Origin of the sequence: Oceanobacillus picturae, from assembly GCF_000612865.1 — a bacterium.
GTDB lineage: Bacteria > Bacillota > Bacilli > Bacillales > Amphibacillaceae > Oceanobacillus_B > Oceanobacillus_B jordanicus.
On sequence record NZ_CCAX010000002.1, the window covers coordinates 403,122 to 518,464 of the forward strand.

Here is a 115,343-nt window from a genome sequence, read left to right on the forward strand (position 1 = left end):
CCATGATTCCGTACTCTATTTTCTTCCTCGTGGGGTGGACAATCATGCTTATCATTTGGATGTTGTTTGGTATCCCATTAGGACCAGGTGGACCACTTGAATATCCTAACTAATTAAATAGAATGACTGAAAAAAGCCGAGCGCTTATGGAGAAATTCACCATATTGTGCTCGGCTTTTTCTATGTGTTGGGCCCGGAGGATCCGGGTCATTTCGACGTTGACCCATGACGGGTTGTTGTTTAGTCGGCGTTCCATATGCTGGCGCTCCGCTTTTCTATTTCTAGCTACGAGCGCCAGAAACTAGGTGACTTCGCTAATCGCCTTGCGATAAGGCATCATCGGCTCGCAAACTCACCGTGATTTCTTTATCTCAGTTGATTCACTCCAGCCACTACGTTTCTAAGCAGGCGCTCTTCGCTTTTCTATTTTGTTTGATTTATTCCATACGAGGATAAATGGAAAGGAGAAAAGGAAAGGAGGAACTTGCGTGACGGCAGAGGTAGCAATTATGAATAAGTTAGGGATGTCTCTAGCGGCTGACAGTGCAATTACGAGTGGGAGAGATGGTGTGCAAAAGGTTTATAATTCGGCTAATAAGCTGTTCTCTATTTCAAGCGATCATTCTGTTGGATTCATGGTATATGGGGCCGCATCTTTTATGGAGGTACCATGGGATGTCATTATCAAATCATACCGTGATTATGTTGGAGATGAAAAACTTCGTTATTTATCTTCCTACATGGAAGACTTTATCGCATTCATTAAGCAAGATGAAAGGTTTAATGTAAAAGAAATGGAAGAAGTCATCATATATCGTACGTATTCTGATACGCTTAAGCGGTTAATAAAAAAAGTAGAAGAAGAGCTGGAAGAAGAAAGGCAGCAGGACAAAAAGGTTACGGACAAAGATGCCACAAGGTTATTGAACAATCAAATTGATAAAGTACGCAAAGAATTTGAAGAAAAAGAAGAAGTCTTTATAGAAATGGAACCTGCTACATTTAAGCAAGAATTTCATGAGGTGATTCAAGAGATTAACGATGAATTCATCTCATACACCATCCCAGAGAACATCAAAGAGAAACTCTCTATGTTAGCTTTTGACGTCGTACGAAAAGATTATTTTAGTTTAGGAAGTACTGGACTTGTGATCGCAGGATTTGGAGAAGAAGAAATTTTCCCGCAGTTATTAAATTATCGATTAGAAGGCTTCGTTTTTGGTCAATTAAAGTATAAGAAAATACTGGAGAAAAAAATTAGCTACTCAAATAGTAAGGATAGTGGGACTGCTGCAATTACCCCATTTGCACAAAGAGAAATGGTTGATTCCTTTATGGGTGGAATCGAACCAAACATGGAGGATGCCATATTAGGTATAGTGCATAAAGTTATCTCAACCTATCACCAACAACTAGAAGACCATTTGCAACTCTCGCTAACAAAAGAACAAGTTAGTAAAATGGAAAAAATGGGTAATGACGTATATGACTCCATAGAAGACGCTGTGGATGAATACAGACAATCCAACTATATTACCCCTTTATTAGGGATTGTTCGTTCCCTTCCTAAGGAGGAACTAGCTGACATGGCAGAGGCGTTGGTTAACTTAACTTCATTTAAACGGCGAGTTTCCAGAGCAACTGAGTCAGTAGGCCCCCCGGTGGATGTGGCAGTCATTACAAAGGGAGACGGTTTTGTCTGGGTTAAACGGAAGAATTATATCGATCCTGTCTTAAATAATTAGCGCAATGTGCAGTTAAAATCTTAGGAAGGAGTTGTAGAGGCCATGTTCCTACGCAGTAAATCGGATAACGAAGGATATTTTAACATCCCACAGAGTGATCGACAGGATTTCCGACTGGAAGATAGAGAGAAGGAAGAGAAGAACAATGCAGCAGAAAAAGCTATAGAAAATATTAAGAAAAAAATTGAGAAACCCTAATATGGCAGGGTTAAAATTATACAATAGAAAAAAATATATTAAAGATGTTTAATTAACATCATACGTGGAATTACAACAACTGTAGGCGAAGACAAAAGCCAAAAATACTTGAGAGGAGATGTTAAGCATGGCTAAGAACAATAACGGAAAAATGTCTCGCGAACAAGCAGGACAAAAAGGTGGAAATAAAACAGCAAGAAATCACGATCAAGAATTTTACGAAGAGATCGGACAAAAAGGCGGAGAGACTACGGCCAAGAACCATGATCAAGAATTTTATGAAGACATTGGTCAAAAAGGTGGAAAAGCAACATCTCGTAACCATGATCAAGAATTCTACGAAGAAATTGGTTCAAAGGGCGGAAAAGAAAGAGCTCGCCAAAACGACAACAATAACAATAGCTAAAAGTTGGACAAGTCTTTAGAAAGCACATGGTTAAAAAAGCTAGATTGACTACACTTTTTATCTGAAATTGAGAGGAGATGTTCATAATGGCTAAGAACAACAATGAAAAAATGTCTCTAGAACAAGCAGGACAAAAAGGTGGAAACAAAACAGCAAGAAATCATGACAAAGAATTCTATCAAGATATCGGAGAAAAAGGCGGAGAAACAACCTCCAAAAATCATGATAAAGAATTCTACCAAGATATTGGACAAAAAGGCGGAGAGACAACCTCTAAAAATCATGACCAAGAATTCTATGAAGAGATTGGTCAAAAAGGTGGAAACTCTCGCGCCAACAACAATAATCAACAACGCAACAATAACAACAACAATTCTTAATGTCAATAGATAAGTAAAAGAGAGAGAGGAGCATCGTGCTTCTCTCTCTTTTACTTTTTATACATATGTTTAAGGAGAAAAGGAAAACGATCGTAGTCGGTATGACACACCTACAGAAAACTCCCATTCCTGTGTATGTGAATCTATGAAAGTGTATATAATAGGGAGGTAATGTCATGTAAGATATCTTTTCTTCATAGGTCTTTTTTAGTATAGTTATAGTATATATCGTATTGATTATTACGTTATGTATATTATCATATTACGGATGAGTCAGAGAGGGGTTCATAATTGATGCAGGAAACGTATGTTTATAACCAACGAATAGGAGATGTACTCGATAATATAAGAAAGGTTATGATAGGGAAAGAGGAAGCTGCAACGTTAAGTCTAGTAGCCTTACTAGCACAAGGCCATGTTCTACTAGAGGATGTTCCGGGCGTAGGCAAAACGATGTTGGTGCGTACCTTGGCAAAATCCCTGGATTGTGATTTTCGTAGAATCCAGTTTACTCCAGACCTACTACCCTCAGATGTAACAGGCATCTCTATTTATAACCCAAAAGAACTTGAATTTGAGTTTCGTGGTGGACCAATACTTGGCAACATTATTTTAGCAGATGAAATAAACCGTACCTCTCCAAAGACACAGTCATCACTCCTTGAAGCAATGGAAGAAAAAAACGTTACCGTTGATGGGAATACCATTGCTCTACAACAGCCTTTCTTTGTTATGGCAACACAGAACCCTATTGAATATGAAGGAACCTATCCTTTACCTGAAGCCCAGTTGGACCGCTTTATTTTAAAGCTTAAAATGGGTTACCCGACCTTCGCAGAAGAACTAGAAATGCTGGAACGAACTGCCGGAGACCATCCTATTGACTCTATAGGCGCGGTTATGTCTCGTGAAGAGTTAGTTCATATTCAGGAAGAGGTTAAACAAGTTTATATAGATAAAAACGTACAGCACTATATTCTTAACCTTGTTTCAAGTACAAGGGCAAATGCAGCAATATACCTAGGCGTAAGCCCACGTGGCTCGATTGCATTGATGCGTGCTTCTAAGGCGTATGCCTATATCCACGGAAGAAGTTACGTTATTCCCGATGATGTGAAATATCTTGCACCGTACGTACTTGCCCATCGCGTTATTTTAACTTCAGAAGCAAAATACGATGGCACCACAAGTGAGCAAATATTGGAATCTATCGTGCAAAACGTGCATATCCCGATTCGGAAGGAATTTACTTAATGAAGGAAAACCTTAAGTTCATCGGAAATTTTGCGTTTATACTTTTTCTAGTGGTTTCGCTTTTTGCATATGCAATGTTTCAGGGTGGGTTTGTGAGCTGGTTTTTGTTTTATGCTTTTTTGCCATTTGGCATTTACCATATCGGCCTGCTCCTTTACCCGATGCGAAACTGGAAGGTGTCGAGGAGCTTATCCCGTCACGTCATACAAGCAGGGGATGGGGTAGACGTCACCATCCATGTGAAACGTCCCTTTCCTTTTCCGCTATATTATTGCATTTGCGAGGAAGTTTTTCCGACCTCGCTTCATCGGATCGATAGCCGCAAAGAAAAGTTCCATTTCATGAAGAACCCTGAGAAGCTATTAAGTAAACGAGAGATTAAGAGGATTGTGTTTCCATATTTTAAAAGAGAATTTACATTAACCTATTCTATGAAACAAATCCCACGCGGGGAACATCCGCTTCGCGATATCCGAATACGAACAGGTGATGTGTTTGGAATGGTGAAAAAAGAAGTCGTCTTTTCGGTTGAAGAACAGTTAATAGCTTACCCGAACGCAAGACCAGTGAAGATGGAAAAACAAATTAGTAGTTATGGTCAAGGGTCTGTCTCTTCCCAATCCTTACATTTGAAAAATACAAATGTGGCAACAGGGGTTAGAGAATACATGCCTGGTGATAAATTTTCCTGGATTGACTGGAAACAGACTGCTAAGAAAAATACGATGATTACCAAGGAATTTGAACAGGAAAAAAGTACGGAGATTTTACTCGTACTAGATAGCTGTTTTTACGATGACGAAAACCATATCAGCTATGAAGCTCTGTTGGAATTGGCGGTTTCACTTATGGATGAATTGTATAAACAAGGGACAGAAGTAGGCTTACTTACTATTGGGGAAGAAACTGTACACGTTCCTGTGCACAATGAACCAACAAAAAAAGAGTTAGTGCGTCAACACTTGACCAGACTCCAACCAGAGGGAAGCAAGCCTTTTCCTCTAAAATTAAAGGAAGAGCTAATTAAGCTGGACAGCGGAAGTATTGTTATATTGCTTACAAGTCATATTGATGAGGCTTTTGGTGATACGGTCAAAAAAATGAAGCAACGAATGAAGCGCGTCGTTGTTTTATATGTACCAACCACTGGAAATATTTCAGAAACAGAGCGGCATGCAATAGAAAAGTATCGTTTTGAAGGGATCTCTTTCTGTGTGTTATCTGCGTCTGCACTAGCAACGAATCCTCTAGAGGTGAGCCATATATGAGAAAAACTACAGAGCAAAAATCATTTTTCTACATGTTTCTTCTGTACCTTTGTGGTTTCTTTCTATTTTTAGAATGGCTCTATCCACTTGGGGATATTACAGATACAACTGGGCTAAGCATATTTGTTTTTTATGCTGTATTTTGCTTTTTGATCTCAATATTCCAGATTAGATGGTGGGTTTCCTTTCTATTAAAAGGACTTGGCATGCTAGTTGCGTTAAATTTGTTGTTTGCAGGTCCAGGCTTCCTGTCACCAGAGTGGTTTTCCCTCGTATTACAGGATGTCGCACATAACCTAACAGCACTTTTCGGGCGTGAGTGGTATGCACTTACCCCCTTATTTCGTAGCGGACTTTTCCTCCTGTTAATTTGGCTGATGAGCTACTTGTTGCATTATTGGTTTGTTGTAATGAAGCGCGTCCTTTTATTTGTGCTATTAACCTTTGTATATTTAACCGTACTCGATACGTTTACCATTTATGATGGTGGTATGGCTATTGTTCGCATATTTTTCCTATCGTTTATCGCATTAGGGATGGCGAATCTCATGAAAGAACTAAACAGCGAGTCGCTACGGCTTCAAAAGATGAGGAAAAATCCTATTTGGATACTTCCTTTGATTTCCATGGTCCTTTTTTCCACATTAGTTGGATTTGCTGCACCAAAGTTTTCCCCGCAATGGCCAGATCCGGTGCCTTTTATTAAAAGTACAGCAGAAAATGCTGGAAATTTTGAAGGCGGGGTCCAAAAGGTTGGATACGGAGAAGATGACTCACAACTAGGTGGATCCTTTGTGCAGGATTATACACCAGTTTTCGAAGCGGTTGCCGAGGATGACCATTATTGGCATATTGAGAGCAAGGATGTATATACTGGGAAAGGTTGGGAGACCTCTGCACCTCCCGATTATAATCAGCTCGATGATTTCAATTGGGAGCTAACACGTACCTTCCTGCCAAGTGTAGAAACTGAAGCACGGGAGGCCCATGTGGAGTTCATGGGCGAGTCCTCCATTAATAAATTAGTTCATCCATATGGAATTTACAGCGCAAGCACACTCTCAGAAGCTGATTTCTTTTATGATGTGGTGAGTAATTCCATTCAAACAAGAATTAATAATGAGGTAGTTAGCCTTGACAACTATACGATTACTTATGAGCAGCCAACATTTTCGTTAACGGATTTAAGGGAAGCTGGAAATAATGATCCTTTCCTTGATGATAAATATACGCGACTCCCCGACATTCCTGACAGGGTAGGGGAGTTAGCAGAAGAAATCACTGATGCTTTTGATACAAGGTATGAGAAAGTAAAAGCGGTTGAACAGTATTTCGGTACAAATGGTTATGCCTATCAAACAACGGACGTTCCTATTCCTGAGGAAGACGAGGATTATGTAGATCAATTTCTATTTGAATCAAAGGTCGGGTACTGTGATAATTACTCGACTTCTATGGTCGTTTTATTGCGTTCACTGGATATACCTGCAAGATGGGCAAAAGGATTTACTAGTGGTGAAGTGAAGAATTTCAACATTGGTCGAAACGGTGACCAAGACCTATACGAAGTAACAAATGCAAATGCCCACTCTTGGGTAGAGGTTTACTTCCCTGAAATCGGATGGGTTCCTTTTGAACCAACACAAGGTTTTTCCAATCCTACTGACTTTCAGACAGAAATGAATAACAATGACGAGCTTGATCAAGAGACTGCACCTGAAACTCCTGAACAACAAGAAGAACAAGAACAGCCAGAACAGGATGTAGAAGAAGAGGACGAAACAGCAGCAAGTGCGTCGAATGACAACGATAATTCTTTCTTCCAATTCAATTGGATATTCTTCACTGTAGTAGCCGTTGTACTTGGTATACTGTTAATCCTTGGCTATCGAAAGAGATTTCGTTGGCAAGCAAAGCTAGTTGCAACAAAATTAGATAGAACAGATGGGCCACAAGGATTCCAGGATGCTTATCATTTTCTAATTAAACTATTAAACCATCACGGCGTACAAAAACAACCAGATCAGACGTTAAGAGAGTATGCACAACAGGTAGATAATGCCTATCATACAGACGACATGAAAAAGTTAACCTCCCGTTATGAGCAAATGCTGTACCAAAAAGAGTACAGTCATGTTCAAGGACGTGATTTGACGCAATTATGGAAAGATTTAATAAAACGAATATTAGGTTGACCTGTCTGTTGAAGGTTAGTAGAATAAGGGAGTATTAAACGAATTTGAATAAATATATGCCTTTCGTATATCCTCGATAATATGGATCGAAAGTTTCTACCGGAGTACCGTAAATGCTCTGACTATGAAGGCAGAATTTCTATAGGTACGTGTACAAAAAGCCTGGGATTTCTGCCTTTTTGCAGCTTTTTTTAGCTGTGGGAAGCTGGAGGTCTGGGCTTTTTCTATTAATGAATGCCTCTATTACCGAGTTCTAAAATATTGCTAAAGATAGGAGACAGCAAATGGAAAACAATGAAATGATTCTAGTTCTTGATTTTGGGAGCCAGTACAACCAACTAATTACGAGAAGAATTCGGGAGATTGGCGTTTATAGTGAACTGCATTCTCATAAGCTGACAGCAGAAGAGATTAAACGCATGAACCCGAAAGGAATTATTCTATCCGGTGGACCACACAGTGTCTATGATGAAAATAGCTTCCGCTGTGATCAAGGGATTTTTGATCTCGATATTCCAATCCTCGGTATTTGTTATGGAATGCAATTAATGGCATTGCATTACGGAGGAAAAGTCGAGAAGGCTAAAAATAGGGAATACGGAAAAGCGCTTATAGATATAAAAGATCAGCCAGTTCTTTTTCAAGATACACCAGAGAAGCAAACAGTTTGGATGAGTCATGGTGATAAAGTAATCGAAGTACCAGAAACCTTCCAGACGGATGCAACGAGCCCGTCAACTCCTATTGCTGCGATGAGCCAACCATCTAAGAAACGCTATGGTGTACAATACCATCCAGAAGTGCGTAACTCAGAGTATGGTAATCATTTATTAAAACAGTTCGTCTATGAAGTATGTAAGAGTGAGGGAGACTGGTCGATAGAAAACTTCATTGAAATGGAGATAGAGAAAATCCAGGAGAAAGTTGGAGACAGTAATGTTTTATGTGCATTGAGCGGCGGAGTGGATTCTTCCGTTGTGGCAGCATTAATTCATAAAGCAATTGGTGATCAGCTTACTTGTATTTTCGTTGACCATGGTCTACTTCGTAAAAATGAAGCGGATGATGTGATGAAAGTATTCGCGGATGATTTCAATATGAATATTATCAAAGTAGATGCGAAAGATAGATTCCTATCTAAGCTAAAAGGTGTAGATGATCCAGAGAAAAAACGGAAAATCATCGGCAACGAATTCATCTATGTATTTGATGATGAAGCAGCGAAATTAGAAAATATGGATTTCCTAGCACAGGGAACCCTTTATACAGATATTATTGAAAGTGGTACAGAGACTGCTCAAACCATTAAGTCCCATCACAATGTTGGCGGATTGCCTGAAAATATGCAATTTGAATTAATTGAGCCGTTGAATACACTATTTAAGGATGAAGTACGCGAGTTAGGTTCCCAGTTAGGGATTCCTGATCGTATTGTTTGGCGTCAGCCATTCCCAGGACCGGGACTTGCTATTCGAGTTTTAGGCGAAGTAACAGAGGATAAACTGAAAATTGTCCGTGAATCTGACGCAATCCTTCGTGAGGAAATTGCTGCTGCAGGCCTTGACCGTGATATTTGGCAATACTTTACCGTGCTTCCTAACATTATGAGTGTTGGCGTAATGGGTGATGCCCGGACTTATGATCACACGATAGGTATTCGTGCCGTGACTTCAATCGATGGCATGACTTCCGATTGGGCAAGAATTCCGTGGGATGTACTAGAGAGAGTCTCAACACGCCTGGTCAATGATGTTGAGCACATCAACAGAGTAGTGTATGACGTAACGAGCAAGCCACCTGCTACAATTGAGTGGGAGTAGTAAAATGAAAAAAGCCTTAGAACCCTTCTTTTTTGAGGTCTCTAAGGCTTATCTTTAATGATATCAATTTGAAACTAGTAATAATAATTTTTTATCAAACATAACGCTGAAAACATGAGTGACAATAGCCTAAATCAAGAACTAAGACGTTGTTACTTCAGCGTTTCTAGGCCCTTAGTTTGCGTTCGGTACTCTATTTGATACCGAACGACTAAATTAAACTAGTTATTTCATCTAATACTTCAATCAATTTTTCCATATCATTTTCTATAATACTGAATATATCATTAAAATTTTGCTGAGTTTGAAATTCTACCATACTAATAAAAAAATCATTTGTCATCTCCATCTGAGCATTATCTTCGGAAAACCTATAGTGATATATATTACTTCTTAAATTATTATCCAGAAAAATACGGTGGGAATCCATAAGCATATTATCTATGATTTCTTTAGTTATATTATTAAACGGAAACTTATTTTTTTTGATAAGAAATTCTATTGTTTTTACAGATTGATAATATACTATCATTTCTATTCTAAACCTTAAAGAGTGATCCCTTTCTATAATTCGAGGTATTATTTTTAACGAAAAAGATAGTTGGCACTTCAAATTAAAAAGATATAATGTAGAATTCTTATCGTCAGAATTCATAAAAATATTTCTTTTTGCTTCATTTAAAAAAATAAAATCTTTTTCTGAAAAATTACTATCAATAATATTCACCTTACATTTTTCAGAATCAATTTTTGGCAATAAATTTCCCTCTATTTGTGAAGTAAAGGTCTTAATGTAAGAAGATTGAATCTCACTAAAATCTCTAATAATTGGACCTAATCTATTATCAGTAATATCATCATTAGTTATCTTTCTAAACATGTCTTGATAAATTGATAATTGACTTGTATTTGCAAAAGCCACTCCCTTATAATAATAAACACCCAAATCTGGTTGACCGAATATTGAGACATATCCTTTTTGTAATATATTATAATCTTTCGTTAGTGCATTATTAAAACTTAAGAGTTGTTTATCAATTATCTTAATAGCATTTGAAATTTTTTTATCTGTTAATAGTTTAATGCTTGCTCTATTCTGAGACATCAATTTAGTAAAACTTACTTCATCAATTAACCCTAAGCTTTCCGAAAGCTTGGAATTCTCTTCACTAAACAAATTATCAATCCCATCACACAATAGCGATAGAAAAGGCGAGATAGACATTGCAATTAAACTTTGAGATTTTACTGGTAAATTGAGTATTCTATATATCATTTTCTTAGATTCATATAATTCATATAAAAGTTGTCTTCTAGAAATATCTAACAGGTTCATTATAGTAGCCCCCATTCTTTAATACATTGTATCATTATATATTATGTCTTTCGTTTTATATGTTGATATCCATTCCATCTAGCTGCATTTTCATCAGAAATTTTTATGTTAATCCTTCCTCTTAAACCATCTTCAACTGATGCTGCGATAATCTGTTCGCATTTTAGACAACTTGATTTGTCTCCAAATATAAAAAACTGACATCTTTGTCAGGCATTAGCTTGTTTATCTATAAAACTTCTGTAATACCAGCCATAATATATTCAGCACACGGTAGGGCAATAGCACTTCCAATTGCTTTGTATCTAGCATAATCACTTTATCGCTTCGTCTTTGTAGCCAAGGGCTGTCCATCTCTCTGGTAAATACATTAAACGTTCACATTTTAATGGAGTAAGTTGTCGGATATAGCCTTCTTTTTCTTCATCTTCATTCCAGAAAGAAAAGTTATTGACTGATTCCGCTATCAAAATGGAGAAAGAATCGTTGGTTTTTCCAAAGCTTCCTAGGAACCCTTTTTCAATTTTTTCTTTATCCGTACTTCGCATTCTTCTTTCTTGAAAGGGTCGGACGATGGGTATTTTCCCCCTTGCTTTTTGAGTAGATATTCTACTGGTAATAGGGGGAGAGCCTCCTCTTTCCTTAAGACGTAAAAAACGATTGCAGACTTTTAAATAGTATTTCTGTGGCACGTGTTCCTCCAAGATCTGCCACGAGAAAGATACGTCTTATTCTTTGAGGAAGTGTGGGCTTTCCCCAATATCGGGCATCCAGCACGCGCCAGCACATATAAACATCATTCCCTCGGACCATTCCTGCTTTTGCCCAGACTCCAGAAGTAGGCATTGGTATTTCGGTTTTTGTGAACGACTCCAGCACGGCTTTAAAATCCAACCTGTATTTGATGAAAAAGCTCCCACGACGTTTTCCCAAACAGCGATAACTGGATATGTTCCATTCGTTGCACACCTCATTTCGTCAATAATTCGAATTGCATGGTAAAATAAACTGGATTGACTTCCCGTAAGACCTTCTCGTTTCCCTATATTTAATAAATCTTGGCAAGGTGAACCAAAAGTAATGATGTGAACAGGCGGTATTTTTCCGCCGTCTATTTTTGTGATATCTCCGAGATGTAGCATATTAGGGAAATGGTGTTTTGCAGTTAAATTTTTCCATGAAAAAACACTTCAAGTGAAGTGTCTTAATACAGTGATGTCACATTATTAAACTCATTTTTACTTTTTATATTTATAAAACTATTGAAATTAGTCACTAATGACTATGAATCTAAAACTTATTTAACTAATAGTTCTATATCTCAATAGATAATGTTGTATATTTCTTTGGTAAATTATGCTCTGCAGCATTTATAAGGTCCAATAATCGTTGGAGTTCAGAAATTAAGTCTACTCGATCCGAATGATCAATAACTAAGTGAAGTATTTCTTTAAAACCATTTACATTGTCAAATGAGCGATTACCTTTGTAGTTTACTCTAGTCAAACGTTTTTCCGAAAAGTAAATACGGTTAGTTTCAACAACTTTTTCTAAATCTACTTCGTCTGATAGTTCCTTAATAAATTGGGGATAAACTTCTGCAATTGCAGTAAAGAAAACCCCCGCAGATTCCCAATTAATTGGTTCAATTAGTAAGAAAATATCAGCAATTCTTTCTTTATTATGGTCTAATATTGTGCATACTAACTCTTTATTTTTTTCTCCATAATAAGTGATTGCTTCAGCACCAAACAAAATATCACTAGAATTTTCACTAAATAAGCGTACTTCTTTTCCTGATGTAATGAATTCAATAACCGATCTTTCACTAACTGTCACATAAGGAGCATTTAGACGGTTAAATTCAGCTCTATGATTGAATAGTAAATCATCAATTTCTTTTGGTCTGTAATATGATAAGAATTTGAGCAGTAAGAGATCTTCTCGCTGTGTTCCCCATAGCCCTTTAAGCTGTGTTTCTATATGTTCTAAATTTATTTCATTTATGGTAGTTTCAACATTATCAGCATCAACTTTCTCAAGATCTTCCAAAAGTTCCATTAAACTTCTCCATTCTTTAGGTTTACTCTGATTAAATGCTCTTACGATATCATCATAGTTAATTTTACTTGCAAACTGTTGTAACCACTGCTGTTCTATCTCGTTCAGATCTCTTCTTTCAAAAAGAGTTCTGCCAAAGAAAACATAGAAGAAATTGTTATCAATTTGTTCTAAAGTTTTTGACACTGAAACGTGAAAAGCATTTGTTATTTTGTCAAAAATTAGTGGAAGAAACTCTTCTACTAAATTTATATTCCCTACACAAATAGTGGTACAAAGATCAGAAGTAGCCCATATTTCTTCATTATTAGATGATTTAACCATTCTCTTTAAATAAACTATAGGAAGCTTAGAAATAAAATCAATTCGCCACTCTTCATCCATATTTAGAAGAAGTCTATCTATGAAATGGCTCAATGGGAAACAATCGTTAATTGTTAAAGTAGGTACTAGTTCAAAAAAATGGCTTAAATTTAATTCTGAAATGAACTTTTTTTGTGCTAACTTATCGTGATTATACATGTTGTTGAACATACGTCCACTTGCGTATAGAGTAGTAAGATTAACATTTTCAACCATACTAATGAGTTTCTGTCTTTCTTCATTTAATAGATACTTATAACCAAATTCTTTATTATATCTATCAATTTTATCTAATAATAGTAAGGCATCTCTTTTGCCTTCTGGAGTTATTTCATTAAGACAACAGGTAACTAATTTTTTACTGAATTCATTAGAATATAATGGAAAATTTATATCATAATGACTTGGAGAAGTTAAGTCTGAAAACCATAAAATTCCCTGTGGATTAGGTAATGAATTTAGGGAGTCATCTTGAATAAACTTAACTATATACTCTCGTTCTTCTCGATTTCCACTCGTATAGTATAAGCGAACTATTTCACTAGCTAATTGTAGATGGATAGTTCTTACATCTTCCCCATCCCGTATAATACAGTCTTCGGTTTCTAAAAAATGCAATTCACTATCTAAATCAAAGTCAGAATCTATAAAAGAAGTTATAGATCGATATAGCCAGTTATAATCAACAGCTTTATCTAACTGAAGAATTTGTTTAATTGCTATTAATGCCAATATATGATCACTTCTGTTATGTTCCTTAATAATTGAGAACTTTTCTTTTAACCTTTTCCATCCCCCGGAAAGGTTATAATTAAAAAGCCAAGGAGTATCTTCTTTTGCTGCGTTCTCAACTAATCTATCAAATGAAATATCGAAATAATAATTACCAATGGTAATATTGTCATGATATTTATTAAGAATTGGAGTCAATATTTCAGAATGTCTTAAATAATGTTCCTTGATTGCTAAGACTGAGTCAGTTTTTGATATTGTTACACTTTCTCTTGCAAATTTATCTTCTATTCTTGTTCTATTAATAATTATCTTTCGTTTTTCACTAGAAGATGTTATTAACCGTTCAATAAAAGACATTGAAAATTGCTGGGCATCGTCGATAATATAGATTGTTTGATAATTAGTCGGTGGAAAAAGTTTAGATATGTTTTTTTCATCAATAGGATGGATAAGTTGAAATACTTCCCAATTTTTTTTCTGAAAATCATAACCAATTTGATATGCAGTAATTGATTTCCCACAACCTGGTTCGGCTTGAACTAAAGTATAGTTTGTCTGTTCAAGTCTTTTAAGAGCTATATTAATTTGAGGGAGTCTAGCACTAGATTCCACATCAGAAGCCAGTAGTCTGTATCCAAGTAGTGCTCGTTCCATTCCGTTTTGACTTGTGTAATCTACTCTTTTCCAAATATTACTTTTCTCCGTAATTAAATTGTCTACAAGATTTTGAGTTGCCTCACTGGCTTCTAAATCAATCTGATTACCTGGAGAAATTCTGAAAAATAAATGCTGGTTCTCTTGAGGATTAATCAACTCATCAACGATTGTCTGGTCACTTTCAGAATATCCTAAGATTAAATAATTATAAATTTCATCTCCCAATACATCATTAATTTGTTGGTGATTCTTTTGACTTACATGACCTGTTTGATGTGGTAAAATCCACTCTGTAGACAAATCTTTGACGTCTCCATGAGGTTTTATTAAATGTGTAAATTCACCATTTATTTCTGTCCCATATAGTTTAGTCCATGATAATTCGAGTAAGTCATCCCAGTTTAAAGAAATCACTAACTTAATGTAGCCTGAATGAATTAACCTACATATATTTTCATGAACTTCTGAAACTCGTTCATGGTGTTTAGATGTAAGTTGTTTGAATTGCTCTTTAAAGCTTTTAATTGCGGCAGGATATTTAGATATATATTTAAATGTTTCCATAAGCATATCAGTATCATTTCCGATAATATCTCTCGCCCTAAGATCTGTATGTGCACCAAAATCCTCTTTTATTTCAGGATGGTTGTCGACTATCCTCCACATTAGCATTGGGAATTGTGCATATAATGGCATTCCAGCTTTTAACGAGGCACCTGCGCCCATTATTAGAACACCATTATAAACTTTTAATGATGCAATTAAGTCACTCATTTCATTTTTCATTAAGTTTCTCTCCTAATAGCCTGAGCTTAGTATTATTTAAATTATATCAACGGCCTTATTTACAAACAAGAAGAGTAATATTATATTTTGTATGTTAAAAACCATATAAAACAAAGAACACCCCAAGATGAAGTGTCCTTTGTAAGAGATATCAATTTTAGAGATAACTTAGAAAAATGATTGCATATATTGCATCAAAATTTCATTTTTTATTTGACTTTGCTAAATGATAATGTTTTATATTCCTTAAAAAGCCTTTAAAATCAACGATATTGTTCCATACTCCGAACCCTTAAAGTTGAGTGGGAGTAGACTCTTAAAATAGAACGATTAGACTTTTCAACAACAAGACCCCCTTTCTTCACATTAATTGTGAAAAAAGGAGGCCTTTTAAAATAAAAAATCCCTCCTTCATGCGAAGAGACAGTAAACTTACTGCCAAAATTCGACAATTTTCTTCACTTTTCTTTGTCAAAAACCGATATTATATAAGATAAATCATGTAAAAGTAAAAAAGGAGTTTAACTATGAACAGCAGTTTACAGGCAGTCGTTAACATTGCCCCTATTATTAAAGATACCCTCGGCCCAACCGCCGCAATGGGGATCATAGATACTGAAAAATTTGTGTACTTCGAACCATCAACCATGATTAAACTTGATGTAGCAGTGGGAACGCCCGCAATTCCTGATATTGAGCAATATGCTCGTGCTATAAAAGGAGAAAAAATTAGTGATGCCACAATGGATCCGGCGATTTTTGGTGTTCCTGTTGTGACAGATATTCTTCCAATCAAAGAGGATGATGGAGAGATCGTTGGGCTATTATCCATAAGCCGAACTCTAGAGCATCAAGTCCGTCTAGATAAAGAAATAGAAAGCATTAGCCAGGTAATTGACAGTCTTCAAGGAAAAGTCCAAAACGTTGCAGCACAAGCCGAAGAATTATCGGCAACAAGTAATGATATTAATGAACAGGCAACCAAAGCAAATGATAATTCAAAACACATAGGGGAAGTAGTTCAGTTGATTGAACAAATTTCCAATCAGACAAACCTGCTTGGTTTAAATGCCGCAATTGAAGCGGCACGTTCAGGAGAAGCGGGAAAAGGCTTCGGGGTGGTTGCCGATGAAATTCGTAAGCTATCTGACAACACAAAAGGAGCTGTCAAAACGATCGGCAAATCTTTAAGTGAGATCCGCACTAGCATTGAAAATCTTACATTAAGTATTAATGAGGTATCTTCATCTTCAGAAGAGCAGTCTAAAATTATGGTGGAGTTCATGGACGATATTCAAAACCTGGATAATAAAAGCAAAAAAATCGTGAGCTCTATGAAAAAGATTACAAATCAAAATTAAGGAGAATGAAACACATGCATCCAACACTTAAAGCGATGGTAACTACTGCTCCTTTATTAAAGGAAATACTCGGTGAAAATACGATTATTGCAGTAACAGATAAAGAAAATTACATATACTTTTCTCCTTCTAAAAGCTATGACATAGGAGTTAAAGTTGGGGATTTTGCCATGAAAGAAGAAAATCAGGCGCTTATAAAGGCGATAGCTGGAGAAAAAACAAATGAGTATATTCCAAAAGAATATGTTGGTGTTGCTATACAAAGCTCGTCCTCTCCACTAACAGATGAACACGGTGAAATTATCGGAGCATTAATGATTAGCACGACGCTTCAAGAAGAGGAAGAAGTAGGAGATGAATTACTGGAGCTTCGCGGGATCATTAACAGTCTGCAAGGAAAAGTAGAGCATGTAGCTACACAAGCTGACAAGTTGTCCGCAACAAGCGCAGATATTAACAATCAAGCCACTATTGCTACAGCAAATTCAGAAGAAATTAGTAAAGTTGTCCAATTGATTGAAAATATTTCCGCAGAAACAAATCTGTTAGGTTTGAATGCATCTATTGAAGCTGCTCGATCGGGGGAAGCAGGCCTTGGCTTCGGTGTTGTAGCAGATGAGATACGTAAACTTTCAGATGGTACGAAAGAAGCCGTCGGTACAATAGGGAAATCTTTATCCGAAATACAGGACAGCATCAGTAACCTTAAACATAGCATCGAAGAGATTTCAATTTCTACGGATGAGCAGTCCACTGTGATGACCGAATTCACCGAGGATATTAGCAAACTTGATAAACAAAGTGAAGAAATTACGCAGTATGTGAAAGAAATTATGCAATAGTGGTGTTTCTAGGTTAACTGAAGCAAATGACTCAAGTGCTGAAAAACTATTGTTAAAGAAAAAAGAGATTCCAGTTATCAATTAAGAATGATAACTGGAATCTTTTTTAGGTTTTCATGCCGTTTACACAGTTGGCTGTTCCCTGAAATTTTAAAACTGCGTGACTAATATGGAGGTTTAGTTGTTGTTTGAATAGGCACATTATAAAATTCTGATTTTAATAAAATTTAACCCGTTAAGTTCTTGACAGAGTAGTTAAGATAGTGATACTATTCAAAACGTAATCATTACGATTTGAATAAGAGAATGGGAGAGGGAAAATGAAAAGATTACTTACTAGTTTATCAATCTTATTGTTTATTAGTATCTACTTAACAGCATGTCAAGGTACGGAAGATGCGGAAGTTAATGCAACAGAGGAAGAAGAACAAGAAGTACATACAGAGGAGAAACATGACCATGAGCAAGATGAAGAAGAAAATTTGGAAGCGCCAGTAGGTGTTGAAATCGAAGGTGTTGCTGATCATTACCATACAGGAGATACAATTGAGCTAACTGCAGTATTGGAAGAAGCTTCGGACTTGAATCACTGGCACTGGTTCAGTAGAGAAAGCGAAGGTGAATGGGAAGTTATTTCAGGGCAAGAATCGGAGGCTTTCACGGGTGAAGCAACAGTAAATGGTTTAGAAATTAAAGCTGTTCTATACAATGATGACCACGAACCTAGTGTTCAATCCGAACCAGTTGAAGTCGTTATTGATGATCATCATGGACATGATGAAGAAAGTCAACAAATATATAAAGGTTATTTTGAGGATAGTCAAGTAGAAGATCGTGAATTATCTGATTGGGAAGGAGACTGGCAATCGGTTTACCCATATCTTCTGTCTGGAGATTTAGATGAAGTGTTTGAACATAAAGCAGAGGATGGAGATATGACAGAGGAAGAATACAAGGAATACTACACCATTGGATATGAAACCGATACGGAGCGAATCATTATTGAGGATGGCAACGTTACATTTTTCGAAAATGGGGATGAATATTCAGGCGAATACAAGTCAGATGGGTACGAAATTCTTACCTATGAAGCAGGTAATAGAGGTGTTCGATTTATATTTGAATTAGTTGATGGGACAGATGAAATGCCGCAGTACATTCAATTTAGTGACCATGATATATTCCCAGTAGATTCACATCATTTTCATTTATATTGGGGAGATGATCGTGAAGCACTTCTAGAGGAAGTTACGAATTGGCCGACGTATTATCCTTCTGAATTAGACAAGGATGGGATTGTTCGGGAAATGCTAGCACATTAATTATTTAATTGGTGTGATATACCTCAGTAAACCTCTAATGGAAGGTTAGATAACAGCTGAATTTAAAGAAGACAATATTTTTTTAGCTTATAAATCGTAATGATTACGCATAAAGCAATATTAGGAGAATGAGTAATGAAGAGAAATTGGCTAGTTATCATTTTATTTAGTTTAATCTTGAGTGTCACTCTTTTGGGATGTAATCAAAATGAGAATGCAAGTACTACGAATGGCGAGTTATCTGTTGTAACATCATTTTATCCAATGTATGAATTTACGCAACAAGTAGCAGGGGATCGAGCAGATGTATCACTAATGGTTTCTGCGGGAGAAGATGCCCATCATTATGAACCAAGTGCACAAGACGTAGCAGGTGTTAGTAAAGCAGATGTCTTTGTATATAGCAGCGAAGAAATGGAACATTGGGTGGAGAGTTTATTAAACACAGTAGAAAATGATAACCTTGTGATCGCTCGTACAGCTGATGGTGTGGATTTAGTTGATACGGAAAGTTCAGATCATGCTCATGCGGGAGAACAAAATCAAGAATCTAATGGAAATATGACCATTCAAGGTGTTGCAGACCATTATCATACTGGTGACATGATCGAATTAACAGCTGAACTTGATGAGGACGTAGAATATGATCACTGGCACTGGTATAAAAAGGAACATGCAGATGCGGAATGGGAAGCTGTTCCAAACCAGGGAGGATCTGAATTCGAATATGAGGCTTCAGGAGAAAGTTTTAAGCTCCGAGCAGTTCTTTTCGATGATTCCCATAATGAATATGCAGCATCAGAATCAATAGAAATTGTGATAGATGATCATAATGGACATCATCACGAAAATGACGAAGAAGACACACATGATCACGATCAAGCTGATAGTGAAGAATCTAGTCAAGGTAATGAACATGAAAGTGTTCAATCGGTTGAAATTGTTGGATTGGCGGATCACTATCATACAGGAGATGTTGTGACGCTTGAAGCAGAGCTTTCAGAAGATGTGAACTATGATCATTGGCATTGGTATATACGTGAAAATGAAGCTGAGGAATGGGAAGCATTATCTGATCAAGGAACGAGTCACTTTGAGTACAAAACAACAGGAGAAAGTTTTGAAGTAAGAGCAGTACTTTTTGATGACGATCATAATACGTATGCGGAATCGGAGCCATTGTCCATTGTTATTGATGATCATGAGTCTCATGACCCACATATTTGGTTAGACCCAGTATTGGCACAAGAGCAAGTTAATATCATTCGTGATGCATTAATTGAAGCAGACCCAGATGGAAAAGATATTTATGAAAAAAATGCAGAAGCTTTTAATGAAGAGCTGCAAACATTAGATCAAGAATATCAGGATGTGCTTAAGGATGTTGAAAATCGTGCCTTTGTAGTGCAACACCAAGCGTTTGGATACCTTGCACAGCGGTATAATTTAGAGCAAATCGCGATTGGTGGATTATCCACAGAAGTAGAGCCAAGCCCATCGCGAATTAGTGAAATCGCAGACCTAGTGGAGGAACATAATGTTCCAGTAATTTATTATCAACAGGGAGCTAATTCAGCAATTGCCGAAACTGTCGCTACTGAAACAGGGACAGAGACTGCAGCATTATCTGATTTAGAAGTATTGTCGCAAGAATTACAAGATGAGGATTTAGGATACGTGGAGGCCATGCGTCAGAACTTAAAATCTTTACAGTTAAGTATTAAATAACGGAAAAACTAAGATCTTATTGGGGATAAAGTGAAACTTCAGTCAGTGGGGTTCTTCTTCATACTGAAAGGTAAGATTTTTCACTTCAACATAATGCACCATTAAGCGACCTTTCTTTACATATTTTTTATTTATCCCGGAGCAACCGTCCGTAAAACTTATTAGAGAATATTTCATTTGAAGTGGATGCGTCAGATTTTGTGATGTTAACGGGGGAAAATGGCGCAGCAAAAACGACACTACTGCGCAATACTCTAGGTTTACTTAAACCATCAAAAGGAAGTGTCCAGATTTCACCTAAAAACCGTTTTGGGGAAAAACTCGTTATCGGATATGTTTCCCAGCAAGTTGCATCCTTCAATGCTGGATTTCCGAGTACAGTACTGGAACTCGTCCAATCTGGCCGTTATCAAAGAGGTAAATGGTTTAAAAAGCTAGATAAAGATGACAGGGAGCATGTTCGACGCTCCCTTAATTCAGTTGGAATGTGGGAGATGCGTCACAAAAAAATAGGGGAGTTATCTGGTGGCCAAAAGCAAAGGATTTCTCTTGCTCGTGTGTTTGCAACAGACCCTGATTTATTTGTATTGGATGAACCTACCACAGGAATGGATACGAATTCTCGAGAAGAATTTTATAAATTACTTAAGCACAATAGTAGTGAACATGGGAAGGGAATTTTAATGGTTACCCACGACCATCAAGAGATTAGACATTACGCTGACAAGCATATTGAGCTAGTGAGGAAGGAGGACTCACCTTGGAGATGTTTTTCCATGGATTCATGCAAAGAGCTTTCCAAGCCTCATTCTTAATATCATTCATTGCACCTATATTAGGGTTGTTTTTAATTTTACGTAGACAGTCTTTGATGGCAGATACCTTATCACATGTATCCTTAGCAGGTGTGGCACTAGGCTTGTTGATTGGTGTCAACCCGACGTTTACCAATATTTTAGTGGTGTCCGTGATTGCCATAGTGTTAGAATATTTGCGTGTAGTTTATCGCACGTATTCGGAAATCTCTATCGCAATTTTAATGTCGGGCGGGATGGCATTAGCATTAGTACTGATGGGATTAAATGACGGCGGGGCGACGTTAAGTATGAACCAATTTTTATTTGGCTCCATTGTTACCATTAGTGAACAGCAAGTATGGATGTTATTTGTCCTTACGATTATGATTGGGCTCTTATATTTAACTTTTCGCAAACCATTGTATATCTTAACATTTGATGAAGAAACAGCCTTCACAGCCGGTTTACCGATTAAAACGATGTCTGTGTTGTTTAATATCTTAACAGGGATCACGATTGCGGTGACGATGCCTATCGTTGGAGCCTTACTGGTTTCAGCAATTATTGTGCTACCTGCAGCTATCTCGATGCGCTTAAGTAATCGTTTTAATGGGGTAATTTTAATTGGAATAGTACTTGCTTTAATAGGGATGTTTAGTGGTCTAGTCGTTTCTTACAAAGTAGGTACACCGCCAGGAGCTTCTATTACATTAATCCTACTTATCGTTTTTGTTGTAACTACACTTGTGGAAAAAATTTCACTCTACATAAAAATAGAGAGGCTATTTAAAAGAAACGATATTTTATAAGCATTAACTAGTTAGCGTTCTAAAAAATCATGTTTTTTGCCAAATGAGTGGAAGATCTTATAAAAGAGACCATCACACTAGTTGAGCGTAAACTGCAAATATAGATATGTATAGGGCTTGCGAAAGCGAACAATAGACTTTTAATCAAAGTTATTGTTCGCTTTTGGTTGACTTAGAGCAAATGACCTAGTATGATAAGAATGAATTTAATAGAGATGCGTATAATTTCGGGAATAGGGCCCAAAGTTTCTACCGGATCACCGTAAATGATCTGACTACGCAGAAAAGCAATCGTTTGTGGACGGCGGGATAAAACTCGCTTTTCTATACGTTCGTCTTTTCTGCTAGAGGAAACGCGCCTGGTCATGGATCATGCGCGTTTTTCTATTCCTAAATATGATTGATGTAAAGAGGAGGAAGAGGCGTGAAAAAGTATTTTCGCTTTGAAGAATTAGGAACAAATTATAGAACAGAGTTTATGGCTGGATTAACCACTTTCCTAGCTATGGCTTATATCTTATTTGTAAATCCATCGACTTTATCATTAGAAGGAGTCGATCAGTTACCGGATGGGGTAACAAGAATGGATCAAGGTGCTATTTTTGCGGCAACAGCAATTGCGGCTGCCGTTGGTACATTGTTTATGGGGATCATAGCAAGATATCCTATCGCTTTAGCACCAGGAATGGGTTTAAATGCATTCTTCGCGTACACGGTTGTTTTAGGATATGGAATCCCTTGGGAAACAGCTCTTGCAGGGGTTTTAGCTTCAGGACTTATCTTTATTGTATTAACGTTGACAGGAATAAGAGAGAAAATCATTAATGCCATCCCAGCGAACTTAAAAATGGCTGTGGGAGCGGGGATTGGATTATTTATCGCGTTTGTTGGTTTCCAAAATGCCAACATTATTGTCGGCGATGATGCGACCCTGTTAGCGCTTGGAGATCTGACTTCTCCAACCGTGATGCTTGCTGTGTTCGGTGTTATTATTTCCGTGATTTTATTAACTTTAGGATTTAAAGGCGGTATTTTTTATGGAATGGTGATTACTGCCATTGTCGGTATGATCTTTGGATTAATTTCTCCACCACAAGGGCTAGGAGGAGTTGTTGGCGAAGTACCGAGTCTTGCGCCGACTTTTGGACAAGCCTTTTCGCATTTTGGAGAGATTTTTACGATTGAAATGCTTGTAGTTATTCTAACTTTTCTATTCGTTGATTTCTTTGATACGGCGGGTACCCTTGTTGCAGTGGCTACCCAGGCCGGATTGATGAAGGATAATAAGCTACCTCGTGCTGGTAAAGCGTTGTTTGCTGATTCAGCTGCAACAGTTGTCGGTGCTTCACTTGGTACATCAACGACTACATCTTATGTAGAATCTACTGCTGGTGTAGGTGCTGGTGGGCGTTCTGGATTTACTGCTGTAGTAGCGGCTGGATTTTTCCTTTTGGCATTATTCTTTTCACCACTATTAAGTATTGTAACGTCGGAAGTAACCGCACCTGCTTTAATCATTGTTGGTGTATTAATGGCATCTTCCTTAAAGAGTATTGAATGGGATCAGTTTGAAATTGCTGTACCTGCCTTTTTAACTGTCGTCACAATGCCACTGACATACAGCATTGCGACAGGGATTGCGATTGGATTTATCTTCTATCCGATAACCATGCTATTAAAAGGACGTGCTAAAGAGATACACCCTATTATGTATTTACTGTTCGTCATTTTCATCCTGTACTTTATTTTCTTGAATTAGTTACGAAATGGCTGCAAAAGAAAAAATCACATTCGCTATACACGAGCGAATGTGATTTTTTTACGTCTACTTATTGATCACGTTGATGCACATATGCTTCTTTACCGAAAGGAAGTAGGTGATAGAGTGTAATGAGTATGGTTCCCGTGGTAGCAAGGAGACCCATTCCATAGTATAAGGTTTCACCGCCAAGGGAATCGATAATAGATCCCCCCACCAGTGAACCGATAATCCCTGATACCCCAAAGAAAGTGGCAAAAAACACAAGGTGTCCGGTTGATTGTAGTAGTTTTGGAATCAATCTGGAAACATAATTGAATGCTGCTAAATAGAATACCCCAAAGGTTAAACCATGCATGAATTGTAGCCCAATAATATGGATCGGGTTATCAACGGAAGCGTAAATAAACCACCTTACACTGTAAATGGCACCCGCAATAATGATAAACACTAGCGGATGGTATTTACGGAACCAAATGCCCGCTGTTGCAAAGACCAGAGCCTCTGTAAGAACTCCAGTAAACCAGGCAAACCCAACGAGTCCTTCACTTCCGCCAAGCTGCGAAATATAAAGGCCGATATAACTATCATTCGCCCGGTGTGTAATCGTTAGAAACATAATAAGTAACAAGAAAATAACAAAGGACTTGTTTTTAATAATGGCACTAACGTCTCTTAACTGAACCGGTTCGGAATCAACTTTTACATCGGTCAACCCAAAGGACACGACTAAAGCAAGCACTCCGAAGCATAGGAATGGGATGATCATATATTCTATTCCCACTCTTGTAAGTACTTCGCCAATAATCAGAGAAGAAGTAGCAAAACCAACTGAACCCCACCAGCGAATAGCACCGAAAGAAACGCCAAAATGCTCTGCACGACGTTGAGCTAGGCTGTCTCCTAAAGCTCCAATCGGGGTAACAAAGAAATAGAAAATGGCCCCCATAAGAATAATGGCGAGTAAGGTGTTCATCTGGAAAAAGATAACGCTAGTTACAAGCAGCCCCATGATACAAATCTGAATAATCCGTTTGACTGTTTTGTATTTATCACTCATATATCCCCAAAATGGCTGCGCGAAGATAGATGCAAGTGGCCCCACTGCAAGCACCCAACCAATTTCAGTACCGTTTAGCCCTTTATATTTTAAATATAAAGGCAAGTAACTCAGAATAATCGTGTTTGTAGCATGAAAACTAAACAAAAGCATTTTTAAAGGTGTTAAAGAATCGCGACTGAACAAGAAATCCGCTCCTAATCTATAAATATATAAAGTAAAACTTTAATCAGTGGGCGTTTTTGTTCTTCCCCCACTAATTGTTAGTTGCACCGAGATAAAGGCTATTATACTATTCTCACGTGAAGCGCGATAGAGTATTTAGGGAATAAGCTTGTTCTATCTTCGGAATTTGCAAACACCTCTCGATTAATCCCAAGTCTTTTCAATGAATTCATCTCTCCCGGATTTTGCGCGATCTTCCTTATATTCTTGCTCATTCTTTTTATAAAAGTCTTGGTGATATTCCTCTGCAGGGTAGAATGTTGCGGCAGGAAGTATCTCGGTTACGATCGGTTTTTTAAAGCGACCGCTCTGTGCAAGTTCTTCTTTGGATAGTGCTGCTTCTTTTTGCTGCTCTTCATCACTGTAAAAGATGGCAGCACGATAGGAATCTCCACGATCCTGGAACTGTCCACCATCATCGGTGGGATCAATCTGGCGCCAATATAACTCTAGTATTTCGCTATAGGAAATCACTTCAGGATTGTAAGAGATTTCAACTGCTTCATAGTGACCAGTGTCGCCCGCTTTAACTTGTTCATAAGTCGGATTCTCGACATGCCCACCCGTATAACCCGAGATGACTTGCTGCACACCATCCCACTGGTCAAAAGGTTTCACCATACACCAGAAACATCCACCTGCAAAAATAGCTTTCTTGTATTGAGACATTTTACATTCCTCCAGTTCGTCTATGTTATACTCTATTGAATGACCCCCACTTAACGAACGTTTGAAGTGGGGGATTCCTAAGAACACCTTCGTAACCGAAAGTTATGTTATTAGGCTATCCCTGCGTCCCCGCAGTTAGAAGTCGTAACGCTTCGTTTTTAAGATTCAAGCTTGCGTTCTTATCTCGGTCATGATGTGCGCCGCAATAGGGACAAACCCATTGACGCAACCCGAGATTTTTAACGGCTTTATTTTGATAGCCACAATTCGGTGTGGAGCATAGCTGACTGGACGGAAAATTTCTGGCAACGGTTATCACGTGCTTTCCATACCAAGTCGCTTTGTATTCTAGCATCTGTCGAAACTGTGACCAGCTCACTTCGCTAATGGCTTTTGCCAATTTATGATTTTTCAGCATGTTGGACACCTGCAAGTCTTCGATCCCGATAATGTCGTGGTTTTTGACAATAGCAGTAGAAATTTTATGCAGGTAGTCCTTCCGTGCATTGCTGATACGCTCATGGAGACGCGCCACTTTCCGTTTTTGTCTTTGATAGTTCTTGGCGTCTTGTAAGGCTCGTTTTTGCTTTACCGCCAGCTCTTTACGTCGTGATAGAATACGCTGTTCTTTTGCCAATCGGGACGCTAATGTACGAAAATGTTTCAGATTCTTATATACTGTTCCATCCGAAAGAACGGCAAAATCTTTGAGACCAACGTCGATTCCAACAGTAGAACCTGTTTTGGTTAACGGTTGTACCTCCGTTTCAGCTAAAACCGAAACAAAATATTTTCCACTCGGATTGCGCCTTATCGTAGCACTCAAGATACGTCCGTCAATTTCCCGGCTCTTGGCGAATCTGACAAGACCTAATTTGGGCAATTTGAGTTTGTTTCCCACTACTGCTATATTATGATTGGTACACTTTGTTGTATAAAACTGAACAGGATTTTTCTTGGACTTAAAGCGCGGAGCTTTATTTTGTTTTTTAAAAAAGCGCTTATACGAATCAGCCAAGTGTTTAAGCGCTGACTGCACGGCTATGCTATCCACTTCTTGGAGCCACCCCAATTGTTTTTTGAGTTGTGTAAGCTGGGCGGAACAAGCCTTGTATGTCAAGCCATTTCCCGTCTTCGTGTAAGCTTCATTCCATTGATGCAGAAAATGATTGAACACAAAACGGGAGCAACCAATCGTCTTCGTAATGAAGACTTCTTGAAATGCATTTGGATAGATTCGGAACTTATAGGCTTTGTGAATGTACATATTTTTCACAACTTTCTTACAGAAATGTTATACCTATTATATCAGAAAATAACCGTGCGCACATCCGTTCGCATTATAATTAATACAGGAAAACCAGACAATTCATCTCCACCCTAGCTAGGCTTGAGGATGGAGTCTTCTTGTCCAAAACCAATAAATTATTATTTCCTCGTAGAATAAAGATACTATACCATAGATAAAGCGGGTGACATAATGGAGGAACCTTATGTACATAAAATATTTATTAGGGATAAGCACAGGTTTGCGCCACATCCTGAGATAAAGACCTTTGTTGGGAAAACAGGGTTGGACGGAAATAAAGTAACAGATAATCCAGACAAAGCTATTTTTTGCTACCCAATCCAGCATTACACCTATTGGAATGACATATTAGATCCGCCATTCTCCGACTTTGGAGAACTGGGAGAAGATATGGCTGTATTAGAAATGGGAGAGCAATCTGTTTGCATTGGCGATAGCTATGCCGTTGGAGATACGGTGCTTCAAGTATCACAACCTAAGTCGGACACGCGCTTCCTGGATAAAGAAATGGCTATGAAAATGCTGAAAACCGGAAAAACAGGATGGTATTTCCGAGTTTTAAAAGAAGGATATATGCAAGCTGGCTCTGATTTAACATTGTTGGCACGTCCTTATCCGAATTGGACAATTGCTGCTTGTAATGAAGTAATGCATTTATACAAAGATGACCTGCGCTTAACAAATGACCTGGCACATTGTGAATTACTAGCAGATAGCTGGAGAAAGATCCTGTTAAAACGTTTGGGTGGAAGGGCAATTTTATAGTATAAGAAAAACGTTAAAAGACGAGCGAATGCGAGTTTTTCTAATAAGGGGGATGTGTTCATGCTACCTTTTAAGGAAGAATATAAAGATGAGATTTTTGAAACCGTTTTCGAAAATGCGTATCATTGTCTAGTTGTTGTAAATAGTGAGGGGCTGATTACTTATTTAAACAACAGCTACTGTCATTTTCTTGACGTAACGAAGGAAGAAGCTATTGGTGCACATGTTACAGAGATCATCGAAAATACAAGAATGCACATTGTTGCGAGGAGTGGTGAGGAAGAAATAGCTGACCTGCAATATATTCGGGGAAACCATATGATAGCGAATAGAATTCCAGTACGCTCGGAAGGAAAAGTGGTCGGGGCAGTTGGTACCGTGCTTTACCGTGATACAGAAGAATGGCTAAACATGAATAGTCATATAAAGGATCTTTTACTGGAACTAGAACATTATCGCAAACAAGTACGGGATCAATATGGTAATACATACTCCCTTCATGACATAGTCGGGAGCTCTCCAAAGCTGAATGCAATTAAGACTAAAATAAAAAAAGTAGCGCCAGGCGATGTTTCTATCCTGCTTACAGGAGAGAGCGGCACAGGGAAGGAACTGTTTGCGCATAGTATTCATCATTTAAGCGAACGCAATAAGAAAGCCTTAATTAAGGTGAACTGTGCGGCAATTCCTGAGAATTTATTGGAGTCGGAGCTTTTTGGTTATGAGGAAGGGGCATTTACGGATGCGAGAAAGGGAGGCAAATTAGGAAAATTCCAATTGGCAGATGGAGGTACATTATTTTTGGATGAGATTGGGGATATGCCTTTAGGAGCACAGGTGAAAATTCTCCGTGCCCTACAAGAAGGAGAGGTAGAAGCAATTGGAGCAACGAAACCGAAAAAGGTTGATGTACGAATTATCGCTGCTACAAACCAATCTTTGGAAAAAATGATAGAAGAGAATCGATTTCGCGAAGATTTATTCTATCGTTTAAATGTCATCCAACTACAAATCCCCTCGCTCAGGGAAAGAAAAGAAGATATAAGAATTTTATCTAAGTTTATTTTAGATAAAGTGACTAAACGTTCGGGTAAGCGGGTGATGGATTTTTCCTTTGAAGTTTGGGAGTGTTTTATGCACTATCAGTGGCCAGGAAATATAAGGGAACTTGAGAATGTGATTGAATCAGCTGTTCATTTAACGAGCAAGGAAACGATTGGAACGGATGATTTACCTGCTCATTTGCTGAGTGAAGCTCCACATAACCATCCAACCGATGATTTGAAGGTAATTCTTGAAAAAACAGAAAAACAAGCAATCCAAAATGCTTTAAAGAAATGTAATGGAGATAAGATACAAGCAGCAAAGATGCTTAACGTAGGAAAGTCTAGCTTTTACGAAAAGATAAAAAAATATGGGCTTAATTAAATTCCATAATATCGGAATCCTTTCCGGTAACGTGGAATTTTTATTTTTGTTTATTTATGTAAAGAATTTCATAATGTGAGCAATAACTTTTTTCCATGAATCTGGAACAGTGCTTTAAGTTGAAAAGGAAAAAGACCATAACGGCGGGCTTTTTATCGTTAATAAAAGTTGGCACGCTTTTTGCTTATATAGGATGAAGGGAGTGTCATGACATGAAAAAGGTGTATAAATCTTTTCGAGAGGCAGTAACGGAGATTAAAGATGGCTCCACGATAATGGTTGGCGGATTTGGACTTGTTGGAATCCCAGAAAACCTGATACTAGCATTAGTAGAATCCAAAGTAAAGCACCTGACTATTATCTCAAATAATTGTGGTGTGGACGATTGGGGGCTTGGTTTATTACTTAAAAATAACCAGATTAACAAAATGATCGGTTCCTATGTTGGGGAAAACAAAGAATTCGAGCGACAGGTTTTATCAGGGGAACTAGAAGTCGAACTCATTCCTCAGGGAACATTAGCGGAGAGGATTCGTGCAGTTGGTGCAGGGATACCAGCGTTCTACACCCCTGCTGGCGTTGGCACACCAATTGCTGAAGGCCAAGAAGTTCGCAGCTTTGAGGGACGTGATTACATGCTTCAAACAGCACTGAAAGCAGACTTCAGTCTTGTCCGAGCAGCATTTGGAGATAGAAGTGGAAACCTAATCTATAACAAAACCGCACGTAATTTTAATCCTATGATGGCTGCGGCAGGAAAAAGGACGACCGCAGAGGTGGAACAATTCGTTGAGGCGGAATTCCTCGATCCGGAGCAAGTGCATACTCCTGGAATTTATGTTGACGGATTAATTGAAGGAAAGCAGGAAAAGAGAATAGAACGCTTAACCGTTAAACAAGAAGCATAATGACTTATATCTGGGAGGTAGTAAAGGATGTTAAAACAAATCGATAAGGGTTTGGTTAGAGAGACAATTGCGAAAAGAGCTGAACAAGAAATTGTAAGCGGTTACTACGTAAACCTTGGAATTGGGATGCCTACTATAGTTGCTAATTTCATTCAACAGGATAAGGAGGTAGTTCTTCAATCAGAAAATGGGTTATTGGGAATAGGGGTGTCTCCTTTGAAGGAAGAGGTTGATCCCGAGTTAATTAACGCTGGGAAGGAAACAGTAACTGCTTCTTCGGGTGCTTCCTTTTTTAATAGTGCCGAATCATTCGCCATGATTCGTGGAGGGCATTTGGACCTTGCAATTCTTGGCGGGATGGAAGTATCCGAAAATGGAGATCTAGCCAATTGGATGATCCCTGGCAAGATGATCAAGGGGATGGGTGGCGCGATGGATATCGTGCATGGTGCAAGAAAAATCGTGGTTGTGATGGAGCATGTGAACAGAGAAGGCGCATCCAAAATAGTAAAACAATGTCAACTACCATTGACAGGGAAAAGGGTGGTAAGCCGCATTATAACAGAGCGTGCCGTCATTGATGTGGAAAAGGATGGCCTTGTGTTGATGGAGGTTGCGAAAGGGTGGACTGTAGAAGAAGTTATTGAATCAACGAATGTAACCTTACGTATTTCAGATGAACTGAAAGTGGCCACATATTAAACAGTAGGGAGGAATTAAAAAATGGTAGAAAACAAAGTGGTGTATATAACCGGGGCAGCAAGTGGAATTGGGTATGAGATTGGCGTGGAGTTCGCAAAGCATGGAGCAAAAGTAGCCTTCACAGATGTGAATGAAGAAAAGATAAACGAGGTTACCGATGAATTAAAAAGTCAGGGATATGATTGCATTGGGCTGAAATGTGATGTAACAAAAGAAGAGGAATTGCAAAGCACCATCGACAAAACTGTGGAGCAATATGGCAGATTGGATATTCTCATTAACAATGCGGGGTTACAGCATGTTGCGGCATTGGAGGAATTTTCAACAGAGAAGTTTGAGTTTATTACCAAAGTGATGCTTGTTGGACCTTTTATGGCAACAAAGCACGTATTTCCTATCATGAAAAAGCAAAAGTCAGGGCGAATTATAAATATGGCTTCCATTAATGGCCTTATTGGCTTCTCAGGTAAAGCTGCATACAACAGTGCAAAACATGGTGTTATTGGGCTAACCAAAGTAGCCGCTTTAGAAGGTGCAGCAGATGGAATAACAGTAAATGCCATGTGTCCGGGATATGTAGACACACCACTTGTCCGTGGGCAATTTAAAGATTTAGCGAAGAACCGGAATGTACCATTAGAAAAAGTCCTGGAAGAAGTTTTATATCCATTGGTTCCTCAAAAACGGTTGTTGGAAGTTAAGGAAATCTCCGACTATGCTATGTTTTTGGCAAGTGATAAGGCAAAAGGAATAACAGGGCAAGCGGTCGTCCTCGACGGTGGCTACACAGCTCAATAATGATAGGTGGATAGAGGCTTTGGGGTAGCCTTTTTATGTAATGATTAAGGGCAGTCTATTTGTAATTTTAAGTCTTAAAAATTAGAAACGGGTGGAGGAGAAGTTTTATGTTAGGAATTATACTGGGACTTATTGTTTTAATGGCTTTAGCATATCTTGGCTGGTCTATTATTTGGGTAGCGCCAATTGCAGCAGGGGTAGTAGCGTTAACTGGTGGTCTCGATCTATTAGACGCATATAAGGATACGTATATGGGAGGTTTTGTTGACTTTGCGAAGGCTTGGTTTCCGGTTTTCATGTTAGGTGCAATATTTGGTAAGCTTATGGAAAACACAGGTATGGCAAAGTCAGTGGCAGTAGCGTTGACAAAAATTATCGGAACCAAGCGGGCAATCCTCGGAGTATTGGTATCTGCTGCAGTTTTAACATATGGTGGCGTTAGTTTATTTGTTGTAGTATTTGCGGTTTTTCCACTTGCTTTAACGTTATTTCGGGAGGCTAACATTAGTAGGAGGCTAATCCCGGCTACCGTAGCGCTTGGTGCCTTCACATTCACCATGACAGCCGTCCCTGGAACTCCGCAAATTCAAAATTTGATCCCAATGGATTATTTTAAGACCGATCCAATGGCTGCACCAATAATGGGGATTATTGGCACAATTGTGATGGCTGGAGGCGGGTACTTTTATCTAAGTTGGAGAGAAAAGAAACTAACCAATAACGGGGAGATCTTTACGGAACCTAAAGATAAAAACATGACAGATGAAGAAGGGAACACACCAAACTTTTTCCTTTCTCTACTACCACTTATATCCGTGCTCGTCACCTTAAATGTATTTAAATGGGACATTGTATTAGCTCTTCTGACAGGTATTGTACTAATTATGCTGCTTAATCTCCACAAATTTAAAAGTTTTGTTAAAGCAATTAATGGTGGAGCGGTGGGCTCTGTTACTGCGATTATAAACACAAGCGCGGCTGTCGGCTTTGGAACTGTGGTAAAGGTTGTCCCAGGGTTTGATAAGCTCACGGAAATGCTGATGGGAATAAAGGGGAATCCATTAATTTCTGAGGCGGTAGCAGTTAATATCCTCGCAGGTGCTACTGGTTCAGCATCTGGAGGAATGGGAATAGCACTCGAGGCATTGGGTTCAAAATACTATGATATTGCCATGAATAGCGCCATCTCACCCGAGGCATTCCACAGAATTGCATCCCTGTCCTCAGGTGGTTTAGATGCACTACCTCATAACGGTGCCGTCTTAACGCTTTTAACGATAACAGGTTTATCACATAAAGATAGCTATAAAGATATCTTTGTTGTCGCTGTATTGATACCAGTAATCTCTGTTGCAGTTGCTATTGTATTTGCTTCAATAGGAATTTTTTAGAAAAAAGGGAAGTGTACATTTTTGTACATTTCCCTTTTTACATTATTAATAGGAAGTATATTTCAGTTCTTAAAAAAAGATTGGCTTTAACAAATTTCTAAGTATTGCCTTGATGTCTTATGAATAACACCACTACTCTTTATTCATCCTCCAATAACCTAACATTTACTCTTCGTTTATTGCTTGTTTCAGAAATGAGTCGGTGTAAACGAATATAGACGAGCCCATTGCGATAGGTTGCGGTTATTTTATCGGAACGTACTGGAAAAGGGAGTGAAATTTGCCGTTCAAAGGCGCCCTGCAGAATTTCTTCCTTTATAACTTGCCCGCCACCAAATTCAAGATCAATGACTCCTCTTAGTTCTAGCGTAGCCATGTCAGCATATATATCAATCTTCTCCAAATCATGTAACCCAGGAATATTTAAAACACAGAAAAGCTCATGTTCTGTTTGGTAAAGGTTAATTTGTGGAATGTTAGGTTTAATGATACCTTCAAATTCATCCCAAAAATTATCACCAAAAAATTGATCCATGTTTTTTTTCCAATCACCCATCTGTTTAAAAGGGTCCATTATTTCACCTCGCCATACACTTTTTCTGTATCATATGCCCAGAATAAAATGGGGTGCAGATAAAGTGAAACTTCAACTAGTGGGGTGCCCCACTGATTGTTAGTTGAACAAATCGGTAAAAAATGGTACTGAACTAACCTGATCATTTCATATCATCTAGAAATCATGTATTCTAGATGATATGAAATAGATATATTTTTGTTGTACATTAGGAAGTTTAAAATTTCAGCAAGGAAGCAAAGTCGACGCAGTTGAAATTTTAAGGTGCCAAGTATAAGAAAAACGTACACATTCTCTAAAGGGACAGCGAATGCGAGTTTTTCTAATAGGAACTTAGATTTAGGAGGTTTTTATATTGTCAAATAGTGCACTTATGATGGTCGCTATTATTTTAGTGATCAATATTGTGTATGTCTCGTTATCTACGGTCAGGATGATACTTACGCTTAAGGGAAGAAGATATATTGCTGCTTTTGTAAGCATGTTTGAAATTGTTATATATGTACTCGGTCTAGGGCTAGTACTTGATAACTTAGATGCAATCCAGAATTTAATTGCCTATGCAATTGGTTTTGGGATCGGGGTAGTGGTCGGATCGAAAATTGAAGAAAAACTGGCCCTTGGTTACATTACAGTCAACGTAATTTCCTCGAACCCAGATATTGAATTTACTAGGAAGCTAAGAGACAAAGGCTACGGTGTTACGAGCTGGTTTGCCTATGGGATGGATGGCGACCGTCTATCCATGCAAATCCTAACACCAAGAAAATACGAATTACGTTTGTATGAGACCATTAAAGAAATTGATCCAAAAGCATTTATTATTGCTTATGAACCAAAGCAAATTCATGGTGGTTTCTGGGTGAAGCAAGTACGTAAAAGTCGGCTGGCCAACCCTAAAAAAGCTGCCGAAGCAGCAAGAACTGGCGGGCCGATTGTACCACCAGTACAGGCCAAACCAACTCCACCTAAAAATACACCAAACAACAACGAGTGAGCCTAATACTGGCTCACTTTTTTATGATCCAGTGTAGTGAGATCCCTAAACTGATTGATAGAGGAGCGGAAGTGATTGATAGGAAAGGAGAAGAGGTTGATAGGAGGGCCGAAGTGATTGATAGGAGGGCCGAAGTGATTGATAGGAGGGCCGAAGTGATTGATAGGACAGCCAAACTGGTCGATAGGGGCTCCGAACTGATTGATAAAATCGCCAAACTAGTCGATAGAAACTCCCCCTCTCCTGATACAAAGACCTTGCCCCCCCATACTCGAATTCAATCATCATGATGAACAAAAGCCCAGCTCGCGGAATAGGCTGATTGCATGCATGGAAAAGTTGAAGGAGGATGAACATGACTTATTACCCGAACCAAGGCATCGATCCAGAGGAGCTGCCGACACAATTTCCACCACAGCATCAACCACAACAGCCTGGGATTGAATCGTTAATGACGCCAAGACCAATTATTGAAAATCCAGGTTACAGAGGGTCTGGAAAATTAGAGAATAAGGTAGCAATTATTACAGGTGGGGACAGTGGAATTGGCGCAGCAACTGCTATCGCTTTTGCTAAAGAAGGGGCAGATATTGTTATTGCCTATTATTATGCTTATGAAGATGGGGATGCCTATCGTACGAAACAGCGAATCGAAGAGTTGGGCAGGACCTGCATACCTATCGTTGGGGATTTGCGAGAAGAGGATCACTGCAGGCATGTGGTGGAAGAGACAATGCGTTACTTTGGCAAGATTAACGTCCTTGTGAACAACCATGGAGTCCAATTTCCTCAACCAGGATTGGAAGATATAACACAGGAACAGATGAAAGCAACTTTTGAAACGAACATTTATGCCTTCTTTTATTTAACAAAAGCAGCTCTTCCTTTTCTTGAAAGTGGCAGCGCAATAGTTAATACCTCCTCTATTACCTCATATGAGGGGCAAGAGCAACTGATTGATTACTCTGCGACGAAAGGGGCAATTGTAGCCTTTACCCGTTCGCTTTCCCAAAATATTGTAGGAAAAGGAATCCGTGTAAATGCCGTCGCACCAGGGCCGATTTGGACGCCGCTCATTCCAGCGAGCTTCTCTGCTGAGTATATCGCAACTAAATTTGGCAAGGATGTTCCAATGAAACGTGCCGGTCAGCCATTCGAGCTTGCTCCTGCGTATGTCTACTTAGCCTCTGATGATTCTTCCTATGTAACTGGCCAGGTGATCCACGTAAATGGCGGCGCGCCAGTAAGTTCCTAGAAATTGTGGCGATATAAATCATATTAAAATAATAATTTCCGTAACAACAATTACGCTTAGTTGCTTCTATGCATTATTCTATGAATACCAATCTACTTGATAGCTTCAACCTTAATCAAAAACCGAACATTAACTAAAATTAACAAACCAACGTTCGAAAACTATATTGACACACCACGTAGGATTTTGTTATGCTAAATGCAACAATTAAATACGGAACCTCATATATTTCTGAAGATATGGTTTGGAAGTCTCTACCCGGCGCCGTAAATGCTGGACTATGAGGGGAGATGAATCGTTACAAGCGTAATGATCTGTTTTCATGTATCAAAGGGGTAAGTCTATTCATCTTCTCTCAAATCGAGGGATAAGAATGGACTTTTTTTATTTCACGTTAGGAAAGTATAAAATTTCAGCTAGGAAGCAATGTCGACGTAGTTAAAATTTTGAAGTCCCAAGTATAAGAAAAACTTATACATTCTCTAGAAGACGAGCGAATGCGAGTTTTTCTAACATATAAGTCAGAGAAAGAGGGTTTTTATATGGCAATGGTTGGTGTAATCATGGGAAGTATCTCAGACTGGGAAACATTAAAGCATACATGTGACGTGTTGGAGGAGTTACAAATTCCTTACGAAAAGGACGTCATATCTGCACATCGTTCGCCTGATGAAATGTTTCGTTATGCAAAAGAGGCACGGAATAAAGGGTTAAAGGTTATTATTGCAGGAGCTGGTGGTGCTGCTCATCTTCCGGGGATGGTTGCATCGCAAACGACTCTTCCAGTAATCGGAATCCCTGTTGAATCGAAGGCTTTGAATGGATTGGATTCCTTACTTTCTATTGTCCAAATGCCCGGTGGTGTCCCAACCGCAACAGTAGCGATTGGGAAAGCAGGTGCGACGAATGCAGGTATTTTGGCAGCACAAATAATTGGAACTGTTGATGACTATGTGGCTGCAAAGCTTGATACCTACCGAGAAAAAATGCATGATAAAGTATTGGAAATGAGGGATGAACTTGCAAAATATTAAACAGATCCTTCCTCCCCAAACCATTGGAATAATCGGCGGCGGACAGCTGGGCAGAATGATGGCCATTGCGGCACGCTATATGGGATACCAAATTATCGTCCTTGACCCTAAACCAAACTGCCCAACTGCACAGGTGGCAGATGAACAGATTACAGCGGCTTATGATGATATGGACGCAGTAAAGCTGCTTGCAGAAAAAACAGATGTGATTACATATGAATTTGAAAATGTAGATTTAGAAGCGGCAGTTTATTTGCAAGAGCATGGGAAGCTTCCACAGGGTTCCTTGGCACTGGAAATTACTCAAAACCGCGAAAAAGAAAAACAAATGATGAGAGCAGCAGACTTGAATGTACCAGCATTTGCCATCGTAACGGACGGTGCCACTTGTAAAGCTGCTTTGGAGAATATTTCCTTACCAGCCGTGATAAAAACATGCAGTGGTGGCTATGATGGAAAAGGACAGTTAAAAATTAACACAACAGAGGACATCGACCAAGTGGCTGACTTTGCTACAAAACATGGGCACTGTATTATCGAACAATGGATAACATTTGATAAGGAAATTTCTGTGGTATTTACTAGATCACAGTCTGGAGAAATGACGACATTTCCAATTGCCGAGAACGAACATCGCGACCATATTTTATATAAAACAACTGTTCCAGCAAGGGTTAATGAGACAGTTGAAAAAAAGGCGTATGAGGCAGTAATCGCATTGGCAGAAAAAATGGAGATTGTCGGTACCTTTGCAGTCGAAATGTTTGTTAAGGAAAATGCCATTTATTTAAATGAGATGGCGCCACGACCGCATAACTCAGGACATTATACCATTGAAGCATGCACGATTTCCCAGTTTGGCCAACATATTCGAGCAATTTGTGGATTGCCACTTACACCAGTTAGCTTGCACCAGCCGGCAGTGATGGTTAATATTCTTGGTGAGGAACTGGATCAGATCCAGCAGGCGATGACCCGGAGTGGGGCTGGATTTGTTCATTTATATGGAAAAGACGAAGCCAAAACGAAGCGAAAAATGGGGCATGTCACCTTCATTGCAGAAACAATCGCAGAAATAGAAGAAACCTTACAACAATTTGAGGAGGCAAAACGATGATTGAACGTTACACCAGAGAAGAAATGGGTTCCATTTGGACAGAGGAAAATAAATTTAAGGCATGGCTTGAAGTAGAGATCCTTGCGTGTGAAGCATGGAGTGAACTAGGTGTTATTCCAGCTGAGGATGTGAAGAAGCTCCGCGAAAATGCCTCTTTCGACATGGAGCGTATTTACGAAATTGAACAGGAGACAAGGCATGATGTGGTTGCCTTTACAAGAGCTGTATCGGAAACACTTGGCGAGGAACGGAAATGGGTCCATTATGGCCTAACCTCTACAGATGTGGTAGATACGGCACTTTCCTATTTAATTAAACAAGCGAATGAAATTCTACGCAAAGATTTAACAGCGTTTGTGGAGATTTTGAAAAACAAAGCATTAGAGCACAAGCATACCGTTATGATGGGGCGCACACATGGTGTACATGCTGAACCTACGACATTCGGATTGAAGTTAGCCCTATGGTATGAGGAGATGAAACGTAACCTAGAACGTTTTGAAGCAGCTGCTAAAGGAGTCGAGTTTGGAAAGCTTTCTGGAGCAGTTGGAACATACGCCAACATTGATCCTTTTGTGGAAACATATGTATGCGAAAAGCTGGGCCTCTCTCCAGCACCTGTTTCAACCCAAACATTGCAAAGGGACCGACATGCAGCATACGTATCGGCACTGGCACTCGTGGCGACGTCTATTGAAAAATTCGCTACTGAAATCCGCGGCTTACAAAAAACGGAGACCCGTGAAGTGGAGGAGTTCTTTGCCAAGGGACAAAAAGGTTCATCTGCTATGCCTCATAAACGAAACCCAATTGGATCAGAGAATATGACAGGGATGGCACGCGTTATTCGTGGCTATATGATGACAGCCTATGAAAATGTATCGCTATGGCATGAACGTGATATCTCGCACTCCTCTGCAGAGCGTGTCATTTTACCAGATGCCACGATTGCACTTAATTACATGCTGAATCGTTTTTCCAGGATTGTAAAGAACTTAACAGTATTTCCAGAGAACATGAAGCGGAATATAGATCGTACGTATGGCGTTATTTTCTCGCAGCGTGTGTTATTAACCCTGATCGATAAAGGCATGGCCAGAGAGGCTGCCTATGATATTGTGCAACCAAAGGCAATGCAAGCATGGGAGACTGCGACACCTTTCAGACAGCTAATTGAGCAAGATGAGCAGATTACAAGCAAATTAAGCAATGAAGAAATCGATGAATGCTTCGACTACACGTATCACTTGAAAAATGTAGATCACATCTTTACCAAAATTGGCTTAACAAGAGGTGAATAAATTGAAAAGCTCCTTGCTGTATGAAGGAAAGGCAAAAAAGATTTATCAAGCCGAAGGAAGGAATGGGCAGCTCGTGCTGTCCTACAAAAATGACGCCACTGCATTTAATGGAGAAAAGAAAGCTACTTTTACTGGGAAGGGCAGATTAAACAATGAAATTTCTGCCCGGATCTTTCCTTTTCTACATGATCAGGGAATTGAAACACATTTTATTGAACGCCTAAATGAGACGGAACAACTTGTGCAGCAAACAGAAATCATTCCACTAGAGGTAGTGGTGCGAAATCTAGCAACAGGAAGTATTACCAAAAGACTTGGTATTAAGGAAAAAACTATTTTTGATCCACCGATCTTGGAACTGTTCTATAAAGACGATGACCTTGGTGACCCACTTATTAATGAAGAACATGCCCTGTTTCTAAGTGACGTCACCCCATCTGAATTACAAGAAATTAAACGCAAAGCGTTGGAGATTAACAAGCAGCTAACAAAGCTATTCGCAGCAATCGATATTACATTGGTAGATTTCAAGTTAGAGTTTGGTAGATTAGCAAGCGGATGTATCATCCTTGCTGACGAGATTTCTCCAGACACGTGCAGGCTGTGGGATATCACAACAGAGGAAAAACTAGATAAGGATGTTTTTCGTCAAGGTACAGGAGATTTACTGGAAGTCTATGAAGAGATCTTAAAACGACTGGAGGCAAATCAATGAAAAACGTTATCGTGAATGTAACCTTGAAATCAGGTGTGTTAGATCCGCAAGGGAAAGCAATTCAAGAATCACTAAATTCGCTTGGCTACAAGGAAGTTCAGCAGGCGAGGGTAGGTAAATCAATTGAACTGCAGGTTGAGGAAGGCCCTGATTTAGAAGAGCGTGTCAAAGAGATGTGTGATAAGTTATTGGCAAACCCGGTAATCGAAGAATACAGCTTTGTGGTGGAGGAGGCCGTTCGCTCGTGAAATTCGCGGTAATTGTTTTTCCTGGTTCCAACTGTGATCGTGATATGTACCATGCTGTAAAGGAAGTACTTAAAGAGGAGGCAGATTTGGTCTGGTATCAATCTGCTAATCTCGAAGACTATGAGGCTATTCTTTTGCCTGGTGGGTTCTCATACGGAGACTACCTTCGTTCAGGTGCCGTTGCTGCAACCTCTGAGATTATGCAACAAATTAAAGCACATGCCTCAAAAGGAAAGCCTGTACTTGGGGTATGCAATGGATTTCAAATCCTATTGGAGGCAGGCCTTTTACCAGGCGCTATGCAGCGTAATAAAAATCTTGCCTTCATGTGTCATCAGGAGCCGTTAGTAGTCGAAAACAACGAGACACTATTTACGTCCCTTTATGAGCAAGGTGAGGTTGTGCAATTCCCAATTGCCCATGGGGAAGGGAATTATTTCTGCGATGAAGAGACATTAGAAAAATTAAAGGCAAATAAGCAAATCGTTTTTACATATCGAAACAATCCGAACGGCTCTGTAGCAGATATCGCTGGGATTAGGAATGAGGAAGGCAATGTCCTTGGCATGATGCCACATCCTGAGCGTGCTGTTGAAGCATTATTAGGCAGTGCCGATGGCGTGAAGTTATTTCAATCCGTAGTAAAAAATTGGAGGGAATCCTATGTTGCAAACACATGATATACATCCAGAGCAGATCGAACGCGACAAGCTGTATCAAGAAATGGGTTTAAGTGACAAGGAATACGACCTCGTGAAAGATATCTTAAAGCGTCGCCCTAATTTTACCGAAACAGGGATATTCTCTGTAATGTGGTCTGAGCATTGTAGCTATAAAACCTCCAAGCCATTGTTAAAGAAGTTTCCTGTTAAAGGGCCACATGTAATTCAAGGACCTGGAGAAGGTGCTGGAATTATTGATATTGGGGACAATCAAGCTGTTGTATTTAAAATCGAAAGCCATAATCATCCGTCAGCAGTAGAGCCATATCAAGGAGCTGCTACAGGTGTCGGGGGGATTATTCGTGATGTGTTTTCCATGGGCGCACGTCCTATTGCGCTAATGAACTCTCTTAGATTTGGAAACTTAACAACAGATCGTGTGAAGTACCTATTTACAGAGGTAGTGAATGGAATTGCCGGTTACGGAAACTGTGTAGGGGTTCCGACAGTAGGCGGAGAAGTTCAATTTGATGAAAGTTATGAAGGCAATCCATTAGTAAATGCCATGTGTGTAGGATTAATCAATCATGATGAGATCCAAAAAGGGATTGCAGCTGGAATTGGCAATACAGTACTCTATGCTGGCGCACCTACAGGTCGTGATGGAATTCACGGGGCAACATTTGCTTCTGACGATCTTGGTGAAGATGCTGCCAAGGATCGACCAGCAGTACAGGTTGGCGATCCATTTATGGAAAAATTATTAATTGAGGCATGTCTCGAAGTTATTCATTCTGATGCGCTTGTTGGCATGCAGGATATGGGGGCTGCTGGACTTACTTCATCTGCTAGTGAAATGGCGAGTAAAGCAGGAACGGGAATGGAAATGAATTTAGACAATGTACCACAGCGTGAGCAGAACATGAATGCTTATGAAATGATGCTTTCTGAATCACAGGAAAGAATGCTCATGGTTGTTAAAAAAGGCCGAGAGCAGGAAATTATCGATGTGTTTGAAAAGTACGGTCTCCAAGCTGTCGCAGTAGGCCAAGTAATTGAAGAAAAAGTTTTCCGTATTAAACAGCACGGAGAAGTAATGGCAGACATACCAGTGGATGCTTTAGCTGATGAAGCACCTGTCTACCATATGCCATCAGAGGAAGCGGATTATTACAAGGATTTTCAGAATAGTGGCACACCTGAGGTAGTTGTAGAAGACCATGCCGGCATGCTGAAACAGCTGTTGCAGCAGCCTACGCTAGCTAGCAAGGAATGGGTCTATGACCAATATGATTCCATGGTCCAGACGAATACAGTGGTCACACCTGGGTCTGACTCAGCAGTTGTTCGGATTAAAGGAACAAACAAGGCACTGGCAATCACAACCGACTGTAATTCACGCTACATTTATTTGGATCCTGAGGTCGGCGGAAAAATTGCCGTAGCAGAAGCGGCACGTAATATTGTTTGCTCTGGAGCAAGGCCACTCGGCTTAACCGATGGATTGAACTTTGGTAACCCAACGAATCCGCAAACCTTCTGGCAAATGGAAAAAAGTGTCGATGGCATGAGCGAAGCATGTACCGCCCTTCGTACACCTGTCATAAGTGGCAATGTCTCCTTATACAATCAATCACAAGGAAAGTCGATTTTCCCAACGCCTATCGTTGGTATGGTTGGATTGCATGAGTCGTTAGAACATATTACACCAAGCCACTTTCAAGCAGCTGGCGATGTCATTTATGTTATTGGCGAAACGGCTCCGGAATTTGGCGGCAGTGAGTTGCAAAATGTCGTGCACGGTAAATACGAAGGAATAGCACCAGAAATTGACCTAGAGGTAGAAGCCAAAAGGCAGCAACAAATTCTTCAAGCAATACAAGCTGGCTTAGTAGAATCCGCACATGACGTTTCTGAAGGCGGTCTATCAGTAGGATTGGCTGAGAGTGTATTTAATGGAGCGGGACTGGGAGTGGACGCAACATTTTCTGGCGATGCAACGGCAATCCTTTTCAGTGAAACTCAATCACGTTTTATTATTTCAGTAAAAGAAGAGAAGAAAGCACAATTCGAAAAAACAGTCGAAGATGCAACACAGGTTGGAATCGTAACAGAGGATGCAACTTTCCGAATTCAGATTAATGGTGCGCAAGTCATTGAGGAAAAAACAGAAGAGCTACACCAACTTTGGAAGGGAGCTATTCCATGCTTGCTGAAATCAAAGGCATAAACGAGGAATGTGGCGTATTTGGAATTTGGGGTCATGAAAAGGCAGCTGAGCTTACTTATTATGGATTGCACTCCATGCAGCATCGTGGCCAGGAAGGCGCAGGAATTGTATCCAGCGATGGTGTCGAACTAAAGCCATACAAAGGACTTGGATTAGTTAATGATGTATTTAAGCACGCAGATTTCGATGAGCTATCCGGAAAAGTAGCAGTGGGTCATGTACGTTATTCTACCCAAGGTGGAAAAGTAATTGAGAACGTCCAACCATTACTGTTTCGCGCTCAAGCGGGCAGCATGGCGCTTGCACATAACGGAAACATTATGAACGCTCATAAATTGCGGGGTGAGCTAGAGGAAGAAGGCAGCATTTTTCAAACGTCTTCTGATACAGAAGTACTTGCACATTTAATTAAACGCAGTGGCAACGAAATTTCCGAAAAAACGATCGCAAATGCCCTTAATAAGGTCGTCGGTGCTTATGCCTACATTATTTTGAAGGAAGATAAAATGTTTGTAGCACTTGATCCGAGCGGGATTCGTCCATTGTCCATTGGGAAATTAGGGGAGGCCTATGTAGTTGCTTCAGAAACCTGTGCGTTTGACCAAATAGGGGCAACCTTTGAACGGGAAGTGTTACCAGGTGAGCTTATTACCATTAGTGATGAAGGATTAAGCTCCACCCGATTTGCCATGCGCGAGCAACGCAAGATGTGTGCAATGGAGTATGTCTATCTCTCCAGACCTGATAGTGATGTGAATTTAGTTAATATCCATGCCTCTCGGAAAAGGATGGGTATTGAACTTGCTAAAGAAGCACCTACAGAAGCAGACATGGTAATTGGGGTACCTGACTCCAGCATATCAGCAGCAATTGGTTATGCAGAACAAAGTGGCTTACCTTACGAAATGGGAATTATTAAAAATCGCTATGTTGGCCGTACCTTTATTCAGCCCTCCCAAGAGTTACGTGAACTTGGGGTGAAGATGAAGCTTTCTCCTGTCCGTGGAATTGTGGAAGGAAAGCGGATTGTCATGATTGATGATTCGATTGTGAGAGGCACGACAAGCCGAAGAATTGTGCAAATGCTCAAGAAAGCTGGAGCAAAAGAGGTTCATGTGCGCATTGCTTCCCCATCGATTCAGCATCCATGCTATTACGGGATTGATATGTCGACACGGAAAGAATTGATCGCTGCTAATTATACGCTTGAGGGAATTTGTGAACAGATCGGTGCTGACAGTATAGCTTATTTGTCTGAAGCAGGTCTTGAAAAGGCAATCGTGAAAGACAAAACATTAAACCAAGGCATTTGTACTGCCTGCATGACCGGTAAATACCCAGTGAAAGAAGATGGACAAAAAGAGGTTGTGTTTACAAGCTGTTAAGGAAGACAAAAAAGGAGTGGCCAAACCATGTCAGAAGTATACAAAAATGCCGGAGTAGATGTGGAAAAGGGATATGAGGCAGTAGAAAGAATGCAAAAGCATATAGCAAAAACGACTCGTCCAGAAGTACTTGGGGGAATTGGTTCATTCGCTGGTTTGTTTGAACTGACATCTTTTCAATTTAAAGAACCAGTTATGGTTTCCGGTACAGATGGTGTTGGCACGAAACTTAAGCTTGCCTTTGACCTAAACAGACATGATTCTGTTGGAATAGACCTTGTTGCGATGTGTGTGAATGATATTGTTGCTCAAGGTGCTCAGCCGCTTTTCTTTTTAGATTACATTGCATGTGGCAAAAACGACCCCGAAATGATTGAGCAAATCGTCGCAGGGATCTCCCAAGGTTGTGTGGATTCAGGTGCAGCACTAATTGGTGGTGAAACAGCGGAGATGCCTGGCATGTATGATCCATCGGAATACGATCTTGCAGGATTTGTGGTAGGGATTGCGGAAAAAGATAAACTGGTTACAGGTGAAGCGATTGCGGAAGGGGATTTCGTTATCGGGCTCCCATCAAGCGGCATTCACTCAAATGGGTATTCGCTCGTTCGCCAAATCGTAGCTGATCTGGATTTGGAGGAAAGCTACGATTTGCAGAAACCACTTGGTGAGGTGCTGTTAACACCGACAAAAATTTACGCCAAAACTGTTACAAAGGTAGTTGAAAAGTATACGGTCAAAGGAATATCCCATATAACGGGTGGTGGTTTTTATGAAAATCTTCCACGCATGTTGCCAAACGGACTCGGCGTCCAGATTGACTCCAATAGCTGGGATGTACCTGAAATTTTCTCCTTTTTGCAAAAACAGGGGAATATTGCAAAAGAGGAAATGTACGGTGTCTTTAATATGGGAATAGGTATGGCGCTTGTTGTAAATCGTGAAGATGCGGAGCGGGTTATAGCAGAACTTCTCCAAAATGGCGAAGAAGCTTCGATAATCGGAACCGTTGTGCCAAATGAAGGAGTGCACTTTAGCTCATGAAGAAAACCAAAGCCGCTGTGTTCGCATCAGGAACAGGGAGCAACTTTCAGGCGATAATGGAAGCCGATGATCTGCCAATTGAAGTTGCCTTGCTCGTTTGTGATAAGCCTGGTGCCACAGTAATAAAAAAGGGAGAGCAATTTGATGTACCGGTCCTTAATTTTGAACCTAAAGCATATGCGTCGAAAGCTATCTATGAGCAAAAGCTAATTGAGGAGTTAGATAAGGCTGGTGTCGAGTGGATTTTCCTTGCAGGCTATATGCGCATTGTGGGAACAGATCTTCTTGGAGCTTTTGAAGGAAGAATAGTCAACATCCATCCGTCATTACTCCCGGCATTTCCGGGCAAGAATGCGATTGGACAAGCGCATCAGGCAGGAGTCGATACGACAGGGGTAACAGTCCATTTTATCGATGAAGGCATTGACACGGGGCCAATTATTGCCCAGGAATCCGTTGAACTTTTCCCGGAGGATACGGAAGAGATGCTCAAGAAACGTATCCAACAAGTAGAACACAATCTTTACCCTGCCGTCATCCGCCAGCTGTTAGACCAAAATACATAAAGTAAAACTTCAATCAGTGGGAGTTTTCGTTCTTCCCTCACTGATTGTTAGTTGAACGAATCGGGGTGTTAGCGTCCGTTTACTCCCACTTAAAACTTCACGGTTTCACTTCATGTTTGAAGTGGGAGTTTTACGGACGGTTGCACCGGGATAATATAACCAAAATGAAATGAGGGGAAAAAATGAAGAAACAAGCTTTAATCAGTGTTTCCGATAAAACAAACATCACCACATTTGCTCAAGGGCTCGTTGACCTTGATTACGACATCCTATCAACTGGAGGAACGTTAAAGGCATTAAAAGAAGCAGACATTCCTGCGAAAGCAGTGGATGAAGTAACTGGATTTCCAGAAATTTTGGGTGGGCGTGTGAAAACATTACATCCCTTTATTCATGGTGGACTACTGGCAAAACGCTCTAATGCAGATCATATGAATCAGTTAGAAGAAAACAACATTGCGCCAATTGATATGGTTGTTGTAAACCTATATCCTTTCAAACAAACGTTACAAAAAGAAGGCGTATCAGGTGACGAAATTATTGAGAACATTGATATTGGTGGTCCAACAATGCTTCGGGCAGCGGCTAAGAATTTTGCAGACGTTGCAGTGGTTGTAAATCCTTCTGACTATGAAACAGTAATTGAAGGGCTACGTGCAGATTCTTTTGGGAAAGCAGAGCGTAAAAAACTAGCAGCTAAAGTTTTCCAGCACACAGCAAATTATGATGCGATGATTGCGCGTTATTTTTCTGAAGAAACGGAAGAAGCTTTTCCTGAAACATATACTGTTACATATGAGAAGGTACAATCCCTTCGTTATGGAGAAAACCCGCACCAGCAGGCGGCATTTTACCAAAACCCGCTTCACAAAGGGTGGAGCCTTGCTGCTGCAACACAATTACACGGCAAGGAACTTTCCTTTAACAATATTCAGGATGCCAATGCAGCACTTGAAATCCTGTCTGAATACAAAGAGCCTACTGCTGTTGCAGTAAAACATATGAACCCATGTGGAATTGGCGTTTCAGATAACCTGTCGTCTGCATTTGCAAAAGCATATGAAGCAGATCCTATTTCCATTTTTGGTGGCATTGTCGCAGTAAATAGCGAAGTAGACGCGGAGACCGCTAAACAGCTGAGCGAAATCTTCCTTGAGATTGTAATTGCACCAGGCTTTACGGACGAAGCAATGGAAATATTGACACAGAAGAAAAACATCCGCCTACTTGATCTTCCGATGCAAGATGGGGATAGCGGCTACCACAAGCTGACAACAGTAAAAGGTGGAATGCTTGTACAAGACAATGATGCTGGGGAAGTGGCAAAAGACGCATTAACATTCCCTACAAAACGTCAGCCGAGCGACAAAGAACTTACAAATTTAATGTTTGCATGGAAAGCTGTTAAGCATGTGAAATCAAACGCGATCGTTTTAGCAAAAGACAACCAGACAGTTGGGGTTGGTGCTGGTCAGATGAATCGGATCGGTTCCGCTCAAATTGCAATCACACAAGCTGGTGACAAGGCTAACGGAGCAGTACTCGCATCGGATGCATTTTTCCCAATGCGAGATACGGTGGAAGCAGCCGTAGCAGCAGGCGTAACAGCAATTATTCAACCAGGTGGCTCAAAGCGTGACCAGGACTCCATCGATGTATGTGATGAGCATGGCATTGCCATGGTTTATACAGGAATGCGCCATTTCAAACATTAAGGAAGGGATGCGAAGGGATGAATATTCTCGTAATCGGCCGCGGTGGACGCGAGCACAGCATTGTGATGAAGCTTGCGGAAAGTGAGCGTATTTCTACAATTTATGCTGCTCCCGGCAATGCTGGAATGCAGCAGGCAGAGTGTGTCGGAATTGACGAAATGGACATCGAGGCACTTGTTGCGTTTGCTAAAGAAGAGCAGATTGATCTAACGATAGTTGGACCGGAAAACCCACTGAATGAAGAGATTGCTAACCGTTTTATCGAAGCTGGCCTGCAGGTGTTTGCACCACAAAAAGCTGCAGCATTGCTTGAGGGTAGTAAAAGCTTTGCCAAAGAATTTATGAACAAATATGCTGTGCCAACAGCGGCTTATGCTACATTCACCTCAGCCGACAAGGCAAAAGAGTATATTGAAAAACAAGGCGCCCCCATTGTGGTCAAAGCGGACGGATTGGCAGCTGGTAAAGGGGTTATCGTAGCTGAAACGAAAGAGCAAGCATTGGCTGCGGTGGACGAAATCCTAGTAGAGAAAGCTTTCTCGGATGCCGGGGCAAAAATTGTGGTGGAAGAGTTTTTATCCGGAAAAGAATTTTCTTTAATGGCATTTGTTCATGAACATAATGTTTATCCAATGGTACCGGCTCGTGACCATAAGCGCGCATTTGATAATGACGAAGGACCAAACACAGGCGGGATGGGTGCTTTTTCACCAGTTCCTGATGTTACCGAAGATCATCTTGATTTTGCAATGAAAGAAATCCTGCAAAAAACGGCTGATGGCATGATGGAAGAAGACCGACCTTTTACAGGCATTCTTTACGCTGGGCTGATGATGACAGAAGACGGCCCAAAGGTCATTGAATTTAATACCCGATTCGGTGACCCGGAAACGCAGGTCGTTTTACCACTGCTGAAAAATGATTTAGACCAAGTGATCCTTGATGTAATGGATGGCAAAGATCCTGAACTGGAGTGGGATGACAGTGCATGTGTTGGGGTAGTTCTGGCCTCTCAAGGATATCCAGGCTCCTATGCCAAGGGAGTAGAGACTCCGGAATTGAATGAAGCGGATACGTATATCGTACACGCAGGTACTAAACTGGTGGATGGCAACCTTGTATCTGACGGCGGTCGAGTGCTGCTTGTCGGGGCTAAAGAAAATAGTTTTGAATTGGCTCGTGAGAAGGTGTATGAAGCCCTCAACCAAGTCGAGAATGGTAAGGAATATTTTTATAGAACGGATATAGGGAAATAGGGAAAAGCTTGAGGGCATCTAGGTGTCCTCGAAGCTTTTTTGGTAATTTTAACATTTGCATGGTTAATCTGTAGAAAATATTACGTCACCTAAATGTTTAGGTTCCTTATTTGTAACTCTCATTTCAACTGCTGGAACTGCCTCAATAGAAAGAAATGAATCCTCAAGTTCTAATACAACAGCAGATAGAATTACCCTATTACTATAAATAGATCCGTATCCAATTACTTCTTTTATTAGATTATGCTCAATGGAAAAACTCGAACTACTTATAATATGTTTTTGATATGTATGTCGTTGATGTGGATCTTCTAGTTCATATTCAAGTGGTTCTGGTGTTTCTTGTTCCTCAGATAGCAAATAATCGTCCCCTGCGTCGTCCTCAGTCCAGCCTATTTTCCAGTATTTTTTGTCGGTGTTTTTCCGAATGTATAATATTGGTTCAGTTACGTGAAGGATAATTTCTTTATTATAAAGGGTTGTATGAAACAAGTTTGCAAAAATTCCTTCTAGTAAGTAACCTTTGGCGTTCATCAGTCTCTCCCATACTTGTTCCAACCAGACTACCCCTTTCTTAGCCTCCGTTAAATCTATAAGGATGTATTAATAAAGCGTTCCATCAGCTCTGTTTCTTCTTTTAATAATCGTGAAAGAAATAATAGTTGAGGGAACGGTTGTAATATTAATTTTGTATCTATCTCTGGAGTTAAAATAGATATTCCATGTAGCTTTTGATACCTATGTAAAGACAGTCTTTTTTGGCAGAGAAGTTGTACGTTCTCTGGGGAGAGTAATAATAACCCTTTTGATTCAGAAGATGGTGTTGGCCTAGTTGAAGTAGTAGAAAGGTACATTACTGTGTAAGCCGATTTTTCATTGCCTTTAATAAGGATTGGGGCAATTGGTTCGTTTACTGTAACTTTATTTGGTACTCCATTCCACTTGCTAAGGTAAAATGTTGTATCTGAATGAAAGGGAGTAATATTGATCTGCGATTCTTCGTAAACCTCACGTTTTGCTGTATCCAACGCTGTTTCATTATCTTCTCTATGTCCTCCCAATCTGACTATCCCAAGTTTGTAACCATCTTTGGTTGGTCCGACTTGAAATACAAATAAACCTTTATATAAAACATAAGCTCCAGATGTTCGTATATCATTAGGAATAAGGATAATACTCCCTCCTTTTTGCTTAACTCTCTACCCATTATTTTAATAACTGCTTAACTTTATTTTCGTCTTCCGAAAATTCTAGTACAATTTCTCTTAGTTCATCTTCGTTTTGAACATTACTAAATTCTTTGCCATACCACTCTTGTAGATTATCTTTCGTGATAGTATATTCACTTATATCTGAATTAAAGGTTATCCACTCAACGTTTTGTACTAATGTAAATAAAAATGTAGCATTGTATATTACTGTTTCTCTGTATTCTTCTGGAGAGTCTGTCCAATCGTAGTTTAGGATAATGCCATATGGTTCTTCATTTGTTTTAAGTTCAAAACCGTTTAAATGCTTAGAACCTGGTAATTGATTGGCAATGTTTCCTACTGCGCTATTATCACCAACAAATGAATCCTTAAATTTAAAAATATTTTCATTTGCATCTGCATCATTTGAATTACACCCACTCAATAAAAACAATACTGATAGAGATATGTACAAAAACGCAATTACTTTTCTCATTTATTTTCCTCCTTTCTTTTACTACACGAATGATACATTCTAAAAGAGTTTCGTTATCTTCTATCTTGTCACCAACACCATCCATGTTTCCTTGTGTTTCTTTTATCATAAACAGACTTGCTATTTCTTTTAATCTCAAATTAGGACACCTCTCTAGGAATTATATTGCGATACAATGATCTTTTAATTTGGACTCACCTTAAGTTCAACAACTGGTGTCTTCGTGCTTAAATCGTCCCATCACAATAGTATTATAGTAATTACCATCAGACAGAAATTTGTCCTTTTTTAAAAAACCTTCCACTTCAAAACCATATTTTTTATACAGAGTTATGGCTTTATCATTTGTTTCAAGCACATGTAAAGTCATCTTTTTAATATCATTCGAGTCAGCCCAACGAACTGACTCTCCTAAGAGATTTTTTCCTATACCGTAACCCCAGTAGTCTCTTAATACACAGACTCCGAATTCTACCTTATGAGAAGTTCTTTTTAATTTGATTCCTTCACACCTGGAAAATCCTACAATCTTCTCATTAACTTCTACAACTAAAAATAGGTTACTGGCACTCCTTGTATCCTCTGAAATAATTTGTTTAAAGCCTATTGCATCTATGTAAGCTTCGCCTGTTTCTCTATCCAAATTCTCTGTTTCCCCATCAATCTGGAGTCGCAGTTCAGACAAGCTTTTAGCATCCTTTTCTTGAGCAGACCTTACAGTGTAACGTAAATTTTTAACATGAAACTTTTTTGGTTCTTGCGTCATCTGGACTCCTTCTTAGAATTATTTGTTTAAAAATCTGGTCTTTCTTTCTTCCATAGAGCTTCTAAGTTCAGTTATCTTCTCCCAAATTACAATCAACTGAATCAATAAGATAGGAGCAACATAAGGTTTACAATTCATTAATAAAACTAACCGAAATATTGGAGGATTAACTGATAAATTGCTATGCAAAACCCTAAAATACTTGCTTTCAATTTTGCAGGGTGGCTTCTTTTGTTAAGAAACAAGTATAGGATAACGGCTATAAAGCCTAAGGGGGTCCATAGTTCAAATATACCCTCTTCAGTAACTTGAGAATAAATTGGAGTAATGTAAGTGCTAATTAGAAAGTAAAAAAACACTCTAGAACGTTTGGATTCTAATTGTTTACTCCACCTTACTAATAAGAAAATGACGATGATAGCAATAACCGTAATGTGGAGAGGGGGTAAAACAATAGCAGAATTTCCAAAATCAAATACCATTTTGATTAGCCACCTTAAGTTTCTAAGCACATACCCATTAATCAAATTACTAAGTTGTTAGATGAAGAGCATATTATTAGATGTTTTTAACTATATTTTACCATATTGTATTACCACTTTTAGATTTTTCTCAATATAATTATAAGATTACGACGATGTCATGGATCCATTTAAATAGTGCTAGTGATACCACAGCACCCAAAAGTGAAACCACAGCACCGCAAAGTGAAACCACAACACCCAAAAGTGAAACCACAGCACCCAAAAGTGAAACCATAGTACCACAAAGTGAAACCACAACACCCAAAAGTGAAACCACAGCACCCGAAAGTGAAACCACAACACCACAAAGTGAAACCATAGCCCCACCCGACGCACCACACCAAATCAATTCACAAAATGGACATACCAATTTAACGGTAACTTTACAGTGTTAAAGTGTTATGTATGGTAAAATAAAGAAAAAGAAGTATTGGAGCGTTGTCTATGTTAGAGAATGGTTATTACTGGAGAAACCGTGAACTGAGAAAGCATGTCAGCGTGATTGATGGATTGGATAAGCCTGACCTGCTTTTAACGAATGCTGTTTATTTAAATGCGTATACGAAAGAGTGGATCTCAGCAAACATTTGGATTGTTGATGATCGCATTGTCTATGTAGGGGAAAAGCTTCCTGCTAATACGGAGGATATAGAAACAATGGATTGTGCAGGGAAGTATCTTGTTCCAGGATATATCGAGCCACATGCCCACCCGTTCCAATTATATAACCCTGAACAGCTCGCGAATCATGTAGCAAAAACAGGAACTACAACACTAGTAAATGATAACATTTTATGGTTATTGTTATTGAAGAAAAAGAAAGCGTTTTCTTTATTAAATGAACTACAAAAGCATCCTGTCTCCATGTATTGGTGGGCACGCTTTGATGCGCAAACCGAATTGAAAGATGATACACAACTTTTTAATACACAGGAGATCCTTTCATGGATAAAGCACCCAGCTGTTGTTCAGGGGGGAGAGCTGACCTCATGGCCTGATTTACTAGCAGGGGACGATCGGCTTCTGCATTGGATACAGGAAACAAAACGACAAGGCAAGCCAGTAGAAGGGCATTTGCCTGGAGCGTCTGAAAAAACATTAACAAAGATGAAGCTATTGGGTGTAAATGCAGATCATGAATCCATGACAGGTGAGGACGTTATTAGTAGGTTGCGCCTTGGTTATCAGGTAGGACTACGCTATTCATCTATTCGACCAGATTTGCCGAAGTTGCTTGAGGAACTGCTGGCTATGAATCTAAAAAGCTATGACAATCTTACAATGACCACGGATGGAGCTACGCCAGGATTCTATGAAGACGGCATGATGAACGTATGTATTGAGATTGCGATAGAAAAAGGCGTTCCAATTGAGGAAGCTTATATGATGGCAAGCTATAATGCAGCAAAACATCTTAGCTTAGAGGAACAACTTGGAAGCATTGCACCAGGTCGAATTGCCAATATCAATATTCTTTCAGATAAGGATAATCCGCACCCTGAAAGTGTTTTGGCTAAAGGACAGTGGATTGTAAAAGATCATAGCCCAAAAGAGATTTCCAATGTAGTGAATTGGGAAGAATATGGGATAGGGAAACTAACCTATGATTGGGAGCTTACAGAAAATGAATTGCAGTTTTCTGTGCCTATCGGACTTGATATGGTGAATGATGTCATTATAAAACCGTATGCGATTGATACAGACATTGCAACAGAACAGTTACCAGAAACGAAGAAGGATGCTTTCCTACTCCTACTAGATCGTAAAGGGAAATGGCGCGTCAATACGACCATACGTGGTTTCACAGATCGTCTTGGCGGTATGGCAAGCTCTTATTCTACGACAGGTGACTTCATCTTTATTGGAAAAAGTAAAGCCGATATTATCTTAGCAGGCAATCGATTAAAGGAATTAGGTGGAGGAATTGTCATCGTCCATGATGGGGAAATTTTACTGGAAATCCCACTCACACTATCGGGCACTATGTATGATGGAAATATGCGGGACTTAATAGAGAAGGAAAAGCAGCTTAAAACGATATTAGTAGAATATGGTTATCCTTTTTCAGACCCGGTTTACTCGATATTTTTCTTATCTTCAACACACCTTCCTCACATTCGGATAACACAACAGGGGATTGTGGACGTGAAGAAAAAAGCAGTGCTATTCCCAGCGACCATGTGTTAGCGTATAATGGAGTAAAATCTATGTTAACAAGGGTGTTGTGAGAAAATGAAGAAAATCGTATGGATGCTGCTCTTCGCATTCATCTTGTTGGTTGGTTGCTCCGAGAAACAAGAAGCGGAGAACAATGAAACGAAGGATATAGATATGCAGGAGAAGACAGACCAACCGGATGTGTCGGAGTCGGAAGAAATCGTAGCTCCTTTGACAGGAGTGGCAATAGACGAACCTACTAATAATCGCATTGTCGGTGTGATGGTGAATAATCATTCCAAAGCAAGGCCGCAAACCGGATTGTCTAAAGCAGATCTTGTGTTTGAAATATTAGCTGAGGGACAGATAACACGTTTTCTTGCTATGTTTCAAAGTGAAATGCCGGATGTTGTTGGCCCTGTAAGAAGTGCACGGGAATATTATTTTAATTTGGCCAATGACTATAACGCGCTTTATGTTTATCACGGGGCAGCAAATTTTGTTAATGATATGATTATGAACAGAGGAATTGAACATTTAAATGGATCCCTATATGATAATGATGGAAACTTGTTCAAGCGAGAATCATTCCGTAATGCGCCACACAATTCCTATTTACAGCTTGGGGCTGTATATGACGTGGCCAAAAGTAAAGGCTATGAGACCACTGCTGATATTGAGCCGCTTACTTTTGTGAAAAGCGATAAAGAGATTGCTGGTGACCCAGCCCAGCATGTAGAAATTGTTTATTCCGATCAACCAATGGAAATTGTCGAATATGACTATAGTGCAAGCGATGAAGTGTACACACGCTATAATGACCGTGAACAAACAGTAGAACTGAACACAGAAGAGCCTATACAGGCAGCAAATGTATTTATAGTGGAAACCCCACATGAAGTGATTGATGATGCTGGACGGAGGGCCGTCGACATGGAATCGGGCGGAAATGCATACCTTTTGCAAAAAGGAAAAGTACAACAATTGCAATGGGAGAATAGAGAAGGAAGAATTGTTCCTGTAAAGGATGGAGATATAGTGGGCTTTGTCCCAGGGAAAACTTGGATCAATGTTATTCCTACCAATCCTGGATTAACCGAGTCCGTCAACATAACTAATTAGAAGCAGGAGGGCTTGTTTGTGCAAATAGATAAACTACGAGGAGAACAGCTCGATCAATTGTTCGATGCAATTCTTACACTAAAGGACCGGGAAGAGTGCTACCGCTTTTTTGATGATATTGCGACTATGTCGGAGATCCATGCCATCTCCCAACGGCTACAAGTGGCAAAAATGCTAACGGAAGGCCGTACCTACACGGTAATTGAACAGGAAACCAATGCTTCGACTGCAACCATATCGCGTGTGCGTAGATGTATTAATTATGGTAGCGAAGGATATAAGATGGTTTTAGACCGACTTACCGATGAAGAGAAGTAACAAACAAAGAGATGCTGGGTCATAGCCCAACATCTCTTTGTTTATACTAAAGAATATAAAAACACAGAAGGTTACATCGCTATACATGGGAGGACATCATGGAAATAAAAAATAATAAATGGAAAGCGATAGGATTTTGTTTAGCTCTGATTTTCTTCATCTCGTTGGTGGGGTGTTCCCAGAATACAGACAACAGCGTGGAACACGAAAAACCAACAGAGCAAGGCAATAAGGGTGATGGTAAGGAAGACGAAGGCAAAAGCAGTGCCCAAGATAATGCTACAGAAGAAGACGAAATGGACTCCGAAGAATCCTCTGTAGATGCTTTAAAAGAAGCAGTTCAAGATAAGATTTCTTCTATGACAATGGAAGAAAAAGTTGGCCAGATGCTTATGATTGGGTTTGAAGGTACCCAAGTGAATGATCAAACGAGGAATTTCATGCAAGAAAATCATATCGGCGGAGTCATTTTGTTTGAAAGGAACATTACCGACTCAAAACAATTATTAAATTTGAACAGGGAACTAAAGGAATTGAACGCAGATTCTCAGGATATCCCTCTTTTTATTTCCGTAGACGAAGAAGGTGGGGTTGTATCAAGAATGCCCCCCAAAATAGTAAATTTACCAGACAGTAAAGAGATTGGTGATCTTAATAATACAGAGCTTGCATACCAAGTTGGGGAAGCGATTGGAGAAAGGGTAAACGCATTCGGGTTTAATGTAACTATGGCCCCTGTTATGGATGTTAATAGTAACCCAGATAACCCTATTATCGGAAAGAGATCTTTTGGTGATAACAAGGAGATTGTTTCGGATATGGGCGTTGAAGAGATGAAGGGTATCCAATCAAAAGGCATCATTCCCGTCATCAAACATTTTCCGGGCCACGGAGATACAGATATGGATTCCCACTTGGACTTACCTGTAGTGCATAATAGTTTGGAAAGCATCCGAGAAATGGAATTAGTGCCATTCCAAAAAGCTATTGATCACCAAGCTGATATGACGATGGTTGCACATATACTGTTACCCGAGATAGATAATGAATATCCCTCTTCCTTATCTAAGAATGTGGTCACCACTATGTTAAGAGAAGAATTGCGCTTTAACGGAGTAGCTATAACCGACGATATGACAATGGGAGCCATTTTAGAAAACTATGATATAGGGGATGCTACCGTAAAAGCGGTTCAAGCGGGAAATGATATTGTTTTAGTATGCCATGGTGATGAAAATAAATTGAAAGCTGTTCATAGTTTAACCAAGGCTGTGGAAAGTGGAACTATTAAGGAAGAAAGAATCAATGAGAGTGTGGAGAGAATTTTACTCCTAAAAGAAAAATACAACCTTTCCAGTACTTCTCCAAGCAATATAGAGCTGGATAAAATCAATCAGTCATCTGAAGAAATAATTCGTAAGCTTGAAGAAAATGAATAGTATTTTAAGGGTAATCCATCTAGACCTAACTTGTATTTTGTGACAATCTATGGCAGAGTAAGAATGTAATGTTGTTAATTGAATAGTACGTTTCGATGTAGGGGGACCAGTGTTGCTGGTTGAGATCATATCCGTAAGATATAGACCCTTGGAACCTGATCTGGCTTAAACCAGCGTAGGGAACATATAGAAGTGAATGTGACGATATATGCGCCTGGGTGAGCCCTGAGCGCATTTTTTTGTGCATGAAAACAATATGTTCCTCCAAACAACAGCATTATGTGTCATAACAAAAAAAGGAGGAAGGAAGAATGAAAAAGCTTTTACTTAGTATGGTTGTCTTGTTCACCTTGATCATTGCAGGCTGTAATCAAGAGGCAACAGGAAATGAGCAAGAGGACAGCAGTTTAAAGAAAGTGACAATGGTGCTCGACTGGACACCGAATACGAACCACACAGGATTATATGTTGCCCAAGCAGAAGGGTATTTTGAAGAACAAGGTTTGGATGTAGAGATCACCTTGCCAGGTGAATCAGGGGCAGACCAGGTGGTGGCATCCGGAAAGGCAGAATTTGGGATAGGGGCACAAGAAGCTGTGACCGAAGCACGTATTCAGGACATCCCAATTGTTTCACTTGCTGCAATTATTCAGCATAATACATCTGGTTTTGCTTCCCCTGCGGATAAAGAAATTACGTCGCCTGCTGATTACGCCGGAAAAACATATGGTGGCTGGGGTGCACCTGTAGAGAAGGCAGTAATTGCTTCATTGATGAAACAGGAAGATGCCAGCGCAGAGGATGTCACTATTATAAACATGGGAAATACTGACTTTTTCACGGCTGTCGAAAGAGATGTTGATTTTGCCTGGATCTATTATGGATGGACTGGAGTGGAAGCAGAGCTCCGCGATGTTGAATTGAATATGCAATATTTAACCGATTATAGTGACAAGCTAGATTACTATACGCCGGTTATCACCACGAATGAAAGGCTGATAGAATCCGATCCAGAAACGATCCAATCATTTATGAAGGCAGTGACGAAGGGGTACGAGTATGCAATCGAGAAACCTGATAAAGCAGCTGATATCTTAATAGAGGCAGTGCCTGACTTAGACCCAGAATTAGTGAAAGCAAGTCAGGAATGGATTTCCCCGAAATATCAAGATGATGCTACTCAGTGGGGAGTACAAGACGAGAAGGTTTGGCAGAATTACGGAGATTGGATGTATGAGAATGGACTATTGGAAAAAGAACTAGATGCCAACAGTGCCTATACAAATGAATTTTTACCAGAAAAATAGAATTGGAGTGTGAGGAATAAATGGCAAATGCGTTAGTAAGTATACAAATTATCCCGAAAACTAAAAACGGCGAAGATAGTATTCCATATGTTGATGCGGCTATTGATGTAATTGAACAGTCAGGTGTTAAGTATCAGGTGAATCCGCTTGAGACCACAATGGAAGGGGAACTAACAGCATTATTTTCCATCATCGGAAAAATGAATGAAAAAATGGCCAGCCTTGGATGTCCGAGCATAATTTCTCAAGTGAAGGTTTTTTACAAACCAGATGGAACATCGATGGACGTGTTAACGGAAAAATACCGCTAAGAATGGAGGTGGAGTGGTTGGGACAATAGTACTTACGTAAAAGATAAATCCGAAAGAATGACCTTTGAAGAACCGCTTCAGAAATATACTCCGCTTTCCATGGGCGGCTGGTGAGCCTCCGGATGCTACGCATTCCGGGGTCTCACCTAGGCCTTCCTCCCATAGGACAAGGAAGACTTCGACAGCATTGCATCGCACGCAGAAAATCGTTTTTTGATTTTCAAGGAGTCTTCGTATATTTCTTACGCTTATTCTAGCTATCATCCGTCATTTGATTAAAACTTTTTGTTCTGTCCCGACCTCTTACAAAAATGAAGAAAATAGTAGCACAAGGATGGCGTCCTGTGTTGGTCGTTATCCTTTTACTTGTTTTGTGGGAAGCTAGCAGCCGTTTGTTTGTTATTCCAGCCTGGTTACTGCCATCCCCATTCACCATAATGGAAGAAGGGTTAAGCAGCTGGTCTAATTATGCACATCATCTTGTCTCAACCACAAAGCTATCAATAGTAGGATTTGTAATTGGTACAAGTATAGGATTGCTTATTGCTGTCTTATTACATTTGATGCCCCGTGTACGTCAGGCGTTTTATCCATTGCTTATCCTATCCCAGAATATCCCGATTATTGTGCTGGCGCCATTGTTAATTATATGGTTTGGATTTGGCGTCTTACCGAAATTATTTATCATTACCCTTGTTTGTTTCTTCCCGGTTGCGGTAGCGGCCTTGGATGGATTCCGCCAAACAAATGCCGAAATGAAGCATTATATGTACATGGCAGGCGCATCAAAACGGCAGGTTTTTTCGAAGCTTGAATTGCCACATGCGTTGCCAGCTGTGTTTTCTGGATTAAAAATATCTGCTACTTACAGTGTAATGGGAGCAGTTATTTCCGAATGGTTAGGTGCCAACAAGGGCATCGGAGTATATATGACATTGGCACAGTCCTCTTTTAGAACAGACCGGGTATTTGTAGCGATATTTTTCATCATGTTATTATGTTTGCTATTTTTTAGTTTCATTATTGCATTGGAAAAGTTTTTCATTAAAGGACGAGCCGGTCAGGAGGCGAAATCATGAGTGAACTTAAAGTAAGCAAAGTATCCAAGTCATTCGGGGAGAAAAAAGTGCTTCAGTCTGTTTCCTTTTCAGTAAGAGAAGGTGAATTTGTATCCTTGCTCGGGCCTTCTGGAAGTGGGAAGAGTACACTGTTTCATTTAATTGGAGGCTTGTATACACCGGATGAGGGCGAATTATATTTAGGTGGAGAAAACATTAACGGAAAACGTGGGAAAATCAGCTATACACCACAAAGCCCTTCTTTGTTTCCATGGCGTACAGTGCTCGATAATGTCGTTCTCGGTGAAGAGTTACATGCAAAGCCTAATAAAGAAAGGGCAAGCGCCATGCTGGAGAGGGCAGGTCTTGCAGATTATGTGAATGCCTACCCCCATCAATTGTCAGGTGGGATGCGACAGCGTGCTGCTTATGTAAGATCCTTGCTCAGCCCACAGCCTTTCATTTGTCTGGACGAACCATTCTCTGCCCTAGATGAATTTACAAGACTCGACATGCAAAAATGGCTGCTGTCCATTTGGGAAGAAAACCGTAAATCCGTTTTATTTGTAACCCACAATATAGAGGAAGCCATTTTCTTATCTGATCGAGTATTAGTGCTATCCAGCAACCCCGCTACAGTAAAGCGGGAGTTTACAATTCCTTTCGAGCGCCCCCGTCGAGAAGAGCTCGTTCTGACGGAAGAATTTTTGGATTGGAAAAAACAAATTTACCATGAGTTGCGGAGTGAAGCATAATGCGAGCTGTTATCGATGCCCATATTCATTTGGATATGTATACCAAACAAGAGCAGCAAAGGATATTGCAAGATTTAGATGATGCGAATGTGGAGGCGCTGATTTGTGTGTCGAACCACTTGCAGTCTGCTCAAAGGCTGTTAGAGTTAGGGAAAGAGGACAGGCGGGTAAAGCCGGCCATAGGTTACCATCCCGAGCAAGAACTGCCAACAGAGGAAGAACAGGCCGCTCTATGGGAATTAATCGATCAAGCACAACATAGATTCGTGGCAATCGGCGAGGTTGGCTTACCGTATTATATGCGAAAGGAAAATCCTGCATTTGACCTGAGCGCCTACATTAATCTTTTGGAGCGGTTTATCAGAAAAGCCGCCCAACTTAATAAGCCTATTGTGCTGCATGCTGTGTATGAGGATGCACCTGTTGTTTGTGATCTACTGGAAAAATATCAGGTGAAAAAGGCGCACTTTCACTGGTTTAAGGGAGATAAGCAAACAGTGAAGCGAATGATTAAAAATGGCTATTATATTTCCATAACACCTGATTGCATGTATGAAGCGGAAATTCAGCAATTGATTTCTGCTTATCCATTAGAGCAAATAATGGTGGAGACGGACGGGCCATGGCCGTTTGAAGGAGAATTTCAAGGCAGTCTGACTCATCCTTACATGCTCCATCGCATCGTGGAAAAAATAGCCTATTTAAAAAAGATCAATGAAGGGCAAGTTTATCGTCAGTTATATAGGAATACAAAGGAATTTTATAACCTCACAGATTAGTGTGAAGCGTGAGGCTCTCGCGTGGCGTTTTCATAAAGTCGCGTGGGCTGTCACGAAAGTTGCGTGCGGCCCTCGCAAAGTCGCGTGAGGCTGTCACGAATTCACGTGTCACTCTCACGAAGTCGCGTGCCGCTCTCGCGAAGTCGCGTGTTGCCCTCACAAAGTCGCGTGTCGCCTTCGTAAAGAGACGCAACTCCCACCAAAACAGACGCACCAATCCAGTAAAGAGACGCAACTCTCCCCCCAAAAGAGACGCACCAATCCAGCAAAAAGACGCAGCTCCCATCAAAACAGACGCACCGCTCCAACAAAGAGACGCACCGCTCCAACAAAGAGACGCAGCCCCCATCAAAAGAGACGCAGCCCCCACCAAAACAGACGCACCGATCCAGCAAAGAGGCGCAGCCCCCATCAAAAGAGACGCACCGATCCAGCAAAGAGACGCAGCTCCCATCAAAATAGACGCACCGCTCCAACAAAGAGACGCACCAATCCAGCAAAAAGACGCAGCCCCCACCAAAACAGACGCACCGCTCCAGCAAAGAGACGCCAACACCCATCCAAAACCCAGCCTCATCACACCACCACGACACCTTCTAAAAAATTTCACCCTTATCCCTAAATTCCGCTAGGTTTTTTTGGTATAATAAAGTAATGGATTAAGTTAATGGAGGATTAACAATTTGTATACTACAATGAACGAATGGAAGCATATATTTAAACTCGACCCTGCCAAGGAAATCTCGGATGAACATTTAGAAATGATTTGTGAATCAGGAACGGACGCTGTGATTGTTGGTGGAACAGATGACATCACATTGGACGGGGTACTTGATTTGCTTGCCCGTGTCCGCAGATATACGGTCCCATGTATTTTAGAAATTTCCTCAATGGACGCGATCACCCCAGGATTTGATTATTACTATATCCCTATGGTTCTGAATTCAAAAGAGAAGAAATGGATGATGGATATCCAGCATCAAGCGATTAAAGAGTTTGTCGACATGATGGAATATAGTGAGATTTTGTTTGAAGGATATTGCATTTTGAATGAGGAAGCCAAGGCTTTTACCCATACAAACAGTTACTTGCCGGATGAAGAAGATGTCATTGCATATGCATATATGGCGGAAAAAGTCTTCCACTTACCGGTTTTTTATATGGAGTACAGCGGCAAATATGGCGATCCCGAGCTTGTGAAAAAAGTGAAGCAACAGCTTGATGAAACGAAGCTTTTTTACGGTGGAGGAATTGAGACGGTGCAACAGGCACGAGACATGAAAGAGAATGCTGATGTGATTATTGTCGGCAATATTATATATACAGACATCAAAAAAGCAATAAAAACAGTAAAAGCAATAAAAGATAATTGAGTTAGGCGGTGGAAGTATGAGTCAGACGATGGATGACTTATTAAAAGGATTAAATAAAGAACAGCAAGAGGCAGTGAAACATACAGAAGGTCCCTTGCTAATCATGGCAGGTGCGGGGAGTGGTAAAACCCGCGTGCTTACACATCGAATTGCTTACCTACTTGGTGAGAAAGAAGTAGCAGCTCGCAATGTGCTTGCGATTACCTTTACCAACAAAGCTGCAAGAGAGATGAAGGATCGTGTCCGCAAACTAGTTGGCCCGGAAAGTGAGTATATGTGGGTATCCACATTCCACTCTATGTGTGTACGTATTCTCCGCAGAGACATCGATCGGATCGGCTATAACCGTAATTTTAGTATTTTGGACAGTGGGGACCAGCTATCTGTAATCAAACAGATTCTAAAAAACCTGAACATTGATCCAAAGAAATTTGATCCCCGCGCGATGCTGGGACAAATTAGTGCAGCTAAGAACGAACTAATAACTGCAGCTGAATACAATAAGAATGTTGGTAATTTCTTTGATCGACAAGTCGGACAAATTTATGAATCATATGAAAAGATACTGAAAAAGAATCAATCTCTAGATTTTGATGACTTGATCATGCAGACGATTCATTTATTCAAACGTGTTCCTGAAGTCTTGGAATATTATCAACGCAGATTTCAATACATTCATGTCGATGAGTACCAAGATACAAACCATGCGCAATATTTCCTCGTTAAGCAACTTGCGAGTCGGTTCCAAAACCTTTGTGTAGTGGGGGATTCCGATCAGTCGATTTATCGCTGGCGTGGCGCAGATATTTCAAACATCTTATCCTTTGAAAAGGACTATCCAACATCACGGACCGTTTTCTTAGAGCAAAATTACCGTTCGACTAAATCAATTTTATCTGCTGCTAATAAAGTGATTGAAAACAACTCTGGCCGAAAGCCAAAGAATCTTTGGACGGAAAATCCAGACGGGAAAAACATACACTACTTCCAAGGTGCAACAGAGCAGGAAGAAGCCCTATTTATTACAGATAAAATTCAAGAGCTGACCCGTCGCGAAGGTTTCTCGCCGGGGGATGTGGCAATTTTATATCGTACCAATGCACAGTCTCGTGCGGTCGAGGATACGTTAATGAAATCCAATATTTCCTATCAAATGGTTGGAGGCACAAAGTTCTACGAGCGAAAAGAAATTAAAGATATGGTCGCCTATTTGCGCCTTATTACAAATCCTGATGATGATTTGAGCTTTGAGCGGGTAGTAAATGTACCGAAGCGGGGCATTGGAAAAACATCTATCGACCGTTTGCGTGAGCACGCTGCTACGCATGATATCTCCTTTAACGAAGCGGTAAAAGAGGTAGATTTCACCGGGGTTTCCAAGAAGGCAGCCAATGCTTTAGCGCAGTTTGGCCAGCTCATCCAATCGCTTTCCCAGCAACAGGAATTTCTAACGGCTACAGATATGGTTGAAGCAGTCCTCGAACGGACAGGCTATGAAGAAATGCTGAAAAACGAGCGTACCATTGAGTCACAAAGCCGCCTGGAAAACTTAGAAGAATTTATGACAGTAACAAAAGACTTTGAAGCAACTGCAGAAGATAAAACATTGGTCGCGTTTCTTACAGATCTTGCTCTAATTGCAGATATTGATCGTGTTGATGAGGAAGATCCGGATAATGAGGAAAAGATAACCTTAATGACCTTGCATGCGGCCAAAGGATTAGAATTCCCTGTCGTCTTCTTGATAGGGATGGAGGAAAATGTCTTCCCACATAGTCGTTCCATGTTTGATAACGATGAGATGGAAGAAGAGCGCAGACTCGCCTATGTAGGGATTACGAGAGCTGAACAGCAGCTTTATCTGACACATGCAAAAATGCGTACCTTATATGGTCGTACGAACATGAACCCAATTAGCCGTTTCATCGGTGAAATACCGGAAGAATTAATTGAAGGCATTGAGCAAGCGAAGTCGTCTATGTTTGGTAGCCCTCTCGGCCAACCAAAAGATAAGCCTGCACCATTAAAACGGAAAGCGGAGCGCATGCAGAAAACAACGGGTGCCGAAAGCGAAACATGGGGACCAGGAGACAAAGCAAATCACAAAAAATGGGGGACTGGGACTGTCGTTAAAGTTCAAGGTGAAGGCGAAGCAATGGAACTGGATATTGCTTTTCCTGCACCAACTGGAATTAAGCGAGTCCTAGCTAAATTTGCCCCAATTACGAAACAATAGGAGGTGCTTGGATGGATCAACAGCAAGCACAGAAAGAAATTGAAGCATTACGAGAAGTATTAAATCAATATGGTTATGAGTATTATGTGTTGGATAAACCGAGTGTTCCAGATGTGGAGTATGATCAAAAACTCCAGGAATTACGCAAACTAGAAGAAGAATTTCCTGAACTTGTTACCAAGGATTCGCCTACTCAAAGGGTAGGCGGAGAACCACTGGAAGCTTTTCAAAAGGTAGAACATAAAGTGCCGATGCTCAGCCTCGGAAATGCATTTAATGAACAAGATTTGCGCGACTTTGCTAAGAGAGCAGCGCAGGGAACAGATGAGCCTGTCAGCTTTGTCTGTGAACTGAAAATTGATGGACTCGCCATTTCCCTTACTTATGAGAATGGAAAGTTCATCCTTGGCGCTACGCGTGGAGATGGGTCAATAGGTGAAAATATCACAAGCAATTTAAGAACGATCCGGAGCATTCCTTTAACGATAAAGGAAAAAGAAAATCTGGAAGTACGTGGAGAAGCCTATATGCCCCATAAATCATTCCTAGCTTTGAATGAAGCAAGGGAAGAGAAAGAGGAAGAGCCATTCGCCAACCCACGCAATGCGGCAGCAGGATCACTAAGACAATTAGATCCAAAAATTGCTGCTAAGCGTAACCTTGATATCTTTTTGTATGGTGTTGGGGAGTGGAATAACAGTAACCTGACAAGTCATAGTGATAGACTCGAAGCGCTAAGCAAACTTGGATTTAAAACAAATCCTGAATGGAGAAAATGCGAAACCATTGAGGAAGTGCTCGAGTATGTTGAATACTGGACAAACGAGCGTCCCAATTTGAATTATGAAATAGACGGGATTGTCGTGAAGGTTGATAATCTTGATCAGCAAGAAGAGCTTGGTTATACAGCAAAAAGCCCTCGATGGGCCATTGCGTATAAATTCCCGGCAGAAGAAGCTGTAACGAGGTTAACAGACATAGAATTGAGTGTAGGACGAACAGGTGTAGTAACACCTACCGCCATCCTGGAGGCTGTTAAAGTAGCTGGTACTACTGTGAAAAGAGCTTCCTTGCATAACGAAGACCTGATCCGTGAACAGGATATTCGTATAGGAGATACGGTGGTAATCAAAAAAGCTGGCGATATTATTCCCAAAGTAGTGCGTGTACTTACTGAAAAGCGTACAGGTGAGGAAGAAGAATTTCACATGCCAACAGAATGTCCAGCATGCGGAAGTGAGTTAGTGCGACTGGAAGAGGAAGTGGCCTTGCGCTGCATTAACCCCAATTGCCCTGCTCAACTGAAGGAAGGGCTCATTCATTTTGTCTCCCGCAATGCGATGAACATTGATGGACTTGGAGAAAAGGTAATCATCCAGCTTTTCCAAGAAAACTTAGTAAAAACCATCGCGGATATCTACCGCTTAAAACGTGAAGAATTACTTGAACTCGAACGAATGGGCGAGAAGTCTGTTGACAATTTGCTTCAGGCAATTGAGGTATCAAAGGATAATTCACTTGAAAAGCTATTATTCGGTCTTGGGATACGATTTGTTGGTTCTAAAGCAGCCAAAACGCTTGCTACAGAATTTGAAACAATGAAGAATATTCAACAAGCAAGCTATGAAGATTTGATCGCTGTAGACGAAATTGGCGATAAAATGGCTGATTCGATCGTTCAATATTTCCAAGAGGAAAAGGTAATTACTCTACTCGACGAGCTTCGAGAGCTTGGTATTAATATGGAGTATAACGGGCCGAAACGTCCAGAGGCAGATGAAGATTCGATATTTGCAGGAAAAACGGTAGTTCTTACTGGGAAAATGGAAAAATTCACTCGGACGGAAGCAAAAGAACAAATTGAGGCAAAAGGCGGATCGGTAACAGGAAGTGTTAGTAAAAAAACGGATATTCTAATCGCCGGTGAAGATGCTGGGTCGAAGTATGACAAAGCACAGAAGCTTGGCATCACAATATGGGATGAGCAGGAATTAGAGACTGCTCTTGAGAAATAGGGGAGTGTAAGGAAATGAAAAAATGGACCATATGTCTGCTGGGCGCACTTCTACTTATTACGGCATGTTCACCGGATACCAATGAAGAAGTCGTGCAAGAAGAGGATACGCAACAAGAAACATCGATTGTACCGAGCTACCAGCTTTCAGATGAAAACTATAAAATGATACTTCCATACGAGCCTAGCAAGGCAAGGGGCGTTATTGTAAACCAGGTAGCAAACCGTATGGATATTGATGAAATGGAAGAAGGATTGCGGAGGCACTCCAAAGAAGTGTATGATCCGAGCAAGTACTTCTTTCAAGAAGGACAGTATTTAGATGAAGATACAGTTTATGATTGGTTAGGCAGGGAATTGACCGAAAGTCAATTAGAAGAAGCTGTAGCAGATAGAATAGACTATTTAGAGGAAAATAAAATGACGGTAAATGAGGAGAATATCCGCCGTGATTTCCAATTAGGTTTAAACCCACCAATTGAAAATGAAAATAGTAAAGAGGATCAGGAAGCCAATCCTAGATATCTTTCCCATATTCTAGAACAAAACTTTTTGACAAAGAATGAAGATAATACCGTTAATTTAAAGGGGATTTCTATCGGACTTGCAATGAAATCGGTCTATCGTTATCAAACGGAAACAGGTGGTCCATATTACTATAAAGATATTTCCAATAGTGAGATGATGAAGCAGGCCACAGCCATTGCAGAGAAAGTAGTCAATCGTATCCGTAATATGGAAGGGCTTGAAAATGTTCCGATCATGCTAGCAGTATACAGCGAGCAGGAACATAGCTCCCCAATTCCAGGGAATTATGTCGCAAAAATGAATGTAGCCGGTGGAGAAACATCGTTGAGCGATTGGGATAACATAGATGAGCAACATATTTTATTCCCATCAGATGAAGGTAAGAAAGAATACTTTGATGATCATGAATTAGTAACCAGCTTTGGTAATGAGATTGCTAATTACTTTCCTAACTATGTAGGTATTATAGGAGAAGGCTTCTATATAAATGATGAATTAAAGAAGCTGACAATTGAGATTCCTATTGAGTTTTACGGAAAAGCCGAGGTAATAGGGTTTAGTCAATATGCGTATGGGCTTGTGCAGGATATGTTTGAGGATTATTATGATCTCGAGTTGATGATCACCTCAAGCGATAAAGTAGAAAGTACCATCTATCGTGAGGCTGGATCCGATACACCAACCGTTCGTATTTTCCATTAAGAAAAAAGATTCGTTGAAGTCTGACAATAAATGGGGTAAAATAAGGGGTGGACATGCGCCACTCCTTATTTTTTGTGTTTTTTTAATAGATTTTTTGTGAAAACGCAATCAATAGGTAGAATAGGATAATTTTTAGGAGGTTTTAATATGGTAGTACCTTACAAACATGAACCTTTTACAGATTTCACCGTAGAAGAAAACAGACAGCAGATGCTTGAGGCTTTAAAAAAGGTGGAAGCCGATCTAGGTAAAGAATATCCACTAGTAATTGGCGGAGAGCGTATTACAACAGATGACAAGATTGTATCTGTTAATCCAGCCAACAGAGAAGAAGTAATTGGATATGTGTCCAAAGCAAATAAAGAGCTTGCTGAGAAAGCAATGCAAACTGCTGATAAAACATTTGAAACATGGAGAAAATCTGATCCTAAACTCCGTGCAGATATTCTTTTCCGTGCAGCGGCTATAGTTCGTCGCCGTAAGCATGAATTTACTGCACATCTAGTAAAAGAAGGCGGAAAGCCATGGAAAGAAGCTGACGCTGATACTGCAGAAGCTATTGACTTCATGGAATATTATGGCCGTCAAATGCTAGAATTAAAAGATGGCGTGAAAATTAATAGCCGTCCTATAGAATTTAACCAATATAATTATATTCCACTTGGTGTGGGTGTCGTAATTTCCCCGTGGAACTTCCTATTCGCTATCATGGCAGGAACAACTGTTGCTGCGATGGTAACTGGAAACACGGTATTATTAAAACCGGCAAGTGCTACACCAGTAATCGCTTATAAATTAATGGAAGTATTAGAAGAGGCTGGCTTGCCAGCTGGTGTGATTAACTTTATTCCTGGTCCAGGAAGTGAAGTCGGTGACTATCTTGTTGATCACCCACGTACACGTTTTGTCAGCTTCACGGGCTCCCGAGATGTTGGTACACGTATTTTTGAACGTGCTGCCAAAGTGCAAGATGGCCAAAAATGGCTAAAACGTACCATTATTGAAATGGGTGGAAAAGATACGATTGTAGTAGATAAAGAGGCAGACCTTGAGCTTGCCGCACAATCTATCGTGCAATCAGCATTTGGCTTCTCTGGCCAAAAATGTTCTGCATGTTCTCGCGCCGTTATTCATCAGGATGTCTACGATGAGGTAAAAGATCGTGTCGCTTCTCTAACTAAAGAACTTTCTGCTGGAGATCCATATGATAACTCACACTTTATGGGACCTGTTATCGATCAGGGAGCATATGATAAAATTCTAGATTACATTGAAATTGGTAAAAAAGAAGGCGAGCTACTTGTCGGGGGAACTGGCGATGATAGCAAGGGATGGTTCGTTAATCCTACTGTATTCGCAGATCTTAAACCAAATGCACGCATCATGCAGGAAGAAATCTTTGGACCTGTAGTTGGTTTAACAAAGGCAAAGGATTTTGATGAAGCAATCGAAATTGCTAACAATACAGATTATGGCTTAACAGGTGCTGTTATCACAAATAACCGTGAGCATCAAGAACAAGCCCGTCAGGATTTCCATGTGGGAAACCTTTACTTTAACCGTGGATGTACAGCAGCAATTGTTGGTTATCAGCCATTTGGTGGATTTAACATGTCCGGTACAGACTCCAAAGCAGGTGGGCCTGATTACCTAATTCACCACATGCAAGGAAAAACCACATCCGAAATGTTTTAATTATAAGAAAATAGTCACATGAACTCGATTAACCCCCTTTCTAGCAAAAAAATGCTCAGAAAGGGGGTTAATTTTCCTCTCTCAGGAAAATAGGAAAGTTTTAAGGTCGATAATCGCTATAAACACCTATATATTTTCCCAATATGAATTATCTGAAATTATGTTATAATTAGACTACAGAAGACATTAAATATTAGTAGAGGATAGGGTGGGGTGAATTGATAGAAATAGGATCCTTTATCAAGCTGCAACGAACTAAACAAGAGATGACACAGGGAGATTTGGCTAAAGGTATCGTATCATTATCCTATTTATCAAAAATTGAAAACTTGAAAACAGAGGCAAGTCCTGAAATCATTCAAATGCTCTGTACACGCCTGGGGATTCAAATTGATAACTCACTCGATGCCACGATCCAGGAAAAATGCAAGAAATGGTACAGCATGCTTTTTGAAGTGAATGATAAGAAGGATATCATCGCTACATACAACGAGATACAGAATTTAATGGATACCAACCTTACCGAAAGCCTACTTCTATTCGAGATCCACAAGATTAGATACTATCTGATTCTAGGAGATTTCGACGAAGCATTAATAAAGATTAACGAACTAAATGAAATCTCAGGGACATTTGATAACTTGCATTTGTTTTATTGGTATAAGTTTAGAGGAAACTATTGTTCCATATTGACTGACTTTAGTACAGCAATTTATTTCTACAAGCTAGCAGAAGAGAAATTAAACAAAATAGAAATGGAAGAACATGAGATAGCAGATCTTCAATATACTATTGGTGTAACACATAGTAAGTTAAGAAATACATTAGAAGCTATTGATTATTCTAACCTGGCTTTGGAAGTATTTATGAAGCAATATAATTTTATCCGCTGTGCTCAATGTCACATCATTTTAGGAATCTCCTATAGGAGAATTCGAATGTATGATAAAGCGATAAAGAATTTAAACTTAGCGCTTCATTTAGGCCAACTTAGTAACAATAACCAAATCATATTACTAACACATCAAAACTTAGGTCATCTTTACTCAACAAGAGGTGATTCTAACGAGTCTATTAAACATTTTCAAGAGGTAATTCAGGACGATACAGCCCAAACGATTGATAATTTAAACTCTGTAGCTTCTTTAGTGAGAGAGTATTATAATGTTCAAGATTATGAAAATGCTAAAAAATTTGTTGAGCAAGGGCGAGAGTTAATTAGACAAGATAGTGATAGAGAGCCTTATAGCAAGCATTATTATTATGTGATTAACACATACAACTATTTGCTAAACGATGAATTTGAAAAATTTGAGAAGTTTGTAATTCAGGATTTCATCCCGTATTTAAATAAGCAAAAGGATTTTGCTACGCTGAGTATATATTCCGAATTACTTGCTAATCATTATGAGAAGTTTGGTAAGTATAAAAAAGCTTCAAAATATTATCAAGTGGCTAATTTTGCCTACAAGCAAATTACTAATATATAAAGACATGAAAGGAGGATATAATTATGAAGAAATTAATTTCTGGAATTTTAATTGGTGCCGTCCTTTTCTCCGGTTTTATGTTCACACAGCAAGAAGACACTGCAGTTGGCGAAAGAGAGCCAAGCGTACTTTCAATTCAACAATCAAACTTATTTTAAGCTAATGTGATAATTAGTCAGTAATTTATACCCTATTATAAATATGATGATTTGCCCGGGATAGTGTGGAAACTATGCTGGGTTTTTTTTGTTCATTTACTCCAAGCGCCAACAGTCAAATCTATAAAAATAGCGAAATTTACCTGTTGAATTCCTGTTTATAACAAAAAAACTAAAAAAAATTTGGTTACAATAAATAGCGCGCATACTAAAGAATACTGTCGGTATAGCCTAAATAACTAACTAAACCTTTATTAATTCGTTCAAACCATAGTAAATAAAGATTAAAACGATTATATGAATGTATACGATGTTTGGTTCTTAATGAAAGTGTATGGATAAGTTGAAACGAGGTACTGGTCCGCTTGAAATGAGCAAAAATATATGAAACCATAGTCTTTGTGTTTTGTTTCGTCGAAAGACAAATGAATGAAGTACGGAAACGAAAGGGGAGCAATACATGGAATACGCAATAACTGGGGCAACATGGTTTTGGTTGTTTGTGCCAATGCCAGTTGTACTTTTAGCATCCGTTATTACAATGTTTACAGAGAGGGGAAAGTAAAACGTGGGTCTAACAACACTAATAACATTTATCGTATATCTACTAGGAATGCTTGTAATTGGACTAATCATGTACCGCATGACAAATAATCTATCGGATTATGTATTAGGCGGTCGTAATCTTGGACCTGGGGTTGCTGCCTTAAGTGCAGGTGCTTCAGATATGAGTGGTTGGTTGTTACTAGGTTTACCAGGAGCAATTTATGCATCTGGAATGTCAGAGGCTTGGATGGCAATCGGGCTTGCTGTCGGAGCGTATTTAAACTGGCAATTTGTCGCTAAACGTTTACGCATTTATACAGAGGTAGCAAATAACTCTATTACAATACCGGACTTTTTAGAAAATCGTTTTAAAGATAAGTCACATATTCTTCGTGTTATCTCCGCATTGGTAATACTACTATTTTTCACATTCTATACATCTTCAGGTATGGTGGCAGGTGCGAAGCTATTTGAGGCCTCCTTTGGTCTTAGCTATGATTCTGCACTTTGGATAGGAACAATTGTGGTAGTTTCCTATACATTGCTTGGAGGGTTTCTAGCAGTAGCATGGACGGATTTCTTCCAAGGGATTCTCATGTTCCTAGCACTTATCGTAGTGCCGATTGTAGCACTGAATCAAATGGGTGGTTGGTCAGATGCAGTTCAAGCTGTGGGCGAAATTGATCCAAGTCATCTGAACATGGTTCAAGGTGTCGGCATAATGGCGATAATTTCCTCACTAGCATGGGGATTAGGATATTTTGGTCAACCACATATTATTGTTCGTTTTATGGCATTACGCTCACCAAAAGACGTTCCAAAAGCAAAGTTTATTGGAACAACATGGATGATTCTTGGATTATATGGTTCGATCTTCACCGGTTTTGTCGGACTTGCATTTATTAGTACCCAAGACGTATCGGTGCTAAGCAACTTAGGAATTCAAGTCACAACAGAAAATGGATTACAGGTGCTTGCAGATCCAGAAAAAATCTTCATCGCCTTTTCACAAATCCTTTTCCATCCTGTAGTGGCTGGTGTTCTCCTTGCGGCAATACTATCAGCGATTATGAGTACAATTGACTCGCAGTTGCTTGTTTCATCATCTGCTGTGGCAGAAGACTTTTATAAGGCTATCTTCCGCAAGAAAGCAAGTGGAAAAGAACTCGTATGGATTGGTAGAGTTGCAACTATAATCATCGCGCTGATTGCTGCACTCATTGCCATGAACCCGGAAAGTTCTGTACTAGAACTTGTAAGTTATGCTTGGGCAGGTTTTGGAGCAGCCTTTGGACCGATTATTCTCTTATCCTTATTGTGGAAGGGAATTACGCGAAATGGTGCGCTTGCTGGTATTTTAGTAGGTGCCATAACGGTTATTGTATGGGGAGAGCTTCTCTCAGGAGGATTATTCGATCTATACGAAATCGTGCCAGGGTTTATCCTAAACGTAATCGTAACTGTCATAGTCAGCCTATTTGGTTCCAACAAACCAGAAGTTGTTGAGGAATTTGATAAAACAGCTACCTTAATGAAGGAATAAGTTTAAAAGGGCCGTCTCTTTTCTATAATGAAAAGATGGCCCTTTTAAATTTGATTAACAGTTGATCCACTACAACAGCTAAGATTTTAAGAGTGCTCTACATTTTTGATGTCATCTAGCTCCGAGCACCAAAAACTAGGCAGCTTCGCGAACCGCCCTACAATAAAGAAGACTTGCCGACTGGCTTCAGCCAGAGGCATAGTCGCACTTATACCCGGTGGGTGAAAGTCATCATCGGTTCGTTCCTCACCGTGATTCCTTTATCTCAGTTGATTCACTCCAGCCGCTACGTGGGCCCGGAGGATCCGGGTCATGCCGACGTTGACCCAGGACGGGTCGTTTTTAGTCGGCGTTCCCTAATAGGTGCTCTACACTTTTGATGTCAATATTTGATTATGGGTGGTTGGTTCTGCTATTATCAATAGTGTTATACTTAGAATGAAGACAGGTATGTACTTACAGGTTTTACACGAAGATGTAAATAATGAATAACATTATAAATAGGAAGAGGGAGGGCTAGTTCATGGCAGATATCTCTAAGGATCAAGTAAAACATGTTGCGCATTTGGCAAGGCTTGCCGTAACAGATGAAGAAGTGGACAAGTTTACGGAACAGTTAAGCTCTATTATCACGTATGCTGAACAATTAAATGAATTGGATACAGACGGGGTAGAACCGACGACACACGTACTGGACTTGAAAAATGTATTGCGTAAGGATGAGCCAAAGGAATGGATTACACAGGAAGAAGCATTGAAGAACGCTCCTGATAAAAAAGATGGCCATTACCGTGTACCATCAATCTTGGAGTAGGGAGGGAAATACATGTCATTATTTGATTACACTATAAAAGAGTTAGAACAAAAGCTACATAATAAGGAAATAACCATTGAAGAGCTTGTTGATACGTCGTATAAACGAATTAATGAGGTAGACAGTGAAGTACATGCCTTTTTAACATTAAATGAAGAGGCGGCTCGCAAACAGGCGAAAGAACTAGATGAAGCAGAGGACAAGTCTGCAGCTCTATTCGGTATGCCAAGCGGAATTAAAGATAATATCGTTACAAAGGCATTACGCACTACGTGTGCAAGCCAATTCCTCGACAATTTTGACGACCCTTTATACAACGCAACTGTCGTTGAAAAGCTAAATAACGAAAAGACGATTACAATTGGAAAACTAAATATGGATGAGTTTGCAATGGGTTCATCCAATGAGAATTCCAGCTATGACCCTACACGAAATCCTTGGAACACGGATTACGTACCAGGTGGTTCTAGTGGTGGATCAGCCGCTGCAGTAGCAGCAGGGGAAGTATTATTTTCACTTGGTTCTGATACTGGTGGTTCTATTCGACAGCCTGCAGCATTCTGTGGTGTGGTTGGATTAAAACCAACTTATGGCCGTGTATCTCGCTTTGGATTGGTTGCATTTGCTTCTTCGCTTGATCAAATTGGACCAATTACGCGTACAGTAGAAGACAGTGCACGCGTATTAGAAGTTATTGCTGGTCATGACCCAATGGATTCTACCAGTGCGAATGTTGAAGTGCCAGCATATACAGAAGCACTTACGAATGACGTAAAAGGCTTGAAAATTGCGGTTCCAGAAGAATATCTAAGTGAAGGTGTAACACCCGAAGTACGCGATTCTGTGATGGAAGCACTGAAAGTATATGAAAGCTTAGGAGCTACATGGGAAAAGGTTTCCTTGCCACATTCGAAGTATGCGGTAGCTACCTATTATCTGATTTCGTCTTCTGAGGCTTCTGCTAACCTTGCTCGCTTTGACGGAGTTCGTTATGGGGTACGTTCAGAAAATGCGGACAACATGATTGATATGTTCAAAAAATCCCGTAGTGAAGGATTTGGGGATGAAGTAAAACGCCGTATCATGCTTGGGACGTTTGCGCTTAGCTCTGGATATTATGATGCGTATTATAAAAAGGCTCAAAAAGTACGTACGTTAATTAAAAATGATTTTGATAAAATCTTTGAAGACTACGATGTTGTTATTGGCCCAACTACACCGACACCGGCATTTAAAGTCGGCGAAAAAGTGGACGATCCTTTAACAATGTATGCGAATGATATCTTAACCATCCCAGTAAACCTTGCTGGAGTACCGGGTATTTCTGTGCCATGTGGTTTCTCTGAACAGGGCTTACCGATTGGCCTGCAAATCATTGGGAAACATTTTGATGAAAGTACGGTCTTCCGTGCTGCCCATGCATTTGAAAAAGCAACAGATCATCATACAAAGCGACCTCAGCTGGGAGGTGCCAAATAATGAACTTTGAAACGATAATTGGCTTAGAGGTGCACGTTGAACTAAAAACAGATTCAAAAATTTTTAGCCCAAGTACAAATGAGTTTGGAACAAATCCAAATACGAATGTGAACCCGATTGACCTCGGGTATCCAGGTGTTCTTCCGGTTCTAAACGAACAGGCAGTAAATTTCGCGATGAAGGCTGCAATGGCGCTAAACTGTGAGATTGCCACAGATACGAAATTTGACCGAAAAAACTACTTCTATCCAGATAATCCAAAAGCATATCAGATCTCTCAATTTGATAAGCCAATTGGCGAAAATGGCTGGATTGAGATTGAAGTAAACGGCAAGAAAAAACGTATCGGAATTACTCGTTTGCATTTAGAAGAAGATGCTGGAAAACTAACGCACGGCGATGATGGCTATTCCTATGTTGACTTTAACCGTCAAGGGACTCCACTTGTTGAGATCGTATCAGAACCTGACATGCGATCACCTGAAGAGGCGTATGCTTACCTTGAGAAGCTAAAAAGCATCATTCAGTACACAGGCGTATCTGATGTAAAAATGGAAGAAGGCTCCCTTCGTTGTGATGCCAACATTTCCTTACGTCCAATTGGGCAAGAGCAATTCGGAACAAAAGCAGAATTGAAAAACTTAAACTCCTTCAGCTATGTACAAAAAGGGTTAGAGTTTGAAGAGAAACGCCAGGAGAAGGAACTTCTTACTGGAGGGGAAATCCTGCAGGAAACACGTCGTTATGACGAAAAAACAAAAGAAACTATTCTTATGCGTGTAAAAGAAGGTTCTGATGATTATCGTTACTTCCCAGAGCCAGACCTTGTACCTCTTTACATTGATGAGGCATGGAAAGAACGCATCCGCAATGAGATCCCTGAGCTACCGGACGCGAGAAAAGCACGTTATATAGCGGAACTAGGACTCTCAGAATACGATGCTTCTGTCTTAACTAGTTCGAAGCAAATGGCTGACTTCTTTGAAGAAGCGGTTAACAGTGGCGCAGATATGAAGCAAGTGTCTAACTGGTTGATGGGCGAAGTATCTGCCTATATGAATAAGCACTATAAGGAATTAGGCGATTTGGCTATAACGCCAGAGGCATTAGCTAAAATGATTAACTTAATCGAAGATGGCACCATTTCATCAAAAATTGCGAAGAAAGTGTTTGCTGAACTAGTTGAAAATGGTGGAGATCCGGAGCAAGTTGTAAAAGATAAAGGGCTTGTGCAAATTTCTGATGAAGGACAATTACGTGAAATTATTTCCAATGTGCTTGCAGATAACGAACAATCGATTATCGATTACAAAAATGGGAAAGATAAAGCAGTTAAATTCCTTGTTGGTCAGGTTATGAAAGCAACTAAAGGACAGGCAAACCCACCAATGGTAAATAAAATTTTGCAAGAAGAACTAGACAAAAAATAGATCCAAACAACTATTGGACTGCCACCAAGTGTTTTATATTTCTTGATGGTAGTCCAAATTTTTATCAAGACCCCTTTTCAAATCGTGAGAAAAGGTCTATGATATTGGTTGGACTAAAAAACAAAAAAATAGTGACCATTATATATAGCAATGGCCCTGCACATATGTAGCAATGGGGGGAAAAGAAATGAAGAAAGCGAGAATCATTTACAATCCAACTTCCGGAAGAGAGGCTTTCAAAAAAGAATTGCCTTATGTCCTAGAGAAGCTGGAGACGGCCGGTTATGAAACATCCGCACATGCAACAACGTGTGAAGGTGATGCGATTGAGGCAGCAAGGGCAGCTGTTGAGCGGGGATATGAATTAGTTGTGGCAGCCGGTGGTGATGGCACAATTAACGAAGTGATCAATGGTATAGCAGAAGAAGACCATCGTCCGAAGCTGGGTATCATACCAGTTGGTACGACAAATGACTTTGCTAGAGCCTTAAATATTCCTAGGGATATAAAAAAAGCAGCTGATATTATCGTGAACGGCAGAACCAAGTTCTTGGATATTGGAAAAGTAAATGATTATTTCTTTATGAACATTGCCGGTGGCGGGAAGCTGACAGAATTAACATATGAAGTACCAAGTAAACTAAAAACGATGCTCGGCCAACTTGCATATTATATGAAGGGTATTGAAATGCTACCATCTCTTAAGCCTACAAGGGTAAAAATTGAGTATGATGGCACGGTTATTGATGAAGACATTATGCTCTTCCTCGTAGCCAATACAAATTCTGTCGGTGGCTTTGAAAAGCTAGCACCAGTCGCTAGCATGGATGACGGTTATTTCGACCTTCTTATATTAAAAAAGGCAAACCTAGCAGAATTTATCCGGATTGCAACACTCGCACTTCGTGGAGCACATCTAGAAGATAAGCATGTCATTTATACAAAAGCAAAGCATATTAAGGTAAGTACAGAAGAAAAAATGCAGCTGAACATTGATGGAGAGTTTGGGGGATTACTTCCAGGAGAGTTCATCAACCTACAGCAGCATATCGAATTCTACGTGCCAGATGATTTTACAACTGAGTGATGAATGTGAAAAGAAGATTACGCTATGAGTAGTCTTCTTTTTAGTTAGAGCTTTTTCGGGACAGAATGAAAATGTGATTCCAGTAGAAGATATGATAAGATAAGAACCACATACTATGAACGTAAAGGAAGATAGAAATGGGAAAACAGGCAGTACCTGTAAAGAAAAATGAAACAATAACCCTAACCTTTGAGGACCTTACACATGAAGGTAATGGTGTAGGCAAGGTGGACGGCTATCCCTTGTTTGTACCATATGGCCTGCCAGGTGAAGAAGCGACAGTCAAGGTTGTAAAAGCAAATAAAAACTTCGGTTTCGGCAAGTTACTAGATGTAAAACAATCAAGTGATCAACGAGTAGAGCCACCGTGTAATGTATATTATCAATGTGGTGGCTGTCAGCTACAGCACATGAGCTATGACCTGCAATTGCAAATGAAGCAAAACCAAGTGAAAAGTGTCATGCGTAAAATAGCTCATCTTGACCATGTGCCAGTTCATCCAACCCTCGGAATGGAAGACCCTTGGCGCTACCGTAACAAAGTACAAATGCCAGTTGGCGAGCATGATGGTGAATTAATTACTGGTTTTTATCGCAAGCGGAGCCATGACATTATTTCAGAAATGGAAACCTGCGTTATCCAGGACGAGTTAAATGATCGTTCCGTCCATGCCGTACGGAGAATAGCAAATCGGTTAGGTATTAAAGCATATGATGAAAAAGCAGACCGTGGTGTTCTGCGCCATATTATGGTCCGAACTGGTAGAGAAACCAATGAAACAATGATCGTACTCATTACCAGAACTGACAAACTCCCACACCAAGAGGAGTTAATTCGTGAGCTAACGGAAACATTCCCTCATGTTAAATCCATCGTTCATAACGTCAACAATAAACGTACGAATGTGATCCTAGGGAGAAAGACAAAGGTTATTTGGGGAGAAGAATACATTTACGATACGATCGGAGATATTAAGTTCGCCATTTCAGCAAAATCGTTCTATCAAGTTAACCCACCTCAAACAAAGGTGCTTTATGACAAAGCATTAGAATTCGCTAAAATTGGAGCGGACGATACAGTAGTGGATGCCTATTGTGGGATTGGAACGATCTCTTTATTCTTAGCACAGCAAGCCAAAAAAGTATACGGCGTTGAAGTAGTGCCAGAAGCGATTAGTGATGCCAAAATGAACGCTAAGCTTAATGGTGTCACCAATGCGGAATTTGTTGTTGGAGAAGCGGAAAAAGTCATGCCTTGGTGGAAAGCACAAGGACTACGCCCAGACGTTATCGTTGTCGACCCACCACGCAAAGGCTGTGAAGTTGATTTCCTACAAGCCATGGTTGAGATGGAACCAAAGCGAATTGTCTATGTGTCATGTAACCCATCTACATTAGCGAGGGACTTGAGAATCTTGGAAGATGGCGGTTATGAAACAAAAGAGGTTCAACCTGTTGATATGTTCCCTCAGACGGCGCATGTGGAGTGCGTGACAGTCTTGGAGAAGAAAGTGTGAAATTAAAATAGTAATCTCTCAATCAAAATAAACATTTCCGATTCAGACCCCGATTTCGTGAAAATAAACATTTCCGATTTCAGGGTCTTTTTCATGTTCATCCCTTGTCTTTTCTCGATTTCTAGTGTTTCCATTACGCAACATTATCGGAAAACTTTATTCCAAATACGGAAAAAATGGTGAAAAAACAGGTGAAAAAGAGGCCGAAAACGTCCATTTTTGAACCAAAAAACGTCCAAAATGGGGGTTCCGTAGCAAAACTTTATTTTAACTCGAACGGTGGAATGCGGGTTGGAGGGGTGGGATTTGAGGGATGTTTAATATTTTTGTACATAGTAGAGAAAAGAAATTTAGGCTAGTTTGTAATATTTCATCCATGTTTAGGAATATGGGAGAAAAGAGGAAAGGAAACATATAATGTTGAGGCACAATGGAATTTGGTTAAGTGTGTTACTGAAGAAAAAGTAATAATGGTAACAGTTGTGATTTTATATCCCTGTTACTTTCCATTTCCCTCTGCTAAAAAGTCGGTACCTACTGCTTTATAGTTATCCGGAGCGGAAGAAAGAGCAGGCAGACCGTTATGTAATCAATCCTGTTTCAATAAATAACAATATTAAATTCAGGCTGGATCCAATAGCGATTCAGTCCGTTTCTTTTCGTCCAATATTCCTTCAATCCCTTATTAATAGTGGCCTCAGAAGGTGTTAAAATTCTTTCAGTTGCTATCCTAACTGTATCAATCCAACAGGGTTTTTTTATCTTTCCTCGTCATATTCTTCTGTCTATCATGTCCTACAATTACTATAGTTACCTTCTTCTTTCCTTGATTATCCTTGATTATACGTACCAACTATGTCCGAATATTCACTGCTATACAGATAGGTCTATTCTAGTTATTTTCAGGTATTTTAGAGAGGAACTTTATAACATAATTGAATACAGAGAAAGGAAGAGAAAAAAGGTTAGTATAATTTTCTACTTTATATAGTAAAAATTTCTGTATTTAAGTATTATAGATACTAATTAGTATTTAGTAGTAAAATTAGTTTTATAGTACTTATATCAATAAATTAGGGGGATGAATATGGGGAATCTTTTTTCGTGCCATATTGATGAGGGTATTTTAGAAAAATTCAACCTTGCATTAATGTTAAATAAGAAAGAAACAACGAAAGTGATTGAAAGGTACATGGTGCAGTATATATCGACTAGTTTCTCAAAGACATCACAAGAATATAAACATTGATTTCGAATGATTCTAAGGAAACAGAAGTTATAAATTAGGATTATGGAAAGGCAAAAATTAGAATACCAAGATGGGCTAAATAAAGGTCTCAGAACAACCACAAGATTGTAAGAGCATTTTACCAAGTGGAAGGAGAATTAGGCTTGGTTCCGTTGGTAGAGCTAGAAAGAAAATGTGGTGATGGGGCAAATCATCCTGATACATTCGTAAGGGAATTCCGTAGTAATTTTACTCAGATGAAAATTGATTCACCAAAATCACATGGTAAAGTGTTTGAGATAGAGAATGGAAATGTTGTGAATTGGGAATATGTGAAGGGTACCTTAGAGACATACAAGGACTATTTTTGTAGGTGATTGAAAAGTGATATAACAAAAGATTTCTGTATATATAGAAATAACCATTATTGTAAAATAGTTCGGATGGGGAGAATTTTTGATATATTCAATTGTAATGGGGGATATGAATGTTAGATAAAATAAAGGACATTAACCATGCTCTAAGAAATAAAAGTTACTTATCAGCACTTGCACTATCTTTAACTTTGCCTGACATTTGTGGGAAAATTGAATACCCACATTTTAAACATAAGAATGGAAAACGGGATGTAGGAAAACAATATGCGACATGGTTTGAAAATTGGGTAGACCAATTTTTTGCAGATAACACAGGTTGGATAAAAGATTACACTAAAGCTAAAAATCCTTATTTCACAGGTAGAATGTGCTATTCTTTGCGTTGTTCTTTCTTACACGATGGAAACTCGGATATAGGGAGTTGGGGCGATAAAGAAGATGCAGAGTTTTACTATTCATATGATTTTGAATTAGCATTAGGTGAGGCAGATTCAATTGGTTTATCTTGGGTAAACCAAGCTAGTAATAACTCGAAAATAACGAAAACAAAAACTGTTAGGGTTAATATTGATAAATTATGTAAATCTATTTGTCAGGCAGCAGAAAATTATTATCAAGAAAAAGATCCTATTCTATTCAAAGACCACAAAATTAACTTCCTTGATTTTACTTCTTTCCAAACTAGGTAAGCAACAATAGATATAATTAAAAGAGTAGAGTTTGTTCAACTAACGAGTATTTATTTTCTATAAGAAGTCACGATTAATCATTGTAAAATTTAATTAGAAGTATTAATGTCCTATAAAAATAGAGGTAAACATAAAATTTAGGACTGATGCACATTATTTTAAAAGTATATAGAATAGATGCACATACAAATAGTAGTTTATGGAGGAAAAACAATGAGCGATGACAACAACCTAGCACCTAACGATGTTACTTTTAACCAATACAAAGGCTGGTTTGAAAAATACAGAAGAAATAACGACACTCGTGAAATAAACTTTCAAAACGAAGTAATTAAAAGGTTCATAAGGGGTATTTGCACTGACCTTGATGTTGAAAGTTGTGATACAAAGCTAACAACCACTAGACATGACTACTTGCAGTATTGTGGTACATATATAAGTAATGGTAAAGAAAAACCATCTACTCCTGACTTGGTAATAACTAAGGAATGGAATTGGTTTAACAGGGAGTATAATCTTGACTATCGTGCAGTTGTAGAGGTGAAATCACCTTTTGGGAAGGGATCTATTTATTCTAAGGGTTACATTAATTACTCTTCAGATTTAAAATGCGAATTAAAACGTCATTTATCTGCTAAAGTAAATGAAAAAGTGATCTTAACTGATGTATTAAAATGGGAATTCTACATAAGAAGTGAAGATGGTATTGACTTAAAACCGATTCGAACTATTGAATTGTATGATTTAACCGATGGAAGAGGTCACTGGGAGTGGAAGAAGGATGAACAAGTTATGGAAGAACTCAAGGAGTTTTTAAAAGAATTTCTAAATTTTAATATATGATTAAGGATATAACAATTTTAAACATTGAGAGCCATTGGAATTTAGAATAGAATGTTTATATGTTAGGGAGTTATAGTTTAATCGATAATCTCTTGTTGATTAGAATTAGAGTTTTATACAATTATGTTAATAAGTGGGATAGTAGAATCAATATAGGGTGCAATTTATAAATTAAAAATAATTTCATAGGAAGAGGTAATAGTTTTGGTCAATAACTCAAAAAAGAAACTTCAATTTAAAGGAATCTCCTTTTCCTTATTCGGGGTTCAAGTGGGGTGGGAACTTACTTCAAAAAATGTTCTAAAGGCAGATGATAAGATTGATGATGATGTTGGATTATTTGAGGAGCACAAATTCAGAGACAAGATAAGAAATTGCTTAAAAGAATTGTACATATTGCGTAATAACTTATCTAATTTTTACTGGACATTTAATAATTTAGAACAGCTCTTATCTGCAAAATACAATGATGAAGAGAATTTAGAGTTTCATTTCATAAACGAATGCTACATTAGAGCATTGGAGGTTTACAATAATATTGCTGGAATTTTAATGGGCAGTGAATACTTTTTGTTTGTTAAAAATGAAGAAAGAAAGCAAATCCTTGAATCATTTGATTATGTTATGCTACAGCAAATACTGATAGAGCATGATGATGAATATGAAATTCCAGTTGATGAACAAAGGGAGATCGTTGAAGATCTAATATCTATATATAGAAATATTGATAATCAAATTGATTATTTTAGTTCCATGTTACTCGAAGGAGATAATGTTACCGCTCAATCACTGAAACTATGAAAATTTGCTCTATCTCGGCCCCAAATTTCGGCATAGTAACCTTCTAGATGAAATTCGGGTCTTTTTTTAATGAAATCCATGTCAAGAAAGTTAATTCATCTTTATGTCTAATTAACTTAATCTTGTTAACTAATTCTACAGAGTTTGGATTTCTCATGAATTTGCCCTTGTTTTTCCAACAGAACTGTGCGAGTAATAATTCGTACGCATTCTCACTTACACAGTTAACCTTACACTCCCAAGGGTCTTAAATGAATATTACATTCTAACCCAAAAGGTTGTACTGGTATTTTTCACGGCGAACCTCTGGTTTCTTTAATTCCAAACGGAAAGAGCCCCATCTTAATTCAATATCGGTTCAATACCTTTCAAATCTTTTTCAGTATGAGGTAATAGTTTATTATCATTCCATCAGTATTTAATCCAGTTGTAATTTCACTATAAATCCATAGGGTTCCTTTACGTGTGAAGAAGACGTTATAATAGATTAAGCTATATATGAGTTAGGAATACCTATGTTTTTATTAAATATAAAAGTAAGGAAATAAAAAAGTAAGACGTCTATATCTATTTGTAGCCTTATTTATACTTTTTGTATTATTTGGGTGTTCGTCTAATTATCAGACTATTGACTCTAATGATGGCATTAAACTAATAAATAAAAATCCCCTCAAAACTGATGAATCTACACAGAAAGAAAACTCAGTGTGGATTTATACGGACACTTTACCTTATACAGGTGAAAAAGATAATTATCCTTTTATAACTTTATTTAAGAGAACTAGTTTTTGGCACGGATAAAAACACGTTTTATTTAATTGATGAATAAAACGTAAAATTCTATTATAAAAAATCTATTGCTAAGGAGAGGTATAAAAGTGAAAAAGTTCGATTTGAATATCGAGAAGGTATTAGAACACTGGACCATCCCTCACGCATTAAGAGAAATTATCGCAAACGCATTGGATGAATCAATTCTAACTAATACTAAGGAACCACTTATATTTAAAGACAAAGACAATAAATGGCATATTAAAGATTTTGGAAGAGGTCTTAAATATGAACATCTCACCCAAAATGAGAATAAAGAAAAAATAGAGAACCCAGATAAAGTTATTGGAAAGTTCGGGGTAGGTTTAAAAGATGCGATGGCAACATTCGATCGAAGAAAAATTAAAATTCTCATTCAATCAAAATATAGTGATATTACAATAAAGAAGGTTTCTAAGGGGGACTTTGATGATGTGGTAACACTACATGCCATCGTTAACGAACCAACTCAATCCAATATGATGGGAACCGAATTTACTTTTACTGGTCTGAAAGATGTTGATATTGAAAAAGCTAAAGATTTCTTCTTGCTATATTCTGGTGAAAGGTCGATTGAAGAAACAAAGTACGGGGAACTGATTGAAAACAAAAAAAATCGTTCAAGAATTTATGTAAACGGAATTTGTGTAGCGGAAGAAGACAATTTACTTTTTTCTTATAACATCACTTCCACAACTAAGAAACTTCGCCAGTCCTTAAATAGAGAGCGTACTAATGTAGGCAGAAGTGCTTATTCGGATAGAGTAAAGTCAATTCTCTTAGAATGTGCCAGTCCAGAGTTTGCTGGAAAATTGGTGAATGATTTGCAAAGAATTCAAGCAGGAAATGCTCACGATGAATTACAATGGGTCGATGTTCAGCTTCATGCCTGCAAGATATTAAGTAGTCAGGAAAAAGTAATGTTCTTAACTGCTTACGATTTAATGGATGGTGGTAAATACCTAAGTTATGCCAAAGAAGAAGGACTACGTATTATAACTGTTCCCGATTCACTAGCCAACAAACTCGAAACAAGCAAGGATTTGAACGGTAATAACTTTAGAAACCTGGAAACTTATGCTTTAGAATGGAATGAACAATTCGAATTTGCCATTGTGAATGTAAACCAATTAACGACTAAAGAGAGAGAAGTTTTTAATTACAAGGATACCATAGTGGGGTGGTTCCCAAAAAGGAATAACCCTGTTAAGGATATTGTGATTTCTGAAACAATGCGGCCGGACAACTATACTGGGTCTGATGCACTCGGACTGTGGGAACCCTCTTCGAATCGGATTATCATTAAACGAAATCAACTTAAAAATTTACAATCGTATGCAGGCACACTTATACATGAGTTGGTTCACGCCCATACAAATACTGACGATAACAGCATAGAATTTGAAAGTGAATTAACAGAGATGCTCGGGAAGTTATCCATTCTAATTCTAAAAAGTTCAAAACCTAAAAGTATGCTAAGAAGATTATTAAACAAATAGAAGATGTGACTTAAAAGGAAGATATCCAAGGAATTCATGTGTCCCTGTTACTTTCCATTTTTCAATGCTAAATATTTGGTATCCTAACGGTAAAGGAACGGGACTGTGCAGTGGTCTACATAGATATTAATGTCACTGTCTAAAGATAATACAATAATACTAATTTTTTAAGGGAGAGTAATTTTAATGTCATTTAAAAATGATCATCCAGATTATATTAATTATCAAAGTGAAGAGTATTTTATGAATAAAATTCCCAGAGAGTTTATTAATGCTTTTCTCGGTTTTATTAATCGTGAATTAAGAAAAGATGAAACATTATCCAAAAAGGAGATAGTTAACACAATTGGAGACTTTGTACCAACCGCACCCACTACTAATTGGGGTGATCCCTTTTTGCAAGTTGATTTAGAAAACAACCTCAATGCTTTATTTAGAAAAAAAAATCTCCATAGATTTATGGATTGTGTTGGAAACCTTGTTACGGAATTTAGGTTTGATATAGAGGATCTAAATGAGTTATTGGAAGAAAATAAAATTGGCTACTATCTTGAAAATGACCCCTTTGGGTGTGTTTGGGAAGTAAGAGAAGATACTTATAGTTATTCCGAAGAAATTGAATCAGCAATAGAAACAGTTTCAAGTGAATTTAAAAATGTGACGGATCATTTAACCCAAGCAAAAGAACAATTAAATGACCCACATAACCTAAGAGATCGTAAAGACGCCCTAAGAGATTCAGCTTCCGCCATGGAATCCCTTTTAAAATATATTAGTGGGATTAACGACTTTGATAAAGCGGTAAAATACATAAGGACTAATTATTCAGAACAAATCCCTAGAAACGCTATTCAGGACGCTAAGACTATTTGGGATCGGATACACCAATTTACGCCCGATGTGAGACATGGTGCAAATATAACTTCTGAATTATCACAAGCAGAAGCACTTTATTGGATAGATAGAATAATGGCTTTAATTAAGTTCTTATCCAGGGAACTAGAAGAATGAACAACAATAAAGACAATTCAACTAGAGGTGTATACTATGTAGGATAAAGGGAGTTAAATCTAAAGTAAGTGTTAAATAAATTCCAGTTCCTTCTGAATTTAACTTCTATTTAATAAATTTTTTATCTACTGTATCTCCCTGCTAAATTCCTCTTCCTCACGCTAAAAATTCGGTACCCACTGCTTTATAGTTGGTATTCAAACGGCAAAAGTGCAGCGGGAAGACAGATATGTATTCAATGGTTATTCAATCGGTTTTTCAATAACAAATCAATATATTATCGGGACGGGTCCACTAGCAATTAGTCCCTCTTTATTTTTTCCAAAAACGGAAAAATCCAATTAATCCCTCAAGTTACTGTGTTCGATGGGTATCCAATCTCTTTCTTCCGAGATGAAACTTAGTTGGTATATCAGAGGGGAGAGTATAGAGAGAAGAACGGGCTAAGCATTATATATTCGGAAGAATTTTTCACTCCTCCACCAATCAGTTTTTTTCATCTCAAGTCAATAAAATTTAATCTGGATTCTATAGTGATCTAGATTTTTTTCTTTTGCTCAATATCTCTTGGCTTCTTAAAAATCACGTTCCAAGTCGAAAGTTTGCCGGTGCTATTCACCACGGATCTTCGATTTTCTTATTTCCAAAATCGGAAAAAACCCTATCTTATATCCTTGACTCCTATAGTAATTTGCTATAATTTATTATTAAGAGTGCTCGTTAAGAGCAAGCAAGTGGCTGGATACTTTCTTATAAGTGTCTGGCCTTTTATTTTTTTGTTGTTCTTTGAAGAAACTTTGAGAAGGTAGCAGTTTTGGTTTCAGCCTAGATTTTTATTGGGATTTTGTTTTGAACAACAAGTGGAAAGCTATCCGATACGTTTCAAGAAGGTTGTAGCGAAAAAATGTTAGAAAGTAGGAAACTATATGGTTTTCTCCGTGTTAGTAGCACGGAATACTCTTATTTTGATTATAGCATTTAAAATAGTAAGCTCCTGAATTTTTATAGCGTAAGAAGTTTACTTGTTTTGTAACAACCTTCGCATTTCAGCTTGGACTTGCTGGTATTCTTTCTCACTCTTATTATGATAAAAACTTGCTAGATTTTCTTGGAATTTTTGTTGCAGTGCAACATTTGCTTCAGAGTTCTCTTTTAGCTTTATTACCAATTGTTCTCCGAGTGTCATTCATCTTCCTCCTTGAGTTTGTCTTTAACCAGTTATATATACCGAATGATCAAGATTGTAATTTTCTCATCGCTTCAACAGCAATTAAGTGTCTCTTTAAACCTTATTAAGGAATTCGAGGGGCTGGTCTTGGCGAGTGGCAAATTTAGACTTCTTTCCGATTTCAAATCCACACCTTTGTATATTCTATTTTACTCGATTCTTTATTATAATGCTCTTAATAACAGTATACACGTATTAATATGCTTGAAAAAGGTAGAATCCTCGTATTGATACCCCCTTTAATGCATAGGGACAACACTTTTTTCTTCAAAAATGTTGAGTGCTTGTTAGAAATAGTAACTACCTATATTGCTATGGATTAGTCTATTGAAGTTATAGAGGTAAAATAGAAAAAACTTAATTTCTGAAAGTAAAAGTGTGAAATTACGAAAAGGTTTTCGGACTTTGGTAGACGTTGGCTAGCTAGGGAAGATAATGTAAGGAGAAAAACCCTCACCCAAAAGCTAGGATTAATCGCCTCTTTTTCATTAAAGGGGTTTCAAGAGTTATCTTTGTAGTATAATTATTGAAAAGGCTTACAGACGATAAAGGGAGTAGCTTAATGGATATTGAAAAAGATCCTAATCGGGATATTGAGCAAACTAAAAAACGGACAAAATGGGGTTGTCTTAGTTGGGCAGCTATATTATTATTCGGGCCCATTATTATTTTCATTGGTATATTTTCCTTTGAAATGTTTATTAAAGAGAAAACCCTTGTAATTAGTCATTCTCCAAACGATATCAATACTATTGAAGTTGTTGAGAAAGGGCAACCTGCTTGGTTTGGACCATCCCTGGTAAAAGTTAAGTACGATAGCAAACATATTGAGCGAAGTGTTAAAAATGATGGGAAAATACTTCGAGAATCAAATTTTGCAATTCAATGGGAAAATGATAACGAAGCTACGATTACTATATATGGCGAGGAACAATATTCAGATGTAATTAAATTTAATGCTAAAGAATCATTCCCTTTCCAGGGAAGTGAAGGCTCGGAAAGGGAACTAGGTTCTTTTACATTTATGACAAGTGAATCACCAAACCTTATAAATGTTATCGAACTCAGAGAGGTAAGTAAATCTAAAGACACATCTAGATACTCAACGGTCCAAATATTTTATGGAGAACGAGGGAGTGTTTTAGAAAAGTATAAAGAACATATCCCAAGTGATACGTATACAACTGATAACTTTAGGGTTTATTGGAAAAACGACGAACAAGTGAAAGTTGCAGTCATTAGAGAAAAAGATAGCGGAGAAACCTATATAGAAGATACCATAGAGATTGACTTATCAAAATAAAACTGTGAAATGAAAGTTCCTTCTTTCTGCACTACAGGGTGCTTTACTTTGATATATAAACAAAGAGGACCTTTAATATACACCATTCTGTAGTTAAATTAAATTCCATTGCACTCTGAATTAGGCGATGAATAAGATGTCCGAAGGTCAAACCAATGCACCTAAACGAAAATATGCCTGGATGGATAAGTGGGCCAAAATGACAGGTGAAAGGGCAAAAATTGATGCAAAAGCAAATGGAACATATATCATATATGAAAAAGATGGAGAACTTGTAAAAGAGTATCCTAATGACAGAGTTCTTCCTTTAGATGAAGAAGGTGAGTCTTAATGCACAAACATACCCCCGAAATGTATATGTTTGCAGGAAATAATGGGAGTGGTAAGAGTACTTTACGGAGTTTAATTATAGATAAAGTAGGAATACCAATTAATATAGACCCAGATGCGATAGCTCTAAGATTAGACCCAGGAAACCCTGAAGCCAAGAGGATTACTGCCGGAAGAGAAGTAATAAGGACGGTAAATGAATATCTCAAACAAGGGAAGAATTTCTCAATTGAAACGACGTTCTCTGGAAATAATGCCATTAGACAGATAAAAAAAGCAAAAAAGTTAGGATATGTAGTAACTTTGATTTATGTAGTCCTTCGTAAAGTTGACCAAAACATTAAACGTGTGGCGATGAGAGTGGAAAATGGTGGTCACCCTATACCTACTGAGGATATTGTAAGAAGAAATGTAACTTCTTTCAGAACCTTTATGAGTATGCTTATATGGTAGATAATGTAATTCTAATCGATAACAGTACAGTTGAGGGAAAACTTATTATGGAGATAAGTAACGGTAAGATAACATTTAACTCAGTTAATCAACCGAAATGGGTTAATCCCATACATGAACAATTTAGGCTTAGAGGTTGATAGTAAAGTAATGAGGATGAAAGGATATTTATTTAATAACTAACTGTACTAACGGGTGCATTACTTCAAGAAAGATAGTTACACCTTATTAGACTAACGTGGCAGGTTAGTGGAATAAGGAATGATAGAATATTTATAGCTAAATTACACATTAGGACGTGATTAAAACGGATAAAAGGTTATTGGAAGTATATGAAGAATGGCAAGATAAATTAGATAAGGACGAGTGGTATTTCAGTAATTCTTTTGAATCAATTACTAAGGAAATGACTTCGGAAGAAGCATTTAACTATATTCCCAATGTCATTGAGATATTATTTCGGTTAGACGATGACTATTTGGTATGGGAAACCCTTTATTTCTTAATTGAACTTTATGGCATTGCAGATACCACTCAGATACACCCATCCCTCGAAAGTAATTGGTCTGTATTAACAACCCATATTAAGAAATTTAACGATTCCTATGCTACTCCTTTTAAAGAGCTTAAAAATCACCTTAGAATAAGAAAATGAGATATAACCTTGTTGAACTAATGGGTGCAATAGTTTAATAAAGTTATCCTAATAGGACCATCTTTTTTTATGATGTGAAGAATCACATTTTATTTTTGTAATATTATGTTAGTGTTTAAGTAGCAGTTATTACGCTAGTTAAATTAAAGAGGGAGTTTAAATTATGAATAAAAGAAATTTCTTTATTTTATTAACAGTGATTTTAATCGCAGTGTTTATAGCTGCTTGCGGGAATTCACCTGAACAGAATAATGCAAATAGCAATAGTAAAGGTAAGGCTACTGAGGAAAAAAATAAAAATAGAGAAGAAACAAGTAACGGTAACGAAAATTCTTCTAACGATAATGAAGAAGAATTAGTTGAAAGTAATAATAAAGATACAGCCACAGCTAATCATTCTGAACAAGTTGAAAACAAAGTTGATGATTCAAGTGGTAGTGAAGAAAATGATCCATTGTCCAATTATTCGGCAAAGGAAATTGAATATGCTCGTGTTTGGTTGGAAGTAGTGGACAATAAAGGTATAGACACACTCAAGGTTAGTCATATTTCAGAAGGTGAATCAGTTGGTCAATACGAAGACAAAAGTGTTAAGTATCCAGAAAATGTAGTACATTTGTTTACGGATTTTCTAGCAGGTGGAAATGTATTTTATAGTAGTAACGGAGACGGAAGCATTAATTTGTATGACGTTCCTACTCGTTGGCCTACTCCTGAACAATTAAAAGAAGAAAGGAATCAAACAATGAAAGAGTACACTCAAAGTATTATTGATAATCCTAAGAAAGTTGTAATTGATCCGGGGGATGACGAAGAAGTTCAAAATGTTATTGAAAAAATAGAAATTATAGATTAAACGATCGGGTGCATTACTTGAACAGTGGTTTGATGGTTCTTCTGGTGTGTTAAAGTTGGAAAGTAATATTACAATCTATGAAACAGAGTCTCAATAATTTAGCCCCAATAAACACTTTATTTCACGCCTATAAAGTCTGACCACTGATTGTATCAATATATGGATGCCCGTGACGGCGATGGTATGGTAGGTGAGTAAGTTACTAGAACTTTGAGGCAAATTATAAACAAAAGGAGATTTGCTTTTTAGACGTTTTATAATAATTTGCGAATGAGTGTCTGTGCAGGGATAACTGAAGCTAATGACCAGATAGGACTACAGAATTTACCATATGAAACATAATAATGTATATAAGGTGATTTTTTTTCCGTTTTAAAAGCAATCATTTGTCATTGGTCTTTCTAAACAAATTCCAAATTCCGAAGGGACCGGCTTTCAGCTGCCTTAATCGTTTTAACAATAAATGATTGTCTCTTCTTAACTTTTTCAGGGCATTGGATGAGCCGGTTTCAGCCAATGGTAAATTAAGACTCTTTCTTCTTAAATCATTCGTTTTCTTCATTCTCTCTTTCACCACCTATAGATTGACGTTAGCAATTATTCTTATTTAATACCCAAAGGACCATTCTCTAATCTAGTTAAATGTCTGATCAATGTTTCATTACCTCTTCTGAACTTAATTGTAGAAGGGAACTCTGTTATAGAATCATCTCTTTGTTATATATTAAGAAAATAATAAGATATTATCAATAATTATTTTCAAATTTTGGAATTCTAATCTTTCTTTACAAATCAGCTCCTTCTCTGTATAGGAGGCTAAGATGATTAAGAAACAAACAGCATAGCGAATTAGTTTTTTTCTGCTATGCAATATTTGTGTATACACTTTGTCATGAATAAATGGTAAGATTTTTTTGGGTAATACCCACACTTTTCTCGCTAAAAACTCTGATTCTATAATATTTAGATTTAAATGTGTTAACACTTTTAGACCATATAGATTGTGTTAACACCCCTCTGTAAAACCTCTAATATCCATCGGTTTTCAACATCTCATCATCTATATAATCCGTTGCCAGTAGTTTTTCGATTTCCTTTTCTGTGGCATCTGTGTCTGCTTTAGACTTTAAATAACCTAATTCTGCCATGTGTACCAAGTATTTCTTTCAGAAAGCCATAACATTGTCATTCTCTTATCTTGATTATCGCACTGTCCTAATTTATAATCAAAATAATAAATAGTGAAGTAGGGAATCTTATGAACAGTAAAAATTTAAATGTTATTACATATATATTGGCTCGCTTTCCAAATTTGAGGAAAGTGGGCCTTTTTTATTGACTATAGTCAATGGAAAGGGATGGAGGAGTAATGGTACAGGGAAACCGTAAACAACAACTAATGAGAAGAGAAAAGGTGCCAACAACGGAGGCAAAGGAAAGGGCCGAAAAATGGTTATTTGATAATGAAACTTTACGGGTTTTTGTTGATGCTTCTGAATTGAATTACCAAGGGATTTTTGGATTAGGAGTATGTTTTGTTGGACAAGGAAAAACGCTTGTTAAATCTAAAAAGCATTATAACTTGCCTCTAAAAACCAACAGTGTATATGCAGAAATAGTAGCAATTGATTATGCACTTGATCTTCTAAAAAAGGTTATGTGTTATCGTTTCGATCAACCTTTAAAAGTAGTCATCTACAGCGATTGCATTGGGATAAGTAGCTTAGAGAGCAAACCAGAATTAACTAGACAGCCTGCCATTAATGAACTTGCAGAACAAATAAAGAAGAAATATCAATTTAACTCTATCACAGAACTGGAGATATCATATATGGATAAAGGGTTAAAACGTTATAACCCATATTATCGAGCAGCTCATAATGCTTCAAGAAAATTATTTGGAAAATCCAAATAAAAGAATTTTAAGGGTTAAGTTTTAAGTGATTGTCAATTTGTATGCAGATGCTGAGATGGCAGCTATCCTACTCAAAACATTGCTTACTTAAACTATCTTAGTAAATCGAAATAGTGAAAGGTGATGAATAGGAAAATGATTGAGAACAAAAGAAACCCACAGAGAATTAGAAGAATAATGGACTTACTCGAAACTATATGGAAATCGTATCCAGACATGCGTTTTTTTCAACTTATAGATATGCTGCAACATAAATATTCTACAGATAATAATAAATTTGGAAAGCGTGAAGCAATGGAAAAAGACTCTAAGGGGTATGAAAACCTTGTCTCCTTTATAGACCTATTTTATCTGGAAGATGACATTGTTGAAGAGTTTTTACGTGAGTATATAAATGATGATAGGCCAAAAGATTTTAAAGACCCTTTTTGAAGATACTATGGTCAAATGATACGAGAAAACCTATTGAATATGTAAAAAAGCATGATGTCAACCAGGATATAAATGGAGCCAGTTTGCTTTATTGGGCAGTGTTTTTGAATAAAGTATTAATGGTAAAAAAGTTACTAGAACTTGGAGAGGATCCAAGCAAACAAGATTTAAACGGAAGGAGTCCTTTAGAAATTGCGGCTTACTATAACTATTTTGTTACATGCAGGGAACTTCTTAAATACGGGGCTAAAATCAGTGAAAATGCTGTGCGGAGAGCTGTTGTTGGTTGGAACGAGAAATCCCAAAAGGGAATTGTTAAGTTGTTTCAGGAGTGGGAAAAATAGGTGAATCAATTTACCTTGAAATAAGTACTACGATGGGAGGGGAATGAGGCTTATGAATGAGAGAACAGAAAATATAGGTGAGTTAAGAAGAGCATATGAGTTGTTAAAACGAATATATGAAAACAGTTACATAATTAGTAAACATATGAAACTTGAGATTGAAGAATTAATGACACCACAGTGGTTAAAGGAAATTGATGAAGATAACGAGCTATAAAAAGCGATAATAGCATTAGCGACAAAGTATGGATAGGGAATGTTAATCATGGGGATTATTTTATTACTTTATTAATATATCATAGATTCTTATAGCAATTTTATTTATTGTTATAGGTCTAACCACTGGTTAATGGAATAAACCATATCGAATCCAACTACTATAAAAGGTAACAAAAAGTGACAGGCATTGGGTTAATCCAATATATCAAGGAGGAGATATGAATATGAATAACGACGGAAGGAAACATGAATTAGTGAATCAGGCTATAGAGGATTTTGGAGGTTTATTGCAGGATTATCGTCGTAAATACTTCCTTACATTGGAAGACATGGCTTCTTTGGTTGGTTGTTCCGCCAGTTATATTCATAGAATTGAACACGGCAAGCGAAATCCTGAGATTGATTTTCGTATTAAGGTTTTAACTATGGGAATGAACTGGTCGACAGAACGGGTTTATCTATTTTTAGAAGAAGTCATCTATAGGGAGCAAAAGAGAAAAGCAGAATAGAATACAATGGGAAATGCTACTGATGGGGAACTACTATTCTCCCCCTAATTTAGTAGCATTTTTACTTTACAGGATTGGTATAACAAGTCACTAAAAAACGAGATATTATCAGAACTATTTGTAAAAACAGGATTACCGAAACATAACCCTATATAAGTTATGTTGTAAAATAAGGTTTCGATTCTTGGTTGAAAACCTTTCTCCATTAATAAGAAAATAACATATGTGATTTAGGTAGGCGACGGCTTTCTTACAATAGATTAAAAGAAAACTTATTTACAACAACTCTATCTTTGGTTAGAAGATAAAAGAGTTAAAAAGAAAGAAGGGAACCCCTTCTGATTAAAAACAACGATATCTCTAACCATAATAGTTTAATAAGATATTAGTCTTTTATGGTAAGATTATAGTATAAGGCTATTAGAATGAATGAACAGTGTGAGACTATTATAGAGAGTGAGTCCTAAAATGAAAAAGAAAATAAACTATTTAATCTTATTTTTAACGATCATCTTTATGGTTGGTTGTACTAATGTAGAGGATACGTCCAATACAGATGTAGGAACAGATTCACAAGAAGTAACAACAGTTGAAACAAATAATAATACTGAAAAAGAAGAAACTGTCACTACGGTTGTTGATGAACCTGCGAAAGAGGAAAAGGAAGAATCTAGTAAAGAAGTAGTGGAGGAAAAAGAAACACCAACCCAAACAGCTAAGGAATTGTTCGCAGGGTACAAACTGATTGAAGTGGATGGTGGAGATTTATCTGGTTCTCGTCAATCTAAGGTCGTCGTTGATATTGGTTATGGGGAACGTGAATATTGGGCATTTACGAATGAGCATGGACAGCTCATCCGTGTTATTGCTGAAGAAATCATTCTACAAGATGATAACAATGAACCTGTTTTATCGTCTGGCCGATACTATTCTGACGAGGCAAAAGTTCCTGGAGTGGAAAGTGACGTTTTAGATGAAGGACATATCATTGCTGATTCTCTCGGAGGGGTATCGAATGCTTATAACATTACCCCACAGGATAGTACACTCAACCGACACGGTGATCAAGCCTATTTGGAAAAGACAATTCGCAAAGCTGGTGGAGCTACAAATTTTGAAGCAATTATAACCTATCCGAATACAGAAACACAGATTCCTTCCAGTTATCAGTATGTTTATACGATTAATGGCACCGAAATTGTTGATACATTTGATAATGTGAACCCCGATGAAGTCAACGAATCACTAGGTTTAACTGATAGCGAGTCTTCCAATTCAAGTAGTTCAAACACAGATGATGATCTTTCTAGTGTGGATGCAAACGGTAATGGAAGGGTGACGATTAAAGAAGCAAAAGATGCAGGGTTTAGTATGCCAATAACCAGTGATCATTGGTTAAATTTAGATATTAATTCATAGGATAGTTAGTCTAATATGAGGGCTGGTTATCCATTTTTATTTACATAATTTATTGGATAAATAAAGGTTGAAAATATTGTATTAATAGTTTAATATGAAACCATAAACAAGAACATTTGTTTGTATTGCTGGAGGACGTAGCCTCGGTGCGAGGACCTTAAAGAAACAACAATAACGGTAAACATTATAAGTAGCAGCACTATCGTAAATTTCAATTGGTTGGAGATGCTTTTATGAAGGTAGAACAAATATTGATTGGGAATAGAAAAGTATATCTGCTTATTGATTCAAATGGAACGCCAGTTAAACCCGTTGCGAAGTATATGAAATTTCACTATAACAAGGAGAGTAGTAGCAATACTTTACAGACTTATTGTACAGCTTTGAAATATTACTTTACATACTTAGAACAAACAGAAATTGATTATCAGCAAGTTAGCTTTCAAATAATATCTGACTTCGTTGCTTGGCTCAGAAATCCATATGAAAGCAATAAAGTAGTACCTCAAAAAGAAGTTAAGGCTAAACGCAGTGAAAGAACAGTAAACACTTACCTTACGGTAGTGACATCATTTTATGATTATCTATACAGAGAAGAATTAGTTGAATCAAATGTTGTTGAAAAGTTGATGAAGAAGATGTTTCAAGGTGCCAGTGGAAATGGATATAAGGATTTTTTATATCATGTAAATAAAGAAAAACCACGTTTCAAAAATGTGCTTAAATTAGACGAACCTAAAGTAAGAGTGAGGATATTTACAAAGGAGCAAGTTAATGAAATCTATAAATCTACTACTAATCTTAGGGATAGGTTTCTAGTAAGATTGCTTTTTGAAACTGGCTTACGTATAGGTGAAGTTCTTTCCTTATTTCTTGAGGATTTTCAATTTGATGCCATACAAAGGAAGCACAAAATCCAACTAACAGATAGAGGGGAGTTACCAAACGGGGGAAAATTGAAGACTGGAGAACGAAAGATTGACATCTCTCAAGGACTAATGGACTTGTATGATGATTACTTATACGAAGTGCTAGATGAATATAATCCTAACCATAACTTTGTATTTGTGAAGATTTGGGGTAAGAACGTTGGAGAACCTTTAACTTATTCTGATGTTTATGCCACTTTTAAGGAGATAGAAAGAAAAATAGGCCTATATATTACTCCGCATTTATTCCGACATACCCATGGAACCATATTTTATCTTCAAACAAAGAACATAAAGGCTGTACAAGAACGTCTAGGTCATGCACAAATACAAACAACCATTGACCTATATGTTCACCCTTCCGAAGATGATATTCGTAAGGAATGGGAAAAAGCCTCTCATGCCTTTGAAATTAGGCGAGGCGTGGAGAACAAATAGGAAGCGTTTCAAACAGGTTTACTGACGAAGTAGCACCTTTTTAGAGCGATATTAGTATTTTAGGAGGGCAAATATTGGATAATATCATACAGAGTAATTCAATCCTTAAAAGCGAATATTGGGACTTAATCACTTCCACTCTTTCCTCTTACGAGGTTAAAGAAATTTCCAACGATGGAAAAGTAACAAAAAGAGTTGTGAATGATGATTACTTTTTAGTCAATGATATTTGGAATATACACGAGATTGGTAAAATCCCTAATTTTGAAGAGCAATATAACAAGAGAAAAGGAATAGTAAATAACATTTACTTCAACTGCGAAAATCCAAACGTCAACATGGAGATTAAGTTTGTTTACTACAATCAAATTTTTTCAGACCGTTGGGGAATAAGGACTATATTTAAAAGTATCTCAGGCTCGTTAAAAAAACTGGCTGAGTATTTAAACGAAAAGCACCCAAATCTCACTTCCCTTCTTGATTTAGACATCAATAAAGAGCAAAAACTTTGGACCTTTTGGTTGAATGGTAAAGGAGAAAAGACGAGTTACATCAAGAAGTGGAGAGGGAAAGAAATCGTAGCCCGTACGGAAATAGATGGCTTTTTAGCACGGATTTATAATACACTTTTTCAATTAACAGACACCCGTGATGAATGGGAGAAGGACCGATGGGATATACGGGTGCTGTATAAAAAATATGGGATAGGATTCAATGAATCAACAAGTGGTTATCACATTGATTTTTCAAATATAGAGAATAAAAATTTCCGTAAAATATTTAAAGAATATTTAAAAGGTCGTCTAATCAGCGGCAAAAACTTCACCTGGGGTACAGCTCGAAGTTATGGAACATACACTATTCCTTTTTTAAACTCAATTTCAAAACAAAATCCAAAATGGAACGATTTTAAAGAACTTGAAAGAAAACATATAGAAAAGTACATAGAAGAGTTAAATGAATATATAAAGACCAAATTAAATAAGAAAAATTCCAATCCTAAAAAATATGTTCGTCAAGCATTAAAGTGTGTTCGTGCCTTCATAAGAGATCTTCAAATTTTAGAGAAGTTCGAGGATTTTGCACCTGAAGAAATGGTGTTTCGTCTAATATATCCTGAAGACTTTCCTAATCTCCCTAAAAAATCATTGGATGATATTGATTACATACCTGACTATGTATTGGAACAACTGTTTAATAATCTAAATGACCTTCATCCAGATGTACAGCCAATTGTCTGGATTGCTTTCAAAACAGGGCTTCGCATAAGCGATACATTGGGATTAACGCAGGATTGTTTAGGTAAAATAAATGGAAAGTCAAATCTTACAACAGATATTGAAAAGACGTATGTAATAGGTCATAAAATCCCCATTGATGATCATCTAGCGGATATAATTGCAGTTTTAATTGACCGTTCCAAGCAAAACAGCAATGATGATAACAATCCTGAAAGATACCTTTTTGTTCGCTACCGAGGTCCTCGTAAGGGAAGACCCTTTAGTCAGAATTTTGTTCGAGAAGAACTAAACAAATTAGCGTTAAAAAAGAATATAACAGATGAATCAGGAAATTTATTTCACTTCAAAAATCACCAGTTCCGACATACTTATGGAGTAAAAATGATAAATGGTGGAGCTGATATTATAACGGTGCAGGAGTTATTAGCCCACGCATCACCCGAAATGACCATTCTATATGCTCGTCTATTAGATGATACGAAACGTAAAGAATTTGAGAAAGTTGTGAGACAAGGTGTATTTGCCTTTGACTTAAATGGGGAAATTCATCAGGTCTCCGAAAAGGAACAAATCCCTAAAGACATTCTTGATATGTTGTGGAAAGATGAGAAGTTAAATGCCTTAGATAACCCTTATGGGACCTGTCGAGCAAGGGTCAATGGGAATTGCCCATTGGCAGCAGAACCACCTTGTCTCACTGCGAACGATGGAAAACCTTGTTTTGATTTAGCGGTAGGTATGACAAGTTTTGATGTTAAAAAGTACGAACTTCTTATAGAAACTACCACAAAGTGGATTGAAGCATCTAAAGAGTATGGTCGTGAAGATATGGTTAAGGCAAACGAAAAAAACTTGGAAAGGTACCAAAATATTTACGAAACAATCAAAGAAGGTAATGTTATTTTTGGTCGATTTGACCGCATGAAGAGACAATTAGAACGTAAGAAAAAGAAAGGTGTTAGACATGGCTAGTTTTGATCGTGAGGAGCAATTAAGGCGGCTACATGAAAAGAGAAAGCAAGAAACTAAAGATAAGGTTGAAAAAGCTATTAAACGCCTTATAAAGAGTTCTAAGGCAATTAACTTTAATAGCGTAGCGAAAGAAGCTGGAGTGAGCAAAGCAACGCTGTATAACCATTCAGCTCTTAAAGAGCGTATCAATTTCTTACGAAATCAACAAGAAGAAAAGTTTGTAGATTCAAGGATAAAACGGGATGAAAATAATCAAAACGCTGTAATAGCTTCACTTAAAAGAAGGATTGAAAAACTGGAGAAAAAGAATAAAGAACTTGAACTAGAAAATAAGCAATTAAGTGAAAATGAAAAAGAAAAGCTGGCTAACTATTTTGAGAGTATATAATCCTTATTCAACTAACGGGGCAGTTATGTTTAAGATGCTTTAAAATTTGGTTAAGCTCTCTAAAAAGATTGGTTTCTAACATTAGAAACCAATCTTTTTTATTGTAATATTAATATATAATAATCAAACAATCATTTGACTATTTGCTTATGTTGGGATATATTATACTCATCAAACAAACAGTCATTTGAATAAGGAGGGTAATTATGATGAAAGATATGTGTGAAGTTACCTGTATTCACGAAGATAAAGTAAACAGGGCTAAAAAAGACCTTGCTAAACAGAATCCTATGGATGTAGCGAAAGTTTTCAAGGCTCTGTCAGATGATACAAGGGTTAAAATTGCTTACGTTTTATCTTTAGAGGGAGAGTTATGTGTTTGTGATGTAGCGAATATTATTGAATCTTCAACGGCTACGGCATCCCATCATTTAAGATTATTGAAAAACCTAGGTATAGCAACATACCGTAAAGAAGGAAAATTAGTCTATTATTCACTAGATGATGAGCATGTTAAACAGCTCGTAGAAAAAGCCTTCGAGCATCAGAAGGAGGCTACGAAAGTTGGATAATACAGCAAAAACCTTAATAGAAGATAAAAATGTTTATCGTGTGGAGGGTTTCTCCTGTGCAAACTGTGCAGGGAAATTCGAAAAAAATGTAAAACAACTACCAGGAGTACAGGATGCTAAAGTCAATTTTGGAGCTTCTAAAATTGATGTATTTGGAAATGCAACCGTTGAAGAACTAGAAGAGGCTGGTGCTTTCGAGAATCTTAAAGTGGTACCAGAGAAAGCAAGAAGACGGGTCGAACCTGTGGTAATTGAAGATAAAAATGTTTATCGTGTTGAGGGATTTTCCTGTGCAAACTGTGCTGGAAAGTTTGAAAAAAATGTAAAACAACTATCAGGAGTTCAGGATGCAAAAGTAAACTTTGGAGCTTCTAAAATTGATGTTTTCGGAAATACAAGCCTTGAAGAGCTTGAAAAAGCAGGTGCTTTCGAGAATCTTAAAGTATTTCCTGAAAAACTGGCGAATCAAACGACAAAAGAGACCAGAGAGGACAACAAGGTTCAAAAAGAAGAGAAAATACCATTTTATAAAAAACATAGTACATTACTGTTTGCCACATTACTAATTGCTTTTGGTTACCTTTCTCACTTTGTAAATGGAGAAGATAACCTCGTAACTTCCATGTTATTTGTAGGTTCAATTGTAATTGGCGGATATTCACTATTTAAAGTTGGTTTTCAAAATTTGATACGCTTTGATTTCGACATGAAAACCCTGATGACAGTTGCCGTTATTGGAGCTGCCATCATCGGTGAATGGGCAGAGGCGTCCATTGTTGTCATTCTGTTTGCAATCAGTGAAGCTCTTGAACGTTTCTCTATGGACAGAGCAAGACAGTCCATTCGTTCATTGATGGATATTGCCCCAAAAGAAGCACTTGTTAGACGAAATGGTCAGGAAATAATGATCCATGTAGATGATATTGTTGTAGGCGATATTATGATTGTCAAACCAGGGCAAAAAATTGCCATGGATGGGCTAGTTGTTAATGGCTTGTCGGCTGTCAATCAGGCAGCTATAACAGGAGAATCAGTCCCTGTTTCCAAAACGGTAGATGATGAAGTATTTGCAGGTACGCTTAACGAAGAGGGATTACTTGAAGTAAAAATCACCAAATATGTAGAAGATACAACCATTGCCAAAATTATTCATCTTGTTGAAGAAGCACAAGGGGAGCGTGCTCCAGCCCAAGCATTCGTAGATAAGTTTGCAAAATATTACACTCCGATCATTATGGTTATTGCAGCCTTGGTTGCAGTCGTTCCACCTTTATTCTTTGGTGGAGGTTGGGATACATGGGTTTACCAAGGATTAGCAGTACTTGTAGTTGGGTGTCCTTGTGCATTAGTAATTTCTACTCCAATTTCGATTGTTTCGGCAATTGGAAATGCTGCTAAAAAAGGTGTGTTGATTAAAGGCGGTGCCTATTTGGAGGAATTGGGAGCCATCAAGGCAATCGCATTTGATAAAACAGGAACACTGACAAAAGGTGTACCAGTGGTAACAGATTTTAAAGTATTAAATAATCAAGTGGAAGAAAAAGAGCTATTTTCCATTATTACAGCTTTAGAATATCGTTCACAACATCCACTTGCTTCAGCAATTATGCAGAGGGCTGAGCAAGATAATATTCCTTATTCGAATGTGCAAGTGGAAGACTTCACTTCGATTACTGGGCGAGGTATAAAAGGGGTTGTAAACGGAACAACTTATTATATTGGTAGTCCCAGACTTTTTAAGGAATTAAATGTTTCCGATTTTAGCCTTGAGTTTGAAAACAATGTGAAAATCCTACAAAATCAAGGAAAAACAGCCATGATCATTGGAACGGAACAAACAATCCTCGGTGTAATTGCGGTTGCAGATGAAGTACGTGAGACAAGCAAAAATGTGATTCAAAAACTTCACCAGTTAGGAATTAAGCAAACAATAATGCTAACTGGTGATAATCAAGGTACCGCAAATGCAATTGGTGCACATGTAGGCGTATCTGATATTCAATCCGAACTGATGCCACAGGATAAATTAGATTTTATTAAAAAAATGCAATCGGAGCATGGTAACGTAGCTATGATTGGCGATGGCGTTAATGATGCTCCTGCACTTGCTGCATCCACTGTCGGAATAGCAATGGGCGGGGCTGGTACAGATACTGCAATCGAAACAGCTGATATAGCCTTAATGGGAGACGATTTAAGCAAACTTCCATTTGCAGTAAGACTCAGTCGAAAAACGCTAAATATCATCAAAGCTAACATCACTTTTGCTATTGGAATTAAATTAATTGCTTTACTATTGGTTATTCCAGGCTGGTTAACGCTTTGGATTGCTATTCTTTCAGATATGGGAGCTACTATTTTGGTAGCATTAAATAGTTTACGACTGATGAGAGTGAAGGATAAATAGGTACTATATGTGTGAAATTTACGGAAGGGCTTTTCAATTTGAAGAAAAGTCCTACCCTAAAATATTGGAGATGGAAAAATGATCGCAACGATACTGACGGCTGCTGCGGTATATGTAGCAACAGGAATTGATTATCTCGTCATATTAATTCTTTTGTTTTCGCAAGTAAAAAAAGGTCAGGTAAAACATATTTGGATAGGACAATATATAGGGACTGCAATTGTGATAGGAGCAAGTCTTTTAGTTGCACAGGGGGTTGTGAATTTAATTCCGCAGCAATGGGTTATTGGACTACTTGGACTTTTACCACTTTACTTAGGTGTGAAAATATGGATTAAAGGAGAAGAGGATCAAGATGAAAGTAGTATTTTATCCTTATTCTCCTCTGAAAAATTTAATAAACTATTTTTGACGATGACTTTCATCGTATTGGCTTCCAGTGCGGATGACTTTTCCATTTATATACCGTACTTCACGACCTTAAATATGTCTGAAATCTTTATTGCTTCTATTGTCTTTTTAATTATGGTTGGAGTTTTGTGCTATGTCAGTTACCGTCTAGCTTCATTCGATTTTGTATCGGAAACAATTGAAAAATATGAACGTTGGATTGTACCAATTGTATTCATAGGGTTAGGGATTTATATATTGTTTGAAAATGGAACATTTAATGCTTTATTCTCATTCCTATTTTAACAAACGGGTGCTTATCTTAAAAGATAAGCATTTTTTCTTCTTGAATTTATTAAAGACAGAATTGTTGAATAGAACTCTTAAAGTGCTTGAGTATAAATAGTAATTAAATTACGATTGATATATGAGCATGTATTCATATATTAATCATAAAGTATTGGAGAGACGAAAAATGTATGACACAATTGTAATTGGTGCTGGTCAAGCTGGTCTTTCGATAGGCTACTATCTAAAAGAATATAATCATAACTATATTATTTTAGATAAAGGGAGCGAAGTGGGAGAAATCTGGAAAAAGAGATACGATTCTTTAATTTTATTTACCCCTCGAATTTATAACTCTTTACCTGGAATGTCTTTTGAAGGAGATAAACAAGGTTTTCCTACTAAAGATGAAGTTGTTACTTATCTAAAAAATTATGTCGAGAGATATGAGATACCAATTCATTTTCATACAGAAGTTGTAAGCGTCTCTAAGTTGAATGGTAACTTCTTAATAAAAACAAATCAAGGTGAATATCAAGCAAAAAATATTGTTATTGCAACTGGTCCTTTCCAAACACCTAAAATCCCATTATTTTCAAAAGAGATACCATCTACTATTAATCAAATTCACTCATCACAGTATAAAAATTCAAGTCAATTGTTGGATGGGAATGCGTTAGTAATAGGGGGAGGTAATAGTGGAGCACAGATAGCTGTGGAATTGTCTAAGGAAAGGGATACTTACTTAGCAGTTAGTAAAAATCTTAGTTACTTACCATTAGTTTTAATGAGAAAGAGTATTTTTTTTTGGTTTGATAAATTAGGAATATTGAAGGCAAACAGTAATTCGAGACTTGGAAGAATAATTCAAAAGAAAGGAGACCCCATATTTGGCTTTGAATTAAAACGGGCAATTAAAGAAAATGAAGTGAAAGTTAAGAAAAGGGTTATTGGTGTAAACAAAAATAAGATTAAATTTGAAGATAATACAATGATTAAAGTATCCAATATTATATGGGCAACAGGATTTGAAACCGAATTTCCTTGGTTACAAATAGATGGGGTTCTGGATAACGAAGGCAAAGTAATACATAGTAGAGGAGTATCAAAAATTCAAGGGTTATATTTCATTGGTTTACCATGGCAATATCGACGTGGATCTGCTTTATTACAAGGTGTAGGATATGATGCAAAACATATTGTTAAAAAAATAGAAGAAAGGTTATATTAACGAACTGGTGCTTTAGTTGAAGAATGAAATAAAATTGGACCATACATATTAGATATACCTAATATGTATGGTCCTTTTAATTTCAACTGTTTCACTTGCCTAACCTAAATATAACATTGGCTATATCAATATATGGATGATCGTGATGGTGATGGTATGGTAGGTGAGTAAGTAAGTCACTAAATGTACCCAATTACTTTGTGAGCTTCCAAATGCTAAATCTCTTTTGGTAGAATTAGTCTAATATAAAGGAGGTTGTTTTAATGGTAGACTATAATAATTATTGTAGCGTCCTCTTCTTTTTTGAAAATGAAGAAGGAAAAGGTATTATAATGAACTATGAGAGATCTCAATCTGTTGACGATAATACGTTGACTGAAGAAGCGAAAAACAATGCAAAAGATATGATAAAGAAAAAATTAAATGGTGCTAATGAATTAGTAGCAATAGCGATTGCAAGAAGTGAAATGCAGCATAAAGACATTATGAATAAAGCGAAAAATGGTTTTAGATAAACAAGGTGATCAGAATTAGATCTCCTTTTTCTTTTGGAAAAATATAATAGTATTGTTGGAATATTATGTTAGTATTGAAATAGAAATATTGTGCTAAGGGCAGGTTGGTTGAATAAGCAAATTCTATAAAAATACAATTTTTAGAGGTGTAGCTATGAGTGAAAAAGTGGAGATTGATGAAAACTTAATAAAACTCAAGGAAAACAATTATGATCTAACTGAATTAACATCTACAGAACTTGAAATCTTACTAAAATATTCTCCTGAAATCATAAAAGCAATTATTAATATGGGAGAAGTAGGCTCGAAATCTCAAGAAAAAGTATATAGTACAATTGACAAAGCAATAGAGATTTTTTCTAACCAACTAAAAGACTCAAGTTTAAGTGAAGAAGCAAGAGACAAACTCAATGACCGTATTGAGCGTATGGTTGAAAAATCTTATCAAAAAGATACTGAATTTAAAAGATGGATGGTTGCCTCAGTCTGGGTAGGAGTAGGTGGAGCAGCTTTAACATTAGCAAAAAACCCTGAAATGAGAAAGGCGGCATTAAAGTTAATATCCAAAGATAAACCAATCTAATATTAAGTCTGGATTGAATTTATTATTTCTACTAATTAAACAGCGACAATAGATGCAAACAAAGAGGGATAAAAGGGTGGAAAATTTAAAAGGCTATGCGACATATCATATTTTTAACACACTACAGGCTCAGTTAATTCGTGATATTAGAATTGATGAGAAATTCTATTTCGATTCTAGAGAAGATCCTAGTTTTATGAATTGGGTTGATAAGGATGGCTATGGTACTACTTCATATCAAATTCAACCAGAAAATAATGATATAGAAAATATGTTATTAAACAATTTTAAAAGAGCCAATGAGTTAATCATTTATGCCCAAAATGAGGATATGGCAGAGGATATTAGAAATCTGGTACATGGTGGAAGACTTCTAGGCTACCCTTCCTTATATGATCATCCGAGTATTGAATACATAATGGATTTAGAACACGACTTCGTTTTTTATGAAAGATATAAGCAAAATTCTATTTGTGAGAATATGGTATTTGCCTGTTTAGTGGCGATAAGGGCATGGGAAAGTCAAAACCTTATTTATTGTATAGAAAAGTATAGATTTAGTCTACAACTAGATTCGTTTTCGCCTCATTCGGCTTCTCCAAAACATGGTCAAGTTTTTTTCATTGGAGAAAGAGGACACTCTTATCATGTTACCGCAGCTTATGCTTTTTTAAGTGCTTACTCTATTATAGAAGAGTTGGGACTTGAAATACGGTCAAGCTCTAAAAAACCACGCTTTTTAAATAGTGGTGATTGGAATCCTGTTGTTAAGGAAGATGTATTACAAAGACTTTCTAAAGTAGGAATTTCCTCAACCGATACTATGACTTGGTTAATAAGAGGTAAACCAAGTCAATTGTATAATAGCATCAAACCTAAACTAGGGTTTGACTCAAAGTGGAATGATGGAGAAGAGGTACATGATCCAGAAATGTACATATTTGATGCAATTCATTATTGCAGTTATATTAGGAATTTTTTTGTTGCACACAAATTTGATGAGGTTATTCGCTACATTAACCCATATGACATTCATAATGTTCAAATGTTAGCTAGAAGGTTGATACTAGGAAAATTAGGACTTTGGAAATTTGATGAAGAAAACCCTGAAAAATATATAATAAGTTAAATAAATAAACCATGTTCAAGATGGTAGTAGTAGTGATATTGCTAAGTTGTACAACAGACGGTATAAAAGAATATTCAACAATCGGGTACATTACTTCAAGAAGGATAAATGTAAATCAAGAATTCTTATCTACTGAGTCAAAGGGGATGTCGAAATGGGCTTATTCAGTAAGTTGTTTGGGAAAAAGAGAGCGGAAAGGCATCATGACATACAGAATCATAATGAAGCGATGAACGAATTACGAAAGCCGATAAAAACGATAACCAGCACGAATAATGGTAGTGGTATGGGACTATCTTTGAGTATTTCATCTGATAAAAGCAACGGTATCTCTATCTCTACGTCACCTGTTGGTGTTTCAACTGAAAGTACTGCAACCGACTTTTATGTGTATGAATGGTTCATTAAGGATACAGGAGAGGTGTTCTATGTCGGGAAAGGACGTGGCAACCGGTATAAAGAGTACCATGTACGAGCCTATGAAGCAGAAAAAATCCGTAAAATGTACGAAACTGATGTCCGTTTTGTAAAAAAGGATTTAACCGAAGAAGAGGCAATAGAGTTAGAATCTCAAGAAATGACACGAATACTAAATGAAACCAATGATAGATTAACCAATCAAATTGTTCCTTTAATGACAAAAAGAGGGAATGGATATGATCGGGGTCCAGGTACACCTAAGTTACAATTTGAAACAGCTCCGTACCTTTATCCAAGTGAGATTGAAGAGCATTACTTTGGAACGAAGCCTAGAGCTTTTGATGAGGTGGAGTACAACAACTTAAAGGCGGTTGTATCCATTGATCGAAACATGCGAGATGAAATTGACATCATCTACGATGGAAATTTAGAGAAGTACCAAAGTGAAACCAAAGCCTTATTGGAAGCCAATGGAAATAAGATATTAAAAAGTAAATATGCAAAATCCGTTACTGCTTGGGTATATATTGGAGATGATTATGTAACGAATTATGAGTCTGACCAGGAACAAGCATTAGAGAAATTAGGGAGAAATGTACCTACCTATCACTTAATAGATGTTTGGAAGTTGTTGCGAGAAAAGTATGGCGAAGTGGACATAGAATCTAAAGAAGAAATAGTTATTGATCCAATACATAATAGAGTTTCACTAAAAGACATAAAGAATCTTAACGACTGGTCTAAAGGATTTGATGAAGGGAAACCGTATTGGGATAAAGGAGATCGAGAGAGAAAAGACGGAAACCTAGAAAAAGCAATTGAGTTATTCGATAAAGCACGATATAACGGGTATAACGCACCAGCATTATATAATTCATATGCGATGTCCTATCGAAAACTAAAAGACTACGATAATGAAATTGCTATCCTAGATGAAGCAATGGAACGATTGCGATTAGAAGAAAATAAGGGTATTCGGATTTTATGGTGGAAAAGGGCTTATAAATCACCCTTCTCCAAATTCTTAATAAGTGTGGAAAAATCGACACCAAAGTTGTCTGTAATGTCGTGATCATTCACTTCATACCAATTGAAAGTATCGTATAACATAGCTTTATTGAAAGCACTTGAATTAAATCGTGGCTTACGCTTTTTATGGAGCTTCTCATTGAAAAGGATTTTGGCTCGTAAGGCATCAAACGAGTAACCTCTACCCATTCGCTCTACCTGCCTAATAATGCTGTTAATTGACTCCGTATAAGCATTAGTGAGCCTTTTATCAAAGTAGTTGAATATTTCGACATGCCAGTTGTCTACGGCTCTCACGAGGTCTTTATATGCGTCTTTAGAGTTGCTGGACATACAACGGTGTCTCCATTGACTATAACGAAGATGACCTTCATCTGGATCAGGAGTATCCCATATCCAGTAAAACTCTTCTTTGAGTTCATAGGCTTCTTTTAAAGCAGGAAGATTACCTAACCAAGTATCTAAGAGGAATGATTCACGTTCATTTAGATCGTGTTTACGCTTTAGAAGGATAAACCTTTCACGCATAAGGGTACGTCTTTCTTTTTGGCTCATATGGGCTTTCAAAGACTTTCTGACGTTATCTAAGGCTTGATTAGCCATTCTAACTACATGAAACTTATCTACGACAACTTTAGCGTGTGGAAGGATAGTGTTCACTGCGTCTTTGTAGGGCTTCCACATATCCATTGTGACGTACTCAATGTAAGTCCTGTCACTGATTTCTGAAAGACGTTGGATGACTGTTTCCTTGTTACGGTTAGGCTTGATGTCATAAATAGTCCTGCGTTCAATATTAGTCAATACAAGCCGAGGTCTACGGATAATATGTATCTCGTCTATCCCAAGCCACTTAGGAGTTTCAAACTGGTATTCACGTTCTTTGAGTGCCACATAGTCCTTAAAAACGTTCCTAATGGTTTTCTCGTCAACACCAACGCTTTCTGCGACTTCTACAAAGGTCTTAGACATGGATTGCTCTTGAATGGACTTTAAAAGCCTTTTGGTCATACTACGCTTTTCATCTACAGATATTAGGCGTTCCCAGAAGGTAGATCCGCATTCACGACACTTGTATCGTCTACGGTTCAATTGTAAGCCCACTCGCTTTAAACGAATGGGCAAATCCATAATTAGTTGATTTCTTGAACTGTGTTTGTACAACTTGTCAAAACCACATTCAGGACAACGTTCAGGTGGTCCGACTGCTTCAACTTTAAACATCATATCGGTTTCATTTTCTTGTGGCGGTTCTATTGTTTTAATGTCTGGTAGGGATAATAAGTCTGACATATTATTCATCCTTTATTACTCTGCGGTGTTAAGGTATCAATTATAGATTTGATGTCGAAATCATCAGTGTTAAATTATTTTTGTGACCACAAATGCACTTAGAAAATCCCTTAAAGCATTAGCTGGTTCACTTGAATAGGGAGTTGTAAAAAAGTTCCCTTAGCCTGCACAACAAGATAATTTCGAAATATCTTTATCGAACGTAAGTGCAGCTAATTTTAGCCCTTCAGCCATTGTTAAATATGGTGCTAGGGTTTCTGTTAAATCTTCTATCGTTAAGCCAAATTTAACAGCTAATGATGCTGCATAGATGACATCTCCTGCATTCTCAGATACAATATGAACCCCTAATACTTTTAGTGTTTCTGCATCTGCTACTAGTTTAAATACACCGGTTGTTTCACGGTTTACAATTGCTCTTGGAACAGCATCTAAAGGTAATACAGATGTCTTCACATCATACCCTTTCTCTTTTGCTTGTTCTTCTGTTAAACCAACCGTTGCAACCGTCGGATTCGTAAACGTAACAGCAGGAACTACCGATAAATCTATTTTTTTGTTTAATCCACCAATAGCATTATCAGTAATAATTCCACCTTCATAGGCTGCTACATATACAAATTGTGGTCCTAAAGTCACATCTCCTGCTGCATAAATCTTTTCATTACTTGTTTGACCAAAATCATTGATCAGGATTTCATTATTTTTTCCAGTTTCAACACCTGCTGCACTTAAATTTAAAGAATCCGTATTTGGTTTTCTTCCAGTGGCAACAAGTAACTGATCTGATTCAATGACTTCTCTACTGCCATTTACTGTTACGTAAACCCTTTTTATCTCTCCACTTTGTTCAACACGCTCAAAAGTTGCCCCTTTGACAAGGTTTATACCCTGTTCAATTAACGCTTTTTCAACTGACTCTGAAATCTCAGGATCATACTCCTTTAAAAGTCGCTCACTTCTTTGCATAAGCGTTATTTCTGAACCTAAATGATGAAATAGTTGTCCAAGCTCCATTCCAATGTATCCTGAACCAATTACAGTTAATCGTTTTGGTATTTTCTTTAACTCAAGAAGTGTTGTACTAGTTAAATAGTCCATTTTTTCAAGTCCTGAAATTTGGGGCAACGAAGGCGATGCACCTGTTGCAATTAAAAAGCGTTTTGCAGATAACTTTGCCCCATTGACCTCAACCGTACTAGCATCAACGAATTTTGCTTCACCTTTAATTAAATCAAAATTATATTCATCAATTAAATCCATATATTTTTGATTCCGAAGTTCGCTCACCAATTTATCCTTTTGCGTGATTAAACTAGCTAAATCCACTTCTCCAGCGGATGTTTGTAAACCTATAAACGGATTGTCTTTTGATAAATGATTGATTTCCCCTGCCCTAAGAAGAGTTTTTGACGGAACACAGCCAATATTCACACAGGTTCCCCCAACCGTTCCACGCTCAATCATTCCAACTTTTGCACCGTATTCTATAGCTTTAATTGCCGAAGAAAAGGCAGCAGCACCAGAACCAATAATAAGAAGGTCATAATTGTCTTCATTAATTAACGCCACGTTTTCTAGTGATGATACTTCTTCAATTTCTCCGGCTTGGTAATTTGCTTCATCAATCGCCTTTATTGCACTTTCAACCTCAATATCATCGGGCAGTTCAAATACTGCTTCACCACGACGATAACTAGACTCAATATTTTTAGCACCTATCTTTTCAAGTGCTGATTCTACGTGTTTTTCACAACCCGTACAAGTCATTCCTGAAATGTTTACCTTAAATTTATTCATAAAAAAGCTCCTTTCGTTAATTAATCTCTCATGTTAATGTTTCTATTATTGGACACGAATGTAATTGCTTTTCATCTGGACATCGTTGTTTTAAGTCGTCTAACATAGTTTCAATTCGTTTTAAATCCTCTATTTGTTTTTGCACTTCCTTTTGTTTTTTAGAAACAAATTCGAACATATCTTGACAACGAACTTCATCTTTATCTACAACACCAAGTAATTTATAAATCTCGCTTAAAGAAAAACCAAGTTCCTGTATTCGTTTAATAAACCCAACACGCTTAACGTCATCATATGAATATATCCGATAACCAGCTTCCGTTCGGTGAGGTTCTTGTAATAAATTTTTTCGCTCGTAATATCTGATCGTTTCTTTATTAACTCCACATTTATCTGCAAACTCACTAATGCGATAAATCATCTTATTTCACCCCATGAATATTATAAACCGTGTACCATAGTACACGGTCAAGTAAATTGGACTATTTTATTTTTTTCCCAAAGTATCACTCGTATGTGATTGATACTTTTATATAATACTATTGATTATCCTAACATCCCACCAGAAAATCCGATTTAAACACCAGTTGTTTTTAAACTATTAAGAAAGTAATTCCACTATATATTCCGAAGACCCGAAAATAATAATGTGACTACCATCCTCAAATTTAAGGAGCGACGTGATAAAGCACTTGCTTTAAAAAGCTCGAATCGCTAAAGGGATTATCTATTGGCCAATGAGTCGAACAGTTCATTGTTAAGATAAAAAGAATATTGAGATGACATACCAAATAAAATAACAGTCAAACATAGTGTGATAATAGAAAAAGGAGCTAGTGATGATTAGCTCCTTTTCTTTGTGATTGCTACTATAATTCTATTGATTGTAAAATTACCGGATACCCCCGTTTGCTCTTAAAATACTCACCCTATGCTATCTTTGCCACAACGGGATATGTCTAAGAAGTAACTAATGATTTGTGATGCTCATTGTCCATACATTTAATCAGGAATGCAGCGTATTGCTCAAGCATTTCGTATTCTGATAAAGATAATGTATGATTATGGGCGACCTTGTTTCGGATTGGGTAAAGTTGATAAAGTTTTGTGTATAGTTCCGAGGGTATGTTTTTGAAGGCGTTTGGATAATTTCTAAAGTAGCTTTCGTATTCGCTAAACAGGAGACTTTCAAATGCTTTTGAAGGTGGGCGTTTTAGTACTTTTCTTGGAGCATAGTGGTGCCAATGGATTCCGTAGCATTCTTCCATTTTTTCCTTTATGTAGATCCGCATGGAGTTTTCTAGCTCATATAATAATCCGTATGCTGTTTGCATTAATTTAACATCTTGTTCTGTAATCAATAAGCTACACCTCTTTACATATTTAAATAGTAGTTTTAATTGATTTAATGATACATTATTTTATCTATTCTGACAATAACAGGATTACCGAAACATAACCCTATATAAGTAATATAAAAAATCAGCTTTGGTGTTTTAATAAGTAAAAGAGTCCCTATGACTGGAATAGTCAATAGGTAGGACTGCAAGTATGTTTTCGAGAAAGGTAACTGTCTCGAGTCTATAGGATGTTAGAAAAAATCAAGATATAGCAAGGATTTGGATGAAATTTCTGCATAACTGCAAGATTGAACGAAGGAAATATCCAAAGTTTATCTAAAACTGCACGAAATAGCGGAACATTGATCCAAAGTTTGGAGGAAAGATAGAAATAAAGCGGAAAGTTTGGCCAAAGGTTTAAATAAAACTGCAAGATTGAACGAAGGAAGTATCCAAAGTTTATTAAAAACTGCCTGAAGTAACGGAAAACTGATCCAAAGTTTGTGACTAACAGAGGCAATGTAATTTCAAGAAAGTTTTGATCCTTCCAAGAGTTAACACTTATGAGGTTAGACCTAGCTGGAGTCACGTCTCCTCTCTAAGTTCCAACTAATCATGTTACTCGAACCTGCTAAGACATTAAAAAATATATAAAACCTTTATTGGAAAGTAGTATATGGGATAGTAACACTGTAATTATTTCCATGGGAGGTTTATTGTTGTGAGTTTAGCAGTTCAGGAATTTCAAAAACAAGATTCAGAGTCCAAACGTGCCATTGACAAATATTATGAGAGTCATAAAGAAGAATTGCTGAAGTACCCCAATTTAGTACCAACTTTTGATTTTAAAACGAAAAAAGTATATTGTGTCTACAAACCAAGAAGTGTAGATAACCTATTGAAGATGATGATAAATTTACGAAAGGAGGAAGTAGATAGAAATCTCAAGAAATTTGGTTATTGGGAGAGAAGACATTATGTCTATCGACAATTAAACTTAAAAGAAAGTAAAAAATCGAAAAAGGTATGCTCCTCAAAACAATCTAATCCTCGAATTAATGAATTTACGGAATTAGCTAAATTTTTCAGCTTCGCTTTTGATGTTAATGCAGGTGTCTTCGTTCATTTGTTAAATAAGGAAACCGGTGACACCTACTATCAACCCACAGAATCCCTAAAAGATAGTATAAAGTTATCCACGATCTTACAATCCCCACGCTTTAATCGTAACATTGACTTAATGTATTCCCTCTCAACTTTCAAAACGATGAAGAGTGCTACAGATGAAAATGTATATTCCATTCCTCTGATACAAATTGATGTTGATTATCGCAAAATTAAACAATATAAGAAAATGACACCTCAACAAGTATGGCAAATAATTCTTGAAGAAGAAGTTGGAAAAACGATTCCACATCCCTCAGCTATCGAATATGGTCATCAACTA

Annotated in this window: 105 protein-coding genes, 2 pseudogenes and 4 riboswitches (2 of these 111 cut by a window edge); of the genes and pseudogenes, 88 read left to right on the forward strand and 19 right to left on the reverse strand. The window is 38.1% G+C overall.

What is annotated here, in order from left to right; genetic code table 11:
- From BN988_RS13105 to guaA, 9 genes are all read left to right on the forward strand, one after another.
- Positions 1-113, forward strand: partial view of an AbgT family transporter gene (locus BN988_RS13105; RefSeq protein WP_036577231.1) — the 3' portion only. The gene continues 1,441 nt to the left of window position 1, outside the view; 113 of the gene's 1,554 nt are visible here — the last part of the coding sequence; the start codon falls outside the window, past its left edge; its stop codon occupies positions 111-113.
- A 375-nt stretch (positions 114-488) separates the two neighbouring features.
- Entirely contained in the window at positions 489-1,745 is a 1,257-nt protein-coding gene (locus BN988_RS13110) for a hypothetical protein (RefSeq protein WP_036577232.1), read from the forward strand.
- A gap of 42 nt (positions 1,746-1,787) precedes the next feature.
- Positions 1,788-1,943, forward strand: coding sequence for a hypothetical protein (locus BN988_RS18930; RefSeq protein WP_155988303.1), 156 nt, complete (start codon positions 1,788-1,790; stop codon positions 1,941-1,943).
- Positions 1,944-2,070: 127 nt separating this feature from the next.
- Positions 2,071-2,349 carry a KGG domain-containing protein gene (locus BN988_RS13115; RefSeq protein ID WP_036577233.1) on the forward strand — a complete coding sequence of 93 codons (279 nt, stop codon included), beginning with the start codon at positions 2,071-2,073 and terminating at the stop codon, positions 2,347-2,349.
- Between the two features lie 86 nt (positions 2,350-2,435).
- Positions 2,436-2,729: a KGG domain-containing protein gene (locus BN988_RS13120; RefSeq protein WP_036577234.1), complete on the forward strand. Its 294-nt coding sequence runs from the start codon at positions 2,436-2,438 to the stop codon at positions 2,727-2,729.
- A gap of 294 nt (positions 2,730-3,023) precedes the next feature.
- Entirely contained in the window at positions 3,024-3,983 is a 960-nt protein-coding gene (locus BN988_RS13125; protein ID WP_390620604.1) for an AAA family ATPase, read from the forward strand.
- Positions 3,983-5,251 carry a DUF58 domain-containing protein gene (locus BN988_RS13130; protein WP_036577236.1) on the forward strand — a complete coding sequence of 423 codons (1,269 nt, stop codon included), beginning with the start codon at positions 3,983-3,985 and terminating at the stop codon, positions 5,249-5,251. Before BN988_RS13125 ends, BN988_RS13130 begins: the two co-directional genes overlap by 1 nt.
- Positions 5,248-7,446: a transglutaminase TgpA family protein gene (locus BN988_RS13135; protein WP_036577237.1), complete on the forward strand. Its 2,199-nt coding sequence runs from the start codon at positions 5,248-5,250 to the stop codon at positions 7,444-7,446. Before BN988_RS13130 ends, BN988_RS13135 begins: the two co-directional genes overlap by 4 nt.
- A 43-nt stretch (positions 7,447-7,489) precedes the next feature.
- Positions 7,490-7,591: riboswitch (purine riboswitch) on the forward strand.
- Positions 7,592-7,730: 139 nt separating this feature from the next.
- Entirely contained in the window at positions 7,731-9,266 is a 1,536-nt protein-coding gene (guaA, locus tag BN988_RS13140; RefSeq protein WP_036577238.1) for a glutamine-hydrolyzing GMP synthase, read from the forward strand.
- A gap of 211 nt (positions 9,267-9,477) precedes the next feature.
- On the opposite strand, the gene BN988_RS13145 is transcribed toward guaA, so the two are convergent.
- From BN988_RS13145 to BN988_RS13155, 4 genes are all read right to left on the reverse strand, one after another.
- Positions 9,478-10,602, reverse strand: coding sequence for a hypothetical protein (locus tag BN988_RS13145; RefSeq protein ID WP_036577239.1), 1,125 nt, complete (start codon positions 10,600-10,602; stop codon positions 9,478-9,480).
- Positions 10,603-10,916: 314 nt separating this feature from the next.
- Positions 10,917-11,150, reverse strand: coding sequence for a hypothetical protein (locus BN988_RS19225; protein WP_231495236.1), 234 nt, complete (start codon positions 11,148-11,150; stop codon positions 10,917-10,919).
- A 180-nt stretch (positions 11,151-11,330) separates the two neighbouring features.
- Complete coding sequence (locus BN988_RS19230; RefSeq protein WP_231495237.1) at positions 11,331-11,744, reverse strand: DNA cytosine methyltransferase; 414 nt, start codon at positions 11,742-11,744, stop codon at positions 11,331-11,333.
- A gap of 172 nt (positions 11,745-11,916) precedes the next feature.
- Complete coding sequence (locus tag BN988_RS13155; protein ID WP_036577240.1) at positions 11,917-15,204, reverse strand: nSTAND3 domain-containing NTPase; 3,288 nt, start codon at positions 15,202-15,204, stop codon at positions 11,917-11,919.
- 1,028 nt (positions 15,205-16,232) lie between these two features.
- On the opposite strand from BN988_RS13155, the pseudogene BN988_RS19445 reads away from it, so the two are divergent.
- From BN988_RS19445 to BN988_RS13190, 7 genes and pseudogenes are all read left to right on the forward strand, one after another.
- Positions 16,233-16,565, forward strand: a pseudogene (locus BN988_RS19445) (methyl-accepting chemotaxis protein); the annotation flags it as partial.
- A 14-nt stretch (positions 16,566-16,579) separates the two neighbouring features.
- Positions 16,580-17,407, forward strand: coding sequence for a methyl-accepting chemotaxis protein (locus BN988_RS19325; protein WP_051557937.1), 828 nt, complete (start codon positions 16,580-16,582; stop codon positions 17,405-17,407).
- A 320-nt stretch (positions 17,408-17,727) separates the two neighbouring features.
- Complete coding sequence (locus tag BN988_RS13170) at positions 17,728-18,729, forward strand: ZinT family metal-binding protein (protein ID WP_036577242.1); 1,002 nt, start codon at positions 17,728-17,730, stop codon at positions 18,727-18,729.
- Positions 18,730-18,864: 135 nt separating this feature from the next.
- Positions 18,865-20,457 carry a metal ABC transporter solute-binding protein, Zn/Mn family gene (locus BN988_RS13175; protein ID WP_036577243.1) on the forward strand — a complete coding sequence of 531 codons (1,593 nt, stop codon included), beginning with the start codon at positions 18,865-18,867 and terminating at the stop codon, positions 20,455-20,457.
- A 158-nt stretch (positions 20,458-20,615) separates the two neighbouring features.
- A pseudogene (locus BN988_RS13180) lies at positions 20,616-21,272 on the forward strand (metal ABC transporter ATP-binding protein); the annotation flags it as partial.
- Positions 21,218-22,063, forward strand: a complete 846-nt coding sequence (locus BN988_RS13185; protein WP_036577244.1) for a metal ABC transporter permease — start codon at positions 21,218-21,220, stop codon at positions 22,061-22,063. The pseudogene BN988_RS13180 and the gene BN988_RS13185, both read left to right, overlap by 55 nt.
- A gap of 197 nt (positions 22,064-22,260) precedes the next feature.
- Positions 22,261-22,361: riboswitch (purine riboswitch) on the forward strand.
- A 126-nt stretch (positions 22,362-22,487) separates the two neighbouring features.
- The gene (locus tag BN988_RS13190; RefSeq protein ID WP_036577245.1) at positions 22,488-23,822 is read left to right on the forward strand and encodes an NCS2 family permease; all 1,335 of its coding nucleotides are present in this window, start codon (positions 22,488-22,490) and stop codon (positions 23,820-23,822) included.
- 70 nt (positions 23,823-23,892) lie between these two features.
- On the opposite strand, the gene BN988_RS13195 is transcribed toward BN988_RS13190, so the two are convergent.
- The 3 genes from BN988_RS13195 to tnpB all read right to left on the reverse strand — a co-directional run bounded on the left by BN988_RS13195 (position 23,893) and on the right by tnpB (position 27,043).
- Positions 23,893-25,068, reverse strand: coding sequence for an MFS transporter (locus tag BN988_RS13195; protein WP_187120250.1), 1,176 nt, complete (start codon positions 25,066-25,068; stop codon positions 23,893-23,895).
- A 183-nt stretch (positions 25,069-25,251) separates the two neighbouring features.
- Complete coding sequence (gene msrA / locus BN988_RS13200; protein WP_036577246.1) at positions 25,252-25,776, reverse strand: peptide-methionine (S)-S-oxide reductase MsrA; 525 nt, start codon at positions 25,774-25,776, stop codon at positions 25,252-25,254.
- Positions 25,777-25,891: 115 nt separating this feature from the next.
- The gene (tnpB, locus tag BN988_RS13205) at positions 25,892-27,043 is read right to left on the reverse strand and encodes an IS200/IS605 family element RNA-guided endonuclease TnpB (RefSeq protein WP_036577247.1); all 1,152 of its coding nucleotides are present in this window, start codon (positions 27,041-27,043) and stop codon (positions 25,892-25,894) included.
- Positions 27,044-27,256: 213 nt separating this feature from the next.
- Between tnpB and BN988_RS13210 the strand changes: the two genes are divergently transcribed.
- From BN988_RS13210 to BN988_RS13235, 6 genes are all read left to right on the forward strand, one after another.
- Complete coding sequence (locus tag BN988_RS13210) at positions 27,257-27,850, forward strand: MOSC domain-containing protein (protein WP_051557939.1); 594 nt, start codon at positions 27,257-27,259, stop codon at positions 27,848-27,850.
- 60 nt (positions 27,851-27,910) lie between these two features.
- Complete coding sequence (locus BN988_RS13215) at positions 27,911-29,278, forward strand: sigma-54 interaction domain-containing protein (protein WP_036577248.1); 1,368 nt, start codon at positions 27,911-27,913, stop codon at positions 29,276-29,278.
- Positions 29,279-29,490: 212 nt separating this feature from the next.
- Entirely contained in the window at positions 29,491-30,186 is a 696-nt protein-coding gene (locus BN988_RS13220; protein WP_036577249.1) for a CoA transferase subunit A, read from the forward strand.
- A 27-nt stretch (positions 30,187-30,213) separates the two neighbouring features.
- Positions 30,214-30,888: a 3-oxoacid CoA-transferase subunit B gene (locus tag BN988_RS13225; protein ID WP_036577250.1), complete on the forward strand. Its 675-nt coding sequence runs from the start codon at positions 30,214-30,216 to the stop codon at positions 30,886-30,888.
- 21 nt (positions 30,889-30,909) lie between these two features.
- A complete protein-coding gene (locus tag BN988_RS13230) occupies positions 30,910-31,686 on the forward strand; it encodes a 3-hydroxybutyrate dehydrogenase (RefSeq protein ID WP_036577251.1) in 777 nt (258 codons plus the stop codon).
- 107 nt (positions 31,687-31,793) lie between these two features.
- Entirely contained in the window at positions 31,794-33,077 is a 1,284-nt protein-coding gene (locus BN988_RS13235) for a GntP family permease (RefSeq protein WP_036577252.1), read from the forward strand.
- A 139-nt stretch (positions 33,078-33,216) separates the two neighbouring features.
- Here BN988_RS13235 and BN988_RS13240 read toward each other — a convergent pair whose 3' ends face one another.
- A complete protein-coding gene (locus tag BN988_RS13240) occupies positions 33,217-33,651 on the reverse strand; it encodes an Hsp20/alpha crystallin family protein (RefSeq protein ID WP_036577253.1) in 435 nt (144 codons plus the stop codon).
- A 373-nt stretch (positions 33,652-34,024) separates the two neighbouring features.
- Here BN988_RS13240 and BN988_RS13245 point away from each other — a divergent pair, with 373 nt between their 5' ends.
- From BN988_RS13245 to purD, 14 genes are all read left to right on the forward strand, one after another.
- Entirely contained in the window at positions 34,025-34,648 is a 624-nt protein-coding gene (locus tag BN988_RS13245; RefSeq protein ID WP_390620610.1) for a DUF2179 domain-containing protein, read from the forward strand.
- A 349-nt stretch (positions 34,649-34,997) separates the two neighbouring features.
- The gene (locus BN988_RS13255; RefSeq protein WP_051557941.1) at positions 34,998-35,903 is read left to right on the forward strand and encodes an SDR family oxidoreductase; all 906 of its coding nucleotides are present in this window, start codon (positions 34,998-35,000) and stop codon (positions 35,901-35,903) included.
- 201 nt (positions 35,904-36,104) lie between these two features.
- A riboswitch (purine riboswitch) is annotated at positions 36,105-36,204 on the forward strand.
- Between the two features lie 241 nt (positions 36,205-36,445).
- Positions 36,446-36,937, forward strand: coding sequence for a 5-(carboxyamino)imidazole ribonucleotide mutase (gene purE / locus BN988_RS13260; protein ID WP_036577255.1), 492 nt, complete (start codon positions 36,446-36,448; stop codon positions 36,935-36,937).
- Positions 36,924-38,054 (forward strand): 5-(carboxyamino)imidazole ribonucleotide synthase, encoded by a 1,131-nt coding sequence (gene purK, locus BN988_RS13265; RefSeq protein ID WP_390620605.1) that lies wholly within the window; start codon positions 36,924-36,926, stop codon positions 38,052-38,054. Before purE ends, purK begins: the two co-directional genes overlap by 14 nt.
- Entirely contained in the window at positions 38,051-39,355 is a 1,305-nt protein-coding gene (gene purB, locus BN988_RS13270; protein WP_036577257.1) for an adenylosuccinate lyase, read from the forward strand. The genes purK and purB overlap by 4 nt, the downstream gene beginning before the upstream one ends.
- 1 nt (position 39,356) lies before the next feature.
- Complete coding sequence (purC, locus tag BN988_RS13275; RefSeq protein WP_036577258.1) at positions 39,357-40,070, forward strand: phosphoribosylaminoimidazolesuccinocarboxamide synthase; 714 nt, start codon at positions 39,357-39,359, stop codon at positions 40,068-40,070.
- Positions 40,067-40,318, forward strand: coding sequence for a phosphoribosylformylglycinamidine synthase subunit PurS (gene purS / locus BN988_RS13280; protein ID WP_036577259.1), 252 nt, complete (start codon positions 40,067-40,069; stop codon positions 40,316-40,318). Before purC ends, purS begins: the two co-directional genes overlap by 4 nt.
- Entirely contained in the window at positions 40,315-40,998 is a 684-nt protein-coding gene (gene purQ / locus BN988_RS13285) for a phosphoribosylformylglycinamidine synthase subunit PurQ (RefSeq protein WP_036577260.1), read from the forward strand. Before purS ends, purQ begins: the two co-directional genes overlap by 4 nt.
- A complete protein-coding gene (purL, locus tag BN988_RS13290) occupies positions 40,982-43,210 on the forward strand; it encodes a phosphoribosylformylglycinamidine synthase subunit PurL (RefSeq protein WP_036577261.1) in 2,229 nt (742 codons plus the stop codon). Before purQ ends, purL begins: the two co-directional genes overlap by 17 nt.
- Positions 43,186-44,595, forward strand: coding sequence for an amidophosphoribosyltransferase (gene purF / locus BN988_RS13295; protein WP_036577544.1), 1,410 nt, complete (start codon positions 43,186-43,188; stop codon positions 44,593-44,595). The genes purL and purF overlap by 25 nt, the downstream gene beginning before the upstream one ends.
- Positions 44,596-44,622: 27 nt before the next feature.
- Positions 44,623-45,639: a phosphoribosylformylglycinamidine cyclo-ligase gene (purM, locus tag BN988_RS13300; RefSeq protein ID WP_036577262.1), complete on the forward strand. Its 1,017-nt coding sequence runs from the start codon at positions 44,623-44,625 to the stop codon at positions 45,637-45,639.
- Positions 45,636-46,205 (forward strand): phosphoribosylglycinamide formyltransferase, encoded by a 570-nt coding sequence (purN, locus tag BN988_RS13305; RefSeq protein ID WP_036577263.1) that lies wholly within the window; start codon positions 45,636-45,638, stop codon positions 46,203-46,205. Before purM ends, purN begins: the two co-directional genes overlap by 4 nt.
- Positions 46,206-46,387: 182 nt before the next feature.
- Entirely contained in the window at positions 46,388-47,920 is a 1,533-nt protein-coding gene (gene purH / locus BN988_RS13310) for a bifunctional phosphoribosylaminoimidazolecarboxamide formyltransferase/IMP cyclohydrolase (protein WP_036577264.1), read from the forward strand.
- Positions 47,921-47,937: 17 nt separating this feature from the next.
- Positions 47,938-49,176, forward strand: a complete 1,239-nt coding sequence (gene purD / locus BN988_RS13315) for a phosphoribosylamine--glycine ligase (RefSeq protein ID WP_036577265.1) — start codon at positions 47,938-47,940, stop codon at positions 49,174-49,176.
- Between the two features lie 63 nt (positions 49,177-49,239).
- On the opposite strand, the gene BN988_RS13320 is transcribed toward purD, so the two are convergent.
- From BN988_RS13320 to BN988_RS13335, 4 genes are all read right to left on the reverse strand, one after another.
- Positions 49,240-49,734 carry a hypothetical protein gene (locus tag BN988_RS13320; protein ID WP_231495240.1) on the reverse strand — a complete coding sequence of 165 codons (495 nt, stop codon included), beginning with the start codon at positions 49,732-49,734 and terminating at the stop codon, positions 49,240-49,242.
- A gap of 32 nt (positions 49,735-49,766) precedes the next feature.
- Positions 49,767-50,237 carry an NUDIX hydrolase gene (locus BN988_RS13325; RefSeq protein WP_231495241.1) on the reverse strand — a complete coding sequence of 157 codons (471 nt, stop codon included), beginning with the start codon at positions 50,235-50,237 and terminating at the stop codon, positions 49,767-49,769.
- Positions 50,238-50,382: 145 nt separating this feature from the next.
- Positions 50,383-50,862 (reverse strand): DUF4825 domain-containing protein, encoded by a 480-nt coding sequence (locus tag BN988_RS13330; RefSeq protein ID WP_036577267.1) that lies wholly within the window; start codon positions 50,860-50,862, stop codon positions 50,383-50,385.
- A gap of 205 nt (positions 50,863-51,067) precedes the next feature.
- Positions 51,068-51,628 (reverse strand): GNAT family N-acetyltransferase, encoded by a 561-nt coding sequence (locus BN988_RS13335; RefSeq protein WP_036577268.1) that lies wholly within the window; start codon positions 51,626-51,628, stop codon positions 51,068-51,070.
- Positions 51,629-52,190: 562 nt separating this feature from the next.
- Here BN988_RS13335 and BN988_RS13345 point away from each other — a divergent pair.
- The 29 genes from BN988_RS13345 to BN988_RS13485 all read left to right on the forward strand — a co-directional run bounded on the left by BN988_RS13345 (position 52,191) and on the right by BN988_RS13485 (position 87,268).
- On the forward strand, positions 52,191-52,547 hold the full coding sequence (locus tag BN988_RS13345) for a hypothetical protein (RefSeq protein WP_036577270.1): 357 nt from the start codon (positions 52,191-52,193) through the stop codon (positions 52,545-52,547).
- 49 nt (positions 52,548-52,596) lie between these two features.
- Complete coding sequence (locus tag BN988_RS13350) at positions 52,597-54,339, forward strand: adenine deaminase C-terminal domain-containing protein (RefSeq protein ID WP_036577271.1); 1,743 nt, start codon at positions 52,597-52,599, stop codon at positions 54,337-54,339.
- A gap of 45 nt (positions 54,340-54,384) precedes the next feature.
- The gene (locus tag BN988_RS13355; protein WP_036577272.1) at positions 54,385-55,431 is read left to right on the forward strand and encodes a DUF3048 domain-containing protein; all 1,047 of its coding nucleotides are present in this window, start codon (positions 54,385-54,387) and stop codon (positions 55,429-55,431) included.
- An 18-nt stretch (positions 55,432-55,449) separates the two neighbouring features.
- Positions 55,450-55,749: a YerC/YecD family TrpR-related protein gene (locus BN988_RS13360; protein WP_036577273.1), complete on the forward strand. Its 300-nt coding sequence runs from the start codon at positions 55,450-55,452 to the stop codon at positions 55,747-55,749.
- Between the two features lie 98 nt (positions 55,750-55,847).
- A complete protein-coding gene (nagZ, locus tag BN988_RS13365) occupies positions 55,848-57,188 on the forward strand; it encodes a beta-N-acetylhexosaminidase (RefSeq protein WP_051557942.1) in 1,341 nt (446 codons plus the stop codon).
- Positions 57,189-57,277: 89 nt separating this feature from the next.
- A riboswitch (TPP riboswitch) is annotated at positions 57,278-57,387 on the forward strand.
- 112 nt (positions 57,388-57,499) lie between these two features.
- Positions 57,500-58,495 (forward strand): ABC transporter substrate-binding protein, encoded by a 996-nt coding sequence (locus BN988_RS13370; RefSeq protein WP_036577274.1) that lies wholly within the window; start codon positions 57,500-57,502, stop codon positions 58,493-58,495.
- Between the two features lie 20 nt (positions 58,496-58,515).
- The gene (locus BN988_RS13375; protein ID WP_036577275.1) at positions 58,516-58,806 is read left to right on the forward strand and encodes a thiamine-binding protein; all 291 of its coding nucleotides are present in this window, start codon (positions 58,516-58,518) and stop codon (positions 58,804-58,806) included.
- Positions 58,807-59,117: 311 nt separating this feature from the next.
- A complete protein-coding gene (locus BN988_RS13380; RefSeq protein WP_036577276.1) occupies positions 59,118-59,885 on the forward strand; it encodes an ABC transporter permease in 768 nt (255 codons plus the stop codon).
- On the forward strand, positions 59,882-60,619 hold the full coding sequence (locus tag BN988_RS13385; RefSeq protein WP_036577277.1) for an ABC transporter ATP-binding protein: 738 nt from the start codon (positions 59,882-59,884) through the stop codon (positions 60,617-60,619). The genes BN988_RS13380 and BN988_RS13385 overlap by 4 nt, the downstream gene beginning before the upstream one ends.
- Positions 60,619-61,398: a TatD family hydrolase gene (locus BN988_RS13390; protein ID WP_036577278.1), complete on the forward strand. Its 780-nt coding sequence runs from the start codon at positions 60,619-60,621 to the stop codon at positions 61,396-61,398. Before BN988_RS13385 ends, BN988_RS13390 begins: the two co-directional genes overlap by 1 nt.
- Before the next feature lie 695 nt (positions 61,399-62,093).
- Positions 62,094-62,771, forward strand: a complete 678-nt coding sequence (gene pcrB / locus BN988_RS13400; protein WP_081779471.1) for a heptaprenylglyceryl phosphate synthase — start codon at positions 62,094-62,096, stop codon at positions 62,769-62,771.
- 16 nt (positions 62,772-62,787) lie between these two features.
- On the forward strand, positions 62,788-65,007 hold the full coding sequence (gene pcrA, locus BN988_RS13405) for a DNA helicase PcrA (RefSeq protein ID WP_036577281.1): 2,220 nt from the start codon (positions 62,788-62,790) through the stop codon (positions 65,005-65,007).
- An 11-nt stretch (positions 65,008-65,018) separates the two neighbouring features.
- Entirely contained in the window at positions 65,019-67,022 is a 2,004-nt protein-coding gene (ligA, locus tag BN988_RS13410; RefSeq protein ID WP_036577282.1) for an NAD-dependent DNA ligase LigA, read from the forward strand.
- A 14-nt stretch (positions 67,023-67,036) separates the two neighbouring features.
- Positions 67,037-68,251: a CamS family sex pheromone protein gene (locus tag BN988_RS13415; RefSeq protein ID WP_036577283.1), complete on the forward strand. Its 1,215-nt coding sequence runs from the start codon at positions 67,037-67,039 to the stop codon at positions 68,249-68,251.
- Between the two features lie 147 nt (positions 68,252-68,398).
- Positions 68,399-69,946: an L-glutamate gamma-semialdehyde dehydrogenase gene (gene pruA / locus BN988_RS13420; RefSeq protein WP_036577284.1), complete on the forward strand. Its 1,548-nt coding sequence runs from the start codon at positions 68,399-68,401 to the stop codon at positions 69,944-69,946.
- Positions 69,947-70,164: 218 nt separating this feature from the next.
- Complete coding sequence (locus BN988_RS13425; RefSeq protein ID WP_036577285.1) at positions 70,165-71,436, forward strand: helix-turn-helix domain-containing protein; 1,272 nt, start codon at positions 70,165-70,167, stop codon at positions 71,434-71,436.
- Positions 71,437-71,459: 23 nt separating this feature from the next.
- On the forward strand, positions 71,460-71,594 hold the full coding sequence (locus BN988_RS19330; protein ID WP_259343677.1) for a hypothetical protein: 135 nt from the start codon (positions 71,460-71,462) through the stop codon (positions 71,592-71,594).
- A gap of 568 nt (positions 71,595-72,162) precedes the next feature.
- Positions 72,163-73,683 (forward strand): sodium/proline symporter PutP, encoded by a 1,521-nt coding sequence (gene putP / locus BN988_RS13430; RefSeq protein ID WP_036577286.1) that lies wholly within the window; start codon positions 72,163-72,165, stop codon positions 73,681-73,683.
- A 523-nt stretch (positions 73,684-74,206) separates the two neighbouring features.
- Entirely contained in the window at positions 74,207-74,497 is a 291-nt protein-coding gene (gene gatC / locus BN988_RS13435) for an Asp-tRNA(Asn)/Glu-tRNA(Gln) amidotransferase subunit GatC (RefSeq protein ID WP_036577287.1), read from the forward strand.
- Positions 74,498-74,509: 12 nt separating this feature from the next.
- The gene (gatA, locus tag BN988_RS13440) at positions 74,510-75,976 is read left to right on the forward strand and encodes an Asp-tRNA(Asn)/Glu-tRNA(Gln) amidotransferase subunit GatA (protein ID WP_036577288.1); all 1,467 of its coding nucleotides are present in this window, start codon (positions 74,510-74,512) and stop codon (positions 75,974-75,976) included.
- On the forward strand, positions 75,976-77,406 hold the full coding sequence (gatB, locus tag BN988_RS13445; protein WP_036577289.1) for an Asp-tRNA(Asn)/Glu-tRNA(Gln) amidotransferase subunit GatB: 1,431 nt from the start codon (positions 75,976-75,978) through the stop codon (positions 77,404-77,406). The genes gatA and gatB overlap by 1 nt, the downstream gene beginning before the upstream one ends.
- Positions 77,407-77,593: 187 nt before the next feature.
- On the forward strand, positions 77,594-78,493 hold the full coding sequence (locus BN988_RS13450) for a diacylglycerol kinase (RefSeq protein WP_036577290.1): 900 nt from the start codon (positions 77,594-77,596) through the stop codon (positions 78,491-78,493).
- A 137-nt stretch (positions 78,494-78,630) separates the two neighbouring features.
- Positions 78,631-80,010 (forward strand): 23S rRNA (uracil(1939)-C(5))-methyltransferase RlmD, encoded by a 1,380-nt coding sequence (rlmD, locus tag BN988_RS13455; protein WP_036577291.1) that lies wholly within the window; start codon positions 78,631-78,633, stop codon positions 80,008-80,010.
- A gap of 1,392 nt (positions 80,011-81,402) precedes the next feature.
- Complete coding sequence (locus BN988_RS13460) at positions 81,403-81,615, forward strand: hypothetical protein (protein ID WP_036577292.1); 213 nt, start codon at positions 81,403-81,405, stop codon at positions 81,613-81,615.
- A gap of 110 nt (positions 81,616-81,725) precedes the next feature.
- Positions 81,726-82,304: a hypothetical protein gene (locus BN988_RS13465; RefSeq protein WP_036577293.1), complete on the forward strand. Its 579-nt coding sequence runs from the start codon at positions 81,726-81,728 to the stop codon at positions 82,302-82,304.
- Between the two features lie 213 nt (positions 82,305-82,517).
- Positions 82,518-83,147: a hypothetical protein gene (locus BN988_RS13470; RefSeq protein WP_036577294.1), complete on the forward strand. Its 630-nt coding sequence runs from the start codon at positions 82,518-82,520 to the stop codon at positions 83,145-83,147.
- Positions 83,148-83,351: 204 nt separating this feature from the next.
- Positions 83,352-83,948: a hypothetical protein gene (locus BN988_RS13475; protein WP_036577295.1), complete on the forward strand. Its 597-nt coding sequence runs from the start codon at positions 83,352-83,354 to the stop codon at positions 83,946-83,948.
- 878 nt (positions 83,949-84,826) lie between these two features.
- Positions 84,827-86,257 (forward strand): D-tyrosyl-tRNA deacylase, encoded by a 1,431-nt coding sequence (locus BN988_RS13480; RefSeq protein WP_036577296.1) that lies wholly within the window; start codon positions 84,827-84,829, stop codon positions 86,255-86,257.
- Positions 86,258-86,443: 186 nt separating this feature from the next.
- On the forward strand, positions 86,444-87,268 hold the full coding sequence (locus BN988_RS13485) for a hypothetical protein (RefSeq protein ID WP_036577297.1): 825 nt from the start codon (positions 86,444-86,446) through the stop codon (positions 87,266-87,268).
- A gap of 1,018 nt (positions 87,269-88,286) precedes the next feature.
- Here the strand turns inward: BN988_RS13485 and BN988_RS18935 are convergent.
- Complete coding sequence (locus tag BN988_RS18935) at positions 88,287-88,454, reverse strand: hypothetical protein (protein WP_155988305.1); 168 nt, start codon at positions 88,452-88,454, stop codon at positions 88,287-88,289.
- 604 nt (positions 88,455-89,058) lie between these two features.
- Between BN988_RS18935 and BN988_RS13490 the strand changes: the two genes are divergently transcribed.
- The 5 genes from BN988_RS13490 to BN988_RS13510 all read left to right on the forward strand — a co-directional run bounded on the left by BN988_RS13490 (position 89,059) and on the right by BN988_RS13510 (position 92,093).
- A complete protein-coding gene (locus BN988_RS13490) occupies positions 89,059-89,799 on the forward strand; it encodes a hypothetical protein (protein WP_051557945.1) in 741 nt (246 codons plus the stop codon).
- Between the two features lie 136 nt (positions 89,800-89,935).
- A complete protein-coding gene (locus BN988_RS13495) occupies positions 89,936-90,130 on the forward strand; it encodes a hypothetical protein (protein ID WP_036577298.1) in 195 nt (64 codons plus the stop codon).
- Positions 90,130-90,582 carry a zeta toxin family protein gene (locus BN988_RS13500; protein WP_051557947.1) on the forward strand — a complete coding sequence of 151 codons (453 nt, stop codon included), beginning with the start codon at positions 90,130-90,132 and terminating at the stop codon, positions 90,580-90,582. Before BN988_RS13495 ends, BN988_RS13500 begins: the two co-directional genes overlap by 1 nt.
- A gap of 322 nt (positions 90,583-90,904) precedes the next feature.
- Complete coding sequence (locus BN988_RS13505; protein ID WP_231495242.1) at positions 90,905-91,237, forward strand: ABC transporter; 333 nt, start codon at positions 90,905-90,907, stop codon at positions 91,235-91,237.
- Between the two features lie 163 nt (positions 91,238-91,400).
- Positions 91,401-92,093, forward strand: a complete 693-nt coding sequence (locus tag BN988_RS13510) for a hypothetical protein (protein ID WP_036577300.1) — start codon at positions 91,401-91,403, stop codon at positions 92,091-92,093.
- Between the two features lie 382 nt (positions 92,094-92,475).
- On the opposite strand, the gene BN988_RS13515 is transcribed toward BN988_RS13510, so the two are convergent.
- Both BN988_RS13515 and BN988_RS19335 read right to left on the reverse strand, forming a co-directional pair.
- The gene (locus BN988_RS13515; RefSeq protein ID WP_036577301.1) at positions 92,476-92,655 is read right to left on the reverse strand and encodes a hypothetical protein; all 180 of its coding nucleotides are present in this window, start codon (positions 92,653-92,655) and stop codon (positions 92,476-92,478) included.
- Between the two features lie 466 nt (positions 92,656-93,121).
- Positions 93,122-93,250, reverse strand: coding sequence for a hypothetical protein (locus BN988_RS19335; RefSeq protein ID WP_261796580.1), 129 nt, complete (start codon positions 93,248-93,250; stop codon positions 93,122-93,124).
- A 212-nt stretch (positions 93,251-93,462) separates the two neighbouring features.
- Between BN988_RS19335 and BN988_RS13525 the strand changes: the two genes are divergently transcribed.
- The 17 genes from BN988_RS13525 to BN988_RS18945 all read left to right on the forward strand — a co-directional run bounded on the left by BN988_RS13525 (position 93,463) and on the right by BN988_RS18945 (position 109,506).
- Complete coding sequence (locus BN988_RS13525) at positions 93,463-94,008, forward strand: hypothetical protein (protein ID WP_036577303.1); 546 nt, start codon at positions 93,463-93,465, stop codon at positions 94,006-94,008.
- Between the two features lie 135 nt (positions 94,009-94,143).
- The gene (locus BN988_RS13530; RefSeq protein WP_036577304.1) at positions 94,144-94,440 is read left to right on the forward strand and encodes a hypothetical protein; all 297 of its coding nucleotides are present in this window, start codon (positions 94,144-94,146) and stop codon (positions 94,438-94,440) included.
- Positions 94,437-94,784 carry an ankyrin repeat domain-containing protein gene (locus BN988_RS13535; protein WP_036577305.1) on the forward strand — a complete coding sequence of 116 codons (348 nt, stop codon included), beginning with the start codon at positions 94,437-94,439 and terminating at the stop codon, positions 94,782-94,784. The genes BN988_RS13530 and BN988_RS13535 overlap by 4 nt, the downstream gene beginning before the upstream one ends.
- A gap of 52 nt (positions 94,785-94,836) precedes the next feature.
- Complete coding sequence (locus BN988_RS18940; RefSeq protein WP_155988307.1) at positions 94,837-95,001, forward strand: hypothetical protein; 165 nt, start codon at positions 94,837-94,839, stop codon at positions 94,999-95,001.
- A 226-nt stretch (positions 95,002-95,227) separates the two neighbouring features.
- On the forward strand, positions 95,228-95,512 hold the full coding sequence (locus BN988_RS13540) for a helix-turn-helix domain-containing protein (protein WP_036577306.1): 285 nt from the start codon (positions 95,228-95,230) through the stop codon (positions 95,510-95,512).
- Positions 95,513-95,980: 468 nt separating this feature from the next.
- The gene (locus BN988_RS13545) at positions 95,981-96,931 is read left to right on the forward strand and encodes a DNA/RNA non-specific endonuclease (protein ID WP_036577307.1); all 951 of its coding nucleotides are present in this window, start codon (positions 95,981-95,983) and stop codon (positions 96,929-96,931) included.
- 233 nt (positions 96,932-97,164) lie between these two features.
- Positions 97,165-98,298, forward strand: a complete 1,134-nt coding sequence (locus tag BN988_RS13550) for a tyrosine-type recombinase/integrase (RefSeq protein WP_031538021.1) — start codon at positions 97,165-97,167, stop codon at positions 98,296-98,298.
- Positions 98,299-98,372: 74 nt separating this feature from the next.
- A complete protein-coding gene (locus BN988_RS13555) occupies positions 98,373-100,511 on the forward strand; it encodes a tyrosine-type recombinase/integrase (RefSeq protein ID WP_031538020.1) in 2,139 nt (712 codons plus the stop codon).
- The gene (locus BN988_RS13560) at positions 100,504-100,899 is read left to right on the forward strand and encodes a DUF6262 family protein (RefSeq protein WP_031538019.1); all 396 of its coding nucleotides are present in this window, start codon (positions 100,504-100,506) and stop codon (positions 100,897-100,899) included. The genes BN988_RS13555 and BN988_RS13560 overlap by 8 nt, the downstream gene beginning before the upstream one ends.
- 206 nt (positions 100,900-101,105) lie before the next feature.
- Positions 101,106-101,471: an ArsR/SmtB family transcription factor gene (locus tag BN988_RS13565; RefSeq protein WP_031538017.1), complete on the forward strand. Its 366-nt coding sequence runs from the start codon at positions 101,106-101,108 to the stop codon at positions 101,469-101,471.
- The gene (locus tag BN988_RS13570) at positions 101,464-103,878 is read left to right on the forward strand and encodes a heavy metal translocating P-type ATPase (protein ID WP_035416501.1); all 2,415 of its coding nucleotides are present in this window, start codon (positions 101,464-101,466) and stop codon (positions 103,876-103,878) included. Before BN988_RS13565 ends, BN988_RS13570 begins: the two co-directional genes overlap by 8 nt.
- Before the next feature lie 78 nt (positions 103,879-103,956).
- On the forward strand, positions 103,957-104,574 hold the full coding sequence (locus tag BN988_RS13575) for a CadD family cadmium resistance transporter (protein ID WP_031538015.1): 618 nt from the start codon (positions 103,957-103,959) through the stop codon (positions 104,572-104,574).
- A gap of 169 nt (positions 104,575-104,743) precedes the next feature.
- Positions 104,744-105,787: a flavin-containing monooxygenase gene (locus BN988_RS13580; protein ID WP_031538014.1), complete on the forward strand. Its 1,044-nt coding sequence runs from the start codon at positions 104,744-104,746 to the stop codon at positions 105,785-105,787.
- 263 nt (positions 105,788-106,050) lie between these two features.
- Positions 106,051-106,302, forward strand: coding sequence for a hypothetical protein (locus BN988_RS13585; RefSeq protein ID WP_036577308.1), 252 nt, complete (start codon positions 106,051-106,053; stop codon positions 106,300-106,302).
- A gap of 154 nt (positions 106,303-106,456) precedes the next feature.
- A complete protein-coding gene (locus BN988_RS13590) occupies positions 106,457-106,885 on the forward strand; it encodes a hypothetical protein (RefSeq protein ID WP_036577309.1) in 429 nt (142 codons plus the stop codon).
- Positions 106,886-106,961: 76 nt separating this feature from the next.
- Positions 106,962-108,014, forward strand: coding sequence for a hypothetical protein (locus tag BN988_RS13595; RefSeq protein WP_036577310.1), 1,053 nt, complete (start codon positions 106,962-106,964; stop codon positions 108,012-108,014).
- A 154-nt stretch (positions 108,015-108,168) separates the two neighbouring features.
- On the forward strand, positions 108,169-109,506 hold the full coding sequence (locus BN988_RS18945) for a GIY-YIG nuclease family protein (protein ID WP_147629721.1): 1,338 nt from the start codon (positions 108,169-108,171) through the stop codon (positions 109,504-109,506).
- Here the strand turns inward: BN988_RS18945 and BN988_RS13605 are convergent.
- From BN988_RS13605 to BN988_RS13620, 4 genes are all read right to left on the reverse strand, one after another.
- Entirely contained in the window at positions 109,434-110,756 is a 1,323-nt protein-coding gene (locus tag BN988_RS13605) for an ISL3 family transposase (protein ID WP_009374086.1), read from the reverse strand. The two genes, BN988_RS18945 and BN988_RS13605, sit on opposite strands and share 73 nt — an antisense overlap.
- 159 nt (positions 110,757-110,915) lie before the next feature.
- Positions 110,916-112,556 carry a mercury(II) reductase gene (gene merA / locus BN988_RS13610; protein WP_002440486.1) on the reverse strand — a complete coding sequence of 547 codons (1,641 nt, stop codon included), beginning with the start codon at positions 112,554-112,556 and terminating at the stop codon, positions 110,916-110,918.
- 28 nt (positions 112,557-112,584) lie between these two features.
- Entirely contained in the window at positions 112,585-112,977 is a 393-nt protein-coding gene (merR, locus tag BN988_RS13615; protein ID WP_001863748.1) for an Hg(II)-responsive transcriptional regulator, read from the reverse strand.
- A 538-nt stretch (positions 112,978-113,515) separates the two neighbouring features.
- On the reverse strand, positions 113,516-113,917 hold the full coding sequence (locus BN988_RS13620; protein WP_036577311.1) for a hypothetical protein: 402 nt from the start codon (positions 113,915-113,917) through the stop codon (positions 113,516-113,518).
- Between the two features lie 700 nt (positions 113,918-114,617).
- On the opposite strand from BN988_RS13620, the gene BN988_RS13625 reads away from it, so the two are divergent.
- Positions 114,618-115,343 carry the beginning of a hypothetical protein gene (locus BN988_RS13625; RefSeq protein WP_036577313.1) on the forward strand. Its footprint extends 867 nt past the window's final position, so 726 of the gene's 1,593 nt are visible here — the first part of the coding sequence; the start codon lies at positions 114,618-114,620; its stop codon lies off the right edge, out of view.

Coding starts and splice junctions, on each gene's coding strand:
- BN988_RS13215 (WP_036577248.1), top strand. CDS start 27,911: ATGCTACCTTTTAAGGAAGAATATAAAGATGAGATTTTTGAAACCGTT.
- nagZ (WP_051557942.1), top strand. CDS start 55,848: ATGGAAATAAAAAATAATAAATGGAAAGCGATAGGATTTTGTTTAGCT.
- BN988_RS13580 (WP_031538014.1), top strand. CDS start 104,744: ATGTATGACACAATTGTAATTGGTGCTGGTCAAGCTGGTCTTTCGATA.
- BN988_RS13385 (WP_036577277.1), top strand. CDS start 59,882: ATGAGTGAACTTAAAGTAAGCAAAGTATCCAAGTCATTCGGGGAGAAA.
- BN988_RS13240 (WP_036577253.1), bottom strand. CDS start 33,651: ATGGACCCTTTTAAACAGATGGGTGATTGGAAAAAAAACATGGATCAA.
- BN988_RS13605 (WP_009374086.1), bottom strand. CDS start 110,756: ATGTCAGACTTATTATCCCTACCAGACATTAAAACAATAGAACCGCCA.
- BN988_RS18935 (WP_155988305.1), bottom strand. CDS start 88,454: ATGACACTCGGAGAACAATTGGTAATAAAGCTAAAAGAGAACTCTGAA.
- msrA (WP_036577246.1), bottom strand. CDS start 25,776: ATGTCTCAATACAAGAAAGCTATTTTTGCAGGTGGATGTTTCTGGTGT.
- BN988_RS13220 (WP_036577249.1), top strand. CDS start 29,491: ATGAAAAAGGTGTATAAATCTTTTCGAGAGGCAGTAACGGAGATTAAA.
- BN988_RS13245 (WP_390620610.1), top strand. CDS start 34,025: ATGATGGTCGCTATTATTTTAGTGATCAATATTGTGTATGTCTCGTTA.
- BN988_RS13345 (WP_036577270.1), top strand. CDS start 52,191: ATGTTTTTAACTATATTTTACCATATTGTATTACCACTTTTAGATTTT.
- BN988_RS18940 (WP_155988307.1), top strand. CDS start 94,837: ATGAATGAGAGAACAGAAAATATAGGTGAGTTAAGAAGAGCATATGAG.
- purD (WP_036577265.1), top strand. CDS start 47,938: ATGAATATTCTCGTAATCGGCCGCGGTGGACGCGAGCACAGCATTGTG.
- BN988_RS13145 (WP_036577239.1), bottom strand. CDS start 10,602: ATGAACCTGTTAGATATTTCTAGAAGACAACTTTTATATGAATTATAT.
- BN988_RS13540 (WP_036577306.1), top strand. CDS start 95,228: ATGAATAACGACGGAAGGAAACATGAATTAGTGAATCAGGCTATAGAG.
- BN988_RS13545 (WP_036577307.1), top strand. CDS start 95,981: ATGAAAAAGAAAATAAACTATTTAATCTTATTTTTAACGATCATCTTT.
- BN988_RS13585 (WP_036577308.1), top strand. CDS start 106,051: ATGGTAGACTATAATAATTATTGTAGCGTCCTCTTCTTTTTTGAAAAT.
- BN988_RS13470 (WP_036577294.1), top strand. CDS start 82,518: ATGAGCGATGACAACAACCTAGCACCTAACGATGTTACTTTTAACCAA.
- BN988_RS13500 (WP_051557947.1), top strand. CDS start 90,130: ATGCACAAACATACCCCCGAAATGTATATGTTTGCAGGAAATAATGGG.
- BN988_RS13485 (WP_036577297.1), top strand. CDS start 86,444: ATGTCATTTAAAAATGATCATCCAGATTATATTAATTATCAAAGTGAA.
- purN (WP_036577263.1), top strand. CDS start 45,636: ATGAAGAAAACCAAAGCCGCTGTGTTCGCATCAGGAACAGGGAGCAAC.
- BN988_RS13525 (WP_036577303.1), top strand. CDS start 93,463: ATGGTACAGGGAAACCGTAAACAACAACTAATGAGAAGAGAAAAGGTG.
- BN988_RS13125 (WP_390620604.1), top strand. CDS start 3,024: ATGCAGGAAACGTATGTTTATAACCAACGAATAGGAGATGTACTCGAT.
- purH (WP_036577264.1), top strand. CDS start 46,388: ATGAAGAAACAAGCTTTAATCAGTGTTTCCGATAAAACAAACATCACC.
- BN988_RS13495 (WP_036577298.1), top strand. CDS start 89,936: ATGTCCGAAGGTCAAACCAATGCACCTAAACGAAAATATGCCTGGATG.
- BN988_RS13465 (WP_036577293.1), top strand. CDS start 81,726: ATGTTAGATAAAATAAAGGACATTAACCATGCTCTAAGAAATAAAAGT.
- BN988_RS13550 (WP_031538021.1), top strand. CDS start 97,165: ATGAAGGTAGAACAAATATTGATTGGGAATAGAAAAGTATATCTGCTT.
- BN988_RS13355 (WP_036577272.1), top strand. CDS start 54,385: ATGAAGAAAATCGTATGGATGCTGCTCTTCGCATTCATCTTGTTGGTT.
- gatB (WP_036577289.1), top strand. CDS start 75,976: ATGAACTTTGAAACGATAATTGGCTTAGAGGTGCACGTTGAACTAAAA.
- BN988_RS19230 (WP_231495237.1), bottom strand. CDS start 11,744: ATGCTACATCTCGGAGATATCACAAAAATAGACGGCGGAAAAATACCG.
- BN988_RS19225 (WP_231495236.1), bottom strand. CDS start 11,150: ATGCGAAGTACGGATAAAGAAAAAATTGAAAAAGGGTTCCTAGGAAGC.
- purE (WP_036577255.1), top strand. CDS start 36,446: ATGGCAATGGTTGGTGTAATCATGGGAAGTATCTCAGACTGGGAAACA.
- tnpB (WP_036577247.1), bottom strand. CDS start 27,043: ATGTACATTCACAAAGCCTATAAGTTCCGAATCTATCCAAATGCATTT.
- BN988_RS13120 (WP_036577234.1), top strand. CDS start 2,436: ATGGCTAAGAACAACAATGAAAAAATGTCTCTAGAACAAGCAGGACAA.
- purL (WP_036577261.1), top strand. CDS start 40,982: ATGTTGCAAACACATGATATACATCCAGAGCAGATCGAACGCGACAAG.
- BN988_RS13210 (WP_051557939.1), top strand. CDS start 27,257: ATGGAGGAACCTTATGTACATAAAATATTTATTAGGGATAAGCACAGG.
- BN988_RS13335 (WP_036577268.1), bottom strand. CDS start 51,628: ATGACGCAAGAACCAAAAAAGTTTCATGTTAAAAATTTACGTTACACT.
- merA (WP_002440486.1), bottom strand. CDS start 112,556: ATGAATAAATTTAAGGTAAACATTTCAGGAATGACTTGTACGGGTTGT.
- BN988_RS13330 (WP_036577267.1), bottom strand. CDS start 50,862: ATGAGAAAAGTAATTGCGTTTTTGTACATATCTCTATCAGTATTGTTT.
- BN988_RS13155 (WP_036577240.1), bottom strand. CDS start 15,204: ATGAAAAATGAAATGAGTGACTTAATTGCATCATTAAAAGTTTATAAT.
- purF (WP_036577544.1), top strand. CDS start 43,186: ATGCTTGCTGAAATCAAAGGCATAAACGAGGAATGTGGCGTATTTGGA.
- pcrB (WP_081779471.1), top strand. CDS start 62,094: ATGAACGAATGGAAGCATATATTTAAACTCGACCCTGCCAAGGAAATC.
- pruA (WP_036577284.1), top strand. CDS start 68,399: ATGGTAGTACCTTACAAACATGAACCTTTTACAGATTTCACCGTAGAA.
- guaA (WP_036577238.1), top strand. CDS start 7,731: ATGGAAAACAATGAAATGATTCTAGTTCTTGATTTTGGGAGCCAGTAC.
- BN988_RS13115 (WP_036577233.1), top strand. CDS start 2,071: ATGGCTAAGAACAATAACGGAAAAATGTCTCGCGAACAAGCAGGACAA.
- gatA (WP_036577288.1), top strand. CDS start 74,510: ATGTCATTATTTGATTACACTATAAAAGAGTTAGAACAAAAGCTACAT.
- ligA (WP_036577282.1), top strand. CDS start 65,019: ATGGATCAACAGCAAGCACAGAAAGAAATTGAAGCATTACGAGAAGTA.
- BN988_RS13390 (WP_036577278.1), top strand. CDS start 60,619: ATGCGAGCTGTTATCGATGCCCATATTCATTTGGATATGTATACCAAA.
- BN988_RS13235 (WP_036577252.1), top strand. CDS start 31,794: ATGTTAGGAATTATACTGGGACTTATTGTTTTAATGGCTTTAGCATAT.
- BN988_RS13590 (WP_036577309.1), top strand. CDS start 106,457: ATGAGTGAAAAAGTGGAGATTGATGAAAACTTAATAAAACTCAAGGAA.
- BN988_RS19325 (WP_051557937.1), top strand. CDS start 16,580: ATGCATCCAACACTTAAAGCGATGGTAACTACTGCTCCTTTATTAAAG.
- BN988_RS13530 (WP_036577304.1), top strand. CDS start 94,144: ATGATTGAGAACAAAAGAAACCCACAGAGAATTAGAAGAATAATGGAC.
- BN988_RS13565 (WP_031538017.1), top strand. CDS start 101,106: ATGATGAAAGATATGTGTGAAGTTACCTGTATTCACGAAGATAAAGTA.
- BN988_RS18930 (WP_155988303.1), top strand. CDS start 1,788: ATGTTCCTACGCAGTAAATCGGATAACGAAGGATATTTTAACATCCCA.
- BN988_RS13255 (WP_051557941.1), top strand. CDS start 34,998: ATGAACATGACTTATTACCCGAACCAAGGCATCGATCCAGAGGAGCTG.
- BN988_RS13230 (WP_036577251.1), top strand. CDS start 30,910: ATGGTAGAAAACAAAGTGGTGTATATAACCGGGGCAGCAAGTGGAATT.
- BN988_RS19330 (WP_259343677.1), top strand. CDS start 71,460: ATGAAGAAATTAATTTCTGGAATTTTAATTGGTGCCGTCCTTTTCTCC.
- BN988_RS13130 (WP_036577236.1), top strand. CDS start 3,983: ATGAAGGAAAACCTTAAGTTCATCGGAAATTTTGCGTTTATACTTTTT.
- purM (WP_036577262.1), top strand. CDS start 44,623: ATGTCAGAAGTATACAAAAATGCCGGAGTAGATGTGGAAAAGGGATAT.
- BN988_RS13560 (WP_031538019.1), top strand. CDS start 100,504: ATGGCTAGTTTTGATCGTGAGGAGCAATTAAGGCGGCTACATGAAAAG.
- BN988_RS13510 (WP_036577300.1), top strand. CDS start 91,401: ATGAATAAAAGAAATTTCTTTATTTTATTAACAGTGATTTTAATCGCA.
- BN988_RS18945 (WP_147629721.1), top strand. CDS start 108,169: ATGGGCTTATTCAGTAAGTTGTTTGGGAAAAAGAGAGCGGAAAGGCAT.
- BN988_RS13380 (WP_036577276.1), top strand. CDS start 59,118: ATGAAGAAAATAGTAGCACAAGGATGGCGTCCTGTGTTGGTCGTTATC.
- BN988_RS13375 (WP_036577275.1), top strand. CDS start 58,516: ATGGCAAATGCGTTAGTAAGTATACAAATTATCCCGAAAACTAAAAAC.
- rlmD (WP_036577291.1), top strand. CDS start 78,631: ATGGGAAAACAGGCAGTACCTGTAAAGAAAAATGAAACAATAACCCTA.
- gatC (WP_036577287.1), top strand. CDS start 74,207: ATGGCAGATATCTCTAAGGATCAAGTAAAACATGTTGCGCATTTGGCA.
- BN988_RS13350 (WP_036577271.1), top strand. CDS start 52,597: ATGTTAGAGAATGGTTATTACTGGAGAAACCGTGAACTGAGAAAGCAT.
- BN988_RS13450 (WP_036577290.1), top strand. CDS start 77,594: ATGAAGAAAGCGAGAATCATTTACAATCCAACTTCCGGAAGAGAGGCT.
- BN988_RS13515 (WP_036577301.1), bottom strand. CDS start 92,655: ATGAAGAAAACGAATGATTTAAGAAGAAAGAGTCTTAATTTACCATTG.
- purS (WP_036577259.1), top strand. CDS start 40,067: ATGAAAAACGTTATCGTGAATGTAACCTTGAAATCAGGTGTGTTAGAT.
- pcrA (WP_036577281.1), top strand. CDS start 62,788: ATGAGTCAGACGATGGATGACTTATTAAAAGGATTAAATAAAGAACAG.
- BN988_RS13135 (WP_036577237.1), top strand. CDS start 5,248: ATGAGAAAAACTACAGAGCAAAAATCATTTTTCTACATGTTTCTTCTG.
- BN988_RS13415 (WP_036577283.1), top strand. CDS start 67,037: ATGAAAAAATGGACCATATGTCTGCTGGGCGCACTTCTACTTATTACG.
- purB (WP_036577257.1), top strand. CDS start 38,051: ATGATTGAACGTTACACCAGAGAAGAAATGGGTTCCATTTGGACAGAG.
- BN988_RS13170 (WP_036577242.1), top strand. CDS start 17,728: ATGAAAAGATTACTTACTAGTTTATCAATCTTATTGTTTATTAGTATC.
- BN988_RS13225 (WP_036577250.1), top strand. CDS start 30,214: ATGTTAAAACAAATCGATAAGGGTTTGGTTAGAGAGACAATTGCGAAA.
- BN988_RS13370 (WP_036577274.1), top strand. CDS start 57,500: ATGAAAAAGCTTTTACTTAGTATGGTTGTCTTGTTCACCTTGATCATT.
- BN988_RS13575 (WP_031538015.1), top strand. CDS start 103,957: ATGATCGCAACGATACTGACGGCTGCTGCGGTATATGTAGCAACAGGA.
- BN988_RS13175 (WP_036577243.1), top strand. CDS start 18,865: ATGAAGAGAAATTGGCTAGTTATCATTTTATTTAGTTTAATCTTGAGT.
- merR (WP_001863748.1), bottom strand. CDS start 112,977: ATGATTTATCGCATTAGTGAGTTTGCAGATAAATGTGGAGTTAATAAA.
- BN988_RS13490 (WP_051557945.1), top strand. CDS start 89,059: ATGGATATTGAAAAAGATCCTAATCGGGATATTGAGCAAACTAAAAAA.